The following is an 86173-nucleotide window of genomic DNA, read 5'->3' on the forward strand; positions in this document are numbered from 1 at the left end:
TCCGGAGGCCGTGCCCGTTGTGCCGGTACGGCCGTCGCCGCCTCGGCGAATCCGGCGCCTCTTCCCTCACGTGCCCCGGTCGGGGATCACCTGGACGAGGGCGTGTCGGCCTGGCGGCGTACGGCCCGCGAGCGGCAGGCCGCCTCGACGCGGCGGCCGATGTCGCGTTCCCCAAGCTCAGACGGCCTGTCGGCCCGGCGCTCGTCCGGCTGGCACACACCTTCTTCGTCGTCCCGCAGGACAGGCCCGGCCGGTGATCACCTCGTCGGCACAAGCCTCTGGTCGGATCTTGGAGGTCCAGATCATGCAGCACACCCCCGATCGTCCGGTGATCCCGGGCTGGCGGTTGATCATCAGTGACGCGGGCCGCTTCTGGGCCTTCCGCACCCACCTCTTCCCCCGCGCCGCCGTACAGGCCGGAGCCGAGTCGGCCGTGGACGCCGACACCTTCGACGAGATCCAGGCCGTCATCGCCGAGCAGGAGGAGAAGGCCCGCACCGCTCTGGTCGAGGAGGTCACCTCGTGACGGGACGCCACCGCGACGGCCAGCCGTACGCCCCGGTGTATCGGCGGGTGTGGGACGGTCCGGCGCGGGCGGAGGCTGAGCGGATCGACCAGGCCTGGGCGGACTGGACGGTTCTCTACAGCCTGGGACGACGCTGTTTCTACGCCGTGGCCGCCTGGGACGGACCTCGACCGGTGATCGTGGAGGACCCCACGGCTGACGGGTTGGAGGAGCGGATGAGGGAGGCCGAGATGATCCGGGCGATCCGGCTCGCGTCGCGGCCTTCTCCGGCGCCGGTTCGGCGCAGGAGGGGTGGGACGGGTCGTCCGCCTTCCGGGGCGCGGAACGAGGTGGTCGCCGAGGAGCTCAGTGAGGAGCGGGGTTCGTCGGCTGGGGAAACGGTGCCCGCTGGGGGACGGCCTTCGTCGGGCGGGGAGATGGTGTCCGCTGGGGGACGGCCTTTGTCAGGTGAGGGGACGGCGTCCGCCGGAGAACGACGTTCGTCGGGTGGGAGGGCGGCATGACGGTTGGTATCGCGCGTCAGAGTTGCGACGCCGTACAGCGGGCCCATTCCGGCTGGCTGGTCTTCCACAACTCGACGACCGGTTTGTGGAGCGCCTACCGGAGTGTTCTGCCCGGCAGGCCGTACCCCGGGAACGTGCTGTTGGTGCGGGCCGACTCGGTCGAGGAGTTGGAGCGGAAGCTGACCGCCCAGGCACCTCCGGTGGTGCCGCCGAGCATCCAGGCCGTCGCCGTCGCCCGCGCTCTGCGGACTCGAACCGCCTGGGTCGTTCAGGCCGTATGTCCTGGTCAGGCCATCGCGCCTAGCCGGTCTACGGCATTGCGCAGACTTCTGCGCTCGTGAAGCCGGTACGGCGGGCGTGGACGTCATCCCACCCGTCGCTCGCCGTACCCATGAACGTGCGGCTCAGGCGGGAGGGGTCTGGGCCGCACACCTTCGCAAGGCGGTTCCCATGCGCGCCGGGACAAACGGGCGTGCTGGGGAAGAGGGAGCCGTCTGGCGCACCGGTCTCCGTATCTGGAGGCCGGTCCTCCTCCAGGGTGCCCGGCCCGTGCTCCCCGGCTCGGGGCCGGGCACCCGCCCCCTCCTCACTTCGTGAACCTCACGGCCCGAACGACGTGTGTTCCCTGTCCGCCCTCCGAACCAGGACGACCATGACCGACGACGAGCGACGCCTGATCGACCTGCTCATCAGCACCCACCCCGCCTGGCGGTACGAGGAACGGAACCTGCCCGGGCTGCCCCGCTGGTGGGCCGTCCGCTACGAACCCCTGCGCCTCGACCAGCGCGGAGCCGGGGCCCGGGATGTGCTCGGCCGTACGACCTTGCACCGGCTGGCCAGGGCGCTGGCCCGGCACGACCAGATCCTGCACACCCTCCGCTACTGAAAGAGAGCCCCCATGTCCCCGCTCAAGGCCGTCGCACCGGACGGCACCTTCTCCACCGGGCCCGACACCACCGAACGACTTCTCACCCCCGGCGAGGTCGCCCGGATCTTCGGCGTGGACCCGAAGACCGTCAACCGGTGGGCGCTCACCGGGAAGATCCCCTCGGTCAGGACCCCCAGTCGCCAACGCCGCTACCGGGAAACCGACATCAAGGCCCTCCTCGACGCTTCGGCTTGTTGAGAGGGGCGGCAAATGTGGTCGTGACGCTAGTTGTGGCCTGTTGGGGATACGCGGTGAGGTTGGCATGTGGACGGTGAGGACTTACCGGGGCATCCCGGGCCGCCTGACTCCCGCAGGCGGGATACAACAGCTGACGGACCGACCGTGGCACGGCTGTACAACGCCTACCTGGACAGCGAGGGCACCGACGCGGTCGATCACGAAGCCGCCGACGACCTGCTGCGCCGTGCGCCTGATCTCAAGCCGGTCGCGCGAGCCAACCGCGAGTTCTTGGCGCGCGCGGTTGGCTACCTGGCCGGTGAGTCCGGGATCGACCAGTTCGTCGACCTGGGCACGGGGCTGCCCACCCACCCCAATGTTCACCAGGTGGCTCGCGAGAGGCGACCGCAGGCGCGGGTGGTGTACGTCGACAACGACCCGGCCGTGTTCGAGCGTGGTCGTACGGTGCTGGATGACGGTGAGCGCACGGCGATGATCCAGGCGGACATCCGTCGGCCATGGACGGTCATCGACGATCCCCGGACCCGGTTGTTGATCGACTGGAGTCGGCCGGTCGCCGTACTGATGTCGTCGGTGCTGCATTTCCTCACCTCGCCCGAACCGATCGTGGCGGCCTTCCGCGAGGTCATGACGCCGGGAAGCCACCTGGTGATCTCGCACGCCACCGACACCACCAGCCGGGCCGACGGAGTGATGGAGATCCAGCGGCTGTACCGGTCGGCCGGACTGACCGTCGAGATCCGCCCCCGCCGACGCATCGAAGAGCTGTTCAGCGGCTTGGCACTCGTCGCGCCCGGGCTGGTCCCGGCGTCGTACTGGCGGCCGGAGGCTGAGATCCCGCCCGAGCAGCAGGGCGATCGGATCTGGATGCTGGCCGGAGTCGCGAGGGTACCGGACAGGTAGGGCCTACCCGCTCGCGGTCTTGACGGCGAAGGCGTTCGACGGGTTCCAGCCCTCTCCGGCGCGCCCCGGCGGACGTTCGCCGTCAGGCGCGGTGTCGTCGCCTTCTGAGCAGCAGGGTCACGCAGACGGTCAGGCACACCAGCCCCGCCACGGTCGTGATCACCGCACCGGCCAGGGCGTACTTCTGCACGATCTCCTGGTGCGCGGCCATCTCGGCGAAGGTCGAGGGTACGCAGTCCGCGCCGACGGGACAGCGTGGCGGATCGTCGGCGTCGAGCTTGCCGAAGCTGTCGTCCGCCTGGACGAAAACGCCGGTACCGGTCGCGGCCAGCAGGAACGCCGCGACGCAGGCCCGGCCCCACCACGCCGGCGTCCGCCAGGCGGCGGGCTGCCCGGCTCGGCGGCGGCGTACGGCGGACACCCGCAGGCTGACCACCAACGCGGCGGCGGCCACGGCCGGCAGGGGCCAGGCGATCGCCGCCACCAGCAGGGCGATGAGCAGGGCCGCCCCGAGCCAGTCGAACATGGCGGACAAAGTAGCACTTAATGCCCTGATCTTCGGCTGGCCCGCGTTCCACCCCGCCGGGCCCGGGTGGCCGGGGGCAGGTCAGGTGGCGTCGAAGGTGACCTTCGCGGTCTCCACGGTCGACGCGTGGCGGCCGGGGGCGCTCTGCCAGTACCAGTAGAGGTTGGTGTGGGCGATGACCTGCGCGGCGGAGGGCAGGCCCTCTCCCGCGTCGTCCGTCGTGTGCGCGTCGCCGACCAGTGTCACGTCGTAGCCACGGGTGAAGGCGCCGTGCATGGTCGAACGGATGCACGCGTCGGTCTGCGCGCCGGTGACGACGAGATGGCCGACGCCGTGTTCGGCCAGGAGCTCCTCAAGGTCGGTGGCCTCGAAGGAGTCGCCGTAGTTCTTGTGGACCAGCGGCTCCGCGTCACGGCGGGTGAGCTCGGGGACGTATCGCCACTCGTCGCTGTCGCGCTGGAGATGCTCGTCGGAGTGCTGCACCCAGACCACGGGCACATCCTGCGCGCGGGCCCTGTCGACCAGGTCGTTGATGTTCGCGATCACACCGTCACGGTTGTGCGCGTCCGCGACCACGCCGTTCTGGACGTCGATCACCAGCAGGGCGGTGTTGGGGCGATTGGGCAGGGTTGTCACGTGAGTCTCCTTTTCGTGCTCCCCTCACGCTAGACCATCCCACCGACGGTTTCGGCGCCCCCGTCCGACCGACGATTTCATCGCCGCCTCTCGAACCCCTGTGAAACATGAAAAAATTTCAGCGTTGAATCACAGCCGCAAGTCCTGATAAATCATGGAAAAGGTGATTTCGCTTATGGTGATTGCGAGGTTCTCCGGGAGAGGGCCTCGGGGCTCTCGTCGTTGAGTGGACGGCCGTCGTCAACAGGGCTCTGAGCTGGGTAAATTATGCCCGTTGGTCGGAGTGTGCGCCAGGAGGAACCGCATAGTAGATCATGATATTTGCTATTTTGGGGATTTGTTCCTTCGGCCCGCTTGGTTATCGGTCGGATGGTAAACGCGTGGTCACGTTGTGGCATAATCGCGTGCGGTCCGGCCTCTGGCTTGGCCTTTTCATGAATGGCGCTGAAAGAAAGGTGGCAGAGCATGCAGAAAGCGGCCCTTGACCGGGTGAGGCTCGTCTTCACCCTGCTCGACGCCGACGGCACCGGCTACCTGGAGGCCGGTGACTTCGAGCTCATGGCGAGCCGGGTCATCGCGGCCTCCCCCGACTCGGGCGACGTCGCCAAGGCCGCCATCCTGGCCGCCTTCCGGCGCTACTGGACGACCCTGGCCGCCGAGCTGGACGCCAACCGCGACGGTCGCATCAGCTTCGACGAGTACGTCGCGTGCGTGCTCTCCCCGGAGCGCTTCGACGAGGCCATCAGTGACTTCGCCGAGGCGCTGGCCAGGCTGGGCGACCCGGACGGTGACGGGTTCATCGGGCGGGACGACTTCGTGGCGCTCATGACGGCCATCGGGTTCGCGCCCGCGAACATCCACGCGCTCTTCGACGCCTTCGGCCCCTCCGACGCCGACCAGATCCCCGTCCCGGTCTGGGCCACCGGCATCAAGGACTACTACAGCCCGGAGAAGACCGACATCCCAGGTGACCACCTGGTCGGCTGACCAGCCGAACCCCCACGTCCGGCCTTCGTCGACACCAGGAGCAACAGGTGGAACCAGTCATCGGACTCGCCGTGGGCCAGGGGACGGGCCCCGAACTCGCGGCCGTCTTCGAACGGGTGCTGACCGGCATCGCCGACACGCACTCCGTCGGCATCGACCTCACCCGGTCGGAAAGGCTCTACCACTCCTACTCGTCGCTGAGGGCCGGCGCAGGGGTGGAGCAGATCCGCGAACTCACGCGGCAGGACGCCGACCACTACGCGGAGTTCTGCCGCACGCGGGCCGCCCTCGGCGTCCCGGCCGTCTTCCGTACGGCGATCAACGCCCAGTCGCTCTACCTCGTCCGCCAGCGCCTGCGGGCGGTCAAAGTCGACGCCATCACCACCCCCGAGACGTCGTTGCTGCTGGTCAGGGACGAGGCCCAGGGCTTCTACACCGGGGAGAACACCCACGCTCCCGGCTTCCTCGTGCGCACCATGGCGTTCAGCCGGGACATCACCGAGCAGGTCATCGCCTTCGCCGTACGGCGCGCGCGACAGGAGTGGCCGGACGGCGGAGCCGAGCGGATCATCATGGCCTACAAGTTCCACCTGCTCGACGGCGCCCTCGACGAGTGGGTGGCCGAGAGCGCCGCGCGGCACGGCGTCGAGATCGACCTGTTCCAGCCGGACACGGTGAACCGCAACCTGATCGAGTACGGCCCGCGCCCCCGCACGATGATCATCGCGGGCAACGAGTGGGCCGACATCATGCACGTGGTCCTGCTCGACCGCTTCGGCTCGGAGCGCCAGGAGAACCGCTGCACGGAGAACGTCTACCTGCACCCCGAGGCGGCCGGGCTGGTCGAGTACCAGACCGTGCACGGCTCCGCCGACGACCTGGCAGGGAAGGACACGGTCAACCCGGTGGCGACCGTACGGGCCGCGGCGGCGATCGCCGAACGGCACGCGGGCTGCGCCGGAGCGGTGCGGATGGTCGAGCGCGGCCTCGAATCCCTCGCCCGTCAGGGCGTCGGCACCCCCGACCTCGGCGGACGTCACTCCACGACGGCCGTGGTCGAGGCGCTGCTGGAGACGTTCGAGGCCCCGCCGGTGGAGTCGTGACGGCCACGGCCCTGGTCGTCGTGGACCTGCAGAACGACTTCTGCGCCGGCCCCCGGGCACTGGCCCGTTACCCGGGCGACCCCACCAGGCTGGAGGCCGTCGCGGCGAACACCGCGCTGGCCGTCGACCGGGCGCGGGCCCACGGCACCGAGGTGGTCTTCGTCCGCTTCGTCGGTGACGCCGAGCACCAGGGACCCAGCTGGCGGCGCCGTGACCGCGCGCTGGGCAAACGGCCCAAATGCCTGGAGGGCTCGTGGGGCGCGGAGTTCCGTACGGTCTCACCGGAGCCGGGGGAACGGGTCTTCACCAAGCGGGCGTGCTTCGACGCCTTCCTCAGCGAGGGGTTCGAGCGGCACCTCGTCAGCCGCGGGGTCGAACGGCTCGTCCTCGCCGGGCTGTACGCCGACGTCTGCGTCGACTCCACCGCCAGGACCGCCTTCCAGAAGGGGTTCCACATCACGGTGCTGACCGACTGCACCACCGGCCTGCACCTGCAGGACGTGGACATCCTGCGCTTCATGCGCGTTCTGTACGGCGCCTACCTCGCCACCCACGACCATCCGTGGACGCCTTCGGAGGAAGAGGAGGGAGCATGCCGTACGCCCGGGACGAAGGCCTGACCTCGGCCGTAGGCGTCGGCGTCGAGGAGGGGGTCGGCCTGACCGCCCTCATGGTGGCCGCCGCGCGGGCGATCGAGACCCACCGCCCTGACGCCCTGGCGGGCGACCCCTACGCCGAGCACTTCGTGCGGGCCGCCACCGTCTCGGCCGGTTGGCCGGTGCGCCCCGAGCAGGTTCCCGACGGGGAGGCCGACCCCCTGTGGGGCAGGCTGGGACGCTACTTCGGCCTGCGCACCCGGGTCATCGACGACTTCCTCGTCAACACGGCCCGCGCGGGCGTGCGGCAGGTCGTCCTGTTCGGGGCGGGTCTCGACACGCGGGCCTTCCGGCTCGACTGGCCGCCGGGCCTGGTCGTCCACGAGATCGACCGGGACGGCGTCCTGGCGTTCAAGCACCGGGTGCTGGACGGCCTCGCCGCCGTCCCGAAGGCCACCCGCCGCACGATCGCGGCCGACCTGCGGGACGACTGGGTCCGGCCGCTGGCCGAGGCGGGGTTCGACCCGGCCGTGCCGACCGCCTGGCTGGCCGAGGGGTTGCTGCTCTACCTTCCGCCGTGGGCCGAGCGGGGGCTCGTCGAGAGCGTGAACCGGCTGAGCGCCCCGGGAAGCGTCCTGGCCTGCGAGGTCAAGCTCGGGGTGGAGTCGCCGCAGGTCCGGGCCAGTCCCGTCTACACCGTGGCCAGACAGCGGATCGGCGTCGATCTCCTCGCCCTGTTCGACGGGGAACCCCGCCCCGACTCCGTCGGCCACCTGAAGGACCTCGGCTGGGCGACCACGGTCCGCACCCCCTTCGACTTCACCTACCACTACGGCCGGGGCCCGCTCCCGGTGCCGAACGACTCCCTGGCGAGCAACCGCTGGATATTCGCCGGAAAGTCCTGACACGGCACCTGATCACGGGGGAGAGCCGCCAGGATCGCCGACGGCGATGACCGGTGGGAGCGAGGGAGGCCCCACCCCGGGCCGCCCGTCTACCGGTCGGGGGCGGCGGCGGGCGGCGGCAGCGTGACGCGCTGGAGATCGCGGGCCAGGACGTCGAAGTGGCGCTGTTTCGACCACTGCGTGTGGTCCCCGATCACATACAGGCGTCGCTTGGCGCGGCTGACCGCGACGTTGAGCAGGTTGGGGCGCTGGGCGGCCCAGCGCTTCGCGCCGGGGCTGCTCGGGTCACCGCCAAGGACGAGGACGACCACGTCGGCCTCTCTGCCCTGCGCCGTATGGACCGTACCCGCCTCCACACCCTCGAAGGAACGCACCACGCCCTTGACCCCCCGCACGACGTCACGGAAGGGGCTGATCACGAAGACGCTCTCGGGAGAGATTCCCTCGCGTGTCAGGCGGCGGAGGATCCGCTCCAGCACCTCACCCTCCTCACGGACCCAGTGGCCGTCGGAGGCGGTGCCGGTCACGTCGATCCACATGCTGTCCGGCAGGGAGACCGGAGGTTGTTCCGGCTTGCCGTACACCATGAGCCCGTCGTAGGCGATGGCGTTGGAGATGCCGAACATGGGCTGGTCGCAGCGGCGGTGAACCCGCAGTGGCGCGCCGACCCAGACAGGGGCGTCCTCGCCGGGAAGGGAGGTGCCGTAGGCGTTGACGTGGTCGGCCAGTTGCTGCACCGAGGTGCGTCCGGGCAACCATCTCTCCTCCCGCACACCGAAGGTACGGCTCAGCGCCCGCTGGGCGGAGAACGGCAGCGTCACGACGGGTTCGAGCTGGAGAGGGTCGCCCACGGCGACCACACGCCGCGAGCGCCAGATCGCCCCCGCGGCGAGTTGCGGGGCGGCCTGCCCGGCTTCGTCGATGAAGAGCCAGCCCAGCGCCTCCTGGGTGAGGTGGGAGAACACCCGGTGGAAGGAGGCGAACGTGGTCGAGACCACCGGGACGAGGAAGAACAGGCTCTGCCAGGCGGCCCGGACGGCCGCTTCGGGAACGTCCGCGGGCGTCTCACCGCCCAGGACGTCCATGGCGGCCTGCAGGCTCTTGCGCATCCGGGACGCCTCGGCGCGCAGGAAGGCCTGATGGAGGCGGAGCGCCTCGACGAACAGCTCACTGCGTGCGGCGTTCCACACCGCGTCGGTCCACAGGGTCTGGTGTTCGCGCCGCTCGGCGTCGGCCCACCACTGCTCGCCGGGGAAGAAGGCACCCAGCGCGTCCTGTTGTTCGGCCAGCCGGGACCGGGCCCTGGCGAGGCGGGAGTTCGCCGTGTCCAGGGCCGTTCTCCGGCTGACGAGATCGGAGGTGGCCTCAATGACGGGCAGCCTCGAAGCCGTCAGGCGGGCGGAGACGTCGCCGAGCGCGTGTTGCGCGGCCTGTACCCGCCCGGCCAGGTCCCGGTCCTGCGCGAGCCACTCGCGAGAGGCCTTTCCGAGGGTGAAGATCGCGGTGACCAGCGTCGGCTGGAACCGCTGGTGCTCCTGACGTCGCCCTTCCCACTCGGCCACGTCCTGCCGGGCCGAGGCCTCCTGCCGCCGCAGCCGGTCCTGCTCGTCGCGAAGCCGACCGAGACGGGCCTCGGCGGCGGAGACGTCCCGGGTGGCGCTCTCGACCGCGTGGCGCAGAGCCGACAGGTCGCGTAGCGCGGCGTGGGTGGCGGAGTGCTCCCGCTGCAGTTCGCGGACCTTCTCGTAGGCGTGATTGAAGGACCTGACGGCGGTGGACCATGAGGAACCGCTGTTGGTCTGCCATGCCTCGAAGGCCGCGCGGAGGCCGGGTTCGTCGGCGGTGCCGTACCAGGCCCTGCCGGCGAACTCCACCCGGTTGGACTTCCTGCCCAGCTTGGCGGCCACCAGCCCCCACGCGGGTTCGCCGAGGACACGGCTCGCGATGTCGTCGAAGTAGGTCACCTCATCCCGCCACGGCGCGTCGATCGCTCCTCGCGCGGGGATCTCGGTCGTGACGTTCTCCACGGCCCCGTTGTTGGCCGAGGTGACCACCATCTCGAACCCGGTGAGATCCTCCCGCCACAGGCTCACCACCCGCCGGTAGTGCCCCGTCTGCCAGCGCATCTCCCCGGTGAACGCCAACGCGGTGTGCGCCAGCTTCGACAGCCGCAGCGCGCGCTCCACCACGTTGGCGGCGATCAGGTCTCTGAGCATCGTGGTCTTGCCGGTGCCGGGTGGGCCGTTGACCGCGAACAGCCCGGCCTGCGGGGCCAGCTCGGTCATGATCGTGTTGACGGCGAACTGCTGGCTGAGGGCGAGCGGTTTCTCCGGCCCCTGCGGCCAGCGGCCGGCGGGCACGAGGTCGGGCGCCACGTGCTCCAGGACCACGTGCGGATTCTGCCGCAGGTCGGTGCGCTCAGGTTCACGGGACTGGAGGTAGGCGTCCAGGGCGGAGCCGTACGCGCCGGTCCGGACGGCGGCGGCCACCCGTTTCAGGTCGTCGGCGATGAAGCTGTTGAGGAAATCGGTCCCCTCGTCCGAGGAGTGCTCCCGCCTGCGCGAGACCTGAACGGATTTGACGACGAGTCCCTCGGGGCGCAGGACACTCTCCACGCCGAAATCTTCGGCGGTCAGTTTCACCAGGGAGGCAAGGTCCTCATATCCGAGTGGGCGTCCGACGGACACGCCCTTCCCCCGGAGTTCGGTGGCCCGTTCGTCGTGTTCGAAGGCGGCGACGAGGTCCTCGACCGCCACGCCCAAGGAGCCGCACGCGGTCTCGAACCCCTCCAGCCAGTCGGCCTGACCTGGGCCGGGGTGAACCGTACGGCCCGCGGCCCAGGCTCCACTGGAGAACTCCCAGGTGCCGAGCAACGGCCGGCCCTCCTCGGTGAGGATCAGCGCGAACAGGGCGCTGGAGCCTCGCGGGGCGGCGTCGAAGCTCTCCGAATCGGTGCCGAAGACGTGCTCCAGCAGGACGCGCATCCGGTCGAGGGGGAAGACGCCGCCGTAGAGGATGTGCCGCCAGGCCATCGTGGGCTTGATACGTCTGCGCCGGAGAGGATGGTCCGGATGCCAGGGGAGCGGTTCACCCGGCTTGACGTGGAACACGGGTTCACGCTCGTCCCGCGGGTTGACCTTCGGAATGCTCTGCGGGCTGAACAGCTCACAGGCCCGCCAGAATTCCATGATTCGGGAACGGCCGTCGTTCAGGTGACTCACGGCACTCCTTGCGGGGGACGGCAAGAAAAGGCCCGGGAGCGAATTCCCAGGGCCCGGCGGTGCGAGTGTGATCACACATTAGACGAACGAGACGCGAGCGATTACGCGCCTTTTGAAGATAAGAGGTCTAGGGGATGTAGTCCTCGCTCACCGGGGAGCGGAGCAGCTCTGACGGTACGGCTCATACGGAATGAACTGCCGCCATTCCCGCTGGTCGAATGGCCGGCCCGCGACGGCGCAGACCGCCCCGGCCAACTCGTCGGGCAACTCCACGTCCCAGATCCGCACCGTCATCCCCGTGGTGACGAGCCGGGAACCGTCCGAGCTGAACGCGGCCGAGTAGACCGGCCCTTCATGAGCGGTCAGGGAATCACCGATCTGCCGGTGGGTGGCCACCTCCCAGAGCCGGGCGGTGCCGTCGCCTCCGGCGGTGGCCAGGCGGGTCCCGTCCGGGCTGAAGGCCACGGTCTGTACCGGACCTTCGTGCCCGGTCAGCGGAGCTCTGATCTGCCGGTGGGTGGCCACCTCCCAGAGCCGTGCCGTACCGTCGCCTCCGGCGCTGGCGAGTCGGGATCCGCTCGGATCGAAGGCGATGGAGAAGACCGGGCCCTTGTGTCCGACGAACGGGTCGCTCAGCTGTCGGCGGGTTTCCGGATCCCACACACGAACGGCCCCGTCGCTCCCCGCGACGGCCAGGCGCGATCCGTCCGGGCTGAAGACGGCTGAGAAGAGCGGGCCCTGGCCTTCACTGACCGGCTTGCCGAGCTGCCGGTAGGCGGCCAGATCCCAGAGCCGGGCGGTCCCGTCGTCACCGGTGGTGGCGAGCCGGGAGCCGTCCGGGCTGAACGCCACGGACTCCACCGGACCCGTGTGGCCGACCAGCGGCTCTCCGAGCCGCCGATGATTGATCACGTCCCACAGACGGACGGTGCCGTCGCCTCCGGCGGTGGCCAGGCGAGTCCCATCCGGGCTTAGGGCGACCGAGAAGAGCTCGCCCACATGGCCGGCCAACGGGTCTCCCAGGGGACGGCGGGTGGCCAGGTCCCAAAGCTGTGCCGCGCCGTCGCCTCCCGTGGTGAACAGCCGGGTCCTGTCCGGGCTGAAGACCGCCTTGCGTACCGAGCCGTCGAGTCTTCCCATCGGGACGCCGACCTGTCTGTGGACGGTGACGTCCCACAGCCGTACGCCGTCGTTCCCGGAGGTGGCCAGCCGCGCCCCGTCAGGGCTGAAAGCCACTGAGGACGGGTGCTGGTGGCTGCTCATCGGGGCGCCGATCTGCCTGCGGGTGGCGGGATCCCACACCCGCGCTGTCCCGTCGTCGCCGACCGTGGCGAGCTGGGCTCCGTCCGGGCTGAAGGCCACGGACCGTACGGCCCCTTTGTGGCCGGTCATCGGGCTGCCCACCTGTTCACGAGAGGCGGTGTCCCAGATGCGGACGGTGCCGTCGATTCCGGCGCTGGCGACGCGTGACCCGTCCGGGCTGAAGGCGACCGACCACACCACGCCGTCGTGGCCCTTCATCGGGGCTCCGATCCGCGCGTGGGTGCGGGTGTCCCACAGGTGTACGGCGCCGTCGTCGTCCGCGGTGACCAGGCGTGACCCGTCCGGGCTGAAGGCGGCCGACCATGTCCCGGCCATCGGGACGCCGACCCGTTCGCGGGTCGTGAGGTCCCACATGTGGGTCTTACCGCCGGTGGTGACCAGGCGGGAGCCGTCCGGGCTGAAGGCCACGGACCGGATCTCGTCGTCGTGGCCCTTCATGGGGGCGCCGAGCTGTTCGTGTGTGGTGAGATCCCACACCCGCGTCGTCCCGTCGCTGCCGGCGGTGGCCAGGCGGGTCCCGTCCGGGCTGAAGGCCACGGATCGTACGGCTCCCTCGTGACCGGTCATGGGGGAACCCAGTCGCCTGTAGGTGGCGGTGTCCCAAAGACGTACGGCGCCGCCGGTCTCCGCGGTGGCGAGCCGGGAGCCGTCCGGGCTGAAGGCCGCGGATTCGACCGCGCCCGCGCGACCTGCCAGGACCGCACGTTCGGGTCTGCTGAGAACCGCCACCAGGCCGGCCCGCGCCTCGTCGGTCGGCGCGATGGCCCATGCCGCCACGGCCAGCCGGGCCGACGTCACGGGATCGGCGGACAGCGTCTCGCTGTGAGCGGCCACCTGGCGGGACATGATCTCGTTGCTCCGCTGTTGTACCGCATCGCGCTGTCGGCCGACTTCCTGGTTGGAGAAGACCAGAAACACCGAGACGCCGACCAATCCCACGCCCAGGACGCCAAGTCCCACGAGCACCGTTCGCCACAGGCGCCGGTTCCGTGCGGCGGCGGCGGTACCGGCACGAAGGAACTCCTCGGCCACGGAGGTCAGCCGGAGACCACGCCGGGGGTCGGCACGCCAGCGCGCTCCGGCCGTCCCGGCGTGCTCCAGTTGCGCGCCGTGGTAGAGAAAAGAGGATTCGCGCTCTTTCGCGTCCCACTCGGCGGCGGCCTTCTCGATCTTTCCGTGCAGAATCCGGTCGACGCGGTCGTCGTCCAGCCAGCCACGCAGACGACTCCACGCCGTCGTCAGCACATCATGGGCGAGTTCGACGGTCTCGGTGGTGACCATGAGCCGGTCTTCGGTGAAGGCCGTGACCACCTCTCTGACGGCTTCAGGCCGCTCCGCGCAGAGGACGGTCAACTCGTCGACACTCAAACGGCGGCGGACGACATGCCCGTCGTCGTTCAGGAGCACGAGCGCCATGATGACGCGCCTGGATATCTCCTGCTGTTCGGGGTCCAAGCGGCCATACACTCTCTCGGCGGCGTCCTGGACGGCGGAGGCCACACCGCCGGAACGGTCGTACCCCTGCCGGGTCAGCCGATCGCCGTCGCGGTTCTCCCAGATCCGCACCATCGCCATCGACAGCAGAGGCAGCGCCGTCCCCACGTCTTCCGGGGCTCGCAGGTGCCCCGCCAGCTCCCGTACCACCTGCTCGGCCAGGTCCTTCTCCACCTCAAGCCCGGCCGCGGCCGCGGGTCCGGTGATGGCCCGCAGCAACTCCGCCTCACGCATCGGCTCAAGCACGAACATGCGCTCTTCCAGGGCCCGTGCCAGCGCGCTGTGGGCGGCGCAATGCTCCACGACGAAATCGCCGCGTACGGCCACCACGACCACCCCGGACCCTCCCGTCGCGATCGAGTGCAGCGCGTCCACGAAGGCGGCCCTCTCCGCGGGTCCCTCAGCGGACAGGGTGAACAGCTCCTCGAACTGATCGACCACCATCACCACTTTTCGCGGCCCCTCACCGTTCCCGCCCTGCTGCCGCCGGCGGATCATCACGGCGGACAGCATCTGCCGTGTCCAGTCGGCGGCCTGCGCGGGATCTTCACGCAGTTCGCCGAGGACCGCGCCGCTGTCGGCGCCGCACGGGACCGCGAGCTCCCGTGCCAGGCGCCGTAAGGGGGTCGTCCCCGGGGTGAAGGTGATCTGATGCGCGTCATCGAGATCATGGTGGGGAGACGGAGCCGTGAGCGTGGGCAGCAGCCCGGCATGCAGGAGTGAGGACTTTCCCACACCGGATGCCCCGGTCACGACGACGAGGCCTCCGCCGTTGACCATGGCGACCAGCCGGGAGACGGCCTGTCCGCGCCCGTGAAAGACCGTCGCCTGCGCCGGCCCGAACGGCGCCAGCCCTTGATAGGGGCAACCGCCGATCCACTGCGGTTCCGGCGCCGAGGACACCCCCGTCGTGAGACGGCGCTCCAGAACATTCAGCCGATCGCGTACCGTGACCAGCAACGCGGTCTGGTGGCGGCGCTCGGCGTCCTGCTGGTAGAGGATCTCCTGGATCTCCCCGGCCGCCGCGTCGAGCCGCTCCAGCATCGGCGCCAGTGCCGTGTTCTGCCGGCCCAGTTCGGCGAAGCCCGACGCCATCCGTTCCAGCAGCTCCGCATGCCCACCGGCGAGCGCCTCGCCGAGAGCCGCGCGGGTGGCGTCCACCGCCTCCAGCGTCGCCACCAGGGCCTCGGCCAGCGCGTCGGCACGGGCGTCCCCCAACCGCAGGGCCTCTTCCAGCCGTACGGCCAGTTCTTCTTCCAGGCGCGCGGCACGCTCCTCCTCGGTGCCGCCGGTACGGGCGATGGCGGTGTCCAGAGCGGAGCTGATGACGGTGGCCAGCATGTTGCCGCCGACCGATCCGATGACGTTCATCCCGGCCAGTTGCACCGCCAGCCCCGGTTCGGCCAGGGCCAGCGGAGTCAGCGCGCTGGCGCACAGAGTCGCCAGGAGCAGTCGCGGCGTCGCCTTTGCCAACTGGCGCCCGGCCGCCCGGAGCACCCAGCCCCGGGCCCCCTGCTGGGCGGCCGAGATCTGTTCCGGAGACAGGGGTACTCCGTCCGATGCCTCCTGGCGCTCCACCTATCGCTCCTGATCTGAAGGCGTGGCTCCCCTGCGGGAAAGCAGATCCTCTCCACAGCATCATCGATACGGAGGGGACAACGCTACCGATCACGACGGATGTTTCAAGAGCGGCACCGTCGCCCACCTCACGCCGCCCCGGCCACCGCCCATGCGGTCTTTCGCCGGACGTGGCCGGAGGACGTCTCGCGGGGGGTTACCGGCCTCCGGTGTGGGTGCTCCAGAGAGGGGTGCCGGTGGGGGTGTAGACGACGACGTTGCCGTCGTCCTGTACGGCCAGGCGGGCGCCGGAGGAGCCGCCGGTCCTGGTCGACCACAGGGCGACTCCGGCCGCGTCGTAGATGACGAAGTTGCCGTCCTGCTGCATCAACGCGACCGCGCCGGGACGGCCCGCCGTACCCGAGGACCACAGGGGGGCGGTGACGTTCACCTGGGTGAGGACCAGGTCGCCGTCCCGGCGGTAGGTCAGTTTGAAACGCCCGTCGCAGGAGGTCTGGGACGCCCCGGGGAACAGGGCCTCGTCGGGTTGGAACCAGATACAGGCCGTGGGGGCGGTGCCGACCTTGAGGATCGCGGGCTCGGTGACGCCCAGCACGTGGTGGACCTGCCCGGAGGCGAACTCCGGCTGCAGGGTCGAGGCCGAGGCCGCCTGCACCTGGTAGCCGCCCGGCCGTGACAGCGGGGTGCCGCCGCAGCCCGTGGTCGGGACGCCGACGTGCCGGGACTCGTCCACGTTGCCGGTGACGGTCCAGTCGCGGACGCCGTTGACCGCGTAGCCGTACCCCATGTGCAGGCCGCGCAGGGTGTTGCCGGTCACGGTCGCGCCGTGGACGGTGCCGGTTCCGCACGTCCACACCTGCCAGCCCATGGCCATGCCGACCTTGATGAAGGCGCTCTTGGCGTCGACCACGTTGCCGCGGACCGTCGTGCCGGTGTAGTCGCCGTCGACCGGGGCGATGTCGACCAGGTTGATGCCGCCGAGCAGTTCGCTGTGTTCGGCCCGCACGGTGTTGTTCTCGATGGTCGAGCCGGGGGCGCCGAAGATGACGATGCCGCCGTCGGTGGCGTCCACGACCGTGTTGCCGCTCACGACGGAGTCGCCGCAGGCCAGCGAGATCCCGTCGGCCCACTGGCCGCTCGGCCGGTCGACTCCCGCGGGGCCGACGCGGTTGCCGGTGATCCGGGCGCCCTGGCACTGCGGCGTCCCCGAGCTGACGGCACCCTCGTAGTAGTGCAGCGCCGACCAGCTTCGCGGGTTCCTGATGGCGCTGTTCTCCACGATCTGCCCGGTGGCGGCGCCGCCCATCTGGACCAGGGCCGACCCGGTCCTCTGCCCGAGGGTGGGGCGGTCGCCGTCGATCTGGACGTTGCGTACGGCCACCCGGCTCCGGCCGACTCCGTCGACGGCGGTGGTGACGGTCGCGGAGGCGAGGCGCAGGGTGGCGCGTGTCGTGCCCTCGGGCAGGCCCTCGGTGAACAGCTCCTGGTCGGCGGCGGTGAAGCGGACCGGCTCGGACAGGGTGAACACCGCGCCCTGGCAGAGCACCGCCTGGGCGCCGGGCCCCGTCAGGGCGGCGTTGATCGCGGTCTCGGTGCCCGACGGGATGCAGCCGGCTGACGACGGGCCGGTCCCGGCCCGCGCGGCCCCCGGTACGGCGGTCGCGACGAGCAGCGTGAGCAGGGCCGTCCCGAGTCTTGTCGTCGGTCGTGTGCTCATGGTCAGTTCACCAGTCCCCAGTCGAGGGCGCCCGAGTAGAAGGAGGTGCCGAAGCCGGTTCCGGTCGCCAGCGTGCAGCCGACCTTCTGGTCGGTGGCGAAGCCGGTGCGGCGGCAGTAGTCGATCTTTCCGTCGCCGTTGGCGTCGGACCAGTTGCGTCCCTCCGGGTAGCCCTGGTCGATCGTGTCCGAGGTGATTTCGGCGCCGAAGCCGGTGCCGGTCGAGGTCAGGCAGCCGACGTGCGTGTCGACGTGGTTCTGGGTGCCGAACACCCGGCAGAAGTCGGCCTTTCCGTCACCGGTCGCGTCGACCCACGCCCGGCCGGTCGCCTGGCCCCAGTCGAGCGCGCCGGAGAGGAACAGCGGGCCGAAGCCGGTGCCGGTCGAGGTGTTGCAGGCGATGGTCCGGGCGGAGGTGGCTCCCACGCTGCGGCAGTAGTCGGCGTTGCCGTCCCCGTTGACGTCGGTCCAGGACCGGTCCTCGGTGTAACCCCAGTCGGTGTTGCCGGAGTTGACGTCCCTGCCGAAGCCGGTGCCGGTCGAGGGGGCGCAGCTGAGGTAGCCGTCGGTGTGGTTCTGGGTGCCGCGGATCCGGCAGTAGTCGGCCTTGCCGTCGGAGTTCACGTCGACCCAGGCCCGGCCGGTGGTCTGGCCCCAGTCGAGCACGTCGGAGATGAAGGTCTCACCGAACCCGCCGGAGGTGAACGGCGTGCAGGCCAGGCGGGACTCGGGGACACCGCCGACCCGGCGGCAGTAGTCGATCTTTCCGTCACCGGTCGCGTCCACCCAGGCCCGGTCCTCGGGGAAGCCCCGGTCGAAGTTGCGGGAGTTGACCTCCATGCCGAAGGCGCTGCCGGTGGAGAGGGTGCAGCTGGCGTAGGCGTCGACGTGGTTCTGGGTGCCGCGCAGCCGGCAGAAGTCCGTCTTGCCGTCGCCGTTGACGTCCACCCAGGCCCGGCCCGCGTCCTGACCCCAGTCGAGCACGCCGGAGGTGATGGTGATGCCGTACCCGCTGCCGGTGGACAGCGTGCACGCCACCTTGCTGTTGGGCACCGCGCCGACCCGGCGGCAGAAGTCGGCCTTGCCGTCGCCGTTGAAGTCGACGAGGCCTCGCACGACCCCGGTGGGACCGGCGACGTCGGGGACGACGCCCTGGAAGATCTGGATCTCGTCGAGGTCGCCCTTGACGAAGCCGCCCGAGGCGCCCTTGCCGATCAGCAGGGGCTGCTGGGAGCGCCACGGCTGCCACTGCGGGCGCATCCCCACGGTGACCTTGAGCGCCCCGTCGACGTAGAGCCGCAGGTGACGCTGCTGGGCGTCGAAGATGCCGACCAGGTGGTGGTACTCGGTGGGATTGGCCACGGAGGTGATCGCGAAGGTGGAGTTGGCGGTGTCGGTCGCCGAGGCGGGCATCGAGAAGACCCACTTACCGTCGCCGCCCGGCTCGTAGTACAGGGTGAACCCGCCGGAGACGAACGTCTGGGCGCGGGTCAGGTCCGAGGGCCGTACCCAGGTGGAGACGGTGAACGACTGGTCGGTGAGGACGACCGGGTCGTCCGGTGCCACGTAGTCGTCGACGCCGTCGAGACGGAGACCGGTCGCGCCGCCGTGCCCCGCGCCGGAGGGCGGGACCTGCACGCCGCCGTAGAAGGTGAGGTCGCGGAACATGCCGGAGGAGTCGTGGGCCGGTCCCGGCCCGACCTCCTCGAAGTGCCACTCGGCCACCTTGCTGTTCAGCGTGGGGTCGGCGATGGCCGCCGCCTCGGTGGTGGCGATGGCCCGGTTCCACGCCCTGACCTCGGCGACCGCGCCGTCGAGGGGGGAGCCGCCCCAGCCGCCGCCGACCTGGAAGGCGCCGGAGGCGTCCCAGGCGGTGACGTCGCCGACGGTGGCCTCCAGGGTGCCGTTGACGTACAGCTGCACGGACCTGGTCCCCGCGTCGTACACGCCGGTGAGGTGGGTCCAGACGCCGGCCCTCGGCACGGTGGTCGACAGGGCGGACGAGGCGGTGGCCCCCGCGGTGTCCTGCGACGGGACGGTCATCGCCCACCGGTCCTGGGCCGCGAGGTAGGAGAGGAAGAAGGCGCGGTTGCCGGTGCCCCGTTGCGAGACCACGGTGCTGTCGGCGCCCTTGCCCGCCAGTTTGACCCAGGCGGAGACCGTGAAGCTGGTCGCGGTGTTGAGGAAGTCGGCCCGGCTGGCGTAGTCGTCGGCGCTGTCGACGCGCAGCGCGCTGCGCGACCTGCCGTCGGGGCCGGGCGCCAGCCGTCCGGGCTCGCCCAGGGTGGCGCCGCCGTTGATCGTCAGGGCGCGTCCCTTGTCGGTGTCGTCGAAGGCCGTGGCCGACCCGGGGGCGTCGTTGAGCAGCCACCTGGCCAGCTCGGGCTCCGGTGAGCCGACGACGAAGGAGTGGGTCCTACGCGGCGACTGGTTGCCCGCGCGGTCCACCGCGACCACGTACAGGGTGTGGGCGCCGCCCTCGGTGGGGGTCCAGCCGACGGTCACGGGGGCGCCGACCGAGGTGGGGATGGCGACCGTGGAGGGTGGGTCGGAGAAGCCCCACTTGTAGGAGGCCACGTCGGGGGAGCTCTGGAAGGTGAACTTGCCGGTCTGGCCGACACCGCCCGCGACGTTGTCGCTCTCGGGGTAGACGTCGGAGGTCACGGTCGCCGTCTGCGGCCTGACGGTGTCGGTGACGAACTCGCACTTGACCGACTCGTCGCTGGTGGCGTTGGCGTCGGACGCCCTGGCCCAGAAGCGGTAGGCGGTGTTGTCGGCGATGCCGGAGGTCGGGGTGACCACGGCCGTCGTCCCCGAGCCCACGCTCGACTGCGTCAACGGTCCCTGCTGGGCTCCGGCCGGGTCGATGGCCTGCCAGTAGAAGGAGGCGGTCATCGCCTCGCCGTCGCCGTCGGCCAGGTAGGCGCGCCAGCTCGGCGTCAGCGTGCTCACGTACGGCCGTTCGCCGCCGGTGGCGCACGCCTTGCCGTCCACGGTCAGCGAGCCGGGCGGGCTGGGGACGGTGTTGGTGTTGACGATGAGCCTGGCGGTGGTGGCGTCGAACTTCTTCCATCCCGACGAGCTGTCCTCGTCGTCGGCCCGCAGGCCGAGGGTGAGCCAGCCGCCGTACTGCCTGCCGGACACCACCCACGAGTCCAGCGGGAACTCGGTGAACTTCCTGGCGTACTGGCAGCTGTTGTTGGCGACGCTGGAGACCTCGGTGCCGTTCCACTTCCAGGCGTCGGCGTTCCAGGTCGTGCCCGGGCCCAGGGTCGTGCCGACCGTGTGCAGCCAGGTGGTGCTGTCGGAGCAGGAGGTCGAGCTGAGCAGGTCGATGGTGAACCGGGAGCCGGTGAGGATCTGCTTGCCGGAGAAGGGGGCGGCGGAGAACTGGAACATCGACCGGTAGCGCGAGTAGGTGGCGCCGTCGTTGCCGCTGGGGTAGTAGCCGACCTTCGCGCAGTCGGTGTCCCAGCCGCCGGAGCAGTTGCGCCGGTCGTAGTCCCAGTACGACTGGTTCGGGGCCGCCTCGTTGATCATCGTCCAGTACGTGTAACCGACCGTGGGGTCGATGAACAGCGGGAACGTCGTCTTGGGGTCGGTCAGCAGGGCGGTGTCAGGCTTGAGGGTGAGTCCGCGGCCCGCCGTGACGCCCAGTTCGACGGGCGCGCTCCTGGCGTCCTCGGCCGGGGCGGCCGCGGTCGAGGGCTGTTTTCCCGAGGAGTCCCACATCGCGGGGGCGTCGGCGGCGAACACCGTCCTGCCCTGCTTGTCCACGGCGCGCGGCCCTTCCCACTTCAGGCCGGTCAGGGCCGTGGGCAGGGTGATCTCCCGCAGGGCCGGGTTCTTCGCGGCCTCGCGGGTCTTGACCACCAGCACGAAGGAGAAACCGGTGTCGAGCGCGGTCACCACGAGGTCGACGCCGTCGAGCACGTCGGGGTAGGTCGCGCGGGCGTCGCTCACCGTGGGCCGCGGCAGGCTGGAGGGCCAGGAGAGCGCCAGCTCGGCCTTGCCCTGTACGGCCCGCACGAGGGGGCCGGTGCCGCCGCCCGACAGGCGGACGTCGACCGTCGAGGCCCTGGGCCGCAGGAGGCCGTCGGTTCCGGGCACCAGGGTGGGGTCCGGCTTCGTCCAGGTGCCGTCGGCCTGCCGTACCCGGCGGGGGTGGGCGTACTGCTCGACGGTGCTGCTGCCGTCGGGGTTGACGAAGACCTGGGTGGTGGGGGTGCGTTCGCTCTCCACCTCGACCCTGGTCTTGCACGCCCTGGACATCTTGATCGCCGCGTCGGTCCGAGGCACCGATTCGGCGCAGTCGGGGGCGGCGGTCGGGGGCGACTGCGCCGCCGCCGGGGTGCCGGTCGCGGACACCATGCCGATGATCATCAATAACGACGCTGCGAGTACGGCCGACCGCCGAAGTGCCGCCACCGTTTTCCCCTATCCGAGTAGATCTTGCCGGGCTGGACTGTAGCCGTCGGCATCTCGTCAAGGTCGCCGCGCTGTCAAAAATGGCAGTAAACCAGCCAAAAATGGCAGATTTCCGGCGATGTGGAGATAAGAGAAGTGCAATTATTTTTCACCTGGTTAGGCGGCTTTTCGCGCATAAAGCCCATCAGGTGCGATCGGCGGAAAAGTGCCACTTTCTCCCATGGCGAGGAACGTCCCTATGCGGAAACGAAACCGAAAACTGGTCGGCGCGGCGGTGATGACGACGGTGATGACGACCATGCTGGCCGCGTCCCTTGTCGCCGGTGAGGTCGGAGGGGTCGCCTCGGCCGCCACCACCGGACCCCCACGGGAACGCGCGGTGAAGGTGAAACGGTTCGAACCACCGACGCCGGGCAAGGTGCCCAAGGTCAAGGCGTGGCGACCCGAGCGGCCCGTGTGGCCCGGGCGGGAGAGCGCCGACGTCGTCCTGCCCGCAGTACCGGACGGTGCGGCGGGCAGGAGCGCCGACGGCGGTACGGCGGTGCGCGCGGGCGGGCTGCCGGTGTGGCTCGCGGCCACGGCCGGCCACGGCCCGGCGACCGTGAGGGTGGAGAACCTCTCGGACAGGCAGGGCGGTGACGCCCTGACGCTGCGCCTGACCCGTACCGACAAGGCCCAGAGTGCCGAAGACAAGGTGCGGCTCACCGTGGACTACCGGGGCATGGCCTCGGCCGTCGGCGGCGACTGGGCCTCCCGGCTGCGGCTGTGGAGCGTCTCCACGTGCGTCCTCACCCCGGCCCACACGGCCTCCCCCGCTCCCGAGCACACCGCCGCCTCCACTCCCACACCGCCCGGGACCCCCGTCCCCGCGGGCACAGGGACCAGGACCCCCATCCCCGCCCCGACCGGGCCCGTCCCCGCCCTCACCCCCACCCCCAGCACCGTGCCCCTACCACGCGTCACCTCCACGGCCACCCCCGTGGCCACCCCCACCCGCATGTCCTCCGGTCCCACCCCCGGCTCCCTGCCCCTGCAGCCCCCCGACTCCCCGGCCGTCTCCCCGACCCCCGACGCGGCCCCGACCGGGGCGGCTCCCGGGTGCGGCCCCGTCGAGCTGCCCTCAACCGTGGACAGGGACAAGGGCACGGTCAGCGCCCAGGTGAACGCCACCGGGCTGGTCATGCTCGCCGCCGACTCCTCCGGCCCCACCGGGGACTACGCCGCCACCTCGCTCACCCCGTCGTCGACGTGGAACACCGGCGGCAACAGCGGCGACTTCACCTGGTCCTACCCGATGCGGGTGCCGCCCGGCCTCGGCGGACCCGAGCCGCAGCTCACGCTGTCGTACTCCTCGGCACGCGTGGACGGCCTCATGGCCGCGGCCAACACCCAGCCCTCCTGGGTCGGGGAGGGCTTCGACTGGCACCCCGGCTTCATCGAACGCCGCTACGGCGCCTGCTCCAAGGACATGGAGAACGGCGCGAACAACCAGGCCGAGACCGGTGACCTGTGCTGGGTCACCGACAACGCGACGCTGTCACTGCCCGGCCACTCCGGTGAGCTGATCAGGAACGGCGACCGCTGGCACCTGCGCGACGACGACGGCCTGAAGGTCGAGCGGCGCACCGGCACGACCAACGGCGACGACAACGGGGAGTGGTGGGTCGCCACCGACACCGACGGCACCCAGTACTGGTTCGGCGGACGCGCGGGCTCGCAGTCCACGCTGAGCGTGCCGGTCTTCGGCAACCACGACGGGGAGGCGTGCCACCAGAGCACCTTCGCCGCGTCGAGCTGCCGTCAGGCCTTCCGCTGGCAGCTCGACTACGTGGTCGACACCCACGGCAACACGATGCGCGTCTCCTACGCCAAGGAGACCAACCGCTACAGCCGCAACTCCACCACGACGGACGCCGCCGACTACGACAGGGCGGGCTACCCGGAGAAGATCGAGTACGGCACGCGCGGCCTGGACGACGCCCCGCAGATGCGGGTGGTGCTCGGCACGGCCGACCGCTGCCTGGCCGACTGCGGGACCAAGGACGCCGCCCACTGGCCGGATGTGCCCTTCGACCAGGAGTGCACCGCCTCCCCGTGCAAGCCGCAGCAGATCTCCCCGACCTTCTGGACGACCAAGCGGCTCTCGACCGTCACCACCCAGGTGTGGAACACCGCCGGGACCGCCTGGCGTGACGTGGAGTCGTGGACCTTCGACCACACCTTCCCCGACCCCGACGACCGGGGCTCGGGCACCTCGGTCACCCCCGTGCTGTGGCTGAACACCATCACCCACACCGGCCGGGCGAGCACCGAGACCGGTTCGGCGGTGACGCTGCCCAAGGTGCGGTTCACCCCCAAGCTGCTGCCCAACCGCGTCGACACCGCGGGCGACCAGTACCCGGCGATGAACAGGTACCGGATCGGTGCGATCAAGATGGAGACCGGGAGCACGATCGACGTCACCTACGCCGGCGCCGACTGCGTCGCGGGCACCAGGACGCCCGCCCTGGACAACCTGCACGACCACGGCCTGCGGTGCTACCCGGTCAAGTGGACGCCGTCCGGCCACACCGAACCCATCACCGACTTCTTCCACAAGTACGTGGTGTCCCAGGTGACCCAGGCCGAGGCGACCGGCTCCTCCCCCCGGACGATCACCGGCTTCACGTACGGCGGCGCCCCCGCCTGGCACTACACCGACGAGGACGGCCTGCTCCAGGACGACGACAAGACCTGGTCGGTGTGGCGCGGCTACGGCCTGGTCACCAGGACCACCGGTGAGGGACCCACCCGCGTCCTGGAGGAGACCCGCTACTTCCGGGGGATGAACGGCGACCGGCTGCCCTCGGGGACCCGGTCGGTGACGATGCCCGCCGCGGGCGGCGCCCCCGCGACGGCCGACGAGGACGCCTTCGCCGGCATGGTCCGCGAGGTCGTCTCCCGCGACGTCAACGGTGTGGAGATCGGGGCCACGGTCTACCGACCCTGGCAGTCGGACCCGACCGCCAGCCGTACGATCGACGGTTCGACGGTCCACGCCCGCCTCGTCGACAACGGCGCCACCTACACCCGTACCACCAGGGACGGCGGCAGGGCACCCCGTATGACCACCTCCTTCACCGAGTTCGACGCCTACGGCATGCCGGTGTGGGCCGAGGACAAGGGGGACGACGCGGTCACCGGCGACGAGGAGTGCTCCACCACCGAGTACACCCGCAACGCCGGCATCTGGCTGGTCGACCGGGTCTCGCGCGTGCGCAGCTTCGCGCTGGACTGCGCCACGGCCAAGGCCAAGGTGACCGCGGGCACGGTGACCGAGACGGACCTGATCACCGACGTGCGCACCGCCTACGACGGCGCCACGGCCTGGGAGGGCGCGCCCGCCCCGACCAAGGGCGACGTCACCCTGGTCGAGTCGGTCAAGGCCCTCACCGGGTCCACCTGGTCGTACGTGACCGACAGGAAGGTCACCTACGACGCCTACGGGCGGGTGCTGACCGAGACCGACGCGCGCGGCGCCACCGTCACGACCGCGTACACGCCCGCCTCGGGCGCGCCGCTCACCGGGAAGACGGTCACCGGCCCGCTCGGCTGGACGACCGTCACCGTCCTCGACCCCGCCCTCGGCCTTCCCCGGACCACGACCGACGCCAACGGCCGGGTGACCGCCCTGGCCCACGACGGCCTCGGCCGGTTGACCGCGGTGTGGCTGCCGGGCAACGACAGGTCGTCCAACGCCGACAAGCCGTCGATCGGCCACGCCTACCAGGTGAGCGACACCGGGCCGATCGTGGTGACCAGCAGGAGGCTCAACCACGCGGGCGACTACATCACCTCCTACGCCTTCTACGACAGCCTGATGCGTCAGCGACAGACGCAGAGCGCCGACGCGGCGGGTACGGCCGACCACGTGGTCGTGACCGACACCTTCTACGACTCGGCCGGACGTGTCCTCAAGACGCACAACCCCTACCTCGCTGACGCCGCGCCCGGCCCGACGCTCGTCGTGCCCGCGCAGGACGTCCCCTCGGCCGAGTACACCCTCTTCGACGCCGCGGGCCGTACGAGCGCCCAGGTGCACCTGGTGGACGAGGCTCCCGCCAGCCCGGGAGGGGTCGACGAGCGCTGGCGCACGGTGTTCGGCTACGGAGGCGACCGTGAGGACGTCACCCCGCCGGCGGGCGGCGTCGTCACCTCGTCGGTGAAGGACGCGGCCGGACGGGTCGTCGAGACGCGTCAGTACCGCACCGGGAACGTCGCGGGCAGCGCGGCCGGATTCATCAGGACGTCGTACGCCTTCGACAACAAGGGCAGGCTCGCCAAGACGACCGACGCCGAGGGCAACGAGTGGCTCTACACCTACGACCTGCGCGGTCGCCTGGTCGGCAGCACCGACCCCGACATCGGGACGGTCACCAAGACCTACGACGACGCCGGTGACCTGGTCACCGCGACCAACGCGAGCGGCCAGGTCACCGCCTTCACCTACGACGCCCTCGGACGTAGGACGACCGTCAGGGACGACTCGGTCACCGGCGACAAGCGTGCCGAATGGGTCTACGACACGGTCGCCAAGGGACAGCTCTCGAAGTCGACCAGGTACGACGGCACCGACCAGTACACCAAGACGATCACCGGGTACACCGTCGGCTACCAGCCGACCCAGGTGGTCTACGGCATCCCGGCCGCGCAGACGGGCCTGAACAACACCTACACCTACGTCAACACCTACTGGCCCAACGGCCTGCCCAGGACCACCCGCCTGCCCGCCGTCGGCACTCTCGGCCAGGAGGAGCTGAGCCACGGCTACGACGCGCTGGATCTGCCGACCACGCTCGGCACCACCATGGGCGGCAGCTACGTGACGGGGACCGACCACACCAGCTTCGCCGAGGTCTCCAAGATCAAGCTGAGGAACAACGCGGGCAGGACCGCCGACATCTCCCGCGTCTACGAGAGCGACACCCGGCGCCTGGAGACGATCAAGACCGTGAAGGAGAGCTCTCCCGCCGTCGTCTCCGAGCTGAGTCTCGCCTACGACGCCGGGGGCAACGTCACCCGGATGTCGGACCTGGCCGGCGGCGACACCCAGTGCTTCGGCGTCGACTTCCTGCGCAGGCTCGAACAGGCGTGGACGCAGACGTCCACGACGTGCGCGCAGACGGTCAGCGCCGGGGTGGTCGGCGGGACGAACCCGTACTGGCAGTCCTACACCTACGACGACATCGGCAACCGGACGCAGATGGTCAAGCACGGCACCACCTCCGGTGACGCCGTCACCACCTACACCGTGCCGGACGGCGCGCACCGGCTGAGCGCCTCCTCGACCACCGACGGCGTGGGCACGAGCTCGACCGCCCACACCTACGACGCCTCGGGCAACATGAAGACCCGTTCGTCGGCCGCCGGGACCCAGACCATGACCTGGGACAGGGAGGGCCGCCTGACCTCCGTGCAGGACGGCACCGGCACGACCGGCTACGTCTACGACGCCGACGGCGGCCGGCTGGTCCAGCGTGATCCGGCCGGGGCCACGCTGTACCTGCCGGGACAGGAGCTGCGCTACACCACCTCGGGCGGGGCCAAGACCGGCACCCGCTACTACTCCCACGGCGGACAGGTCGTCGCCACCCGTTCGGGGAACACCTCGACGACCGTCAGCTGGCTCAGCGGCGACCAGCACGGCACCGCGGGCAACGTCATCGCCAACACCGACACCCAGGCGGTCGCCGTACGCCGCATGACCCCGTTCGGCGAGGCGCGCGGCCTCACCGGGACGTGGCCGACCTCCATGAACAAGGGGTTCGTCGGCGGGACCATGGACGAGACCGGGCTGACCCACCTCGGCGCCCGGGAGTACGACCCGGCCATGGGCCGGTTCATCTCGGTGGACCCGCTCATCGACATCAAGGACTCCCAGCAGGTCAACGGCTACACCTACGCCAACAACAACCCGCTCTCCTTCACCGACCCCGACGGGCTGATCCACCGCTCGTGCCCCGACGGCGAGTGCAGCGACGGCAAGGGCGGCGCCCACCAGAACCGCGCCCACAACCCGGCGCACGACTACAACCCGCCCTACAACCCCGGCTTCAAGGGCGGTCCGTGCGGTGCCAGGCCGTGTCCCACCGCGGACAACGCGGACTGGGGGCCGCAGGGCGCCCGCCCGCGCGGCGACAACATGTCGCCTCTGAACGGTGGTCCGTGCGGTGCCCGGCCCTGCCAGGAGTACGAGGTCGCCCCGATGGGCTGGGACCGGAAGATCGACAATTCGGAGCCGGCGCCCTTCTGCGTCGACGGCCTCTTCAACTGCGCATGGGAGGGCGCCTGGGCCAACATACTTCCCCCCTCGAACCACATCCTGAAGCAGATGGGGCACGACCTCACTCCCGACTACATCTCGGTCGACTACACGGCGATCGTGCCCACCGGCCGTATGGGCGGAGCCGGGGGAACGGCGGGGCTCACGATCACCAGGTACGGCCAGGTGACCGTCAACGAACCACGTGGCAGTCTGGGCGCTCCCGGCTTCGGCGGGAGCGCACGGCTGGGCTGGACGAACGGCGGCAACGACCCCGCGTCGGTCAACGGCTTCGTCCAGGGCGAGGCCGCGAGCGCCGGGATCGCGGTGCCCGCCCACCGCCTGTTCGGGGTCGCCGTCGCCGGGGTCGCCTCCGTGGCCGACCCGAGTCAGCAGGCCGTTGAGTTCGGCGTCGTGGGCATGCCCCCGCCGACGAAGGTGGGCGTCGTGACGGCGGTGACCTTCGGAAGGTACTGGTTCACGATGCCCGGCGGCCGGTGACCGGTCACCTCTGACGTCCCTCCCGGTCCCACGGGGCCGGGAGGGACCCTGGCCGGGGCGTCACGGTCCTGCGGGACCGGCCGCGACGGCTGTGGCCGTACGGACGAAGGCGGCGACGGCCGGTGACCGCGACTCCCTCGGCCAGGCCAGGACGAGGGTGAGCGGCGGGAGGTCCTCGACGGGCCGGTAGACGACGCCGGGGCGCGGATGGCGCCGGACGACCGAGGCGGGTGGGAACCAGACGATGCTTCCCACCTCGATCAGATTGAAGATCTGGGCCAGGTCCAGGGTCCTCGACCTGGGCCCGGCCACCGCCCCGCGCGGACGCCGGTCGTCGTCGCCGGGAACGGGCGGGAGGCCCTCCCGGTCGGCAGGGGTTCCGTCGGGCAGGACCCGGTCGGACAGATCGGCCAGCCGCAGGCGGGGGCGGGCGGCCAGCGGATCGGCCGCGGCCAGGGCGACCAGCCGGGGTTCGGTCAGCAGCGGTTCCACGTCGAGACCGTGGTCGTCGAAGGGGGCGGGCAGCAGCGCGACGTCCGCGCGGCCGTCGCGCAGCGCGGGCGCCTGCCCTCCCCGCCCGCCCAGCACGAGCCGTACCGGCAGGGCCGCGGCCTCCTCCCGGTAGCGGGTGAGGATCAGCGGCAGCAGCCCGCCGTCGTAGTCGGCCTTCAACGCCAGCCGCAGTTCGGGTTCGGGCCGACCGGCGTTCCTGGCTCGTCGTCCGGCGGCGGTGACCGCGTCGAGCGCGGTCCTGGCGTCGCGGAGCAGGACCTCGCCCGCCGAGGTCAGCGCGACCTGGCGGGTGGAGCGCGTCAGCAGCGACACACCCAGCTGCCGCTCCAGGTTCCGGATCATCCTGGACAACGGCGGTTGCGCCATACCGAGCCGCTCCGCCGCGCGCCCGAAGTGCAGTTCCTCCGCGACGGCCACGAAATACCGGAGCTGACGGACTTCAAGGTCATTCATACCCGTAAGGTATCAATCGCCACAAGATCGGTCCTTCAGCTTCGGTGCGGCCCCCGGTTGACTGGGCGGCGTTCCCTCAACCAACCCTTCCATGGAGCTTCCATGATCGTTGTCACCGCGCCCACCGGTCAGATCGGCCGACAGGTTCTCGGCCGCCTGCTGGCCGAAGGTGAGCACGTCCGCGTGATCGTCCGTGACGCCGCCCGCCTGCCCGCCGGGGCACGCGAGCGCGTGGAGGTCGTCGAGGGCTCGCACCGCGACCTCGACGTGGTCACCAAGGCCTTCGCCGGAGCCGACGCCGTCTTCTGGCTGGTACCGCCCAACCCCCGGGCCGAGAGCGTCGAGGCCGCCTACCTCGACTTCAGCCGCCCGGCCTGCGAGGCGTTCACGGCCCAGGGGGTCGCGCGGGTGGTCGGCGTCTCCGCCCTGGGCCGGGGTACGGCGATGGCCGGCAAGGCCGGTCACGTGACCGCGACGCTCGCCCTGGACGACCTGATCGCGAGCACGGGCGTCGCCTACCGGGCCCTGGCGCTGCCCTCGTTCATGGACAACCTGTTGCGCCAGGCCGAAACGATCAGGGACCGGGGCGTGTTCACCGCGCCGGTCTCCGGGGACCTCAGGGCTCCGACCTGCTCGACCGGTGACATCGCCGCGGTCGCCGCGGAACTACTGCGCGACGACACCTGGACCGGCGTCGAGGAGGTCCCGGTGCTCGGCCCGGAGGACCTCTCCCACAATGACATGGCGCGGATCATGTCCGAGGTGCTGGGCCGCCCGGTCCGCTTCCAGCGGGTCCCGGACGAGGACTTCAGGGCCAGGCTGGTCGGCTTCGGGATGACCGATGCCGTGGCCCGGAGCATGCTCGACATGATGCGGGCCAAGGAGGCCGGTCTCGACAACGGAGTGTCCCGCGCCTCGGGGGGCGGTTCCCCCACCGGCTTCCGTCAGTGGTGCCAGGAGGTGCTCAGCCCCGCCGTCCTCGCCTGAGCACTACGGCCGGGAGGCGGTTCATGAGGAGGGCGCCGATCTTCACCCAGGGAGACCTACGGTGCGGTCATGCGGCGCTTATGTGGAATCGTCCTGCTGGTCATCGGAGTCATGAGCGTTACGGGCTGCACGCCCCGCGTGGTCGGGATGACCGGAATCAGTGTCGACCCCCAGGGGCATCCCCTCATCGTCCTGGCCTGGTGCGGCGACAACGCACCCGAGGGGGCGCGCGTCGCCCGCTTCGACCCCCATCGGATACTTCCTGCTCCCCGAGAACACGAACGCCGGGATCACCTTTCCCCCTGAGTGATGTCCACGCCCCACGGCCGGAGCTTGTCGGGGTTGCGGACCGCCCAGATGTGGGTGATCCGGTGGTCCGTGATCTCGAACGCGAAGACCGTCATGGTGACGCCGTCCTCCTGGGCGACCAGGCCCGGCTGGCCGTTGACCGTGCGTTCGAGGAGCGTCTGGCCCTGGAACCTGTCCCGGAGGCGGAGCAGGGAGCGCACGATCCGCTCGGCGCCCTCGACCGGGTGAAGCGCGGCCTTGACCACGCCGCCGCCGTCGCTGGTCACCGTGGCGCCGGGGTCGAGAAGACCGATGAGGGCGGTGACGTCCCCGGCCTCCAGGGCGTGCTTGAAGTCCTTGACGATCCGGGCCTGCCGGGAGGCCGGGGCCGCGGGGGTGTGCGCGTCGCGGATGCGACGGCGGGCCGACGAGGCGAGCTGGCGGCAGGCCGCCGGGGTACGGCCGACGATCTCGGCCACTTCGGCGAAGGCGTAGCGGAAGACGTCATGCAGGATGAACGCCACCCGTTCGGCCGGGGTCATCGACTCAAGCACGACGAGGAAGGCCATGTTGACCGACTCGTCCAGGGTGACCCGGTCCGCCGGATCGACGCTGGTCCACTCCGTGGGTTCGGGCAGCGGCTCGGGAACCCACTCACCCACGTAGGTCTCCCGCCGGACCCGCGCCGAGGAGAGCACGTTGAGACAGATCCGGCTGGCGACCCTGGTCAGCCAGGCCCCCGGCGACACGATGGCGTCCTGCTCCGGCCGGGACATGGCGTACCAGCGGGCGTAGGTCTCCTGGACGACGTCCTCCGCGTCGGCCAGGGAACCCAGCATCCGGTACGCCAGATTGATCAGCTGACGCCGTTCACCCATGATCACGCTCAGGCCGGGATCAACCGGTTCCGACGGAATGGCCATGGTGCCTCCGCACCCCCTTCGTTCGTCTCCGCCCTCATCCGTCCGACAGGACAGCGTGGCGAACTGTGAGGTCCTCACACATCGGGCCTCCACGCTGTCGGACGGGGCAGGTCAGGAATCGAGAAGGGAAACCTCCCCATGTCCACACCTTCCCACCGGGTCGTCGTCATCGGAGGCGGCTACGCGGGCACGCTCGCGGCCAACCGTCTGCGTGCGCACCCCGGCATCGACATCACGCTGGTCAACCCCCGCCCGGAGTTCGTCGAGCGGATCCGGCTGCACCAGCTCGTGGCCGGTACCGGCGAGGCCACGGCGGGCTACGACACACTGCTCGGGGAGGGCGTCCGGCTGGTCGTCGACAGCGCCACCCGCATCGAAACGGCCACCCGCACGGTACGGCTGGCCTCGGGCGAGGCGCTGCACTACGACCACGTCGTCTACGCGGTCGGCAGCACCGGGGCGATCCCGGCCTCGGTGCCCGGCGCGGCCGAGTACGCCTTCGACGTCGCCGAACTGGAGTCCGCACGACGGCTGCGCGCTGGCCTGGAGGAGCTGGCCCCGGACGCCCCGGTCACCGTGGTCGGTGGCGGCCTGACCGGCGTCGAGACGGCCGCCGAACTCGCCGAACAGGGACGGAAGGTCACGCTGGTGTGCGGCAGGACGCTGGCGCCCTCACTGAGCGAGCCGGGCCGCAGGTCAACGGCAAGATGGCTGACGCGGCACGGCGTGGCGGTGGTCGAGGGGGCCACGGTGCGCGAGGTACGGCGGGACGCGGTCGTCTTCGACGACGGCGGGGTGCGCGCGAGCGCGCTGACCATCTGGGCGGCCGGTTTCGGCGTGCCGGGTCTGGCCGCCGCGAGCGGGCTGCGCACCGACGCGCTCGGCCGGTTGCTCACCGACGAGACGCTGACCAGCCTCGACGACGAGCGTGTCGTCGCCGCCGGGGACGCCGCAGCCCCATCGGGACAGCCGCTGCGGATGAGCTGCCAGGCCGCCGCGCCGCTCGGGGCGCGGGCCGCCGACACGGTGCTGAGCCGCGTCGAGGGTGTCGCCCCGGCGTTGATCGACCTGGCCTTCGTCGGGTCGTGCGTCAGCCTCGGCCGCCACGCGGGTGTCCGGCAGTTCGCCCGCAAGGACGACACCGCGACGAACCTCTACTTCGACGGCCGGGTGGCGGCGATGTACAAGGAGTTCACCTGCAGGTTCGCGATGTCGAGGATCCGCCGCGAGGCCCGCAGGCCGGGTTCCGCGACCTGGTTCAAGGGCGGCCCACGGAGCGACGCCGCCCTCAGATGAGACCCGCGTCGTGGGCGAGAAGCGCGATCTGGGTGCGGTTGTCCAGACCGAGCTTGGTGAGGATGCTGGAGACGTGGCTCTTCACCGTCGTGACGCCCATGGCGAGTTCGGCGGCGATGTCGGCGTTCGACCGGCCCCGCGCGATCGCGAGGGCCACCTCGTGCTCGCGCGGGGTCAAGGTGGCCAACGTGGCACGGGCCCGTTCGTAGGAGTCGGCATGGGTGAGCGTGCGCTCCACCAGCCGCCGGGTGACGCCCGGCGACAGGATCGGGTCACCCGCCGCGACCCGGGTGACCGCCTCGACGATCAGCGCGGGCGGGGTGTCCTTGAGCAGGAACCCGCCGGCGCCCGCGCGCAGCGCGTGCAGGATGTTCTCGTCGGTGTCGAAGGTCGTCAGCACGATCACCTCCGGCGGGCGTGTCCTGACGCGCAACCGGCGGGTGGCGGTGATGCCGTCCACCCGGGGCATCCGCAGGTCCATCAGGACGACGTCGGGGGCGTGGGCGTCGGTCTCGGTGATCGCCTGCATGCCGTCGGCCGCCTCACCGACGACGGTTATGCCCGCGGCGCCGTCCAGCATCATGGACAATCCGGCGCGGACCAGGGCGTCGTCGTCGACCAGAAGCACACGAATCACGCGGGCCATGGTAACCACGCCCGGAGCAGGAACCGCCCATCGCTCTCGTGGTGGTCGAGCCGCCCGCCCGCCAGCCGTACCCGCTCGGTGAGCCCGACCAGGCCGACGCCGCCACCGGGCGGGGCCGGGGGCGCGTCCGGGGAGGGCAGCGGGTTGGTGACGGTTATCGTCAGGCGGGTTCCCGGGGAACCGTCCAGCGACACCTCGACCGGCCGGCCGGGGGCGTGCTTGCGGGCGTTGGTCAGCCCCTCCTGGACGACGCGGTAGCCGGTCCTCCCGACGGCGGGCGGCACGTCGCCGGCGGTCTCGTCGCTGAGGTACACGCTCTGGCCCGCCTGCCGCGCCTCGTCGGCCAGCCTCGGCAGGTCGGCCAGCGTGGGCCAGGGCTCCCGCCTGTCCGAGAGCCCGCCCGGGAGGTCGTCCGAGGAGTCGTCCTCCTCACGCAGCAGGCCGATGACCTGGCGCAACTCCTCAAGCGCCTGGTGCACCCCGGAGCGGACCACCCCGGCGGCCCGGGAGAGCCGCTCGGGGGAGGAGTCGGGACGATACTCCAACGCCCCGGCGTGGGTGGCCACCAGCGAGAGGCGGTGGGCCAGCACGTCGTGCATCTCCCTGGCGAGCTTGCGGCGCTCGGCCGTCCGCGCCTCGGCGACCTTCCTGCCCTGTTCGGCCTCGGCGCGGTGGGCGCGTTCACGCAACGAGGCGAGCAGGGCGCGGTGGGAGCGGGCCAGCGTCCCCCAGCCGAGGAGCGCGCCGTACGAGGAACAGATCAGCAGCAGCCACCAGCCCAGGGAGATGCCGGAACTGGGCCGCCACAGGCCCTGGACCAGATGGGCCGCGGCACCCGCGACCGCCACCCCGGCGGCGAGGGGAAAACGCCCGCGCTGGGCCACCTGCAGCGCGCCCATCGTCGCCGCGGGCGTCCCCGTGGGGGAGACCGCGGCCAGGAGCGTGGCGGCGAGCGCCCCGGGGACCGGCCACCACAGCTGGGCGAGCGCCGCGACCAGGCTCGCCACCGCGACCGCGACGTCCAGCCACATCAGGGCCCCGCCGCTCAACCCCCACAGCGTCGCGCCGGTGAGCGCTCCGATCCCGAGGACCACACCGGCGACCGCCGCCGACCACGGGGACAACATCTCGCTCATCGGCTCAGGCTAACCACGGGTACGGCGACGCCGTCACCTACCAAAGGAGGACCCCGGCCCTGCCGGGGGAGGGCCGGAGGCGGCCACGCGCCGGATGTGGCGGACCACCCGGCCGGGCCATCCTCCTCGGCATGAACATCTCCGGTGGAAGACACCTCAGCACCGTGCTCGTCGCCCCCGTCGCCGCCCTGGCCGTCTGGATCCTGGCGGTTCCCGTGAGCGGGACGAGGGTGACCGTACGGATGGGCGAGGAAACACAGACTCTGGGCCCGGTGCCGGTGGTCGTGGCCGGTCTGGTGGCCGGGCTCGCCGGCTGGGCGCTCCTGGCCCTCCTCCGGCGCCGGGTCTCCCGGCCGCGCCGTACCTGGACGATCGTCGCGGTGACCGTGTGGCTGCTGTCGTTCCTCGGCCCGCTGGGCAGCTCCGTCGGCGGCGGGACCATGCTCGTGCTGCTCCTGATGCACCTGGTCGTCGGCGCCGTCATCGTCGTGGGCCTGGGCCGGGCTCCCGGGGAGGAACGGGGGTGAACCGGTGGCCCGGTCGTGCTCTCACCGGTTCCTGCGGCGCCGGTGGTAGGCGTACGCGGTGACGCCGAGCAGGGGTCCCCACAGCAGCAACGGCAGGTAGCAGACGTAGAAGGCCGCGGCCTCCCAGCCGCCCGCCTCGGTGGGGAAGGCCGAGGGGATCGGCTCGCCGCGCAGGGTGACTCCGGCGAAGTGGGTGGCGAAGGTGATCGTCCACACGGTCGTCAGGACCACGGCGCCGAGGGCCGCCGGGACGATGACGAACAGTCTCGGTATTCCCCGGCCACGCAGTCCCGGGACCCAGCGCGGGAACCGTTCACCCCAGGCGGCGACCAGTCCGACCGCCGTGAACGCCACCAGTTCCGACACGATCGACAGCAGGACGACGTACGCTCGTTCGCCGACGCCGACCCCGCCGTCGAACACGATGGGCAGCCGCCAGAGGCCGGACGGCAGCACCGTGAACGGCACGGCGTAGGCGGTGATCCGCGCCCAGCGGGGAACCCCGGCCACCGGGGTGTGGGCCGCTCTCCACATGGCACGCGTCGGGCCACCGGCCGGTGGCGCGTCGGTTCTCGTCATGCCGCTCACGCTATGAACGGCCAGGCCGGACGACCTCCCCCAGGTGGGGGAGGTGGCCCGGAGACCGGTCGGCTAACGTCGGTCCCCGTGAGGCGCCCCATCGTCACGGCCCTGCGGGCCGGGATCTACCAGCTGCTCGGCGCCGCGCTGCTCACCCCGGTCGCCGTGGTGCTCGGCCTGCTGATCCTGGCCGAACCGACACCGGGACGTCTGGTGGTGCTGTGGGCCGCGTGCCTGCCCGCCGCGGTGCTGCTCGCCATGACACCGCTGATGCGGCGCCTTGAGGTGACCGCCCTGTCGGAACTGCTCGACGTCACCGTGCCCAGGCGGGCCGACCGCGTCTACCTGGTCGTCCTGACCAGCCTGCACCTGTACGGCGGCGCCACGCTCAGCGCCGGCGCGCTGGCGCTGTCTCCCGCCCTGCTGCCGTCGTTCGGGTCACGGCGGGCGTCCGGTGACCTGCCCGAGGCGCTCGCGCTGGCCGTCGCCGTACTGGCCGCGATGGTCGCCGCGGGGTTCGGCCAGCGGTGGGCGGCGCGCCGTCTGCTGCGCGCCGAGCCGTCACAGGTGATCGACGAACTCGGCCGCCGCCAGACCCTCGCCCTGGAGTTGCACGACTCCGTCGGCCACGCCCTCAGCGTCGTCCTGGTGCAGGCCATGGCCGCCGAGGTGGCGTTGGGACGGACCGAGCCCGCACTCGTCGCGCGGTCGCTCGGCCATCTGACGGACATCGCCCGACACGCCCAGCAGGACCTCGACGTGTTGCTGACCGTGCTCGACGACGGCACAACCGCCGAGGGTCCCACGCTGGAGGAACTCGGCACGCTCACCCGGGGTCTTGACGTGCGGACGAACGTCGCCGACCTCGGCAGGGTGCCCGCCCCGGTCTCGCGTACGGCCTACGCCATCCTCAGGGAGGCGCTCACCAACGCCCTGCGCCACGGCGACGGCCCGGTCACCGTTGACGTCACCGTCGGTGCCGACCTGGTCCTGACCGTGAGGAACACGACCACGGGCACCGCCGGTGAACAGGGACGCGGCCTGACCGGTATGCGCATGCGGGCCCGCCTCGCCGGTGGGACGTGCGCCTGGGAGGAGGAGGGCGAGACGTGGCGCGTCCAGGCGAGGCTGCCGCTGTGATCCGGGTCGTCCTGGCCGACGACGAGAAGCTGATCCGTTCGGGATGGGCGACCATCCTCTCCCTCCACGACGACATCGAGGTGGTGGCCGAGGCCGCCGACGGCCGGGAGGCCGTCGAGGCGGGCGTCGGCGCGGACGTCGTGCTGATGGACGTCCGGATGCCCCGCATGGACGGCCTGGCCGCGACCCAGGAACTCGTTCACCGCTCCCCGGCGACCCGCGTCGTCGTGGTCACCACGTTCGAGAACGACCAGCTCGTCTGGGGTGCGCTGCGTGCCGGTGCCGCGGGCTACGTGCTCAAACGCGCCCCCGTCCACGAACTGGTCGAGGCCGTACGGCTGGTGCACTCGCGCGACGCCGTCCTCTTCCCCGACGCGCTGCGCCGCATCGCCTCCCCCCACGTCAGTACGGCCAGGCGCCGCGTTCCGGTCGAGCTGACCCCCCGCGAGCTGGACGTTCTGCGGCACATCTCGCTCGGGGAGAACAACATGGAGATCGCGGCGGCGTTGCGCGTGACGAGGGAGACGGTCAAGACGCACGTCGGCAACGTCCTGGACAAGCTCGGCGCCCGGGACCGCACCCAGGCGGCCGTTCTCGCCTACGAACTCGGCCTGATCTTCGCGGGTACCCTCGCCGACTCCCGTGGCGGCGCGCTACGCCGCCGTGAGTAGGCCAGCAGCGCGGCGCCCATCAGCGGTCCCCAGACGGGGCACGGGAACAACAGGACGAACAGGACACCGTCCAGTGCCGAGCCGCTCTGCACGGCCCCGGCCAGCACCCCCGGGGCCGAGACGCACAGGACGACGGTCGCGAACAGGCCGGGGCCGACGGCCAGCACCACCGGGACGGGCCGCCCACCGACCCGGGGCACCCACCGGGGGAAGACCTCGCCCCAGCGGCTGATCAGGCCCAGCGTCAGAACGACGGACAGGACCGAACCCATGCCGATCGTGAACCCCTGAAGCCGGGTGGCCGCGTCGATGTTCGCTGAGACGAGGAACTCGATGTGGCCGGTCCTCGGGTCGTAACCGCCCAACGGCCACGGCGTCGCCCAGGACAACCGTGCCAGCGCGTACGGCACGCCGCAGCAGGCGGTCAGGATCGTGACGGTCTTCCCCCACCTCGGGTTCGCCGTCCCACGCTCATGGGTGAACGATCCGTACGCCAGCCACGCCCACCCGACCGTGACGGCCGCCATCACCCACGACCAGGCGATCCGCCCGCCGTACACGCCGAACCCGACGGCGAGGTTGGTCAGGTAGCGCGAGATCACGTCGGTCGTGGTCAGCCCCAGCACCAGCCCGGTCAGGAGCAGGACCGCCGTCACGTACGCGACGGGTCGCCGCCGTACGCACCCCACGACCACCAGCGCTCCGACTGCCAGGAAGACGACGGGGACCAGGAGATAGCCGATGGACGACAGTACGGACGCGTCTGACATGACCAGAAGGAAGAAGACACTCTGCGCCGCAGCGCCCGCACCGACAAGTTTCGGCCGGGACCGGATGCCCAGCGTCAGCAGCACCCCCAGCACCCCGGAGGCCACCAGCAGGCCCACCCCCACGTCGCGTTCGATCCAGTGGTTGAAGCCAACCGTGACCCTGCTGGCCGCGCCGTACGGATAACCGCCGGGGACGAACCACCACAGGGCCGCTACCGCCAGCGTGACCAGGGAAACCACCGATGCCGACAACCGGCGCATTGCTCATCCTCCCGATCCGGAACCCACCGGCCCCGAGCCTGGTCGTCGGCGGACGGCGGAGCCTCCCCCATGTGGGGGAGGGCGTATATCCGTTGCCGCGATCACCGGGGCGGGGGACACTGCGGCATGGATCCCGACGAGTTGCGTCAGACCTTCAGAGAGCTGGGTGCCCGCGTCTACACGGCGTTGCGTGACGGAGGCCTCGAAGCCGGTCTTCTCGTCGAGCTGGCCTGCCTGGTCGAGGACTGGACCGTGTCCACCCCCGCGACCCGGGAACTCCTCGAACGCCGCACCGCCGAACTGACGGCCGCCGACGTGCTCCGGCTGGGCGGGGCCCTTCTCGACGAGGTCAACTTCGTGCCGACCTACGCGCTGGAACCGGCCCTGTTCGCGGAGTTGGAGGAGGACCTGAAGGTCGTGGAACGCGACCTCCGCGCCACGGGGGTCACCGGGACGCTCCGCATGGTCATCCCCGACTGGGACTCCATGGGCATGGCGTGGGTGGAGTTCGACGGTGCCTTCCAGGGCAACGGCATCCCACCCGGAGCCGGGGGAGTCCTGAACGTGGCCGACGCCGCCCAGGAGGCGATCATGGAGGTGATCTGGAGGGCGTGGCCCGTCTGCCCGGTGCACGACCGGGGCCTGTACACCGAAGCGGAGAACGAGACCGCCGTATGGCGCTGCACGGCCGATGAAGGACACACGGTGGCCCCGATAGGCGAACTCCCACCCCCTTCGTAGGTTCCGCGCCGTGCGTCCCTGCCGCCCGTGGTGGACTGGCGTACGCTCGCGCCGTGTTCACCATGCGCTGGCCGGACCACTTCGACGAGTACGCGCCTGTGATCGAGGCCAAGGGATGGTTCGGGGACGTCCTGGTGGAGTGGAACGGGCGGATCTACCGGCCGGTGTTCTACGAACCGGTCAGGCTCGCGCAGGAGATCTCCGACGAACTGGCACGCGGCTCCGCCTTCAGGGAGCCCAACCTCATCGTGATCGACCAGGTCACCCGCGCCCACATGGAAGCCGCGATCACGGCACTCGTCGACGGCCGCTTCGACCTGGTCCCCGAGGAGGGAAAGTGAGGGCCGCCGTGGTCTCAGCCGGGTGGAGTCACCGCCGGGATGCGGGAACCTCAACCGAGTAGCCGCCAGGAAGATGGGCCTTCGTGAGCTCCTGGACAATGTCCGCGCCCTGGTTCTCGGCCGCACTCCAGTAAGCGTGAAAGCGCTTTCTGTCCACCGTGGTGATCACGATTTTCGTGGCAGGAAACCTGCTGATGTTGGCAGTTCACCCGCTCACGGCCCGGTGTGGGTTCCGTGAAAGTCTTTGGTCCATCGCATCCGCCAGGGAGGATCCACCTCGCATTTCACGGTGCGGTGCGGCTCCTCCCCCCGTACGGCTGTCAGAGGAAGGTGGCGACATGATTCGCGTCGCACGAAAGATCTCCACGATCGGTGTGGTCGCGGCCACTGCGGTCACCCTGTGGGGAACGGCCGCCCAGGCCGCCCAGGCGAACAGCGGTTCGGCACCGACGGCGAATGTCAGTGAAGAGGGCCACTGGGAGCGTTACTGGTACAACAGCTGGGACCAGTGCAACGAGGACAAGCGGGGATACCAGTTGGTGAACTACTGGGTGGACGGGTGTTACGGCGGGATCGGCACCTACTACCTTGACGTTCATCTCCCCTATTGACCCCGAGCCTTTCCGGCTGGGCCTTTTTCGGCCTGAAGCCGCAGGGCGTGGACGCGGCGTGGTGAGTCGCGTCTGATCGTCAGTCGTCGATCAAGATCAATCTATGTGCCGGCTGCTTTCGGCCGTTTTCATATCGTGCCGGGCTTTCGTCGTCACATCAGACGTCGTCCGGCCTGACCGGTCGCCACCGCCCGGCGACCGGTTCTCTCTGGCGCCGCATCGACCCCGGCCGCCAAGCCCTGCTCGTTCTCGTGCGTCTCCGTGAAGGAGAGACCCTTGCCGAGGGCGCAGCCGGGTTCGGGGTCGGTGCGGTCGTCCACGCCAGACTCGGCCGGATCCATCGGTCGCACGCGACCTCACCGGCCTCCGGCTTTCTCAGGCGCCTGGTTCAGGACCTGGTAGAGAACGTGTTCCTGCCATTCTCCGGCGATTTTGAGGTACTGCGGAGCGATTCCGTAGGGGACGAATCCGTTGCGCTTCAGGACGCGCTGGGATGCCGTGTTGTGGATGAGCGTCTCAGCCTGGAGGCGGTGCAGCCCCAGTTCTGTGAAGGCGATCTTCTTGGTCTCGGCCACGGCCCTGGTGGCGATTCCCCGGCCGTTGTGGGTCCTGCTGACCCAGTAACCGACGCTGCCCGACTGGAAGGCGCCCCGGGTGATGCCGCTGACGGTGAGCCTGCCGACGAGTGTTCCGGCGTCGTCGAGGATCGCGAGCGGGAGCATCGTGCCGTCGGAGTACGCCCTGAGCGCCGTTTCGAGGAGGTCACGCTGTGTGGCGACGGTGAAGAAGTCGTCGTCGCGGGTGGGTTCCCACGGGGCCAGGAAGTCGCGGTTCTCTCTCAGTCGTTCCACCAGCGAGGGTGCGTCCTCCACTGAGACAAGCCGTGTGTTGCCCATGCGAGGCACCTGCCTTGGTCGTGGTCCTCCACGTGCGGACAGCATACTTTGTAGTGATTTTTCCGGCGCTGTGTCGACGGACGTCGACGGGCGCCCCGGACCCGGCTCGCCGTCCCGCGTGCCCAGGGGGAGAGCCGGTCCAGGAGGCCGCCCCCGGGCAGGTCGGTTCCGCGGATGTGGGACGCCCCGGCGGGCGCCTTCTTTTCGGTCCTGGGCCGTGGGCGTGGAAGGGCACGCGGCGGTCGCCCTCGTTCCCCCCGCCACGCCGTCCAACTGGGAAGACTCATGCGCCGACCTTCGCCGGGACCGTGGGCCACCCGTGCGTACGGCAGGGAAGCAAGGTATAAATGCCAATATTCTGCGTAATTTAGGAACGGCGCATGGGAACGGTCGGTGTAGACGTGACGAGCTCCGATATCCGGTTCTCCGTTCTCGGTCCGCTGACCGTGACGCGGAAAGGCGTCGAACTGGATCTCGCCCCCCGGCTGAAGACCCTGCTCGCCACACTGCTCGTCGCCCAGGGCAAGGTCGTCTCCGTCGACCGCGTCATCGACGCCCTGTGGAACAAGGACGTCCCCAAAACCGCCGTCGCCACCATGCACTCCTACGTGACCAACCTCCGCCGGGCGATCGAGCCGGACCGGCCTCCCAGGGCGGTACACGGGATCGTGGACCGGCAGGGCCCCGGGTACGTGCTCCGCGCACGTCCGGAGTCGGTGGACGCCGAATGGTTCGTCTCACTCGCCGAACGCGGCGCCCGGGCGCTGGACAGCGATCCCGCGGCCGCGGTGGAGGACCTGTCGGCGGCGCTCTCCCTCTGGCGGGGCCCCGCCTACCTCGACCTGCGGGACAGCGAGGTGGTGGCGGCCGAGATCGCCCGGCTGGAGAGCGCCCGGCTTGAGGCCCGCCAGAACCACGCCTTCGCTCTGATCGCCGCCGGTGCGGCGACCTCGGCCGTCGTCGAGCTTGAGGCGCTGGTCCGCGAGGACTCCCTGGCCGAACGCGCCTGGGAACTGCTCGCGCTCGCCCTCTACCGGACCGGACGGCAGAGTGACGCGCTGGGCGCGCTGCGCACCGCCCGTGACCATCTGCTGGAGGAACTGGGAGTCGATCCCGGCCCCGCGCTGCGTGCCATGGAGTCCGCGATCCTGAACCAGGATTCGGCGCTGGACGAGAACGTTTCACCGTCGGACTCGCGTTCCGTCGTGACACGGCCGCTGCCGGACTCGACGCCGGGCATCCGGGTCCCCACACCGCTGACCAGGCTGATCGGCCGAGACGACGACGTGGCGGCCGTCGGGGACCTGCTCGGGGTTCATCGACTGGTGACGATCACCGGGCCCGGCGGGGCGGGCAAGACACGCACCGCGTTCGAGGCGGCCAGGCGGTACGGCTCGGGCGAGGGGCCGTGGGCGGTGCTCCTGGCCGACCTGACCGACCTGGCACTCCTGCCCAGCCTCGTCGGCGCCGCGATGGGGGCGCCGTTCGTCAGGGGCGCCGAGGAACTGATCACGATCATCGGTGACCGGGAGGTCCTGCTCGTCCTCGACAACTGCGAGCACCTGGTGGAGGGCGTGGCCGCCCTGGCCGAGATGGTGCTGTCGCGCTGCCCGCACCTGCGGCTGCTGGCCACGAGCCGGGAGGCGCTGGCGATCACGGGAGAGGTCACCTGGGAGATCCCGCCGCTGGACCCCGAAGGCCCCGGCGTCGAACTGTTCGTCGAACGGGCCACGGCCCTGCGGCCGGGCTGGCAGCCCCGCCATTCGGAGCGGGAGCTCATGGCGGAGATCTGCCGCGACCTCGACGGACTGCCACTGGCGATCGAACTGGCCGCCGCGCAGACGCGCGTCCTGTCGCTGGAACAGATCACCGACGGCCTCGCCGACCGGTTCGGCCTGCTCGCCACGACATCCCGTACGGCCCCGGCACGGCACCGCGACCTGGAAGCGGTGATCGAGTGGAGCGTCCGCCTTCTCACCGAGGACGAGCGGGAGCTCCTGGGCCGCCTCGCCCTCTTCGAGGGGGGATTCGACCTGGAGGCGGCCCAGTGGCTGACCGACCGGTCCCGGATACTGCCGAACCTGAGTGCCCTGATCTCCAAGTCGCTGGTCAGGTCCGAGACCGAGGGCACTCCCCGGCGCTACCGGATCCTGGAGACGATCAGGCAGTACGCGGGGCGCCTGCTGACCGGCGACGAGGCGGGCCGTTGGGCGGACCGGCATCTCGCCTGGGCGACGGAGCTGGCCGAGACGGCGAGCCGGCGGCTGAGGTCGCTCGACGCCGACACCTGGATGCGCCGACTCCAGCACGAACAGGCCAACATGCGGGCGGCGCTGGGCCACGCCATGGTCACGGGTGACGTCGACCGCGCCCTGCGGCTCGCCTGCGCCCTGTCGTGGTACTGGTATCGCACCGGGTACGCGCACGAGGGAATCAGCTGGCTGACCAGGACGCTCGACGCCGCCGGTCCCGATCACCAGGGGCGCGGGCAGGCACTGCTTGGCCGGGCGATGCTGCGCTACCTCGTGGGCGACGCCGTGGGCGGCAACAACGACGCCGTCCACGCCTCGGAGGCGGCGGAGCGGTCCGGTGAGATCGAGATCCTCGCCCGCAGCCTGCCGTACCGAGCCTACTTCCAGCAGCTCACCGGCGACTCGGCGCTGGCGCAGGAGCTGATCCAGGAGGCGGCCCGGCTTGTCCCGGCCGTCGGTCTGCCATGGGTCGAGGCGGAGATGATGATGATCCGCGGTCAGATCACCAGGGCGACGGGGAACTTCCCGCTCGCCGCCACACAGCTCATCCAGGCCGCGGACATCAGCGACCTGTGCGGGCACGACTGGGCGTCCGTCTCGGCGTGGTGGATCGCCGCGAAGGTGTCCATGGACCTGGGCGAAGCGGAGCGGGCGATCCGGCAGGCCGCGCACGCCGTCGTCCAGCTCGATCGGAGCCTCGACGTCACCAGCTGGCTGGCCGTCGTGCACGTGCTGGGCGGCGCGCTCGGCATGGCGGGGAGGGCGAAGGAGGGCGCCATGCTGCTCGGCGCGGTGCAGGCCATCGGCGGCCGGGTCGGTTACTCCCCCGAGATCATGGACCCGGTGGACGGTCGGCGTAACGTCGCCGCCGTACGCTCGGCGCTTCCTGAGGACGACTTCCGCCGGGCCCTCACCGCCGGTCAGGCTCTGAGCAGGGACGACGTGACGGCGATGGCCCGCGAGCTGGTCGGAGACGCCCAGGGAGACCGCGGAACACGGGCGACGCTCCCCGGCCACCGGTGAGCCGGTGACCGCCGGGCTCAGCCGGTCTTCCTGACGTGTGACGTTCCCGCCGAGAGCGGTGTGCCGTCCTGGCTGAGCGGACGGAGACGGGCGAGCTCCCGCCCACGTTCGTCGACGAGGACGGAGCGCGGCTCGTCCGGGGCGAAGGCGTGGCGCTCACCCCACTGGCGGAGGGCGACGACGGTCGTGAAGAGGTCCTGCCCGGCCTCGGTGAGCCGGTAGGTGTGCCGTCTGCCGTCGGTTGCGGCGCTCCGGTCGAGGATGCCGTACTCGACGAGCCTGCGGAGCCGGTCGGTGAGGATGTTGCGGGCGATCCCGAGCCGTCGGCGGAACTCGGTGAAGGTCGTCGCCCCGTCCATCGCGTCGCGGACGATCAGCAGGCTCCACCGGTCGCCCACCAGGTCGACGGTCCGTGCGACCGGGCAGGCCGGGTCTGTCCAGGCGTTTCCCGCAGCGGGTGTGACGTCCACCGGCCCCTCCACGATGAGTTGCAATCTGAAACCATTATGCCCCAATCTGGATAGGTTGCATTTTGAAACCTTTGGGGGTCGGCATGTCGTCAGGACTGACCGGAAGGCAGCGGACCGTGCTCGCGCTGGTGTGCGCGGTGGCGGTGTCGGCCGTCTACGGCATCCAGCCCGTCCTTGAGGCCGCGGGCGAGGACCTCGGGCTCGGGGAAGGGGCGTTGGGCCGGCTGGCCGCCGCCGGGCAGATCGGCTACCTCGCGGGACTGGTGCTGCTGGTCCCGCTCGGTGACCTGTTCGACCGCCGCGGCCTCATCACCGCGCACCTGCTGCTCACGGCGGTGGGCGCCGGGGTGGCCGCGACCGCGCCCAACGGCGGCGTCGCGATCGCGGGACTGGCCCTGGCCGGGCTGTTCGCCGTGGTCGTCCAGACCACGGTGGCCTACGTCGCCGCCGTCTCACCGGCCGGTGAACGTGGCCGCGACATCGGGACGGTCACCTCGGGCGTGGTCGTCGGGATCCTCGGCGTGCGCGTGCTCTCGGGCACGCTGGGCGAGCTGGCCGACTGGCGTACGGCCTACCTCGTGATCGCGGGGCTCTGTGTGACGCTCGCGTTCGCCGTCCGGCTCACCCTCGGGGCCGAGACCCGCCGCCCCCGGGTCCGGTACGGCCCGCTGCTCGCGTCGCTGGGGCGGCTGGTCGTCGGCGACCGGCTCCTGCTCAGCCGTGGACTGGTCGCGTTCTTCCTGTTCGCCTCCTTCGGCACGCTGTGGAGCGGGCTGGCGCTCCCGCTCGGTGCCGCGCCGTGGCGTCTCGGCACCACCGAGATCGGCCTGTTCGGGCTCGCGGGCCTCGCCGGGGCGCTGGGTGCGGCCAGGACCGGCCGATGGGCCGACCGGGGCCTGGCGTCCTCGGTCACCGGCTGGTCGCTGGCCCTGCTCACCGCCTCCTGGCTGCTGATCGCCCAGGCGGGGACGTCGCTGTGGCTGCTGGTCGTCGGCGTCGTCGTCCTGGACTTCGCCGTACAGGCCGTGCACGTCAGCAGCCAGCACCTGCTCACCACCGCCCACCCTGACCGCAGCAGCGGCGTCATCGGCGCCTACATGGTCTTCTACTCCCTCGGCTCCGCGCTCGGCGCGGTCACCACGACCTGGGCCCACAGTGTCGCGGGATGGCCGGCCGCGAGCCTGTTCGGTGCCGGCTACGCCGTGCTCGGACTCCTCACCGCCCTCTCGACCCGGCGTCTCACCACCCCGGCGCGAGCGCGGTCAACGCCATAGGTCCTGTTCGCCGGGCCGGCGCGGACCGAGGATACGTCGCTGGTCCGCGGTGATCCGAAGGTCGTTGACGCTCGCCTCGCGTCGTCGCATCAGTCCTTCGGCGTCGAACTCCCAGAGCTCGTTGCCGTGGCTGCGCCACCACTGTCCGTCGGCGTCGTGCCATTCGTACTGGAACCGTACGGCGATCCGGTCGCCGGTGAACGCCCAGAGCTCCTTGCGGAGCGCGTAGCCGAGTTCCTTCGCCCACTTGCGGGTCAGGAAGGCGATGATCTCATCCCGGCCGGTGACGAACTCGTCGCGGTTACGCCAGACCGAGCCGGGTGTGTAGGCGAGTGCCACGCGCCGTGGGTCGCGGGTGTTCCAGGCGTCCTCCGCGGCCTGGACCTTGGCGCGGGCGGTCTCTGAGGTGAAGGGCGGGACGGGTGGACGGGTCATGAGTACTCCCTGATCAGAGGATTATGGCCTGCACGGGGCAGGCGCGGGCCGCCTGCTCAACGGCGGGCCACGACGCGTCGGCGGGTGCGGCGTCGTACACCAGTTCGTCGTTGTCGTCGAGGGTGAACACCTCCGGGGCGGCGAACACGCACTGGGCGTGGGTCTGGCACAGGGTCATGTCGACACGGACGCGCATGGTTCTCCTTCAGCGGTGAGAGGTCTCAGGCGGGGTTGAAACGGGAGTGCCCGCCGAAGGACCACCGCTGGGGGAGACCACCGGTGATCTCGACGGCTCGCTCGACGTCGAAATCGACCAGCCGTTGCGCACCCGGTACGGCGGTCGCACGGTCAGGGTCCCAGTCGACCCGGGCCCGGCCCGTCAGATGCAGGGTCCTGCCGTTCTCCCAGTCGGGGAACAGCAGCCCGCAGCGTGGTTCGAGTTCGAGGTTGCCCAACGTCATGTACATCGAGTTGCCGACATAGTCGGGCCAGGTCAGCCGACGGCCGCCGGTCACCGTGACGAAGCCGGGGTTGCCGCCGCGATGCGACGCGTCGGCCCCCAGCCCCGCCGCGTACGTGCCGACGAAGAACGTGTCGGCCGCGGCGATCCACCGCTGCTGCCCGGCGGTGAGCTCCTCGGTGACGAGCGCTGTCCCGCGCGCCGGGAACGAGTCTTCGACATAGGTGCGGGTTTGTAGGTATTTCGGGCAGTTGGAGTACACCTGCTCGGTGTGGATCAGGAGCCGGTCCCCGTGCCGGCGGCCCCGGCCGTTGACGCGCATCCGTCTCCGGGTGGCGGGCTCGATCGCGAGCATCCCCACCTGCCGCCCGGTGCCGGGAAGGCCGTCGAAGAGGCCTTCGAGGGGATCGCCGGTCCCGGGCAACCGGTCGACCGCGACGGTGCGGTCGTCGGCGGCGGTGGTGAATCCGGGCGGGCCGGTGAGCATCGTGACCCATGCCGCGCCTGTCCCGTCGGGGGCCGCGAGCACCACCAGACGCTGCAGACCGAGGAACTCCGCGGCCACCGGCGGGATGCTCGTCCCCACACCGGCGGACCCCCAGCCGTCGGCGGTCACCCCGGCGTGGCGCTGCACCACGTGTTCGCCTTGGTGGAACATGGCGATCCTCCTAGAAGAAACCGCAGGTCGGTGCGCCCTGGGTGGGCGCCGGCGCGGTGTCGGCGCCGCTCGGCGCGTAGATCTCCAGGCGGATGCCGTCCGGATCGGTGAAGAACACACCGCCGGAGGACGCCCCCTCGCCGTGCGGGACGATCCCGTCGTGGACCGGCCGCACGCCGAGCTCGCGCAGGGTGGCCTCGGCACGACGGACGGCCTCGATGTCGGGCACCTGGAACGACAGGTGGTGCAGGCCGGGCCGGTCGACGGGGAAGACGCCGCCGCTCTGCTGCCACAAGGTGACCATCAGGGTTCCCTCGCGGCCGAGGAAGGCGAATCTGCGCTCGCCGTCACTCCGCTCGTCCAGGACCTCGAAGTCGAAGACCTGACGGTAGAAGGCGACGGAGCGCGTCAGGTCGGTCACGTTCAGGCCGACGTGCCCGGTTCGCAGGGCCGGTGTGCTCATGGGATGCCTCCAGCTTTTCTAACGGTTCAATTCCTCTGACGCCATTAGAATATGCCCGGTGTCTCTAACGCTGTCAACCGGGATGTACCGTTAGAAGGGTGAAAGTGGCAGACCTCGTGAGCGGTGGCGCTCCGCTCCTCGGCGAACCGCCGCCCGTCGAGCTGGGCAACACCGCGTACGCCGTGAGAGGCCGTCCCAAGGACGGTCTGCGAAGCGTCGAGCACCTGGGCGCGTGGCTGCGCGACATGCGCCCGCGCCTCGCGGTCGACCTCACCGACGCCGACATCCACGGCGTGACCGACCGTGACCTGTGCCTGGCCAGGGAGCTGAGGGACGTCATCGGGGCACTCTCCGCCGCGACCGTGGACGGCCGCGACCTTGATCCGGACGCGGTCGCGACCCTCAACCGGCACGCAGGCCGGACCCCCCGCTGGCGTGAGCTGCGCATCGCTCCCGAGCCGCACACGGTGGTGCGCTTCGAGGGCCGTCCCGTCGCCGCCGTGTTCGCCGCGCTGGCCGAGGAGGCCGCCGACCTGTTCGCCGGGCCGTCGCGCCGTCAACTTCGCGCCTGCCACGGTCCGGGCTGTGTGCTGCACTTCGTCCGCGACACCCCGCGGCGCGAGTGGTGCTCACCCGGCTGCGGCAACCGGGCGCGAGCGGCCCGGCACTACGCCAGGGTCCGGAAGGGGGACGACGACTGATCGGCGCGCGAGGGCCCTCCACGCCGCCGGTTCAGCCGAAAGTACGCCCGATCCCCGGACGATCGGCCGACTCGAATCGGGCCTTTCTTGCGATGAGTTGATATAGGCGAAAAAGTCACGATCCCCTCATGACCGAGAGCAGCGTGAGGGGCGCCAGGCCCCAGAAGATCCAGAAGGCCCGGCGGGGCTCCAGGGTCCCCGGATGGGTGGGGCCGACCGGCCTGATCGCGCTCAGCGTGATCCCGGTGGTCGCCGGTGCGCTCCGGCTGGGAGAGGTGGCGGGAGGCGCGGCGGTCACCCCCGCCAACGCGCGGTTCCTCGCGACGCCGCTCCCCGTGGTGCTGCACATCATCGGGGCGTCCGTCTACGGCATCGTGGGCGCCTTCCAGTTCGCGGGGGAGTTCCGGCGCCGGAGGCCGGGCTGGCACCGTACGGCAGGCCGGGTCCTCGTCGGGTGCGGACTCGTCGCCGCGCTCTCCGGCCTGTGGATGACCGTGTTCTACCCTCGCCCACCGGGCGACGGCGACCTCCTGGCGCTGTTCCGGCTCGTGTTCGGCACGGCGATGACGGTCTCCCTGGTGCTCGGCCTCGCCGCCGTCCTGCGGAGGGACCTCCGCCGCCACCGCGCCTGGATGATCCGCGGCTACGCGATCGGCGTGGCCGCGGGCACCCAGGCGTTCACCCAGCTCCCCTGGATGCTCCTCGTCGGCCCCCTCGACGAGATCCCCAGGGCCCTGCTCGTGGGCGCCGGATGGGTCATCAACCTCGCCGTGGCCGAGTGGATCATCCGCAGGCCCTAGGACCTGTTTTGTGGATCTTTCCGCCTACTGCGGTCGTCCAGGCGGCCCCCCGCCGCGTTGTCGCCCCACCCCACGAAAACGCTCCGCAGGCTCCGCGTTTGCCGCGGGGGCCCGGGGAGAATCTGTCGCCCATAACTCCGTTATGAGCTCCTCCTCCGCCTTGCGGGGCATCCACCTGGACGATCCTCGCCACGGCGAAGATCCACAAAACAGGCCCTAGCCACGCTCACGCGGGGTGACGGTCAGCTCCGGACTCCGGGCGAGCAGCAGTCCCAGCGTGGCGTACCCGGCGACCAGGTGACCGGCGCCGATCCATCGTCCGACGGGCTCGCCCAGCAGCCACAGCGACGGGATGGCCACGAACGCCCAGCTCTCCGCGACCAGAGGCCACCACCGCAGCACTCCCCGCCACCGTCCGGCGAACGCGAGTTTCACCCCGATCGTGAACATGCCCAGCATCGACAGCGGCCAGAAGACGTCGAGTACGGCCAGCCATGTGGCGCCGCGCGCCTCGACGGGCAGGATCCCGTGCAGCAGCGACCACAGGCAGGCCGGGACGAGCAGCACCGTCTCGACCCTGAGCAGGATCACGGAGGCGCGCGAGGTCCCGGTCGCCCGGGTCCGCAGCTGCGCCGTGACCAGCGCGAACAGGCCGATCTGGAAGAGCAGCGCGGTCAGGTCGTTGATCCGCGAACCCGGCCCGTCACCGTGGGGGCCGAACAGGACGTTGCTCACCACCCAGGGCAGCGTGCAGACCGTCAGCCCGAGCCCGAGGTTGCGGATCGTGTCACGGTGCCCGGCGGGCGGGGAGCCGGCGGCCCTCGTATCCATACGCCCCTGCGCATCCATCGTCGGTCGGCTCCTTTCCACGAGGGCCGCCGGTGCGCCGCCCGGCCTCCACGATCGGCGCCCTCGGCCCCGGCTGAGCAGAGCAGGCCGTCCCGATCCCGGCCCTCGAAGTTCCCGATCCCGGCGGGACGGCAGTCTCGCGACAATCGGGACACTCTTGGTGAGAATGCATTTCGTGAAGAACGTGACCCCACGTGGTCCGACGGCGACACGCAGATCCCTCCTGGTGGCCGTACCGGCCGTCGCCGTCGCGCCGGCCGTCGGCGCGGTGGTTCTGGACGTCCTGAACCGAGGGGTGAGGGCACCGAGCGGCATCGACCCCGGCTGGACGTTGGCACTGACCGGCCTCGCGCAGGTGCTCCCCGGTGTTCTCCTGCTCCGGCGGCTGCCCCGGCACTCGGTCGCCTGGGTGCTGACCGTCTCCGGCCTCGTCTGGGTCCTGGACGGCTTCGCCGCGGCCTGGACCACGTACGCGGTCTACGTGTCGCCGGGCACGCCGGGCGCGTCGGCCGCCCACTGGTTCTACGCCCGGTTCGGCGCGACGTTGCTGCTCGGCCTGCCGCTGCTGATCCTGGTGTTCCCCGACGGGCGCCTGCCGAAGGACAGGCTGTGGCGCCGGCTGTCCGTCGTCAGCCTCGCGCTGACCGCGCTGCTGCCGACGGTGATGATGGTGGTGCCGCAGGCCGTCCTGACGCGCTACCTCGCCACGCCGCTGCCTCCCGAGATCGCACGGCTCGCGTCCGACCCGTTCGGCGTCGACCTGCCGTACGGCTTCTGGCATCCGGCCCTGAAGATCGCCTACACCGGGATCGTGGTGAGCCTGGTGGTGCCGTTCGCGGTCATGGTGCGCCGCTACCGCGCCGCCGACCCCGACCGGCGGGCCCAGATCCGCTGGCTGATGTGGGCCGCGCTGGTGGACATGTTCGTGCTGCTGCTGGGGTACATGCTGCCGCCGGAGCTCTCCGGGGCCACGCTCGGTCTCGCGATCGCGCTCACCTCCTCCGCCGTGGTGGTCGCGGTGACCAAGTACCGGCTGTACGGCATCGACCGGTTGCTCTCGGCGACGGCCCTGTACGGCATGCTCGCCGCACTGGTGATCCTGGTCGACATCGCCGTGTTCACCGTCGTCGGCACCGTGATCGACGAACGCAACGCCGCGCTCGCCGCCCTCGTGATCGTCGCGGCGGTCTACATGCCGCTGCGGACCTGGCTGATGCGGGTGGTCCGCGTGCTGGTGCGCGGGTCGCGGGAGGACCCGTACGCGACGGTCTCGACGCTGGCGAAGCGGCTCGAACTGGCCACCGACCCGCGGGAGCAGCTGGTCGCGGTGGCACGGACCCTGGCCGAGGCGTTCCGGCTGTCCTACGTGCGGGTGGAGATCGAACGCCCGGGGGGAGAACGCTCCGTGGTGGAGTACGGGTCACCGCGAGGGCCGTCGCTCTCACTGCCGGTCGCGTACCGCTCCGAGCTGGTCGGGCGGCTGGTGCTGTGCCGGACCGACCTGACCGAACGGGACCAGCGGCTCCTGGGCGACCTGGTACGGCAGGCGGCCGCGGCGGCACGCGCCTCGGAACTCAGCACCGACCTGCAGCGCATCCGCGCCCAGCTCGTGGTCGCCCGTGAGGAGGAACGTCGCAGGCTGCGACGCGACCTGCACGACGGGCTGGGACCGAACCTCGGCGCGGTGGCGTTGCGGATCGAGACCGCCAGGAACCTGACCCGCACGTCACCCGGCGAGGCCGAGCGCATCCTCGACCGGACGGCCGCCGAGGTCGCCACGGTCGTGACGGACATCCGGCGCATAGTGCACGACCTGCGTCCACCGGCGCTCGACGAGCTGGGCCTGATCCAGGCGGTCCGGCAGCAGGTGGACCGTTTCCGTCCGAGCGGCCTTGAGGTCGTCGTCACCGGCGGCGGGGCGCTCGGCGCGCTGCCCGCCGCGGTGGAGGTGGCGGCGTACCGGATCGTGTCGGAGGCGCTGACGAACGTCGTCCGGCACGCGGGCGCCTCGCGCTGCGACATCGCCCTGAGCGTGCACGAGGGGGTCCTCGACGTCCTGGTGCGCGACGACGGCGCGGGAATCGGGGCGGACGTCACAGCCGGTGTGGGGATGTCCTCACTGCGGGAACGGGCGGCCGAACTCGGCGGCGACTGCGAGATCGCCTGCCTGACCGACGGCGGAACGCTGGTCCGTGCGAGACTTCCGCTGGAACAGGTGGTGGAGGTGGAGGGTGTCCCATGAACCGATCCGGGTGTTCCTCGCCGACGACCACCCGGTGTACCGCGAAGGCCTGGCGGCGCTGCTGAGCTCGATGTCCGGCATCGAGGTGGTCGGCATGGCCGGTACCGGGCTGGAGGCGGTCGAACTGGCCACGGAGACACAGCCGGACGTGGTGGTCATGGACGTCAGGATGCCGGGACTGGACGGGATCGAGGCGACCCGGCGGATCTCCGCGCACAGCCCGCACATCGCGGTGGTCGTGCTGACGATGTCGGAGGAGGACGCCACCCTGTTCGCCGCGATGCGGGCCGGGGCGCGCGGCTACCTGCTGAAGGGCGCCAACCAGGCCGAGATCGGGCGCGCGATCACCGCGGTCGCCAACGGTGAGGCGATCTTCGGTCCCGCAGTCGCGCGCCGCGTGGCGGAGTTCCTCACCAACGGGCCGACGGCTTCGGGTGATCACGTGTTCCCGCAGCTCACGCCACGCGAACGGGAGGTCCTGTCGCTGCTCGCCGCGGGAAGGTCGAACGCGCAGATCGCCTCCACGCTGTTCCTGTCGCAGAAGACCGTGCGTAACAACGTCTCGAACATCTTCGCCAAGCTGCACGTCGCCGACCGGGCCGAGGCGATCATCCGAGCCCGCGACGCCGGCCTCGGCCACTGACCTTCCCGGTTCAGAGCCTGACCCGGTGGGTCTCGTACGCCCAGATGGCGATCTCCACCCGGTTCCTGGCGCCGAGCTTGGCCATCAGGCTGGCGATGTGGGTCTTGACGGTGCTGAGCGAGATGTGAAGCTCGTCGGCGATCTCGTTGTTGGTACGTCCCCGGGCCACCGTGACGATTATCTGCTCCTCACGCTCGGTGAGCGCCTCGACGGGACGGGCGGGCGGCGCGGCGGGCCCGGCGTGCGCGAAGGCGGTGAGCAGACGGGCGGTGACGCTCGGAGCGATGAGGGCGTCACCGGCCGCCGCGGTGTGCACGGCCTGGGAGAGCAGTTCGGCGCCGGCGTTCTTCAGCAGGAACCCCCTGGCCCCCGCGCGCAGCGCCGCGTAGACGTACTCGTCGAGGTCGAAGGTGGTGATGACCACGACGGGGATCGGGTCCTCCACGGCGGGCCCGGCGAGCATCCGGGTGGCCTCGATGCCGTTGAGCACGGGCATCCGGATGTCGAGAAGGCACACGTCAGGCCGGATCCGCCGGGCGAGGTCGACCGCCCGCCGCCCGTCCGGGGCCTCGCCGACCACCTCGATCCCCGGCTGCGCGTTGAGGATCATCGCCAGCCCGGTACGGACGATCTCCTGGTCGTCGGCGACCAGCACCCGGACGCTCACCCGGTCACCCCGGTGCGCGGCAGTACGGCGGTGACGCTCCACCCCCGGTCGGGATTGGGGCCCGCCACACAGGTCCCCCCGAGGAGGTCGGCCCGTTCGATCATGCCGGTGATCCCGTAACCGGGTGTCCCCGCGGGGCGGACGGGATCGCCGTCGTCGCTCACGTGCAGACGGACCGACGTGTCGCCCGCACTGATCCGGACCAGGACCCGGGTGGCGTGCCGCGCGTGCCGCCGGGCGTTGGTGACCGACTCCTGGGAGAGACGGTAGATCGCGGCCTCGACGGAAGGGGGAAGACCGGCGGTGTCCCCCTCGACCTCCACCCGGACGGACGGCCCGGACCGCCCCGGACCCTCCAGCTGGGAGAGGTCGGCGATACCGCGCCCCGGCTCCAGGTCGGCGGGTGTGTTCCGGCGCAGGACGTGGACCATGGCGCGCATCTCGGTGAGCGCCTGGGCCGCCTCGGCCTCGATCACCCGCAACGCCTCGGTTGCGGCGTCCGGCTGGGAGGCCGCCATCGCCAGTCCCGCCTGCGCCCGGATCGCCATCGCCGAGACGTGATGGGCGACGGTGTCGTGCAGATCCCGGGCCAGTTGTTCGCGTTCGAGCAGTTTGACCTGGTCGAGTTCCCGCGTCCGCGCCCTCGTCCGGTACCGGAACGCCGCTCCCACGGCGACCACCGAGAACACGACGGCGAACGCGGCGGCCGTGTCGGCGGGACCTCGGTAGTCCACGACCACCGAGAACGCGGTCTTGACGAGGATGACCGCCAACCCGACGATCGCCTCCCGCCCGGACCCCCACCGGAACAGCGCGTAGGGCAGGAGGAGCAGATAGACCATGGTGTTCGACTCGGGGGAGACCCCGCCCGTCAGCACCTGGGCCACACCCGACAGGCCGAACGCGATCACGACCATCGGCAACGGCCGGGTGCGGCGCCACAACAGGGTGGGCACCAGCCCGGCCGCGAGGCCGACCGAGACGACCCGCGAGGGCATGTCCGGCCGTACCACTCCTTCGAGCAGCGCGACCGGCAGCAACACCCCCACGAGCACCCAGTCTCGCCACACCCGTCGTGGCGCGTCGGGGGAACGGGGTTCATGCCACACGGAGCGAATAAGGCCGCGCACGAAGTCATGGTACGAGAGCCCGCACCCCCCATAATCAGCCCAAAGTACGAGACATTTCGCTCACCGGATTGGTAGGCGCCGAAAGCGTGCGGAGATCCGGCGGGGACCGGGTCGTGCACGTGGTGGAGGCGGGGTCCACCACGTGGAGGAGGCGCACCGCCCCGGCCTCCCGTACCTTCTACCCTGTTGTCCTGCTGAAAGACCGGAGAATCCAGTGGCGATCAGGTTGGTCATCGCGGACGACCAGGCGATGATCCGCACCGGGCTGCGGCTCGTCATCGAGACGGCGCCGGGCATCGAGGTCGTGGGGGAGGCGGCGGACGGCCGTCAGGTTCTCACCGTGGCCCGTCAGCTGCGGCCGGACGTCCTGCTGATGGACATCGCCATGCCGGGACTGGACGGGCTGAGCGCCGCCAGGCAACTCCTTGAGGATCCGGAACCACCCAAGATCATCATGTTGACCACCTTCAACACCGACGACAACCTGCACGCCTCACTGCGCGCGCGGGTCCACGGCTTCCTCCTCAAGAGCTCACCGGCCGAGCAGCTCATCGAGGCCGTGCGTGTGGCGGCGGCCGGAGGCGCGGTCATCGACCCCGCGGTCACCCCGCGGGTGATCGACTCGTTCGCGACCCAGCCCCAGCCGGTCCCGGCGCCCGAGCTGGCCACGCTCACCCCACGTGAGCTGGAGGTGCTGCGGCTGCTCGCGGACGGGATGTCCAACCCCGAGATAGCGCGGGACCTGCGCATCGGCGAGGTGACCGTACGAACCCACGTCGGGCACGTCCTGCGCAAGCTCAGCCTGCGCGACCGCATCCACGCGGTCGTGTTCGCCTACGAGGCCGGAGTCGTACGGCCAGGCAGGGGGCGGGACGACGTGAGGGACGGGTCGTGCTGACGCGACTGCTCAACGGCCGACGTCCCACCTGGCCCGACCTGCTGCTCTCCCTCGCCGTGACCGTGGCCGGACTGGTGGAGTCCTACGGCCGTCAGGGGGCCGGATACGGCCAGATCGAAAACCCGATGACGATGGCGGCGGGGGCGATCGTCTCCGGGGTGCTGCTGCTCTTCCGGCGCGCGTTTCCGATGACGGCTCTCCTGATGCTGACCGTGCTCGGCTTCACCATGCAGAGGACGACGAACCCGGAGTACTACGCCGCGTGGCACTTCTACTCGACCCTGATCCTGCTGCACAGCGTGGCGAGCGCCGCCGAGCTGCGCAGCCGCCGGGGGATCGCCGGGCTGTTCTGCCTGCTGATCGCCTACGGCCACCTGCAGACCCTGAGACTGGTCGACATCCCGGAGGTCCTGATCAGCGCGATCTTCGTGGGGGTGGCGTACACCAGCGGCATCCTGCTGCGCAGGCAGATGGACCGGACGGCACGGCTGGCCCAGCACACCACCCGCCTGGAGATGGAACGTGAGGAGCGGGCCCGCTGGGCGGTGGCGGAGGAACGCGCGCGGATCGCCCGCGAACTGCACGACATCGTCTCCCACAACGTGAGCCTGATGACCCTGCACGTGGGCGGGGTACGCAGGATGCTCGGCGACGACCGGGAAAGGGAACGCGAACGCACCCTGCTGCTCGGTGTCGAACAGGCGGGCCGGGAGGCCGTCGCCGAGCTCACGCTCATGCTGGGGATGCTGCGGTCCCTGGGTGACGGCGACGTCCCCGCCCCCCAGCCCGGCCTGGACCGTCTGGACGAGCTGATCGCCCAGGTCCGGGAGGCGGGGCCGCGGATCGAGCCGCGGATCATCGGAACCCCGACGCCCCTGTCGTCGGGGTTGGACCTGTCCGCGTACCGCCTGATCCAGGAGGCGCTGACGAACGTGCTGAAACACGCGCGCGCCTCCAACGTCGACATCACCATCGCGTACGGCCCCGCCGAGCTGAGCATCCTCGTGATCAACGACGGGGCGGACCCCGCCGCCGGCGACACGGCCCGCCGTCCGCCAGAGGGCGGACACGGCCTGATCGGAATGCGGGAACGGATCGAGATGCACGGTGGCGAACTGTCCGTCGGCCCCATCCCGGGCGGGCACTACCGGGTGTTCGCGAGGTTCCCGCTCGGCGACCCGGTGGGGGTCGGCTGAACCGGCTCTCCCGACCACTCCTCGTCGCTCATGCGCAGAATCCTGAGCCCGATGACTCCGGCACCGGCGATGTAGAGCGCCCCGCCCGCGATCGTGCCGAACGGGAAGATCGGCCCCGTCAGGATGCCGGCCAGCATCGCGAAGGGAGCCCACCACGGCCCGCGCCGGGCGTAGGCCAGGGCCAGCCCGAGCAGGAGCAGGCCGACGAGCCCGACGAACCCCGGGATCTGGAACGCGTACCGGGCTCCGGGGTCGGTGATCGCCTGGTCCGCGAGCGCGGCGCCCTGTGCGGCGGGCAGAGCCCTTTCGAGATACGAGTAGAAGAAGTCGCCGAGCATCAGCCCCGAGAAGTTCACGACGCCGAAGAACGCGAGCCCTCCGGCGATGTGCCCGAAGACGACGCCACGCCCCCGGATCAGGTGGACCATCCCGACGATGCCCGGGAGCAGCAGAACCCAGCTCCAGTGGAGCAGCGAGGCGCTGACCGAGACCTGCTCCGGATATCGGCCGTAGACGCCGACGGTGTCGCCGCCCTGTCTGAGCGCCGGGTCGGCGACGACGGCCACCACATAGAGCAGCGGCGCGACGACCAGGCTGAGCCCGGCCACCGTTCTGCGAAAGGCGCGGGGATCCGCGAGCACCGACATTGACCTTCCCCTTCCATGAAGACCGCGACGAACAGGGCGGTCAGGTTGGGAAGGTAGGCGCGGAAACCACCGGGCGTCGTCCTTCTGAGGACCGACCGGCACTCCTCGCCCAAGCGGAGCCGTACCCACGCCCACCTCCACACGGAGACCTTCCGCCGGGCTGCTCGGACTGATCGGACGCCGGATCCCACACGACGGCGTCGCGGGCCGTTCGAACCGCCGAAGACCCGCTCCTGATCGTTCGGCCCGGTTCACAGCCGTCCACATGGGTCAGGAAACGCGCTCGACCTCGCGGGTGCCGCCTCGGCATACTCACTCCTCGTGGCCGGTGGAGAAGGGGAGAACATGACCTCAAGCAGTCGGCTCGCCGCGCTGTTCGACCGCGGTGAGACACCCTCCCCAGAGCATTTCGACGCCATGGACAGGTTGTTCGAATCGATCTCCGAGCCTGAGGAGGTCGTGGCCCTGGCCCGGGCCTGGTGGGCCGATCCCGACGAGAAGGTACGGGTGCTCGGATTCGACCTGCTCGCGGTTCAGGCACTCGATTTCCGCTGGCACGTTCCGCCCCTGATCGAGGCGGCGAACGCCCTTCCGCTGGACACGACACCCGAACGCGTACGCGGAGCCGCGGCGCACGCGCTCGCCACCGTCTGCGACGACGAACGTGTCCTGTATCCGCTCCTGCGCTTCGCCGCCGACCCGGACGCGTCCGTCCGCCGGCAGGTGGCTCGTGGGATTCCCGTCGGCGTCGATCCGTTGCCCGACGGCGCGGTGCGGGTCCTGCTGGCGTTGATGCGCGACCCGGACGCCGTGGTGCGTGACTGGGCCACCATGACACTGGGCGGTCGCACCGAGAACGACACCGAGGAGATCCGGGACGCCTTCGCCGAACGACTGGACGACCCGGGCGAGGACACGGCCGGTGAGGCCGCGGTGGCGCTGGCGATACGGCGTGACCCCCGGATCCTGCCCGTCCTGAGACGTGCGCTCGCCACCCCGGACGTGGGCAACCTCTACGTCGAGGCCGCGGCGGAGCTGGGTGACCCGGAACTTCTGCCGCTCCTGGAAAGGCTCAGGGCCGACGGCTGGCAGAACGACGGCGAACCACGCCCCCAGGTCCTTGACCAGGCCCTACAGGCATGCACGTCACCTCCGGCCTCGCCCACCTGATCACCCGGTCATCTCACGGCCGACGCGGCGGCCGTACGGCCTGAGCACGCGGTGAACGCCGCTTTCCGCTCGAACACCCCGTGGGGCATATCGAGGTCGAGAATTCTGGTCTCACCCTCGCGTTGTCACCGGAAGTCTCAATTCAATTCCCGACGGTGACGACCTCTTTCCCTGTGATGAAACCTTAAGTAATCATATCTTCACTCTTGGTGGTCGGAGACGTCCCGAAACCAAGGAGAACATCATGAACGTGCCCCCGAGAACATCGCGGCTGAGCATCGCTTTGGCGGTGGGCTCGGCCATGGCGGCCTTCGCCGCGTTCCCGGCCGCCGCGACCACCTCGGTTGACAGTTCGGTGGCCCGCAACTTCTCCATCACCTGCAATGAGGTGTCCGTCGACGGAACCAGCGTCCTCGGAACCCGCTGTGACACCAAGCGGCAGGGGTACATCATCGACTTCAACATCAGCGACGGCCGCACCGGCGAGACCTGGCACTGTGCGACCGGCGAAGCCGACGGTAACGGGCAGGTGATCGGCGGAAGCTGCCGGAGGCACTCCTGACGGTCGGCCTTCGCGCGGAGGAAAGCCGCCGCGGCATCGTGGTACGGCTCAGCCGGCGCCTGGACAGCCGGCCTTCAGAGCCTTCGGCCTCAACCTACGGACCGGAGTTCGCCCTGGCTCTGGCCCGGTACGCCCGTGTCGCCATCTGGGCGCCGCAGGTGCGGGCGTCGCAGTAAACCGCGGCCTGGTTGCGGGAGCGGTCGTAGTAGCCGAGTTCGCAGGGCGGGTTGCGGCACGCCTTCACCCGGCTCCACGTCCCGCGCAGGGCCAGCTCGGCGGCGGACGCGAGCACCCGGGCGAAGGCGCCCGCCGTACCTTCGGCGACCGGGCACAGCGCGGCGTCGAGGACGCCGACGACGGGACGGACCGGATACAGCTCCCCGAAGCGCCGCAGGCGGTCGACGTCCTCGTCACGGACCGGGGCGCCGGCGTGTGAGAGCAGGACGCCGATCAGGGCCTCGCGCAGTTCGCGTGCCGCGGCCAGGTCGGTCGCGGTGACGCGGACGCCGGAGTCCGCCAGCCCGGCGGCGGCCAGCCAGTCGCGGAAGGACTCGGTGTCCGCCAGGCGCTCCCGCTCACCGCGCAGCGCCCGGGTGTTGACGAAGGCCAGCACCAGCTCGGCGGCAGGGGAGGGCGTCAGCGGGCTGCCGCCCGTCGTCGCGGCGGGTGCGGCGGGCACAACGGTGGACACAGGGGCAGCCTACGGGCTCGTCGGCAGCGGTGTAATGTCATGAGCTAAACCATTACGGTAATGACGAACGTGCGGGCTTCCGCCGTCGACAGGAGGCTCCGTGACATCGTTTCCCGACTTCGGCGTGGCCGGGCGGGTCGCCCTCGTCACCGGTGCGGCGCGTGGCCTCGGCCGGGCGATCGCGCTGGCACTGGCCAACGCCGGGGCCGACGTCGCCCTGGGACTGCGCGACGTCGGCGCGGACTCCGGCCTGGCCGCCGAGATCCGGGCGCTGGGCCGTACGGCGCTGCCCCTGCAGATGGACCTGGCCGACCCCGGCCAGATCGCCGGAGCCGTGGAGGCCGTGACGGACCGGTTCGGCCGGATCGACATCCTGGTCAACAACGCGGGCGTGGCGCCGGGCAACCCGGCCGAGGACGTCACCGAGACCGACTTCGACCGGACGGTCGCGATCAACCTCAAGGGCGTCTTCCTCACCAGCCAGGCCGCGGGCCGGGTCATGATCCGCCAGGGATACGGGCGGATCGTCAACCTGGGGTCGCAGGCCGGCGAGGTGGCCCTGCCCGGAGAGTCCGTGTACTGCATGACCAAGGCCGCCGTCGCCCACCTCACCCGTTGTCTCGCGGTGGAGTGGGGCCCGTACGGGATCACGGTCAACAACGTCGCCCCGACCTTCGTCCGTACTCCCGGGACGGCCGCGGCACTGGCCGACCCGGAGTTCGAAGCCGACGTGATCGAGCGCATCGCGGCCCTGCACCGCATCGGAGAGCCCATGGAGGTCGCCGGGGCGGTGCTGTTCCTCGCCTCGCCGGCCGCTTCGCTGGTCACCGGGCACACGCTCGTCGTGGACGGCGGCTGGACCGTCCGCTGAACCCCGTCCTGTTCCCTCGAAAGGAGAGACACGTGGAGGGCATGCCCGATCCGGTCACCAAGAACGGTTACGAGTTGGAGTTCGAGGACGTCTTCGACGGCGATCGTCTCGACGAGAACCGATGGGTGCCCCGTTACCTGCCCCAGTGGACCACCGGTACGGCGTCCCTCGCCCGGTACCGGGTCGGCGGCGGCCTGCTGCGGCTCCTGATCGAGGAGGACCAGCCGCCGTGGTGCCCCGAGGCCGAGGGGGAACTCCGTGTCTCCTCCCTGCAGACCGGTCTCTTCGCCGGACCCGTGGGCAGCGGCGTCGGGCAGCACGGCCGCGGGCCCGGCATGGTCGTCCGCGAGGCGCAGGCCGACGTCAGGCTCTACACCCCCCGGTACGGCCTCGTCGAGATGCGGGCCAAGGCGACCGACGACCCCCGTGCCATGGTCGCGCTGTGGATGATCGGCTACGAGGACGAGCCGGAACGTTCGGCCGAGATCTGCGTCTGTGAGATCTTCGGCAGGGACGTCCGGCCGGACGGCGCACGGATCGGCATGGGTCTGCACCCCTTCGGCGACCCGGACATCACCGACGATTTCACCGTGGAGTCCGTACCCATCGACGTCCGTGACTTCCACGTGTACGCGGCCGAGTGGACACCCGGCCGGGTGACCTTCCTCATCGACGGGGAACGCGTCAGGACCGTGCCCCAGTCGCCGCGCTACCCGATGCAGCTCATGCTCGGCATCTACGAGTTCCCCCGTACGGGCCCGGAGCCGGCACGGCCGTATCCACGGGAGTTCACGATCGACTACGTTCGCGGCTACCGGCCCGCGGCCGGGTGAGACGGCCGGCGCATCGACTCGGCCGCTCGCCCGCCGGTCGTGAGGGCGACCGGACGGAGCACCGGTCATCGGCCGGCACGGCCGACCGATGACCGGCACGGCCGCTCAGCTGGCGGCCACCGCGAAGAGGCCGACCAGGAACCCGGCCGCCGCCACCAGGCAGACCCGGCCCGCCACCCGCCCCACCAGCTCGTCCAGGTACCAGATCCAGAGCCCGCCACTACACAGGGCCAGCAGGAACCAGAAGAACGGCAACGACGCCGCCACCCCCAGCACGCCTCGAAGGCTGGCCCGGTCCCCACCGGCGTTGATCTGGGCGGGATAGACCGCGCTGCTCTCGGCCCACGAGAAGGCCTTGACCATCACACGGTCACCGGTGGAGGCGTAGGTGAAGACCCCCGTACAGGCCCGCAGGCTCCTGCGGCCGCTGCCCGAGCGACACTCGGTGACCAGCAGCGTTCCGGGCTCCCCGACCAGACCGGCCGACAACACGGCGTTCATCAGACTCGTCACCGCCTGGTACCCCAGATACCCGACCATGAGGGTCGCGGACACGGCGATGCACGCCGTCCAGAGATGAGAACCCAGAGAGTCGCGCTTGCCGTACTTCGAACGCCGTGACGACAGCCGCCTACCGGGTGTCGGTCGGCCGGAACGCCGGTACTGGCCACGCGAACGAGGTTTCCGCATGAGAGCACCATGTCGCCCCGTGCTTGCGCCCGGGTTGGAGTTCGCTGGTGCGCACGTTCGGCACAGCGGAGGCGCACGGCAAAGGCGCATGGTCGCGACTGCGGCGGGGGTCTCGAACCCGGCCCGGCCGGTCAGCCGGGAGTGACCCGGTCACGGTCCCGCACCCCCATCTGCGGTACGCGCTGGGCGGCGGCGTACACCGGTCCGCGTACCCGCTGCATCACACCCGCAGGAGGCAGGCCGGGAATCGGATGCCGGGCCGGGTCGAACCGCATCGGCGCCGCGGAGTCCGGTAGCGGCGGGCCGGTCAGTTCCAGCAGGCCGAAGCGCCGCCAGGGCGTCAACGGATGGGCCACCACCAGGTCCAGCACCAGCGGTTCACGCTCAACCGCCAGTGCGAGCTCGTCAAGGTCGGCCCACGAGGCCCATGACGACCGCGCGACGGCGCCGAGTAACACCTTCCGGTTCCGGCCGTCGAGGGCGAACGACAGCAGCGAGCCGTACATGCCCGGCGCCCACCGCCTCGTGGGCCGCAACGCACGCCGGCCGAGGACGGTGTGTCCCGTGGTGGCCAGCAGCAGGTCGCAGACACCCTCGCCCGTGTCACCCGGCAGCCCGGCCGCGGACCAGCGGACGGCGAGGCCGAGGATGTCCGGCAGCGGCGGTGGTAGACCGGCCGCGCGAGACAGGCGAGCCACCCCGGTCAGGGTCATGGGCTTGTCCAGGAAGGCGGCGCCCATCTGTGGAGACACGCCCCGCAGACGCAGGGCGGCGTGGAGAACGAGCCCGTCAGGGTGCAGCGGCCTCCCGTGTCGCAGTCGCGCCGCCTTCTCGGAGACGGCCGCCAACCCAGCGCCGACGGCGCGGACAACCCGGTCCTTCACGCGTCCCGCCACCTTCCGTCACCTGACCGCGCGCCGGTCACGATCGGTGTGACAGCGGCCTTCCGCGGCCTCTCTGATCCGTGCCTACCCCTCACAACCCCCTCGAAGCCGCCTCGGCCGGCACCCCGTACGCGGCCCGGCCCCTGGGACAGGGCTCCCGCCGGTCCGGCCCCCTTTTCGCGACACGGCCACCATGGACGCGGTCTGGAAATCAAATTCACGACAGTTATTGGCTCTAACTTTTCCTATTGCTGCTCACTGTCGCTCGTTATATGGTCTAACGGTCGCTAGTGCCGATAGCTCGACTGGTCGACCCGGTCGACGAACAGAGGAGAAGGATGTTCCGCACTCGCTCGGCCACCTCGCGAACCCCTCGCCGCCGGAGCGGCACGCGCGCCGCCCTGCTCGCGGTTTCGCTGACCGTCGCCGGTGTCCTCGGCGCCACCGCCGTGCCCGTCCAGGCCGTCACCCGCGATCACGGCACCGGCCCGGCCTCGCTGACCTGCCAAGGCAGAGGTGTCGACCCGGCCGCCAAGGCCCGCTACCGGACCGAAATCCTCATCCAGGCGCCGCTCCGCACGATCTGGGATCTGCAGACCGACGTGGAAGACTGGCCCTCCTGGCAGAAGCCCGTCGCGCCCATGACCACAAAGCGTCTCGACCCGGGTCCACTGCGCGAGCGCTCACGGTTCCAGGCGACCGTTCACCTGCCCCCCAACCCCCCGTCCCCGCCCTCCACGGTGGTCATCACCTCCACCGTCCGGCAACTCCAGTACGGCAGATGCATCCGCTGGACCGGACCCGCCGACGGCGCCGGTTTCCACATCGACGGCATCCACGTCTGGAACTTCGTCAAAGTCCCCGGCGGCGTCCTCGTCCGCACCGAGGAAAGCCACACCGGCCCCCAAGCCGACCCCACCTCGGACATGGGCCTGGAAGCCTGGCTCAACGATCTCAAGACCGCCGCGGAATCCGGCTCCCACAACTGACCGGACAACAGCCGGCCCCGCTGGTTCACCTCGTGGCCACCGATGCCTCCTTCGTGACGCACGGACGGGTGAGGACCGGCGTCGTCCACGCTTCGGCCCCCGCCCGAGGTCGTCCCCGCAGCCCGGCGCGGGGAGCCTGAACGCCTCGTCCGGGGGAGGATCGGATGTGTCCCACTATGGACGCTCGCTCGCTTCCCGCACGGCCAACCTCGGCGGACGTCGCCAGGGGCGGTTTCCAGGAGCTTATGGCCGTAGGTGCTCACACTCATCGGAGACCGGCTCCGATCCCCCTCAAAGCCCGGACCGTCGAGCAGACGCACCAGGCGGTGAAAGCCGCAGCGGCGTGACAACCGGCCAGGCGAGCAGCTGATTCGGGTCCGATCCAGCGGGCGCCGAAGCGGGACCATGCAGCCGAAATATGAAGAAATGCAAGCTCCCCGCCGACGCCGATCGATGGTCACCTTGAGGTGTCCTCCTTCCCAGTCGTAAGGAGCCACCCATGAGAATCCGCCGATTATCCACAGCCCTGCTCGCGACGGCACTGGGTGCCGCCACGGTCATCACCGGGGCGACACCGGCACAGGCCGAACCCTCCGACTGCGTTATCGGCCGCCTCTACGATCCGCCCGCGTACACCAGCTACTGCGCGAGCGGCACCGGCTACCACATGATCGGTGTGGGCTGGAAGCACCCCAACCCGCAGATGCCCGAGTACGGAGAGTGGCACGGCGAGTGGGCGCCCGTCGGCGGCACGTCCATCGCGTACATCCCCTTCAGCAGGCAGATCACCGGCGTGAACATCCTGAAGAAGGACTAGTAAGAGCGCCCCGCCCGCCCTCCCACGCGGAGGACCTCAGCCCTGGGCGGGGCCGTCCACAGTGCCTTCCGTGTGGCGTGGGTCCACACCCCGCACCGCCTGAAGACCACCGGTCTGATCACGCTCGCCGACAAGGGCCGCCTCGGTGCCGGTGAGCACGTCCGCGTGCCGTACAAGGACGGGAACAGGCCCGTCTCGCAGAAGGGCTCCAGCTCCACCCACGCCAGGCTTCGTGACCCCGGCGAGCGGGTGAACACGCAGTCGAAGGCCTGGCGCGTCCCGCGCTGCCGCCCGCTTCGCGCAGGTCAACTCGTCAAAGGATCATCTCGCCTCAACTTTGTGAAGCGAGATGAAAGCTCCGTGTATGTTCCGGATCTTGGGATGGGGTGTCGCGGCCGAAGACCTCGTCAACTCACGTTTTCCGCCAGAGTGCGCTTCGTCACCATGGCCCGCAGCGAGAAGCACGATGCCTGGACGGCGAGGCAGGACATCAACCCCGTCGGTAGTTTCTGATCATGTCCGATGCCGACTTCACGCCCCTCCGCGTCACCCACCGCGTGGGGCTCTCCCGCGAGACCTCCCTCCGCATGCGCACATGGGCGAAGGCGAAGGGTTACACCGTCAGCTGGCGTGGCCGGGTCGCACAGGAGATCATCGACGCCTTCCTCACCGCCCATCCCGAGGTCGTCGAGCAGGCGAGAACGTTCGAGATGGTCCACGCCACCGCGAGAACCCCCGGCCCGTCGCCGGAGGACTACGCGTGGGAGGGGAACAGCCGGCTCGGGGACGTCTACACGATCGTCTTCGTCCGTGGGCTCGACGAACACGAGGTGCTGCGCCGACTCGGCGCCGCGGACGAGGACATCCGGCTGATCGAAGACGGGGACCACTCCTGTCCAGAGGGACCACAGATCGTCACCGTGAGGCGAATCGGGGACTGGACCGTCGCGGTCGAGGACTGCGGCTGGCGCGGCGCACGACGAGAGACTCTGGGCGCCCTGTCACACGACGGCGGAGAGGCCGTGACGGTGCATCGGCATGACTACGCCCGGCACCATGTCGCCTATGCCGTCGACGGCCGGCTCATCACCGACATCAACCCGGGATTTCCCATCGACAGGTGGGGTACGGACCCCGACCGGCTCAACCACCACCTCCGCGAACTGGGCATCGATCCGACCGCCGAGGACAGCGTCGACAACCCCATCCCGGCGGCCCTGGCCCTCGCCGGCCGCATCACCGGCGTCACGATCAACCCCCACCACCTTCACCGCCCCATCCTCGGCGCCACTCTCTGACCCCTGGCGGTGTCGGGCCGGAAGCGGTGGCGATGCAGCCGGGACGGGCACCGTTCGACGACTGAACGTGCCTGGGCTGCGCCTCCGGGAAGGTCCCCCGACCACGAAGATGGGGAAACCTCCTCACCATCGAGATTCCGCCCAGCATTCGCGATCCTGCGGATTAAAAGATCGATCCCGGGTCGTTCCATACGGTTCGGTGCAGGTCAGAAGGCATGCGTGGTTCATCCTGAACGGCTCTGAACGGTCTTGCGTCGCAACCGGGGACGCGACCTCACGGCGGCTGGCCGTCGATGAAGATCTGTCGTGAGCGGATGGCAGGATCACCTTCGTGTCAGACATCGATGATCTTCTTCGGCGAGTGTCCGCGAAGGCGAGCGCGACCGTGGAGCACCTGCCTTCCCCCGCGACGGCGGAGGAGGTGGCACAGGCTGAACGCATCCTGGATTTCCGACTTCCTCCTGTGCTCGCGCGGCTCTACCTCGAAGTGGCCAACGGCGGCTTCGGCCCTGATTATCAGCTTCTCCCGCTCGTGGGAGAAGGACGTACCGCCGTAAGCGACTACCGCGAGGAACGGGAGACCTCGGAATCCAGCGGTGACGCCCACTGGCCGGCGGACGTGCTGCCCATCCTGGACTGGGGATGCGGCATGTATGCCGCCGTGGACTGCCGTAGCCCCGAAGGCGTCGTGCTGCTCTTCGAACCGAACGGGATCAGCGGTGACTGGCACCACGCTTGGTACGTCGACTCCGAGAGCCTGACCGGCTGGCTGGAGACCTGGCTCTCGGAAACGGGCTGGTACGAGGAGGACGCCGATGAAGACGGCGAGATGCGGCCATGGGAGTCAGCTCAGCGGCGACTGGCAGGAAGGTGACCATCTCGAACCTACGGATCGGAAGTGGAGGGCTTCCTATGCGGCGTGTGGTGCCGTGACCTGAGGTTTTGCGCCGCATCGGGTGTGATGTGCCGGATCTTCATGAGCCAAGGGCGTCAGCGGTAGGGATGGAGGTGGCCGGTGGATTCCATCAGAGCCGGACGGGCGAAACGGGCGGGAGGCAGATGGACGCCCGCGGTGCGTTCGGCAAGGGCCAGAGCGCTGGAGACGGGCCGTCGGGGAAGTCGAGCTGGTCGCCGTTGATATCCGTCAATTGCACGACGATCAGAGCCAAACTCCAGGTCAGGCACTATCGGTCCGGTAGTCGAAGTACACGGTGAGGCTTGGCCAGTCGCCGTCCTTGGTGATCTCGTTGTGCATGATCACGTCGTGGACTTCGACATCGCCCAGTTCCTCGATGGAATCTGCGACCCTACGAAGGAGCGCGGGCACATCTCCTTGCTCTGGCCCCTCCGGGTTGGCCTGGGAGAAGTGGTGCATGGTCCAGGTGCTTCGCTCGGACATCCCCGGCCCTCCTCTGATCGCTGCGCTGTACCGCAGCATAGAGATCATGCGGTTGTTGCGAGCCCTCCCTGGTGGGGAACAGAGCCATCGGGCGGCCTTGGCATTGGTCAGGCCGGGACCGTGGTCGCCGAACTTGCCGGCGATGGCGCTTTTGCGCATGAGGACACAGGAGATGACGCGCCGGTCGCCCGGTTCCATGCCGTAGTCCAGGGCTTCGTCGGCCCACATGATGGCCTGGGTCTGTCATCACGGATGAGGGACATGGATTCCCCGTCGGTCTTGACGCTCGGCGCGAAGCGCATGGACACAACAGTGCGCCAGGATCTGACCGAGTCGGGCCGTGGCGGTCTCAGGCGCCGGCTTTCATCGCCTGGTCGGCGAAACGGAGAAGTCCGGCGATCCGGCGGTGGCAGTCGGCCGGGTCCTGGCGTGAGAACGAGGAGCCGCTCCAGAGGCCGTCGGGAGTGAGGAATCCCGGGGCGTGGTCCGTGCCCAGCGTCTCGTCGAGGTGGAGGAGGCCGCCGAGGACCCAGTCCTGGTCGTAATGGCAGTCGCGCTGCGGCAGGTACCTCTCCAGGTAGGCGGTGAGAACGCCGGCGTCCTCCGGTCGCCCGAATCGGGTGATGGCGAAGCTGTACCCCTGACCGGCGTAGACGAGGTCGCTCTCCAGGAGGAGGTCGGCCAGGATTTCACGGAACCGGGTACGCCGGTCGAGGCCGATGAGCCACGCCGCGGCGAGCCGCTCCCGCCAACCGGAGAACTCTCCCCGTCGAAGCATGCGTTCAAGGTCGGCGTCGGTGATCTGCCGAGCGTCGTGGCCCAACGAGCGGAGGAACCTGGTTCGCTCCTGGTCGGCCAGGTCGACGAAGTTGCCATGAAGAAGATCAAGGTAACGGGCGGTCTCATGCTCCGGCGCGGCGACCGCGTAGCGCTCAATGACCTCGACCGTCAGGTCGTCTGTCGGATCAGTCATGGACACATCCTGGCGTGCGAGGCAAGAGCCCGATGATCACTCGGGAGTCCTCGTGGCCGGTGACGGGAGCCGGCCGACGGAACTCATTTCCGGGAGCGCCAACGGGGCGCCTCTTTTTCGACGGTTGGCGTCCTCGCGATCGACTCCCCTTCGGCGCGGGCCAGCTCTGCACCGAGTACGGAAACCAGGTTGGCATGCACACCCCTCGCCACGCTGTTGGAGAGGGCTACACGGTCGTCCGCCCGGCCCGCATCGAGTCCTCCAGGGCGGAGGACATGCTGATCGCCGTCCGACAGGTGTGGGACAGCACCGAAGGCGATGACTCCCGACTGCGTGCGGTCGTGGCCGGACCGGTGTCGCTCATCGCCTACCGGCTGGGCCACCACGCCGGAACCGTGACCGGCCACCGCCAGGGTCTGCGCTTCCGCCCCCGCTGACGATGAGTCCGGCACCCGGCACGCCACAGCGCCCCTGTCCTCCTGGGCGGGGGCGCCGTCATGAAGTCACGCAGCCGCTACACCTGGACGCATTTCTTTGCGTCGGCGAACACGCGCTTCCCGTCAAGTGTGCTCAATTTCGCGCAGCTATAGGTCGCGTTCCAGGAGGTGACAGTGATCACGTTGGGACCGGGTGCCGGGTCCGCGGTCCCCGTACAGTCCTCTCCGATCAGCCACAAGAAGTGGAAAAGCGGCTCCCCGCTCTCCCACCTCCCCTGAGCGCAAACGAAATTGGAGCTGGCGGAAGCGGCGGCCGGGATCGCCGCCAACGGGGAAGCGAGAACCACGGCGGCAGCAGTGACAGCGAGGCGCTTGATCAAGGACATGGGGGTGCCCTTCCACGGAGGAGGCTGGCGAGACCGTTCGGGGGAGCGCCTCGAAGGTAACCCGGGAGAGCGGTCCCGCTCCCTGGCCAGAAGCGGACATCGGTGAACGCCGCGTTGACGGCCTCGACGCGACGCCGCAAAACCTCACCGGGATCCTCCGCTGCCCGTTCGGGGCGCCGTCGCCTTTCCCGTCTCTCCTGCACGAACCCCACTGTGGCCGCGACCGCAGCAGGAGCGGACACCACGAGAATCAGCCAGATCGGCTCTGAACTGTACTTCTGGTACACGGCCACGACCGAAAGCCGGCAGGAACACGGCGTGGCGCACGGCACCGTCCGCAGCCCTGGTGCCGCGGAAGGCCATCGTGGGGAGGCGTCCGACACCCGTGGTCTCCCCTAGGCGTGCGATCGCCCCTACGGATTCCATGGGGCCGGGAAAAGAAGAACCCCCTGCTGGGCAAGGGGTTGAAGAGTAGGGCGCCTGGGACTCGAACCCAGAACCTACGGATTAAAAGTACTCGGCACCCTAAAACGATCTTCCGAACCGGTCCGCGAGGTTCCGCATTAATCCCTGGTAGAGCCGGTTCGCTTCCGCGTAGATCCGCGCGGATCCGCAGCCCTCACGCTGTCACTTAAGCTGTCAGCCCACAGCGCCCCGCCGATCCGCTGGGCGGCGTCCTTCTGCAGCCGCGGTGTTACGTGCTGGTAGACCTCCTGGGTGAACCCCGGCGTCGCGTGACCGAGCATCTCCTGCACCACCACGACGTCCACCCCAGCCTCCAAGGCGGTGGTCGCGGTGAAGTGCCGGCCATCGTGCGGCCGGTAGTGCGGCAGCCCAAGCTCCTCCAGCAGGTCCGTCCACTCCTGCCAGTCTCGCCGAGGATCGATCGGCCGACCGGACGACTGAGCGAACACCAGCGCATCGGGCTTCACCGGCAGTCGGCACTTCGGGCAGACGCTCTCCCGGGCCCGCGGCCTTCGGTCGCACGCGTCCTTGTCGTGCCCCCACCCCACCCACCGCGGGTGGGCGAGCCGCTCAGCCTTCTGTGCGGTGCGGTGCGTGACCAGGAGTCGGGCAACTTCCCGCGGGATGGACACCGTCCGGCGTGACTTCTTCGACTTCGGCTCGGTGAGGACCAGGCCGCCGCCCTGGCGCTGCGGGCAGCTGGCCGCGTGGGCAGCGCAGTCCGACCCGCAGAACGTCGGGCACTTGTCGTGCTCGCGGCACCGGGGTGGGCACGGCCGCTTGCAGATGTGCCGCCGCCCTGAGGTGCGCTGCGCCTTCGCGCAGTCCGCCGGGTCCGGTGGGCACGGGAGCCGGTGACGCTTGGCGCCGCAGGAGTGCGGGTCATCGCAGCCGTGTTTCCAGGGCAGGCGCACCAGCTCCCATGCGATCCGCACGCTGGCGTGGTCGAGGTCGTCCAGGTCGAGGTGCGACCACATCAGGCCGAGCGCCTCACCCTGCCGGGGGCCGGCGGCCAGCCCGAGGGCCCAGCGGGCACCGTTGCGGCGTCCCGCAACGGTCTCCAGGATCGCGGTGGCCTCCTCGCGCTCTGGCGGGAGGACCTCAACCTGGTCGAGCGCCGGTGGGGTGATGAACTGGCACGGGTTGCGGGGGATGAGGCCACGCATCGTGGCGACCTTCAGGGCGCGTGACAGGATCCGGTGAATCTGCAGGATGCTCGCGGGCGCCAGGCCCGCCTCGTCGCGGAGGCGGGCGTAGAACTCCTCGATGCGCTGTTCGGCGCCCTGTTCGGCCAAGCTCTTCATCCGTAGGCGCCCCAGGCCGGGGATGATATGGCCTTCTACCTTGGACCGGTAGGACCGGTTCCAGGTGTTCTCTCGGATCTCGGCCTTGGCGATGTGGTGCAGCCAGTGGGACATCCACTCGCCGACTGTCTGGCCGCGGCCCTTGGTGGGGACGAAGCCGGCGGCTGCCTGCTCATGGAACTTGCGCTGTTTCTCGATGACCTCTTCGGGGCTGTCCCCGTAGAGGTATCGCCGGTCCGGTTTCCCGTCGGGTCGGGTGCCGAGGAAGATCTGACATGTCCAGCGCCCGTCGGCCCGCTGGTAGATGCTGTCCTCGCCGCGCTGGCGGCGTCGGCTTTTTGGGCGCTTAGCCATTCAGTCACCTGCACCTGTCAATTCGGCGGCGTAAAGAAAAAGCTTTCAACTGAAAGCATCTCCGGACTTTCCTGCATCTTCGCGAGGCGGACACCCTGCGCGATGCCCAGCTGGTGAGCTGCTTCTACAGCAGCGGCCGGGACGGAGACGGCCGCCGCTGCATCCGTGGAGGTTGGAGCGCTCCCATGAGAGCGCGGACTGACCGTGAGCACGGCAGCCGCCGCCACAAGGAGGATGAACAGCTTGTGGATGTCGGCGTAGGTGATCGCAATGCCTGCGGCTCCCAGCCATGCAAGGGCGGCGGTTGCGGCGACGGCGACGCTTTTTCGGGTGGACATTTACTTCTCCCGTTGCTGACCCTCATGGAGCACTCGACCACCATAATTCGAACGATTGAGCGGTCAACGGCGGATACAGAAATGTGACCTGGAAGAAATTTTGTCCTATCGGCAATCCTCATGAAGATCTTTCGGCCGTGGCGTCCAGAACCATGCGGATGTGATCTATTTGAGTGGAAACCGTTTGGAGAACGGACCGGATCAGGCTCGCCTCGACGGCCGCCTTCTGCGCATCGCTTAGCCCGGCGTGGCCTCGGATCTCATCCAGCCCTTGCAAGATCAGCTGCAGGACCGCCTCCGGCGTGTCCGGATCCACCCCCGCCAGCGCGGGCTCGGCGCTCGCCCTCCGCTGCACTTCCTCGTGCAGCAGGCGTGCGGCATCCGGCCGTCCGGCCTGTTCGAGTTCGGCGGCGGTAGCCCCCACGACCATCGCCATCGTTGCTATGCGGTCGGCGTGTCCGGGCATTGCCCCGGACTCGATCTTCCCCCAGGTAGACGGGGAGAACGAGGCTCCAGTGAGCTGCTGGGCCAACTGTGCGGCCTTCTGGTGGCTCATTCGTGGGATCTGCGCTCGGCGGCGTTGGCTGATGAGTGTGGCCTCTGGCGGTGCCGGCGGTTCCTCGGCGTTCCCTCGCACTGCATGACCTCTCGGAACTCTGCGGAACTCTGCGGAACTATGCGTAACCGTAGCAGGAGCTGGGGTCTTCGCCCAGCCCCTCGGTGCAACAACTACCTGTCGCGATCTTTGACTCCGCAGAGTGATGCAGAATTCCGCGTAACAAGCTTGAATTCCGCGTAATTCCGCGTAGTGTCTACGGCATGAGCCACTCCAACGCCGGAGTCGGCGCCGTCGATGTTCTCGACGACGACCTGGAACTCCTGAAGCTCGAAGAGCTCGCGAAGCTGTGGAAAGTCTCGAAGCGGACCATCGAAGTCCTGATCGCCAGCGGTGAACTGCCCAGCAGAAAGATCGGCTGGAACAGGCGTGTCGCGCGTCGCGACGCCCTCGCCTACATGCAGCGCGGCGACGTCGCTTCCTGACCCCAGACATGCGCAGGGGCCCAGCCGTGCCCTGGCCAGGCCCCGCTTCGACCCCACATCCCTACCGAATCCCGATCCTGAAGGGACGGAGATCGTGACCACCATCATCCCCGACTTCGGCCTGGCGGCCACCCGCCAGACCCCGCCGCCCTCCCTGGCCGTGACCACCGCGCAGGAGATCTCCGCGCAGGCCCAGCGGCTCGCCCAGCTCCCCATCGCGACCGAGGACCGGCGCGCCCTGCTCACCGCGCTCGTCGAGGCGGCCGAGTGCCTGTGCGGCGTCGCGACCGTGATCGGCACCCAGGTCCACCAGACGGCGCTCCTGCCGAGCATCGCCCTCCCCGACCGCGTCCGCGCCGAGGCGGACCGCCTGTACACCGAGGCGGACGAGGCGGCGTCGGCTTTCATCCGCGCCCGCCGCCACCTTGAGCGTGCCATCGAGGCGGACGAGGAGTTCGTCCTGGAGCAGGCCAAGGCCGCGCGGGGCGGTGACCTGTGACCGCCCTCGCCATCGCCCCGGTCAGCCCGGCCCCCGCCGACCCCATGACGCTCGCCCGCCGCATCGCCGACCTGGAGCTCACTGGCGACCGCGCTCAGCACAGGGCGTGGATCACCCTGGAGGACCTCCTCCGCGAGCCCGGCGCCGACGGCCGTCAGGCCTTCTTCGACGCCGCCGAACTGGTCCACGCGGCCCGCGTCGAACAGGCCGGGGCCGGTCTGCGGCCCATGCCGTACCCGCTCGTCACCGCCCGGACGGCGGTGGCGCAGTGAACGCCCCCATCACCCTGACCCTGTCGCCCCTCATGCTCACCGCCCTCGTCCCCGACGGCGCCTCCCTTGAGGGGGCGTGGGTTGTGCTCCTCGGCGACCACGACCAGATCGGCACCCACGACGGCCGCCCGGTGTACGCCCCCGCCGTCACCAGCTGGCAGCTTGTCATGCCGTGCCCCACGGAGGCGGCCGCGGTACGGCGCGCCGAACTGCTCGGCACCGCGTCCCTCGGAGGGGCGCAGGACGAGTGGCGCTGGTACAGCGACGACGACGGCCAGATGGCCGAGCTGTGGGGCCTGATCGACGGCGACGAGGTCCCGACCGAGGTGGCGATCGCCCCGCTGACCGCCCTGCTGCACAAGGCGGGTGAGTGATGGTCGCCCACGACCTGCACGCCGGGCTCATCGTCTCCTGCTCGGAGTGGGAGGACGGCCAGCCGGTCCTCATCCTGTCCGCCCACACCGGCCGCGGCCGGGTGGCGGTCCGCTACCAGGACGCCCGCGCCCACCACCCCGCGCACCTCGCCGAGGTGGACCCCGGGTTCGAGATCGACCTCATCGGCAGCTGCACCAGGAGGCCGCGGTGATCTCCGACCAGACGCACATCATCCGCCCCCGCCTGAGCTGGGACGGCGTCGACCTGACCTCCCGTTCCTTCAAGACCGTTCGCTCCTTCAACGGCATCCAGCTCGAGCGGAAGGGCCGTCTCATCCACGTGCTCGGCAGGGAACTGGACGCGGACACCGCCGACGGAATCGGTCGCGTCTTGATTGAGCTGGCCGAGGCCGCCAAGGAGGAGCCCGACCCGGCGCTGCTCCGGGACCTGAAGGACACGCTCGGCGACTCCCACGGCCTGATGGAGATGGACGCCGACCGGATGGCCCGCGCCATCCTGCTCCACTTCGACGTCAAGCCGAAGGGCGACGCCCAGTGAAGTGGACGGCCCAGGCCCTGCCCGCCTACCTCACCCGCTGGTGGGAGCAGCGCCGCACCCAGGCCGACGCCGAGGCTGCGGAACACCTCGCGGCGATCAGGCCGCCCGACCACGCCGGACGCGACCCCTACCAGCAGGAAGGGACCGCATGACCGCCGACGAGCCGCTCCTCGACCTCTACGACGAGGAGCAGTACGAGCGCGAGAAGGCCGACTACGACGGCCACCTCGACACCCCCGACGACGAGCGCGACGAGCAGGACGGAGACGACGAGTGATCACCGACCTGGCCACCCGGCACGCCTGCCCCGACTGCGGCATCGACCAGCAGGTCAACAAGGACGGCACCCTCCGCAAGCACAAGCAAGGCGTCCTCACCTGTACCGGATCCGGCCAGCCCATCGGCACCGCCCGCATCCCCCGCCGCTCAACGGCCGGCTTCTACAAGGACCCCGCCACCGGCGAGCTTCTCCGCTCGGTCACCACGATCCTCACCCAAGGATCCCCGAAGGAAGCCCTCATCCACTGGGCCGGGAACCTCGTCGCCGAAACCGCCATGGAACACCTGCCCCAGCTCGTGCGCGCCAGCCGCAACCCGCAGGCCGCCAAGGACGCCTACGACTGGCTGCGCCGCGCCCACACCAGGAAGAAGGACGAGCGGGCCGACCTCGGCACCGCCGTCCACCAGATCGTCGAGGCGAAAGTCCTCAACGAGCCGATGCCCGAGGCGATCCTCACCAACCCGGAGATGGCCCCCTACATCGCGAACTTCGAGGCCTTCGTCGCCGACTGGCAGATCACCTTCACCGCCTCCGAGATGGTCGTCGCCGACTACGACCACAAGTTCGCCGGCACCCTCGACTACCTCCTGCAGTCCCCCCTCCTCGCCCAGGCACTCGGCTGCCCGCCCGACATGGACATCCCCGGCGACACGAAAGGCCTGCCGCTCGACACTCCGCTGCCAACCCCGACCGGGTGGACAACCATCGGCGCCGTCCAAGTCGGCGACCAGGTCCTTTCTTCCAACGGTCAGCCCTGCACCGTCACCCAGAAGTCCGAAGTCCACTACCGCGACTGCTACCGCGTCACCTTCGACGATGGCAACTCCGTGATCTGCGACGACGAACACCTCTGGCTCACCCACAGCGGGCGGCACGGCGAGAAGATCGGCGTCAGGTCCACAATCGAACTCGCGGAGACCCTCAAGCTGTACGGCACTCGGCAACACCGCGTACCAGTCGCAGAGCCGCTCAACCTGCCCGACGCTGTTCTGCCCGTTGAGCCGTATGTCCTGGGGGTCTGGCTCGGGGACGGCAAGCACACCAGCGGTGAGATCACCAAGCCCGACGATGAGCTGTACGACAACATCGTCGCCTGCGGCTACGAGGTCGGCCCCCGACAGAAGACGAAGGATCGTTGCCAGGTCCGATCAGTCCTTGGTCTTGCCGGCGACCTCCGAATCCTGGGCGTGCTCGGCAACAAGCACATCCCTGACCTCTACCTCCGTGCATCCCGGCAACAGCGTCTGGCCCTGCTCCAGGGGCTGATGGACACCGACGGAACGTGGCATCGCACACGGCACCAGGCGCTGTTCGGCTGCGTCGATAAGCGGCTGGCCCAAGCGGTGTATGAGCTGGTCATCTCCCTCGGCCAGCGCGCGTTGTTCATCGAAGCGCCCTACAACGGCTTCGGCAAGACCGGCACCTCCTACCGCGTTGTCTTCACTCCGCGTGGCATCAACCCCTTCCGCATGTCACGTAAGGCCGGTCTTGTTCAGGTGCCATCCACCGCGCGCGCCAGCCGCCGGGTCATCACCAAGGTCGAGCGGACGCTGACCGTGGCCACTCAGTGCATCGCGGTGAACTCACCCGACCGCACCTACCTGTGCACCGAGGCGATGATCCCGACGCACAACACCGGCGGTGAACTCGACGAGACCACCTACGACGGCGGCGTCAAGGGCGTCTACCCCGAGGCCGGAGTCCAGATGTCGGCCTACCGCAAAGCGAAGTACGGGTGGCTGCGCGACGGCACCCGGGTCGAGATGCCGCCCCGCCACGACATCGGCGTCGTCCTGCACCTGCGCCCCGAGGGCTACCGCCTCTACCCGGTCCGGTGCGGCGACGAGGTGTTCGAGACGTTCACCTTCATCCGCCGGGTGGCCGAGTTCCAGACCGGCCCGGCCAAAACCATCGTCGGCCCCGCCCTCGTACCCCCGTCCGCCCCTGCCAGGAAGGTGGCCTGACCCATGCCCATCATCGATCTTCAGCGCCGCATGCGGCAGCTCGGCGAGATCCGCATCGGCCACGCCGTCGACACCGGCCGCGTCAGCGAGCGCACCGGCAAACCGATCCTGCGGCCCGCGAAGCTCAACCGCTTCCGCCTCACCTCCGCCAGTAAGCCGCTGCTGGACGAGGTGGCCGCCCTGTACGGCGGCACCGTGCAGCCGTGGACGCCCGCCAACGGCGGTCCGTCGGAGTGGGAGGTCTACACCGACGCCGACCGGCTGCCCGTCCTGATCCCCCCGCGCGAGCCGGTCACCCAGTGGTACGAGCAGTACAAGGGCTCCAAGTGCGTGCGCCGCTGCGACGGCGCCACCGAACAGAAGTCCGACCGGCCGTGCCTGTGCGACCCGGACAAGCGGGCCTGCCAGATCACCACCCGCCTCAACGTGATGCTGCGCAACGTGACCGGCCTGGGCGTGTGGCTGCTCACCTCCCACGGCTACTACGCCGCCGTCGAACTGCCGGAGGTCGCCCAGTTCCTGGCGGAGACCCGCGGCTACGTGGACGCGTGGCTGACCATGGAGGAGAAGCAGGTCGTCCGCGACGACGGCCAGACGACCCGGTTCATGGTGCCCAAGCTCGACGTCGCGGTGACCCCGGCGCAGCTGCTGGCCGGTGAAGGGGCGGCCGCCACGGCGGTCGAACAGGGGCAGCAGCAGCCTGCGGTGGCGGGCGGTAGCCGTACGGCGATCGAAGCCGCCCCGGCCTCTCCGACGGCGGAGGACTTCATCGCCGCCGCCGAGGGCTCGGCGACGCTGGAGGACCTCAGCACCAACCTGCAGGCCGCCCAGCACGCCGGGTTCGCCCACGAGTTGCAGAACCCCGGCGACCCGGTCGCGGCCGCGTTCATGCGCCGCCGCGACCAGCTGCTCAACCCGCAGCCGCCCGCCGTCGCACCGCCCGCCCCGGCCCCGGAGGCGCCCGGCGCGGACGTGGACCTGCTGTGGCAGCAGATCGTCGCCACCTGGTCCGGCGGCATGACCGCCCTCACCGACGCCATCACCCGCTTCACCGGCGGTGTCGCCCCCGAGGACGCGGCCCCGGCCGACCTCGACGCCTTCCTGAAGAAGCTCCGCGCGGGCGAACTCGGCGCCGCCACCGAGGAAGTGCCGTTCTGATGGGCTGGCACCTCGCCCCCATGGCCAGCGCCGACACGGAGACGTCCGGGATTTCGATCGAGACCGACCGGATCCTCACCGCCGCCGTCATCGCCATCGACCCGGCACGGCGGACACGCGAGACCACGTTCTGGGTCCTCGACCCAGGCATCGACGTGCCGGCCACCGCCGCCGAGATCCACGGCTACGACACGGCGCGGATCCGGGCGGAAGGCCGGAAGGACGTCGCGGCGGCGATCGGGGAGATCGCCGACGCCGTCATGGCGCCGGTGCACGCCGGAATCCCACTGATCGTCTACAACGCCCCGTACGACCTTTCCCTGATTGATCGCGAGACCCGCCGCTACGGGCTGGAACCGCTGGAGGACCGTCTCCGCGCCGCGACGGCGACCGTGGTGGACCCGTTCGTGCTGGACAAGGCTCTGGACAAGTACCGGCCGGGGAAGCGGACGTTGACCGCGGTCAGCGAGCACTACCGGGTGCCGGTGGGCGAGGACGCGCACGGCGCCGAAGCAGACGCGCTCGCGTCTGCCCGGGTGGCGTACCGGCTGTGCCAGAAGTTCCCGAAGATCGCGCAGATGCCGCTGGCTGAGCTGCACGCCCTGCAGGTGCGGGCGAAGGCCGAGCAGGCGGCCAGCTTCCGCGCCTACCTGACTCGGCAGGGCAAGGCCGTCGACGGCGTGCGTGACGAGTGGCCGCTCGTGCCCTACACGGCCCCCACCTCCACCTCCTGAACGACCCGGGCCCCGCCCAGACGCGGCGGGGCTCCTCACACCTGGAGAACGACGTGCACGACAACCCCACCGGCCGCCTCGTGCGCCGCACCTGGGCAGAGCTGCCCCGCCCCGTCGCGGGCGACCTCGTCCGCCCCGCCGACGGCGGCGGCCTGTTCGGCCTGGTCACCTTCGGGTGGGCCGAAGAACTCATCTCGCAGGACCCCGCCTGGTGGCGGGAGCTGGCCACCGCGGCGCTCGCCACCGCGCACGCCCTGGAGGCTGAGCAGTCGCCGATGCCGCCCGCCGAAGAGCCGGCCACGCCGGTCGAGGAGGAGCCGCTCGGCCTCCGCGCCGCTGCGGTCGGGCGCGAACCGTACGTCGACCCGACCCCGACCGGCGTCCACCCCGTCCTGAACGGCGGCGACCAGTGCTGACCGGCGGGGGATGGCTGCTCGCCGCCGCCCTCACCATCCTGCTGGCCGCCCGCGGACTCCACTACCGGCCCGCCCTCCGCCGCCGCATCACCAAGGCCGCCGCACGCCGGGCCCGAACGGCCCGCGCCACCCTCGCCGCCCTCTGGCGCGGCCTCCGACTCCACCCCCGCGCACCCCACCACGGAAGGACCACGCGATGAGCGACGCCGCCCTCACCCACATCGAGGAAGAACTGCGTGCCGAGCGGGCCCGCCAGGACGCCCGCTGGGGCGAGCAGAACCACCCCGACGGGACCGGACTCCCGATCTACCAGCACAGCGCCCACCGCCACCGGGAGCACGCCGAGCGCGCCGCTGCGGCTGGCGTCTTGGCCTGGCGGGACATCCTCCAAGAGGAGGTTTACGAGGCGCTCGCCGAGGGCGATCCTGCCACGCTGCGTGCCGAGCTGATCCAGGTGGCCGCCGTCGCGGTCGCGTGGATCGAGGCAATCGACCGCCGTACGGTGGCCCAGGACGGTGCCCTGTGACCCGCACCCCCGCCGCCACGGCCGTCACCGAAGGCCCGTTCGACGTCCTCGTCGAGGACGGCACCGTCCAACTCCTCGACGACTGCCCCCACTGCCACCGCGCGGTCGTCACCCCACTGCCCGTCGGCGACGCCCTCCTCGGCGCCGAGCAGCTCCAGGCCGCCGCCCAGCTCGCCGAAGCCGACGCGCCTATGCCCTCCCTGCGGCCCGCACCCGCCCAGGGGTTCAGCCGGGCCGACCTCCGCCTCGTCGACGCGCCGAACGGAGGTGCGTGATGCTCACCGACGCCCGACTGGCGGAGATCCGCGACCGCCACGCCGCCACCACCCCCGGCACCTGGGCCCTCGACGGGCCGTACTACTGGCCCGGCGACGACGACCCGCACGTCTCCAGCGTGGCGGTGGATACCGACCGCATGCCGGTCCTACTGCCAGCACCCGGAAACAAGAACGGTGAGGCCGACCTGGCCTTCGCGGTCCATGCCCACCAGGACGTGACCGAGCTGGTGGCCGAGGTCGAGCGGCTCCGTGCTCACATCCTCGACATCGACGCCCACGCCACCCCCTACGGCGACATCCCCGACGACCCCGGCTACGTCGGCATCTACCTGGTCACAGCCGGGGCGCTCCATCGGGCACTCGGCAAGGTCGGCCACTGCGCACCGTCATGCCAGGCCGAAGCCGAACGGGACGCCCTGCGTGCCGAGCTAGAGCGCCGCGACCAGGCCGATGCCGAAGCCCTCGCCGACCAGACCCTCGTCAAGGGCCTGACCGTTGAAGACGGCACCGCCACCCTGTCCCTCATCCCGCCCCGGGAGATCGCCGCCGTCTGGGCGCACTGCGCCAAGGGGATGCTCGGCGACGCCCCGAACTACAGCGAGACGCCGGTGACCTACCCGTCCGTGTCCATGGAGGTCATCCCGGCAGGCGAGCCGGAGCGGTACGCGCTCATCGTGCAGCGGGTCGGCAAGCTCACCCCACACGAGGCCCGGCAGCGCGCCGAGGCCGAGCGGGACGAGGCCCTGGCCGAGCTGAAGGCCACCCGCCAGGACGCCGCCCGGTGGAGGCGCGTCGAACCCCTCATCGAGCGCAGCCACCGCCACGCCTACCACCTCGACCCCGTCGACCTCCTGAACGTCGCCGCAGACGACACCGAGGAGGCCCCCGATGCGTGACCTCCTCCTGTGGGCCTTCGCCCTCCTCTGCGGCCTGGCCATCACCGCCCTGCTGTACCTCCTGGTGCCGCCCATGCCCCGCCGTCGCCCGCCGCTGGAGCGACTGGCTGACCCGGACGACGACTACGACGGGCTGGTCTCCCTCGACAAGTGGAGGCGGCAGTGACCGAGCAGCCCCGCCTCGACGAGCTCAACGCCGAGCTCGCGCTCATCGAGATGCGCGACCTTGCCGACCGCATCCCCGTCCCCGACGCGCTCGACGACATCCGCCGGAGGACCCAGTGAGCCTCGCCACCGCCTTCTACAGCGCCCTCACCGTTTCCGCAGCCGCCACCGCCATCTGGGCCACCCGCGCCCGCACCCTGTGCGGCACCGCAGTCGCCCTCACCGTCTGCGTCGTTGCCGCAGCCTGCACCGCCCTCACCCTGACCCCGGCCGCCGAGCCCGCCCCGGCGCCGCACACCGTCCTGGAGGCCCAGGCATGACCGCCCCCACGACCCCCGCCGCCGGAGCCCTACCCCACCAGGGCCCGGCGGCGGGCACCACCCCGCGCACCCGGCGCAGGCCGAAGGACATCGGCACCGCCGCCGAAACCGCCGTCGTCCGCACCCTGGCCCGGCTCGGATTCCCCCACGCCGAACGCCGTGCGCTGGCCGGCGCCTACGACCTGGGCGACATCACCGGCACCCCCGGCATCGTCTGGGAGGTCAAGGGCGGACGACAGACCAAGGCGCCGTCCGACGAGCAGATCGCCGCCTGGATGGCCGAAACCGAGGTCGAGCGGCGCAACGCAGGCGCCGACATCGGCGTCCTTGTCCTGCAGCGGCACGGCGTCGGCCCGAAGAACGCCGACCGCTGGTGGGCCTACCTCCGCGCCCAGCACGTCATGACCGTCCACCCCGCCGGACCCGACTTCCCCGTCCGTGTCCAGCTCGCCCACGCCAGCCTCCTGCTGCGTGGGATCGGATACGGACAGCCGCTCGATCCCGAGGCGGCAGGCCGATGATGACCACAGCCGAGGCCACCTGGGTCCGTGACCACGCCTGGACCGGCGCCATGCGCAAGACCTACAAGGAAGTCCCGGGCTTCTACCTGACCTGCTCCTGCCAGTGGAACGGCCCCTGCCTGAACGACGCCCGCCCCGGCGTGCACGAGGTATGCCACATGGGCGTCGCCATGTCCTACTACGAGACGGTCATCGAGGTCCGCGGAGGCCAGGCGGTCGCCGCGTTCCCGACGCCGTACCGGCACCCCACCGCGAGCGCGACCGGCTGGCACCTCTCACACCTGGCGATGGTGTGGATCGCCGACAGGCGGTGCCGCTGGCAGTGCACCTGCCCCTGCGACCACCGTCGCGACGTCGCCCACGCCCCCGAGCTGAACCCGATGCGGCCGAAGCGGCCGATCCGGTACGAGGTCGTCGAGCTCCCCGGACTGCTGGCAGGGGTGTCGTGATGCCGACCGTGACCTGCGCCTGCTGCGGCAGGCCCGGCACCCACAAGGCGAGAGGCCTCACCACCGCCTGCTACACCCGCCACCGCCTCCGCAACACCCTGGACCGCTACCCCCGCGTCAACGCCGCCCCCACCTGGACCCCCGTCAGCGCCCGTGGCCAGCGCCTTCTGGCGCAGTACGCCGAACTCGTCGCCGCGAAAGCCTCCCCGGCCCGCATCCGGTGGGAGCTGTCCCTCGGCGAGCGGCAGATCCAGCGATACGCCGCCGCCCACCGCCACACCCAGACCACCGAAAGGAGCGCCGCCGCATGACCGCCACAACCGCCATGCGACCCGACATGAGCCGTGCCCTCGCCCTCCTCGCCGCCGGCCACACCATCCACGCCGTCGCCGAACACACCGGCTGGCCCATCTCCGCCGTCCGCGGCCTCGCCAACGGCCAAAAGGGCTGGATGATCGACAAGAACGGCCGCGTCTACGACCCCAGCAAACCGAAGTACAAAGTCCAGGTCCCCGACGACGTACCCACCGAGGACCTCACCTGGGCGCGCAGCCTTCTCGACGGCACCCCCCGCACCATCCAGTTCCAGGCACCCACCCCCGCGACACCGGCCGCCCCGCCGAAGCCCCCCGCCGCCAGCAGCCCCCGCCCCGTCAAGGGCGCCGCCGCCGTCGACGGCCCCCTCGCCGTCGACCTGCCCCTCAGCAAGATTCACGACCACCCCGGCAACATCCGCGACGACGTCGGCGACCTCGACGAGCTCGCCGCCAGCATCGCCGCCCAAGGCTTCCTGCAGCCCCTCACCGTCCGCCCCCACCCGGCCAAGCCCGGCCACTACGAACTGCTCGCCGGCCACCGACGCCGCGCCGCCGCCCTCCAGGCAGGCCTCACCACCGTCCCGGCCGTCGTCCGCCACGACGTCACCGACGCCCAGGCGATCGAGGTGATGCTGGTCGAGAACGTCCAGCGCCGCGACCTCAACCCGATCGAGAAAGCCGAAGCCCTCGGCGCACTCCGCGACCAGGGCTACTCCGGCGCCCTCATCACCGCCCGCACCGGCATAGCCTCCGGCACCGTCTCCTACCTCCTGGCGCTCCTAGAACTCGACGACGCCTCCAAGGAGCGGGTCCGCACCGGGGAGCTGACCGCCACCGACGCCGTCGCCGCCGTCCGCCGCCTGCGCAAGAAGGCCCGCGAAGCCCGCGCCGCCGGGTCCTCCGCGGTTCCGGCGTGGTCGTGGGAGCCCGACTACCTGACCACCACCCACCCGCTCGCGAAGAAGGCCTCCCGGCTGTGCCACGCCCGGGAGCACACCGCCCGCCGCCGGATCGGGCAGGTCGCCTGCGGCCAGTGCTGGGAGACCGTCATCAGGGGCGACGAGCGCGTCGTCATCGCCACCGAGGCCGAGCACCAGGGGAGCGCCTCGTGAAAGGCGTCGAGCGAGCCGCGTGCCGCGGGGCCAACGCTGAGATCTTTTTCCCGATCTCCTATGGCCCCCACATCCCCGAGGTGATCGAGGCCAAGGAGGTCTGCCGCGGCTGCCCCATCCTGGAGGCCTGCCTCGCCTACGCCCTTGAGAACGGCGAAACGGAAGGCATCTGGGGCGGCCTCGTCCCTGACGAGCGCCGCGCGATCCTCCTCAGGCAGGCCACCCCGGCCGCCGCCCCGAAGCCCGACGCGCTTGAGCTGCGTCAGGTCCTGGACGGTCACCGCCAGCGCCTCGACTGGACGTGGCACCAGGTCGCCCAAGTCGTGGACGTGTCCGACGCGGTGCTCAGCAAGCTCTCCGGCGGGCGGCGCATGAACCCCGACGCCATGACCCGCGCGTGGGCGTGGGCCGCCGAGCAAGACGCCGGGGTGCCCGCATGACCGGCCGGATCGCACCCGCACGCCGCGCCCTCGTGAACGCCCACCACCCCGACGGCGCCGACCGCACCATCTGCGGCCTCGACACCACCGACCCGGGCGAACTGTGGCAGACGGTACCGCCCGACGCCATGGTCCCCACCTGCCGGGCCTGCCAGGGCGAAGAGGAACCGCCGACGCTCGACGCGATCGCGTGGCTAGAGGAACAGGCCGACACCTACAAGGCCCAGCTCGGCAACCCCACCACCGCGCGCACTCTGCCGACCGCCCCCGATCACCTCACCTATCCGGGCGTCGAGCCGCTGGGACCCAAGGCCTCCACCATCGCCCAGGACCTCCGTGCCTGACCGGACCATCGCCTCCAGCCCGGCCGCCACCCGCGGCCGGGCCTGCAGGTACTGGATCGCCCGCGAGGCGCGCCGCTGCGGCACGACCAGCGGCGTGAGGCCCTACATCGCCGGGCCCCGCTGTCCCCGCCACACCCCGGCCGCCCTCGCGGGCCAGCCGGAGCCCGGCAACACCCTGCACGAGCACAACGCCTTCCCCAAGGAGGCCACAGCATGACCAGCAAAACCACAACAGCCACCCTGACCACCCTCCTCGACCACGCCGACGGCGACAGCCGTACCGTGATGCGGCAGCTCGTCAACGCGGTCGCTGACGCTCGCGGCCTCACCCCGCCGTGGGACGTGCCGCCCGCCACCGGTCTGGAACCTCTCGGTGACCTCGCTAGGTGGGGTGTCGTCGAACTGGGGGAGGCGCGGCTCGCTCTTGCCTCGGCGCGGCAGCGCGACGCGCACGGCATGGTGTACACCCCGCCCGAGATCGTGGACTTCCAGGTGCGGTCAGCGATGCAGGTGGCGGGACTGGACCGCCTCGCGGGCAATCCGCGGGCCCTCGACCACATCACCATCGTCGACCCAGCCTGCGGCCCTGGCATTTATATCGTCCACTGCGCCCGCTACCTGGCCCGCTGGTACGCCGCCCAGCTTGCCGAATCCGAACCCGCGGACTGGATGGTGAAGATTGTTCTTCCGTTCGTGATGGTCGAGTGCCTCTACGGCATCGACCTGGACGAAGTGGCGGTGGATCTCGCCAAGTCGGTGTGCTGGCTGGAGATCAACGGCGACGCCCCGATCACATTCATGGACGACAACATCGTGATCGCGGACACCTTCGCTGATGACCTGCCACGACACGCTCGGAAACTCGCGGCTCGCTGGCCCAGGTTCGATGCCGCCCCTCATCCAGCGACGGGGGCCACACGATGACCGATCCCGCATTGAACCTTGCGGCGACCGGCGCGCCACTCCACCCCCTGCTGCTGGTGCTCGCGGTGGCCGTACCGCTGGAGATCGAGCGCCTGCGGGAGATGGACGACAAGTCGCGTACCCGCCAGATTGCCGCCGCCCTCGCCGCCAGCCGCTACCCCGA

The 86173-nt window shown here is 70.5% G+C and carries 94 protein-coding genes; 63 read left to right on the forward strand and 31 right to left on the reverse strand.

Annotated elements, in window-relative coordinates; genetic code table 11:
• Nucleotides 1-289: 289 nt before the first annotated feature.
• The 5 genes from ABT340_RS38890 to ABT340_RS38910 all read left to right on the forward strand — a co-directional run bounded on the left by ABT340_RS38890 (nt 290) and on the right by ABT340_RS38910 (nt 3058).
• Nucleotides 290-526: a hypothetical protein gene (locus ABT340_RS38890; protein ID WP_352015944.1), complete on the forward strand. Its 237-nt coding sequence runs from the start codon at nt 290-292 to the stop codon at nt 524-526.
• A gap of 499 nt (nt 527-1025) precedes the next feature.
• Entirely contained in the window at nt 1026-1370 is a 345-nt protein-coding gene (locus ABT340_RS38895; protein ID WP_352015945.1) for a hypothetical protein, read from the forward strand.
• Nucleotides 1371-1681: 311 nt separating this feature from the next.
• A complete protein-coding gene (locus ABT340_RS38900) occupies nt 1682-1915 on the forward strand; it encodes a hypothetical protein (protein WP_352015946.1) in 234 nt (77 codons plus the stop codon).
• A gap of 12 nt (nt 1916-1927) precedes the next feature.
• The gene (locus ABT340_RS38905; RefSeq protein ID WP_352015947.1) at nt 1928-2155 is read left to right on the forward strand and encodes a BldC family transcriptional regulator; all 228 of its coding nucleotides are present in this window, start codon (nt 1928-1930) and stop codon (nt 2153-2155) included.
• A 66-nt stretch (nt 2156-2221) separates the two neighbouring features.
• Nucleotides 2222-3058, forward strand: coding sequence for an SAM-dependent methyltransferase (locus ABT340_RS38910; RefSeq protein ID WP_352015948.1), 837 nt, complete (start codon nt 2222-2224; stop codon nt 3056-3058).
• A gap of 82 nt (nt 3059-3140) precedes the next feature.
• On the opposite strand, the gene ABT340_RS38915 is transcribed toward ABT340_RS38910, so the two are convergent.
• Nucleotides 3141-3584, reverse strand: coding sequence for a hypothetical protein (locus tag ABT340_RS38915; protein WP_352015949.1), 444 nt, complete (start codon nt 3582-3584; stop codon nt 3141-3143).
• 81 nt (nt 3585-3665) lie between these two features.
• Complete coding sequence (locus tag ABT340_RS38920) at nt 3666-4220, reverse strand: cysteine hydrolase family protein (RefSeq protein ID WP_352015950.1); 555 nt, start codon at nt 4218-4220, stop codon at nt 3666-3668.
• A 465-nt stretch (nt 4221-4685) separates the two neighbouring features.
• Between ABT340_RS38920 and ABT340_RS38925 the strand changes: the two genes are divergently transcribed.
• From ABT340_RS38925 to ABT340_RS38940, 4 genes are read left to right on the forward strand one after another with little or no spacing between them, the layout of a single operon-like run.
• Nucleotides 4686-5207, forward strand: coding sequence for an EF-hand domain-containing protein (locus ABT340_RS38925; RefSeq protein ID WP_352015951.1), 522 nt, complete (start codon nt 4686-4688; stop codon nt 5205-5207).
• 47 nt (nt 5208-5254) lie between these two features.
• Nucleotides 5255-6310 (forward strand): isocitrate/isopropylmalate family dehydrogenase, encoded by a 1056-nt coding sequence (locus ABT340_RS38930; RefSeq protein ID WP_352015952.1) that lies wholly within the window; start codon nt 5255-5257, stop codon nt 6308-6310.
• Nucleotides 6307-6930, forward strand: coding sequence for a cysteine hydrolase family protein (locus ABT340_RS38935; protein ID WP_352015953.1), 624 nt, complete (start codon nt 6307-6309; stop codon nt 6928-6930). Before ABT340_RS38930 ends, ABT340_RS38935 begins: the two co-directional genes overlap by 4 nt.
• On the forward strand, nt 6903-7811 hold the full coding sequence (locus tag ABT340_RS38940) for a class I SAM-dependent methyltransferase (protein WP_352015954.1): 909 nt from the start codon (nt 6903-6905) through the stop codon (nt 7809-7811). Before ABT340_RS38935 ends, ABT340_RS38940 begins: the two co-directional genes overlap by 28 nt.
• Before the next feature lie 89 nt (nt 7812-7900).
• Here the strand turns inward: ABT340_RS38940 and ABT340_RS38945 are convergent, their stop codons facing one another.
• The 4 genes from ABT340_RS38945 to ABT340_RS38960 all read right to left on the reverse strand — a co-directional run bounded on the left by ABT340_RS38945 (nt 7901) and on the right by ABT340_RS38960 (nt 21526).
• The gene (locus ABT340_RS38945; RefSeq protein ID WP_352015955.1) at nt 7901-11032 is read right to left on the reverse strand and encodes a DEAD/DEAH box helicase; all 3132 of its coding nucleotides are present in this window, start codon (nt 11030-11032) and stop codon (nt 7901-7903) included.
• A 147-nt stretch (nt 11033-11179) separates the two neighbouring features.
• Nucleotides 11180-15427 (reverse strand): nSTAND1 domain-containing NTPase, encoded by a 4248-nt coding sequence (locus ABT340_RS38950; protein ID WP_352015956.1) that lies wholly within the window; start codon nt 15425-15427, stop codon nt 11180-11182.
• A gap of 196 nt (nt 15428-15623) precedes the next feature.
• Entirely contained in the window at nt 15624-17144 is a 1521-nt protein-coding gene (locus ABT340_RS38955) for a right-handed parallel beta-helix repeat-containing protein (protein ID WP_352015957.1), read from the reverse strand.
• 2 nt (nt 17145-17146) lie between these two features.
• A complete protein-coding gene (locus tag ABT340_RS38960) occupies nt 17147-21526 on the reverse strand; it encodes a LamG domain-containing protein (protein WP_352015958.1) in 4380 nt (1459 codons plus the stop codon).
• Between the two features lie 283 nt (nt 21527-21809).
• Between ABT340_RS38960 and ABT340_RS38965 the strand changes: the two genes are divergently transcribed.
• Entirely contained in the window at nt 21810-28373 is a 6564-nt protein-coding gene (locus ABT340_RS38965) for an RHS repeat domain-containing protein (protein WP_352015959.1), read from the forward strand.
• 60 nt (nt 28374-28433) lie between these two features.
• Here the strand turns inward: ABT340_RS38965 and ABT340_RS38970 are convergent, their stop codons facing one another.
• Complete coding sequence (locus ABT340_RS38970; protein ID WP_352015960.1) at nt 28434-29339, reverse strand: LysR family transcriptional regulator; 906 nt, start codon at nt 29337-29339, stop codon at nt 28434-28436.
• Nucleotides 29340-29441: 102 nt separating this feature from the next.
• Here ABT340_RS38970 and ABT340_RS38975 point away from each other — a divergent pair, with 102 nt between their 5' ends.
• Nucleotides 29442-30326, forward strand: coding sequence for an NmrA family NAD(P)-binding protein (locus ABT340_RS38975; RefSeq protein WP_352015961.1), 885 nt, complete (start codon nt 29442-29444; stop codon nt 30324-30326).
• Between the two features lie 290 nt (nt 30327-30616).
• Here ABT340_RS38975 and sigJ read toward each other — a convergent pair whose 3' ends face one another.
• Nucleotides 30617-31537, reverse strand: coding sequence for an RNA polymerase sigma factor SigJ (gene sigJ / locus ABT340_RS38980; protein ID WP_352015962.1), 921 nt, complete (start codon nt 31535-31537; stop codon nt 30617-30619).
• A 138-nt stretch (nt 31538-31675) separates the two neighbouring features.
• Between sigJ and ABT340_RS38985 the strand changes: the two genes are divergently transcribed.
• A complete protein-coding gene (locus tag ABT340_RS38985) occupies nt 31676-32833 on the forward strand; it encodes an NAD(P)/FAD-dependent oxidoreductase (RefSeq protein WP_352015963.1) in 1158 nt (385 codons plus the stop codon).
• Here ABT340_RS38985 and ABT340_RS38990 read toward each other — a convergent pair.
• A complete protein-coding gene (locus ABT340_RS38990; protein WP_352015964.1) occupies nt 32826-33479 on the reverse strand; it encodes a response regulator in 654 nt (217 codons plus the stop codon). The genes ABT340_RS38985 and ABT340_RS38990 overlap by 8 nt on opposite strands.
• Nucleotides 33467-34615, reverse strand: a complete 1149-nt coding sequence (locus tag ABT340_RS38995; RefSeq protein WP_352015965.1) for a sensor histidine kinase — start codon at nt 34613-34615, stop codon at nt 33467-33469. The genes ABT340_RS38990 and ABT340_RS38995 overlap by 13 nt, the downstream gene beginning before the upstream one ends.
• 131 nt (nt 34616-34746) lie before the next feature.
• On the opposite strand from ABT340_RS38995, the gene ABT340_RS39000 reads away from it, so the two are divergent.
• Nucleotides 34747-35142, forward strand: a complete 396-nt coding sequence (locus tag ABT340_RS39000) for a DUF6069 family protein (protein ID WP_352015966.1) — start codon at nt 34747-34749, stop codon at nt 35140-35142.
• Between the two features lie 21 nt (nt 35143-35163).
• On the opposite strand, the gene ABT340_RS39005 is transcribed toward ABT340_RS39000, so the two are convergent.
• Nucleotides 35164-35721, reverse strand: a complete 558-nt coding sequence (locus ABT340_RS39005; RefSeq protein WP_352015967.1) for a hypothetical protein — start codon at nt 35719-35721, stop codon at nt 35164-35166.
• An 87-nt stretch (nt 35722-35808) separates the two neighbouring features.
• Between ABT340_RS39005 and ABT340_RS39010 the strand changes: the two genes are divergently transcribed.
• Both ABT340_RS39010 and ABT340_RS39015 read left to right on the forward strand, forming a co-directional pair.
• Nucleotides 35809-36861, forward strand: a complete 1053-nt coding sequence (locus ABT340_RS39010) for a sensor histidine kinase (protein WP_352015968.1) — start codon at nt 35809-35811, stop codon at nt 36859-36861.
• Complete coding sequence (locus tag ABT340_RS39015) at nt 36858-37532, forward strand: response regulator (RefSeq protein WP_352015969.1); 675 nt, start codon at nt 36858-36860, stop codon at nt 37530-37532. Before ABT340_RS39010 ends, ABT340_RS39015 begins: the two co-directional genes overlap by 4 nt.
• On the opposite strand, the gene ABT340_RS39020 is transcribed toward ABT340_RS39015, so the two are convergent.
• Nucleotides 37460-38563 carry a hypothetical protein gene (locus ABT340_RS39020; RefSeq protein ID WP_352015970.1) on the reverse strand — a complete coding sequence of 368 codons (1104 nt, stop codon included), beginning with the start codon at nt 38561-38563 and terminating at the stop codon, nt 37460-37462. The genes ABT340_RS39015 and ABT340_RS39020 overlap by 73 nt on opposite strands.
• Before the next feature lie 126 nt (nt 38564-38689).
• On the opposite strand from ABT340_RS39020, the gene ABT340_RS39025 reads away from it, so the two are divergent.
• The 3 genes from ABT340_RS39025 (at nt 38690) to ABT340_RS39035 (ending at nt 40256) form a co-directional block, all read left to right on the forward strand.
• Entirely contained in the window at nt 38690-39304 is a 615-nt protein-coding gene (locus ABT340_RS39025) for a hypothetical protein (RefSeq protein ID WP_352015971.1), read from the forward strand.
• A gap of 53 nt (nt 39305-39357) precedes the next feature.
• The gene (locus ABT340_RS39030) at nt 39358-39645 is read left to right on the forward strand and encodes a hypothetical protein (protein ID WP_352015972.1); all 288 of its coding nucleotides are present in this window, start codon (nt 39358-39360) and stop codon (nt 39643-39645) included.
• A gap of 338 nt (nt 39646-39983) precedes the next feature.
• Nucleotides 39984-40256 (forward strand): hypothetical protein, encoded by a 273-nt coding sequence (locus ABT340_RS39035; protein ID WP_352015973.1) that lies wholly within the window; start codon nt 39984-39986, stop codon nt 40254-40256.
• 152 nt (nt 40257-40408) lie between these two features.
• Here the strand turns inward: ABT340_RS39035 and ABT340_RS42535 are convergent, their stop codons facing one another.
• Nucleotides 40409-40597 carry a hypothetical protein gene (locus ABT340_RS42535; RefSeq protein WP_386191845.1) on the reverse strand — a complete coding sequence of 63 codons (189 nt, stop codon included), beginning with the start codon at nt 40595-40597 and terminating at the stop codon, nt 40409-40411.
• Between the two features lie 15 nt (nt 40598-40612).
• Nucleotides 40613-41197: a GNAT family N-acetyltransferase gene (locus ABT340_RS39045; protein ID WP_352015974.1), complete on the reverse strand. Its 585-nt coding sequence runs from the start codon at nt 41195-41197 to the stop codon at nt 40613-40615.
• 356 nt (nt 41198-41553) lie between these two features.
• Here ABT340_RS39045 and ABT340_RS39050 point away from each other — a divergent pair, with 356 nt between their 5' ends.
• A complete protein-coding gene (locus ABT340_RS39050) occupies nt 41554-44427 on the forward strand; it encodes an AfsR/SARP family transcriptional regulator (RefSeq protein WP_352015975.1) in 2874 nt (957 codons plus the stop codon).
• Between the two features lie 17 nt (nt 44428-44444).
• Here the strand turns inward: ABT340_RS39050 and ABT340_RS39055 are convergent, their stop codons facing one another.
• The gene (locus tag ABT340_RS39055) at nt 44445-44921 is read right to left on the reverse strand and encodes a winged helix-turn-helix transcriptional regulator (RefSeq protein ID WP_352015976.1); all 477 of its coding nucleotides are present in this window, start codon (nt 44919-44921) and stop codon (nt 44445-44447) included.
• 59 nt (nt 44922-44980) lie between these two features.
• Between ABT340_RS39055 and ABT340_RS39060 the strand changes: the two genes are divergently transcribed.
• Entirely contained in the window at nt 44981-46171 is a 1191-nt protein-coding gene (locus tag ABT340_RS39060) for an MFS transporter (protein ID WP_352015977.1), read from the forward strand.
• Here the strand turns inward: ABT340_RS39060 and ABT340_RS39065 are convergent.
• From ABT340_RS39065 to ABT340_RS39080, 4 genes are read right to left on the reverse strand one after another with little or no spacing between them, the layout of a single operon-like run.
• The gene (locus ABT340_RS39065) at nt 46160-46606 is read right to left on the reverse strand and encodes a nuclear transport factor 2 family protein (RefSeq protein ID WP_352015978.1); all 447 of its coding nucleotides are present in this window, start codon (nt 46604-46606) and stop codon (nt 46160-46162) included. The two genes, ABT340_RS39060 and ABT340_RS39065, sit on opposite strands and share 12 nt — an antisense overlap.
• 13 nt (nt 46607-46619) lie before the next feature.
• Nucleotides 46620-46802, reverse strand: coding sequence for a ferredoxin (locus ABT340_RS39070; protein ID WP_352015979.1), 183 nt, complete (start codon nt 46800-46802; stop codon nt 46620-46622).
• A 25-nt stretch (nt 46803-46827) separates the two neighbouring features.
• Nucleotides 46828-47724 carry a pyridoxamine 5'-phosphate oxidase family protein gene (locus ABT340_RS39075; protein ID WP_352015980.1) on the reverse strand — a complete coding sequence of 299 codons (897 nt, stop codon included), beginning with the start codon at nt 47722-47724 and terminating at the stop codon, nt 46828-46830.
• 10 nt (nt 47725-47734) lie between these two features.
• A complete protein-coding gene (locus ABT340_RS39080) occupies nt 47735-48187 on the reverse strand; it encodes a VOC family protein (protein WP_352015981.1) in 453 nt (150 codons plus the stop codon).
• A 98-nt stretch (nt 48188-48285) separates the two neighbouring features.
• Between ABT340_RS39080 and ABT340_RS39085 the strand changes: the two genes are divergently transcribed.
• The gene (locus ABT340_RS39085; RefSeq protein WP_352015982.1) at nt 48286-48888 is read left to right on the forward strand and encodes a CGNR zinc finger domain-containing protein; all 603 of its coding nucleotides are present in this window, start codon (nt 48286-48288) and stop codon (nt 48886-48888) included.
• Between the two features lie 128 nt (nt 48889-49016).
• Nucleotides 49017-49688 (forward strand): DUF2306 domain-containing protein, encoded by a 672-nt coding sequence (locus ABT340_RS39090; RefSeq protein ID WP_352015983.1) that lies wholly within the window; start codon nt 49017-49019, stop codon nt 49686-49688.
• A 216-nt stretch (nt 49689-49904) separates the two neighbouring features.
• Here ABT340_RS39090 and ABT340_RS39095 read toward each other — a convergent pair whose 3' ends face one another.
• Nucleotides 49905-50519: a hypothetical protein gene (locus tag ABT340_RS39095; RefSeq protein ID WP_352015984.1), complete on the reverse strand. Its 615-nt coding sequence runs from the start codon at nt 50517-50519 to the stop codon at nt 49905-49907.
• A 193-nt stretch (nt 50520-50712) separates the two neighbouring features.
• Between ABT340_RS39095 and ABT340_RS39100 the strand changes: the two genes are divergently transcribed.
• Both ABT340_RS39100 and ABT340_RS39105 read left to right on the forward strand, forming a co-directional pair.
• Nucleotides 50713-52779, forward strand: coding sequence for a sensor histidine kinase (locus ABT340_RS39100; protein WP_352015985.1), 2067 nt, complete (start codon nt 50713-50715; stop codon nt 52777-52779).
• On the forward strand, nt 52769-53422 hold the full coding sequence (locus ABT340_RS39105; RefSeq protein WP_352015986.1) for a response regulator transcription factor: 654 nt from the start codon (nt 52769-52771) through the stop codon (nt 53420-53422). The genes ABT340_RS39100 and ABT340_RS39105 overlap by 11 nt, the downstream gene beginning before the upstream one ends.
• Before the next feature lie 10 nt (nt 53423-53432).
• Here ABT340_RS39105 and ABT340_RS39110 read toward each other — a convergent pair whose 3' ends face one another.
• Nucleotides 53433-54089 (reverse strand): response regulator, encoded by a 657-nt coding sequence (locus ABT340_RS39110; protein WP_352015987.1) that lies wholly within the window; start codon nt 54087-54089, stop codon nt 53433-53435.
• A complete protein-coding gene (locus ABT340_RS39115; RefSeq protein ID WP_352015988.1) occupies nt 54086-55198 on the reverse strand; it encodes a sensor histidine kinase in 1113 nt (370 codons plus the stop codon). Before ABT340_RS39115 ends, ABT340_RS39110 begins: the two co-directional genes overlap by 4 nt.
• Nucleotides 55199-55433: 235 nt before the next feature.
• Between ABT340_RS39115 and ABT340_RS39120 the strand changes: the two genes are divergently transcribed.
• Nucleotides 55434-56117, forward strand: a complete 684-nt coding sequence (locus ABT340_RS39120; RefSeq protein ID WP_352015989.1) for a response regulator — start codon at nt 55434-55436, stop codon at nt 56115-56117.
• Nucleotides 56111-57313 carry a sensor histidine kinase gene (locus ABT340_RS39125; RefSeq protein WP_352015990.1) on the forward strand — a complete coding sequence of 401 codons (1203 nt, stop codon included), beginning with the start codon at nt 56111-56113 and terminating at the stop codon, nt 57311-57313. The genes ABT340_RS39120 and ABT340_RS39125 overlap by 7 nt, the downstream gene beginning before the upstream one ends.
• Here the strand turns inward: ABT340_RS39125 and ABT340_RS39130 are convergent.
• Nucleotides 57262-57960, reverse strand: coding sequence for a hypothetical protein (locus tag ABT340_RS39130; RefSeq protein WP_352015991.1), 699 nt, complete (start codon nt 57958-57960; stop codon nt 57262-57264). The genes ABT340_RS39125 and ABT340_RS39130 overlap by 52 nt on opposite strands.
• A 345-nt stretch (nt 57961-58305) precedes the next feature.
• On the opposite strand from ABT340_RS39130, the gene ABT340_RS39135 reads away from it, so the two are divergent.
• Together ABT340_RS39135 and ABT340_RS39140 are read left to right on the forward strand one after the other, a co-directional pair.
• The gene (locus tag ABT340_RS39135; RefSeq protein WP_352015992.1) at nt 58306-59130 is read left to right on the forward strand and encodes a HEAT repeat domain-containing protein; all 825 of its coding nucleotides are present in this window, start codon (nt 58306-58308) and stop codon (nt 59128-59130) included.
• Between the two features lie 244 nt (nt 59131-59374).
• Nucleotides 59375-59692 carry a hypothetical protein gene (locus tag ABT340_RS39140; RefSeq protein ID WP_352015993.1) on the forward strand — a complete coding sequence of 106 codons (318 nt, stop codon included), beginning with the start codon at nt 59375-59377 and terminating at the stop codon, nt 59690-59692.
• A gap of 94 nt (nt 59693-59786) precedes the next feature.
• Here the strand turns inward: ABT340_RS39140 and ABT340_RS39145 are convergent, their stop codons facing one another.
• Nucleotides 59787-60383 carry a CGNR zinc finger domain-containing protein gene (locus ABT340_RS39145; protein ID WP_352015994.1) on the reverse strand — a complete coding sequence of 199 codons (597 nt, stop codon included), beginning with the start codon at nt 60381-60383 and terminating at the stop codon, nt 59787-59789.
• Nucleotides 60384-60483: 100 nt separating this feature from the next.
• Between ABT340_RS39145 and ABT340_RS39150 the strand changes: the two genes are divergently transcribed.
• A complete protein-coding gene (locus ABT340_RS39150) occupies nt 60484-61254 on the forward strand; it encodes an SDR family NAD(P)-dependent oxidoreductase (RefSeq protein WP_352015995.1) in 771 nt (256 codons plus the stop codon).
• Between the two features lie 41 nt (nt 61255-61295).
• Nucleotides 61296-62087 (forward strand): glycoside hydrolase family 16 protein, encoded by a 792-nt coding sequence (locus tag ABT340_RS39155; RefSeq protein ID WP_352016035.1) that lies wholly within the window; start codon nt 61296-61298, stop codon nt 62085-62087.
• Between the two features lie 105 nt (nt 62088-62192).
• Here the strand turns inward: ABT340_RS39155 and ABT340_RS39160 are convergent, their stop codons facing one another.
• Both ABT340_RS39160 and ABT340_RS39165 read right to left on the reverse strand, forming a co-directional pair.
• Nucleotides 62193-62642 (reverse strand): hypothetical protein, encoded by a 450-nt coding sequence (locus tag ABT340_RS39160; RefSeq protein ID WP_352015996.1) that lies wholly within the window; start codon nt 62640-62642, stop codon nt 62193-62195.
• 266 nt (nt 62643-62908) lie between these two features.
• Nucleotides 62909-63661 (reverse strand): hypothetical protein, encoded by a 753-nt coding sequence (locus ABT340_RS39165; protein WP_352015997.1) that lies wholly within the window; start codon nt 63659-63661, stop codon nt 62909-62911.
• 338 nt (nt 63662-63999) lie between these two features.
• Here ABT340_RS39165 and ABT340_RS39170 point away from each other — a divergent pair, with 338 nt between their 5' ends.
• The 5 genes from ABT340_RS39170 to ABT340_RS39190 all read left to right on the forward strand — a co-directional run bounded on the left by ABT340_RS39170 (nt 64000) and on the right by ABT340_RS39190 (nt 67639).
• Nucleotides 64000-64650 (forward strand): SRPBCC family protein, encoded by a 651-nt coding sequence (locus tag ABT340_RS39170; protein ID WP_352015998.1) that lies wholly within the window; start codon nt 64000-64002, stop codon nt 64648-64650.
• Between the two features lie 499 nt (nt 64651-65149).
• Nucleotides 65150-65467 carry a hypothetical protein gene (locus ABT340_RS39175; protein ID WP_352015999.1) on the forward strand — a complete coding sequence of 106 codons (318 nt, stop codon included), beginning with the start codon at nt 65150-65152 and terminating at the stop codon, nt 65465-65467.
• Between the two features lie 72 nt (nt 65468-65539).
• Nucleotides 65540-65980, forward strand: coding sequence for a hypothetical protein (locus ABT340_RS39180; RefSeq protein WP_352016000.1), 441 nt, complete (start codon nt 65540-65542; stop codon nt 65978-65980).
• A gap of 2 nt (nt 65981-65982) precedes the next feature.
• Entirely contained in the window at nt 65983-66765 is a 783-nt protein-coding gene (locus ABT340_RS39185) for a DUF6461 domain-containing protein (RefSeq protein WP_352016001.1), read from the forward strand.
• A 331-nt stretch (nt 66766-67096) separates the two neighbouring features.
• Entirely contained in the window at nt 67097-67639 is a 543-nt protein-coding gene (locus ABT340_RS39190) for an SMI1/KNR4 family protein (RefSeq protein ID WP_352016002.1), read from the forward strand.
• 303 nt (nt 67640-67942) lie between these two features.
• Here the strand turns inward: ABT340_RS39190 and ABT340_RS39195 are convergent, their stop codons facing one another.
• Both ABT340_RS39195 and ABT340_RS39200 read right to left on the reverse strand, forming a co-directional pair.
• Nucleotides 67943-68392 carry a hypothetical protein gene (locus tag ABT340_RS39195; RefSeq protein WP_352016003.1) on the reverse strand — a complete coding sequence of 150 codons (450 nt, stop codon included), beginning with the start codon at nt 68390-68392 and terminating at the stop codon, nt 67943-67945.
• Between the two features lie 121 nt (nt 68393-68513).
• A complete protein-coding gene (locus ABT340_RS39200; protein WP_352016004.1) occupies nt 68514-69137 on the reverse strand; it encodes a DUF6000 family protein in 624 nt (207 codons plus the stop codon).
• A gap of 194 nt (nt 69138-69331) precedes the next feature.
• On the opposite strand from ABT340_RS39200, the gene ABT340_RS39205 reads away from it, so the two are divergent.
• Nucleotides 69332-69574: a hypothetical protein gene (locus tag ABT340_RS39205; protein WP_352016005.1), complete on the forward strand. Its 243-nt coding sequence runs from the start codon at nt 69332-69334 to the stop codon at nt 69572-69574.
• 949 nt (nt 69575-70523) lie between these two features.
• Here the strand turns inward: ABT340_RS39205 and ABT340_RS39210 are convergent.
• From ABT340_RS39210 to ABT340_RS39220, 3 genes are all read right to left on the reverse strand, one after another.
• Nucleotides 70524-72083, reverse strand: a complete 1560-nt coding sequence (locus tag ABT340_RS39210) for a tyrosine-type recombinase/integrase (protein WP_352016006.1) — start codon at nt 72081-72083, stop codon at nt 70524-70526.
• Between the two features lie 17 nt (nt 72084-72100).
• Nucleotides 72101-72421 (reverse strand): hypothetical protein, encoded by a 321-nt coding sequence (locus ABT340_RS39215; RefSeq protein ID WP_352016007.1) that lies wholly within the window; start codon nt 72419-72421, stop codon nt 72101-72103.
• A 118-nt stretch (nt 72422-72539) separates the two neighbouring features.
• Nucleotides 72540-72857 (reverse strand): hypothetical protein, encoded by a 318-nt coding sequence (locus tag ABT340_RS39220; RefSeq protein WP_352016008.1) that lies wholly within the window; start codon nt 72855-72857, stop codon nt 72540-72542.
• Nucleotides 72858-73240: 383 nt separating this feature from the next.
• Between ABT340_RS39220 and ABT340_RS39225 the strand changes: the two genes are divergently transcribed.
• From ABT340_RS39225 to ABT340_RS39355, 27 genes are all read left to right on the forward strand, one after another.
• Complete coding sequence (locus ABT340_RS39225) at nt 73241-73462, forward strand: helix-turn-helix domain-containing protein (protein WP_352016009.1); 222 nt, start codon at nt 73241-73243, stop codon at nt 73460-73462.
• 94 nt (nt 73463-73556) lie between these two features.
• Nucleotides 73557-73961: a hypothetical protein gene (locus tag ABT340_RS39230; protein WP_352016010.1), complete on the forward strand. Its 405-nt coding sequence runs from the start codon at nt 73557-73559 to the stop codon at nt 73959-73961.
• On the forward strand, nt 73958-74233 hold the full coding sequence (locus tag ABT340_RS39235; protein WP_352016011.1) for a hypothetical protein: 276 nt from the start codon (nt 73958-73960) through the stop codon (nt 74231-74233). The genes ABT340_RS39230 and ABT340_RS39235 overlap by 4 nt, the downstream gene beginning before the upstream one ends.
• Entirely contained in the window at nt 74230-74607 is a 378-nt protein-coding gene (locus tag ABT340_RS39240; RefSeq protein WP_352016012.1) for a hypothetical protein, read from the forward strand. The genes ABT340_RS39235 and ABT340_RS39240 overlap by 4 nt, the downstream gene beginning before the upstream one ends.
• Nucleotides 74607-74819 carry a hypothetical protein gene (locus ABT340_RS39245; RefSeq protein ID WP_352016013.1) on the forward strand — a complete coding sequence of 71 codons (213 nt, stop codon included), beginning with the start codon at nt 74607-74609 and terminating at the stop codon, nt 74817-74819. Before ABT340_RS39240 ends, ABT340_RS39245 begins: the two co-directional genes overlap by 1 nt.
• Nucleotides 74816-75166 (forward strand): hypothetical protein, encoded by a 351-nt coding sequence (locus ABT340_RS39250; RefSeq protein ID WP_352016014.1) that lies wholly within the window; start codon nt 74816-74818, stop codon nt 75164-75166. The genes ABT340_RS39245 and ABT340_RS39250 overlap by 4 nt, the downstream gene beginning before the upstream one ends.
• Complete coding sequence (locus tag ABT340_RS39255; protein ID WP_352016015.1) at nt 75163-75318, forward strand: hypothetical protein; 156 nt, start codon at nt 75163-75165, stop codon at nt 75316-75318. Before ABT340_RS39250 ends, ABT340_RS39255 begins: the two co-directional genes overlap by 4 nt.
• Nucleotides 75315-75443 carry a hypothetical protein gene (locus ABT340_RS39260; RefSeq protein ID WP_352016016.1) on the forward strand — a complete coding sequence of 43 codons (129 nt, stop codon included), beginning with the start codon at nt 75315-75317 and terminating at the stop codon, nt 75441-75443. Before ABT340_RS39255 ends, ABT340_RS39260 begins: the two co-directional genes overlap by 4 nt.
• Nucleotides 75440-77410, forward strand: a complete 1971-nt coding sequence (locus ABT340_RS39265; RefSeq protein WP_352016017.1) for a hypothetical protein — start codon at nt 75440-75442, stop codon at nt 77408-77410. Before ABT340_RS39260 ends, ABT340_RS39265 begins: the two co-directional genes overlap by 4 nt.
• A gap of 3 nt (nt 77411-77413) precedes the next feature.
• Nucleotides 77414-78568, forward strand: a complete 1155-nt coding sequence (locus ABT340_RS39270; RefSeq protein ID WP_352016018.1) for a recombination directionality factor — start codon at nt 77414-77416, stop codon at nt 78566-78568.
• Nucleotides 78568-79302, forward strand: coding sequence for an exonuclease domain-containing protein (locus ABT340_RS39275; RefSeq protein WP_352016019.1), 735 nt, complete (start codon nt 78568-78570; stop codon nt 79300-79302). Before ABT340_RS39270 ends, ABT340_RS39275 begins: the two co-directional genes overlap by 1 nt.
• Nucleotides 79303-79355: 53 nt before the next feature.
• Nucleotides 79356-79718: a hypothetical protein gene (locus tag ABT340_RS39280; protein ID WP_352016020.1), complete on the forward strand. Its 363-nt coding sequence runs from the start codon at nt 79356-79358 to the stop codon at nt 79716-79718.
• Nucleotides 79712-79918, forward strand: coding sequence for a hypothetical protein (locus ABT340_RS39285; protein WP_352016021.1), 207 nt, complete (start codon nt 79712-79714; stop codon nt 79916-79918). The genes ABT340_RS39280 and ABT340_RS39285 overlap by 7 nt, the downstream gene beginning before the upstream one ends.
• The gene (locus tag ABT340_RS39290; protein ID WP_352016022.1) at nt 79915-80244 is read left to right on the forward strand and encodes a hypothetical protein; all 330 of its coding nucleotides are present in this window, start codon (nt 79915-79917) and stop codon (nt 80242-80244) included. Before ABT340_RS39285 ends, ABT340_RS39290 begins: the two co-directional genes overlap by 4 nt.
• Nucleotides 80241-80519 carry a hypothetical protein gene (locus ABT340_RS39295; protein WP_352016023.1) on the forward strand — a complete coding sequence of 93 codons (279 nt, stop codon included), beginning with the start codon at nt 80241-80243 and terminating at the stop codon, nt 80517-80519. The genes ABT340_RS39290 and ABT340_RS39295 overlap by 4 nt, the downstream gene beginning before the upstream one ends.
• A complete protein-coding gene (locus tag ABT340_RS39300; protein WP_352016024.1) occupies nt 80519-81418 on the forward strand; it encodes a hypothetical protein in 900 nt (299 codons plus the stop codon). Before ABT340_RS39295 ends, ABT340_RS39300 begins: the two co-directional genes overlap by 1 nt.
• Nucleotides 81411-81584 (forward strand): hypothetical protein, encoded by a 174-nt coding sequence (locus tag ABT340_RS39305; RefSeq protein WP_352016025.1) that lies wholly within the window; start codon nt 81411-81413, stop codon nt 81582-81584. Before ABT340_RS39300 ends, ABT340_RS39305 begins: the two co-directional genes overlap by 8 nt.
• Nucleotides 81581-81703, forward strand: coding sequence for a hypothetical protein (locus ABT340_RS39310; protein WP_352016026.1), 123 nt, complete (start codon nt 81581-81583; stop codon nt 81701-81703). The genes ABT340_RS39305 and ABT340_RS39310 overlap by 4 nt, the downstream gene beginning before the upstream one ends.
• Nucleotides 81700-81903 (forward strand): hypothetical protein, encoded by a 204-nt coding sequence (locus tag ABT340_RS39315; protein WP_352016027.1) that lies wholly within the window; start codon nt 81700-81702, stop codon nt 81901-81903. Before ABT340_RS39310 ends, ABT340_RS39315 begins: the two co-directional genes overlap by 4 nt.
• Nucleotides 81900-82424, forward strand: coding sequence for a hypothetical protein (locus tag ABT340_RS39320; RefSeq protein WP_352016028.1), 525 nt, complete (start codon nt 81900-81902; stop codon nt 82422-82424). Before ABT340_RS39315 ends, ABT340_RS39320 begins: the two co-directional genes overlap by 4 nt.
• Complete coding sequence (locus tag ABT340_RS39325) at nt 82421-82873, forward strand: DUF6248 family natural product biosynthesis protein (RefSeq protein ID WP_352016029.1); 453 nt, start codon at nt 82421-82423, stop codon at nt 82871-82873. The genes ABT340_RS39320 and ABT340_RS39325 overlap by 4 nt, the downstream gene beginning before the upstream one ends.
• Nucleotides 82873-83184 carry a hypothetical protein gene (locus ABT340_RS39330; RefSeq protein ID WP_352016030.1) on the forward strand — a complete coding sequence of 104 codons (312 nt, stop codon included), beginning with the start codon at nt 82873-82875 and terminating at the stop codon, nt 83182-83184. Before ABT340_RS39325 ends, ABT340_RS39330 begins: the two co-directional genes overlap by 1 nt.
• Entirely contained in the window at nt 83181-84302 is a 1122-nt protein-coding gene (locus tag ABT340_RS39335; protein ID WP_352016031.1) for a ParB/RepB/Spo0J family partition protein, read from the forward strand. The genes ABT340_RS39330 and ABT340_RS39335 overlap by 4 nt, the downstream gene beginning before the upstream one ends.
• On the forward strand, nt 84299-84742 hold the full coding sequence (locus ABT340_RS42540; RefSeq protein ID WP_502992601.1) for a WhiB family transcriptional regulator: 444 nt from the start codon (nt 84299-84301) through the stop codon (nt 84740-84742). Before ABT340_RS39335 ends, ABT340_RS42540 begins: the two co-directional genes overlap by 4 nt.
• Nucleotides 84739-85086, forward strand: a complete 348-nt coding sequence (locus ABT340_RS39345) for a hypothetical protein (RefSeq protein ID WP_352016032.1) — start codon at nt 84739-84741, stop codon at nt 85084-85086. The genes ABT340_RS42540 and ABT340_RS39345 overlap by 4 nt, the downstream gene beginning before the upstream one ends.
• Entirely contained in the window at nt 85079-85303 is a 225-nt protein-coding gene (locus ABT340_RS39350; protein ID WP_352016033.1) for a hypothetical protein, read from the forward strand. The genes ABT340_RS39345 and ABT340_RS39350 overlap by 8 nt, the downstream gene beginning before the upstream one ends.
• The gene (locus ABT340_RS39355) at nt 85300-86010 is read left to right on the forward strand and encodes a DNA methyltransferase family protein (protein ID WP_352016034.1); all 711 of its coding nucleotides are present in this window, start codon (nt 85300-85302) and stop codon (nt 86008-86010) included. The genes ABT340_RS39350 and ABT340_RS39355 overlap by 4 nt, the downstream gene beginning before the upstream one ends.
• Nucleotides 86011-86173: the final 163 nt, after the last annotated feature.

The sequence above is a fragment of the Streptosporangium sp. NPDC000239 genome (assembly GCF_040300765.1).
Lineage (GTDB): Bacteria > Actinomycetota > Actinomycetes > Streptosporangiales > Streptosporangiaceae > Streptosporangium.

Coding starts and splice junctions, on each gene's coding strand:
- ABT340_RS38975 (WP_352015961.1), top strand. CDS start 29,442: ATGATCGTTGTCACCGCGCCCACCGGTCAGATCGGCCGACAGGTTCTC.
- ABT340_RS38895 (WP_352015945.1), top strand. CDS start 1,026: ATGACGGTTGGTATCGCGCGTCAGAGTTGCGACGCCGTACAGCGGGCC.
- ABT340_RS38990 (WP_352015964.1), bottom strand. CDS start 33,479: ATGGCCCGCGTGATTCGTGTGCTTCTGGTCGACGACGACGCCCTGGTC.
- ABT340_RS39130 (WP_352015991.1), bottom strand. CDS start 57,960: ATGTCGGTGCTCGCGGATCCCCGCGCCTTTCGCAGAACGGTGGCCGGG.
- ABT340_RS39200 (WP_352016004.1), bottom strand. CDS start 69,137: ATGACTGATCCGACAGACGACCTGACGGTCGAGGTCATTGAGCGCTAC.
- ABT340_RS39215 (WP_352016007.1), bottom strand. CDS start 72,421: ATGTCCACCCGAAAAAGCGTCGCCGTCGCCGCAACCGCCGCCCTTGCA.
- ABT340_RS39185 (WP_352016001.1), top strand. CDS start 65,983: ATGTCCGATGCCGACTTCACGCCCCTCCGCGTCACCCACCGCGTGGGG.
- ABT340_RS38970 (WP_352015960.1), bottom strand. CDS start 29,339: ATGAATGACCTTGAAGTCCGTCAGCTCCGGTATTTCGTGGCCGTCGCG.
- ABT340_RS39020 (WP_352015970.1), bottom strand. CDS start 38,563: ATGCGCCGGTTGTCGGCATCGGTGGTTTCCCTGGTCACGCTGGCGGTA.
- ABT340_RS39325 (WP_352016029.1), top strand. CDS start 82,421: ATGATGACCACAGCCGAGGCCACCTGGGTCCGTGACCACGCCTGGACC.
- ABT340_RS42535 (WP_386191845.1), bottom strand. CDS start 40,597: ATGGATCCGGCCGAGTCTGGCGTGGACGACCGCACCGACCCCGAACCC.
- ABT340_RS39300 (WP_352016024.1), top strand. CDS start 80,519: ATGCTCACCGACGCCCGACTGGCGGAGATCCGCGACCGCCACGCCGCC.
- ABT340_RS39035 (WP_352015973.1), top strand. CDS start 39,984: ATGATTCGCGTCGCACGAAAGATCTCCACGATCGGTGTGGTCGCGGCC.
- ABT340_RS39355 (WP_352016034.1), top strand. CDS start 85,300: ATGACCAGCAAAACCACAACAGCCACCCTGACCACCCTCCTCGACCAC.
- ABT340_RS39305 (WP_352016025.1), top strand. CDS start 81,411: ATGCGTGACCTCCTCCTGTGGGCCTTCGCCCTCCTCTGCGGCCTGGCC.
- ABT340_RS39095 (WP_352015984.1), bottom strand. CDS start 50,519: ATGGATACGAGGGCCGCCGGCTCCCCGCCCGCCGGGCACCGTGACACG.
- ABT340_RS38940 (WP_352015954.1), top strand. CDS start 6,903: ATGCCGTACGCCCGGGACGAAGGCCTGACCTCGGCCGTAGGCGTCGGC.
- ABT340_RS39345 (WP_352016032.1), top strand. CDS start 84,739: ATGACCGGCCGGATCGCACCCGCACGCCGCGCCCTCGTGAACGCCCAC.
- ABT340_RS39260 (WP_352016016.1), top strand. CDS start 75,315: ATGACCGCCGACGAGCCGCTCCTCGACCTCTACGACGAGGAGCAGTAC.
- ABT340_RS38965 (WP_352015959.1), top strand. CDS start 21,810: ATGCGGAAACGAAACCGAAAACTGGTCGGCGCGGCGGTGATGACGACG.
- ABT340_RS39060 (WP_352015977.1), top strand. CDS start 44,981: ATGTCGTCAGGACTGACCGGAAGGCAGCGGACCGTGCTCGCGCTGGTG.
- ABT340_RS39025 (WP_352015971.1), top strand. CDS start 38,690: ATGGATCCCGACGAGTTGCGTCAGACCTTCAGAGAGCTGGGTGCCCGC.
- ABT340_RS39195 (WP_352016003.1), bottom strand. CDS start 68,392: ATGTGGGCCGACGAAGCCCTGGACTACGGCATGGAACCGGGCGACCGG.
- ABT340_RS39090 (WP_352015983.1), top strand. CDS start 49,017: ATGACCGAGAGCAGCGTGAGGGGCGCCAGGCCCCAGAAGATCCAGAAG.
- ABT340_RS39330 (WP_352016030.1), top strand. CDS start 82,873: ATGCCGACCGTGACCTGCGCCTGCTGCGGCAGGCCCGGCACCCACAAG.
- ABT340_RS39335 (WP_352016031.1), top strand. CDS start 83,181: ATGACCGCCACAACCGCCATGCGACCCGACATGAGCCGTGCCCTCGCC.
- ABT340_RS39140 (WP_352015993.1), top strand. CDS start 59,375: ATGAACGTGCCCCCGAGAACATCGCGGCTGAGCATCGCTTTGGCGGTG.
- ABT340_RS39045 (WP_352015974.1), bottom strand. CDS start 41,197: ATGCTGTCCGCACGTGGAGGACCACGACCAAGGCAGGTGCCTCGCATG.
- ABT340_RS39220 (WP_352016008.1), bottom strand. CDS start 72,857: ATGGCGATGGTCGTGGGGGCTACCGCCGCCGAACTCGAACAGGCCGGA.
- ABT340_RS39290 (WP_352016022.1), top strand. CDS start 79,915: ATGAGCGACGCCGCCCTCACCCACATCGAGGAAGAACTGCGTGCCGAG.
- ABT340_RS39080 (WP_352015981.1), bottom strand. CDS start 48,187: ATGAGCACACCGGCCCTGCGAACCGGGCACGTCGGCCTGAACGTGACC.
- ABT340_RS39075 (WP_352015980.1), bottom strand. CDS start 47,724: ATGTTCCACCAAGGCGAACACGTGGTGCAGCGCCACGCCGGGGTGACC.
- ABT340_RS38905 (WP_352015947.1), top strand. CDS start 1,928: ATGTCCCCGCTCAAGGCCGTCGCACCGGACGGCACCTTCTCCACCGGG.
- ABT340_RS39175 (WP_352015999.1), top strand. CDS start 65,150: ATGAGAATCCGCCGATTATCCACAGCCCTGCTCGCGACGGCACTGGGT.
- sigJ (WP_352015962.1), bottom strand. CDS start 31,537: ATGGCCATTCCGTCGGAACCGGTTGATCCCGGCCTGAGCGTGATCATG.
- ABT340_RS38985 (WP_352015963.1), top strand. CDS start 31,676: ATGTCCACACCTTCCCACCGGGTCGTCGTCATCGGAGGCGGCTACGCG.
- ABT340_RS39225 (WP_352016009.1), top strand. CDS start 73,241: ATGAGCCACTCCAACGCCGGAGTCGGCGCCGTCGATGTTCTCGACGAC.
- ABT340_RS39320 (WP_352016028.1), top strand. CDS start 81,900: ATGACCGCCCCCACGACCCCCGCCGCCGGAGCCCTACCCCACCAGGGC.
- ABT340_RS39245 (WP_352016013.1), top strand. CDS start 74,607: ATGGTCGCCCACGACCTGCACGCCGGGCTCATCGTCTCCTGCTCGGAG.
- ABT340_RS38915 (WP_352015949.1), bottom strand. CDS start 3,584: ATGTTCGACTGGCTCGGGGCGGCCCTGCTCATCGCCCTGCTGGTGGCG.
- ABT340_RS39275 (WP_352016019.1), top strand. CDS start 78,568: ATGGGCTGGCACCTCGCCCCCATGGCCAGCGCCGACACGGAGACGTCC.
- ABT340_RS38925 (WP_352015951.1), top strand. CDS start 4,686: ATGCAGAAAGCGGCCCTTGACCGGGTGAGGCTCGTCTTCACCCTGCTC.
- ABT340_RS39170 (WP_352015998.1), top strand. CDS start 64,000: ATGTTCCGCACTCGCTCGGCCACCTCGCGAACCCCTCGCCGCCGGAGC.
- ABT340_RS39005 (WP_352015967.1), bottom strand. CDS start 35,721: ATGACGAGAACCGACGCGCCACCGGCCGGTGGCCCGACGCGTGCCATG.
- ABT340_RS38960 (WP_352015958.1), bottom strand. CDS start 21,526: ATGATCATCGGCATGGTGTCCGCGACCGGCACCCCGGCGGCGGCGCAG.
- ABT340_RS38995 (WP_352015965.1), bottom strand. CDS start 34,615: ATGAGCGAGATGTTGTCCCCGTGGTCGGCGGCGGTCGCCGGTGTGGTC.
- ABT340_RS39000 (WP_352015966.1), top strand. CDS start 34,747: ATGAACATCTCCGGTGGAAGACACCTCAGCACCGTGCTCGTCGCCCCC.
- ABT340_RS39205 (WP_352016005.1), top strand. CDS start 69,332: ATGCACACCCCTCGCCACGCTGTTGGAGAGGGCTACACGGTCGTCCGC.
- ABT340_RS39065 (WP_352015978.1), bottom strand. CDS start 46,606: ATGACCCGTCCACCCGTCCCGCCCTTCACCTCAGAGACCGCCCGCGCC.
- ABT340_RS39210 (WP_352016006.1), bottom strand. CDS start 72,083: ATGGCTAAGCGCCCAAAAAGCCGACGCCGCCAGCGCGGCGAGGACAGC.
- ABT340_RS39070 (WP_352015979.1), bottom strand. CDS start 46,802: ATGCGCGTCCGTGTCGACATGACCCTGTGCCAGACCCACGCCCAGTGC.
- ABT340_RS39270 (WP_352016018.1), top strand. CDS start 77,414: ATGCCCATCATCGATCTTCAGCGCCGCATGCGGCAGCTCGGCGAGATC.
- ABT340_RS39135 (WP_352015992.1), top strand. CDS start 58,306: ATGACCTCAAGCAGTCGGCTCGCCGCGCTGTTCGACCGCGGTGAGACA.
- ABT340_RS38955 (WP_352015957.1), bottom strand. CDS start 17,144: ATGAGCACACGACCGACGACAAGACTCGGGACGGCCCTGCTCACGCTG.
- ABT340_RS39155 (WP_352016035.1), top strand. CDS start 61,296: ATGCCCGATCCGGTCACCAAGAACGGTTACGAGTTGGAGTTCGAGGAC.
- ABT340_RS38900 (WP_352015946.1), top strand. CDS start 1,682: ATGACCGACGACGAGCGACGCCTGATCGACCTGCTCATCAGCACCCAC.